The organism is Streptomyces sp. NPDC040610 (genome assembly GCF_055594065.1).
Genome location: NZ_JBVIXA010000001.1, coordinates 1,404,158 through 1,519,500 on the forward strand (window position 1 = coordinate 1,404,158; position 115,343 = coordinate 1,519,500).

Annotated in this window: 95 protein-coding genes and 2 pseudogenes (2 of these 97 running past the window's edge); 74 read left to right on the forward strand and 23 right to left on the reverse strand. The window is 71.7% G+C overall.

Annotated features, from left to right (window positions below):
* The 9 genes from ACZ6AA_RS06240 to mutM all read left to right on the forward strand — a co-directional run.
* Window positions 1-799, forward strand: partial view of a DAK2 domain-containing protein gene (locus tag ACZ6AA_RS06240; protein ID WP_471456491.1) — the 3' portion only. 1,139 nt of this gene lie to the left of the window's left edge; only the last 799 of its 1,938 coding nucleotides appear in the window; the start codon falls outside the window, past its left edge; its stop codon occupies window positions 797-799.
* Window positions 800-1,012: 213 nt separating this feature from the next.
* Window positions 1,013-3,262: an ATP-dependent DNA helicase RecG gene (gene recG / locus ACZ6AA_RS06245; RefSeq protein ID WP_471456493.1), complete on the forward strand. Its 2,250-nt coding sequence runs from the start codon at window positions 1,013-1,015 to the stop codon at window positions 3,260-3,262.
* 111 nt (window positions 3,263-3,373) lie between these two features.
* Complete coding sequence (gene rsmD, locus ACZ6AA_RS06250; RefSeq protein WP_471456495.1) at window positions 3,374-3,967, forward strand: 16S rRNA (guanine(966)-N(2))-methyltransferase RsmD; 594 nt, start codon at window positions 3,374-3,376, stop codon at window positions 3,965-3,967.
* A gap of 26 nt (window positions 3,968-3,993) precedes the next feature.
* Window positions 3,994-4,473: a pantetheine-phosphate adenylyltransferase gene (coaD, locus tag ACZ6AA_RS06255; RefSeq protein WP_193560590.1), complete on the forward strand. Its 480-nt coding sequence runs from the start codon at window positions 3,994-3,996 to the stop codon at window positions 4,471-4,473.
* A gap of 60 nt (window positions 4,474-4,533) precedes the next feature.
* The gene (locus ACZ6AA_RS06260) at window positions 4,534-5,700 is read left to right on the forward strand and encodes an ATP synthase F0 subunit B (protein WP_471456497.1); all 1,167 of its coding nucleotides are present in this window, start codon (window positions 4,534-4,536) and stop codon (window positions 5,698-5,700) included.
* A 150-nt stretch (window positions 5,701-5,850) separates the two neighbouring features.
* Window positions 5,851-6,540 carry a YceD family protein gene (locus ACZ6AA_RS06265; protein ID WP_468451970.1) on the forward strand — a complete coding sequence of 230 codons (690 nt, stop codon included), beginning with the start codon at window positions 5,851-5,853 and terminating at the stop codon, window positions 6,538-6,540.
* A gap of 2 nt (window positions 6,541-6,542) precedes the next feature.
* Entirely contained in the window at window positions 6,543-6,716 is a 174-nt protein-coding gene (rpmF, locus tag ACZ6AA_RS06270) for a 50S ribosomal protein L32 (RefSeq protein WP_030361955.1), read from the forward strand.
* 7 nt (window positions 6,717-6,723) lie between these two features.
* On the forward strand, window positions 6,724-7,548 hold the full coding sequence (gene rnc, locus ACZ6AA_RS06275) for a ribonuclease III (RefSeq protein ID WP_468451968.1): 825 nt from the start codon (window positions 6,724-6,726) through the stop codon (window positions 7,546-7,548).
* 94 nt (window positions 7,549-7,642) lie between these two features.
* A complete protein-coding gene (gene mutM, locus ACZ6AA_RS06280) occupies window positions 7,643-8,524 on the forward strand; it encodes a bifunctional DNA-formamidopyrimidine glycosylase/DNA-(apurinic or apyrimidinic site) lyase (RefSeq protein WP_468451966.1) in 882 nt (293 codons plus the stop codon).
* Window positions 8,525-8,528: 4 nt separating this feature from the next.
* On the opposite strand, the gene ACZ6AA_RS06285 is transcribed toward mutM, so the two are convergent.
* The gene (locus ACZ6AA_RS06285; protein WP_468481971.1) at window positions 8,529-8,939 is read right to left on the reverse strand and encodes a winged helix-turn-helix transcriptional regulator; all 411 of its coding nucleotides are present in this window, start codon (window positions 8,937-8,939) and stop codon (window positions 8,529-8,531) included.
* A 167-nt stretch (window positions 8,940-9,106) separates the two neighbouring features.
* Here ACZ6AA_RS06285 and ACZ6AA_RS06290 point away from each other — a divergent pair, with 167 nt between their 5' ends.
* Window positions 9,107-9,697 (forward strand): flavodoxin family protein, encoded by a 591-nt coding sequence (locus ACZ6AA_RS06290; protein ID WP_468451962.1) that lies wholly within the window; start codon window positions 9,107-9,109, stop codon window positions 9,695-9,697.
* A 100-nt stretch (window positions 9,698-9,797) separates the two neighbouring features.
* Here ACZ6AA_RS06290 and ACZ6AA_RS06295 read toward each other — a convergent pair whose 3' ends face one another.
* Complete coding sequence (locus ACZ6AA_RS06295; protein ID WP_471456500.1) at window positions 9,798-11,036, reverse strand: CAP domain-containing protein; 1,239 nt, start codon at window positions 11,034-11,036, stop codon at window positions 9,798-9,800.
* Window positions 11,037-11,197: 161 nt separating this feature from the next.
* On the opposite strand from ACZ6AA_RS06295, the gene ACZ6AA_RS06300 reads away from it, so the two are divergent.
* The 4 genes from ACZ6AA_RS06300 to ACZ6AA_RS06315 all read left to right on the forward strand — a co-directional run bounded on the left by ACZ6AA_RS06300 (window position 11,198) and on the right by ACZ6AA_RS06315 (window position 17,804).
* Complete coding sequence (locus ACZ6AA_RS06300) at window positions 11,198-11,479, forward strand: acylphosphatase (protein WP_385710462.1); 282 nt, start codon at window positions 11,198-11,200, stop codon at window positions 11,477-11,479.
* A 373-nt stretch (window positions 11,480-11,852) separates the two neighbouring features.
* Complete coding sequence (locus ACZ6AA_RS06305) at window positions 11,853-12,056, forward strand: hypothetical protein (protein ID WP_190119874.1); 204 nt, start codon at window positions 11,853-11,855, stop codon at window positions 12,054-12,056.
* 344 nt (window positions 12,057-12,400) lie between these two features.
* Window positions 12,401-16,144 (forward strand): AAA family ATPase, encoded by a 3,744-nt coding sequence (locus ACZ6AA_RS06310; RefSeq protein WP_471456502.1) that lies wholly within the window; start codon window positions 12,401-12,403, stop codon window positions 16,142-16,144.
* Window positions 16,145-16,376: 232 nt separating this feature from the next.
* Window positions 16,377-17,804, forward strand: coding sequence for a sugar porter family MFS transporter (locus tag ACZ6AA_RS06315; protein ID WP_468451956.1), 1,428 nt, complete (start codon window positions 16,377-16,379; stop codon window positions 17,802-17,804).
* Window positions 17,805-17,858: 54 nt separating this feature from the next.
* Here ACZ6AA_RS06315 and ACZ6AA_RS06320 read toward each other — a convergent pair whose 3' ends face one another.
* Both ACZ6AA_RS06320 and ACZ6AA_RS06325 read right to left on the reverse strand, forming a co-directional pair.
* The gene (locus ACZ6AA_RS06320; protein WP_468451954.1) at window positions 17,859-18,836 is read right to left on the reverse strand and encodes an LLM class flavin-dependent oxidoreductase; all 978 of its coding nucleotides are present in this window, start codon (window positions 18,834-18,836) and stop codon (window positions 17,859-17,861) included.
* Window positions 18,837-18,926: 90 nt separating this feature from the next.
* Window positions 18,927-20,387 (reverse strand): purine-cytosine permease family protein, encoded by a 1,461-nt coding sequence (locus ACZ6AA_RS06325; RefSeq protein WP_471456504.1) that lies wholly within the window; start codon window positions 20,385-20,387, stop codon window positions 18,927-18,929.
* Between the two features lie 215 nt (window positions 20,388-20,602).
* Between ACZ6AA_RS06325 and ftsY the strand changes: the two genes are divergently transcribed.
* Complete coding sequence (gene ftsY / locus ACZ6AA_RS06330; protein ID WP_468451950.1) at window positions 20,603-21,823, forward strand: signal recognition particle-docking protein FtsY; 1,221 nt, start codon at window positions 20,603-20,605, stop codon at window positions 21,821-21,823.
* 229 nt (window positions 21,824-22,052) lie between these two features.
* On the opposite strand, the pseudogene ACZ6AA_RS06335 reads toward ftsY, so the two are convergent.
* Window positions 22,053-22,688, reverse strand: a pseudogene (locus tag ACZ6AA_RS06335) (bifunctional DNA primase/polymerase); the annotation flags it as partial.
* Between the two features lie 735 nt (window positions 22,689-23,423).
* On the opposite strand from ACZ6AA_RS06335, the gene nsdA reads away from it, so the two are divergent.
* The 7 genes from nsdA to ACZ6AA_RS06370 all read left to right on the forward strand — a co-directional run bounded on the left by nsdA (window position 23,424) and on the right by ACZ6AA_RS06370 (window position 34,111).
* Window positions 23,424-24,899 carry a transcriptional repressor NsdA gene (gene nsdA, locus ACZ6AA_RS06340; RefSeq protein WP_468451948.1) on the forward strand — a complete coding sequence of 492 codons (1,476 nt, stop codon included), beginning with the start codon at window positions 23,424-23,426 and terminating at the stop codon, window positions 24,897-24,899.
* 331 nt (window positions 24,900-25,230) lie between these two features.
* Window positions 25,231-26,595 (forward strand): ammonium transporter, encoded by a 1,365-nt coding sequence (locus ACZ6AA_RS06345; protein WP_468451946.1) that lies wholly within the window; start codon window positions 25,231-25,233, stop codon window positions 26,593-26,595.
* On the forward strand, window positions 26,592-26,930 hold the full coding sequence (locus ACZ6AA_RS06350) for a P-II family nitrogen regulator (protein WP_030361971.1): 339 nt from the start codon (window positions 26,592-26,594) through the stop codon (window positions 26,928-26,930). Before ACZ6AA_RS06345 ends, ACZ6AA_RS06350 begins: the two co-directional genes overlap by 4 nt.
* Before the next feature lie 48 nt (window positions 26,931-26,978).
* Entirely contained in the window at window positions 26,979-29,594 is a 2,616-nt protein-coding gene (locus ACZ6AA_RS06355; protein ID WP_471456506.1) for a [protein-PII] uridylyltransferase, read from the forward strand.
* Window positions 29,595-29,849: 255 nt separating this feature from the next.
* Window positions 29,850-31,415: a signal recognition particle protein gene (gene ffh, locus ACZ6AA_RS06360; RefSeq protein WP_087886019.1), complete on the forward strand. Its 1,566-nt coding sequence runs from the start codon at window positions 29,850-29,852 to the stop codon at window positions 31,413-31,415.
* A 156-nt stretch (window positions 31,416-31,571) separates the two neighbouring features.
* Window positions 31,572-33,503, forward strand: a complete 1,932-nt coding sequence (ftsH, locus tag ACZ6AA_RS06365; protein WP_471456508.1) for an ATP-dependent zinc metalloprotease FtsH — start codon at window positions 31,572-31,574, stop codon at window positions 33,501-33,503.
* Between the two features lie 35 nt (window positions 33,504-33,538).
* Window positions 33,539-34,111, forward strand: coding sequence for a maleylpyruvate isomerase N-terminal domain-containing protein (locus ACZ6AA_RS06370; protein WP_471456510.1), 573 nt, complete (start codon window positions 33,539-33,541; stop codon window positions 34,109-34,111).
* A 124-nt stretch (window positions 34,112-34,235) separates the two neighbouring features.
* Here the strand turns inward: ACZ6AA_RS06370 and ACZ6AA_RS06375 are convergent, their stop codons facing one another.
* Complete coding sequence (locus ACZ6AA_RS06375) at window positions 34,236-35,096, reverse strand: class I SAM-dependent methyltransferase (protein ID WP_468451938.1); 861 nt, start codon at window positions 35,094-35,096, stop codon at window positions 34,236-34,238.
* Between the two features lie 215 nt (window positions 35,097-35,311).
* On the opposite strand from ACZ6AA_RS06375, the gene proS reads away from it, so the two are divergent.
* The 18 genes from proS (at window position 35,312) to ACZ6AA_RS06465 (ending at window position 50,862) form a co-directional block, all read left to right on the forward strand.
* Window positions 35,312-36,727 carry a proline--tRNA ligase gene (gene proS / locus ACZ6AA_RS06380; RefSeq protein ID WP_468451936.1) on the forward strand — a complete coding sequence of 472 codons (1,416 nt, stop codon included), beginning with the start codon at window positions 35,312-35,314 and terminating at the stop codon, window positions 36,725-36,727.
* Window positions 36,728-36,986: 259 nt separating this feature from the next.
* A complete protein-coding gene (locus ACZ6AA_RS06385; RefSeq protein WP_030361977.1) occupies window positions 36,987-37,589 on the forward strand; it encodes a hypothetical protein in 603 nt (200 codons plus the stop codon).
* Between the two features lie 266 nt (window positions 37,590-37,855).
* Window positions 37,856-38,290, forward strand: a complete 435-nt coding sequence (rpsP, locus tag ACZ6AA_RS06390; protein WP_030361978.1) for a 30S ribosomal protein S16 — start codon at window positions 37,856-37,858, stop codon at window positions 38,288-38,290.
* A gap of 2 nt (window positions 38,291-38,292) precedes the next feature.
* Window positions 38,293-38,532 (forward strand): RNA-binding protein, encoded by a 240-nt coding sequence (locus tag ACZ6AA_RS06395; protein WP_030361979.1) that lies wholly within the window; start codon window positions 38,293-38,295, stop codon window positions 38,530-38,532.
* A gap of 86 nt (window positions 38,533-38,618) precedes the next feature.
* The gene (gene rimM / locus ACZ6AA_RS06400) at window positions 38,619-39,182 is read left to right on the forward strand and encodes a ribosome maturation factor RimM (protein WP_468451933.1); all 564 of its coding nucleotides are present in this window, start codon (window positions 38,619-38,621) and stop codon (window positions 39,180-39,182) included.
* Window positions 39,182-40,003 carry a tRNA (guanosine(37)-N1)-methyltransferase TrmD gene (trmD, locus tag ACZ6AA_RS06405; RefSeq protein WP_190119890.1) on the forward strand — a complete coding sequence of 274 codons (822 nt, stop codon included), beginning with the start codon at window positions 39,182-39,184 and terminating at the stop codon, window positions 40,001-40,003. The genes rimM and trmD overlap by 1 nt, the downstream gene beginning before the upstream one ends.
* A 131-nt stretch (window positions 40,004-40,134) precedes the next feature.
* Entirely contained in the window at window positions 40,135-40,485 is a 351-nt protein-coding gene (rplS, locus tag ACZ6AA_RS06410; RefSeq protein WP_016638799.1) for a 50S ribosomal protein L19, read from the forward strand.
* Window positions 40,486-40,554: 69 nt separating this feature from the next.
* Entirely contained in the window at window positions 40,555-41,277 is a 723-nt protein-coding gene (lepB, locus tag ACZ6AA_RS06415; RefSeq protein WP_468451930.1) for a signal peptidase I, read from the forward strand.
* Window positions 41,270-42,352 carry a signal peptidase I gene (gene lepB, locus ACZ6AA_RS06420; RefSeq protein WP_468451928.1) on the forward strand — a complete coding sequence of 361 codons (1,083 nt, stop codon included), beginning with the start codon at window positions 41,270-41,272 and terminating at the stop codon, window positions 42,350-42,352. Before lepB (ACZ6AA_RS06415) ends, lepB (ACZ6AA_RS06420) begins: the two co-directional genes overlap by 8 nt.
* The gene (lepB, locus tag ACZ6AA_RS06425; RefSeq protein WP_468451926.1) at window positions 42,237-43,244 is read left to right on the forward strand and encodes a signal peptidase I; all 1,008 of its coding nucleotides are present in this window, start codon (window positions 42,237-42,239) and stop codon (window positions 43,242-43,244) included. Before lepB (ACZ6AA_RS06420) ends, lepB (ACZ6AA_RS06425) begins: the two co-directional genes overlap by 116 nt.
* A gap of 124 nt (window positions 43,245-43,368) precedes the next feature.
* Window positions 43,369-44,187: a signal peptidase I gene (gene lepB, locus ACZ6AA_RS06430; RefSeq protein WP_468451924.1), complete on the forward strand. Its 819-nt coding sequence runs from the start codon at window positions 43,369-43,371 to the stop codon at window positions 44,185-44,187.
* Window positions 44,188-44,200: 13 nt separating this feature from the next.
* Complete coding sequence (locus tag ACZ6AA_RS06435) at window positions 44,201-44,719, forward strand: NUDIX hydrolase (RefSeq protein WP_468452612.1); 519 nt, start codon at window positions 44,201-44,203, stop codon at window positions 44,717-44,719.
* A 55-nt stretch (window positions 44,720-44,774) separates the two neighbouring features.
* The gene (locus ACZ6AA_RS06440) at window positions 44,775-45,083 is read left to right on the forward strand and encodes a DUF2469 domain-containing protein (RefSeq protein ID WP_003965949.1); all 309 of its coding nucleotides are present in this window, start codon (window positions 44,775-44,777) and stop codon (window positions 45,081-45,083) included.
* A gap of 85 nt (window positions 45,084-45,168) precedes the next feature.
* Window positions 45,169-45,561 (forward strand): YraN family protein, encoded by a 393-nt coding sequence (locus tag ACZ6AA_RS06445; protein WP_405661716.1) that lies wholly within the window; start codon window positions 45,169-45,171, stop codon window positions 45,559-45,561.
* Window positions 45,561-47,186, forward strand: a complete 1,626-nt coding sequence (locus ACZ6AA_RS06450) for a YifB family Mg chelatase-like AAA ATPase (RefSeq protein WP_468451922.1) — start codon at window positions 45,561-45,563, stop codon at window positions 47,184-47,186. Before ACZ6AA_RS06445 ends, ACZ6AA_RS06450 begins: the two co-directional genes overlap by 1 nt.
* Window positions 47,187-47,752: 566 nt before the next feature.
* Window positions 47,753-48,970 carry a DNA-processing protein DprA gene (dprA, locus tag ACZ6AA_RS06455; protein ID WP_468452610.1) on the forward strand — a complete coding sequence of 406 codons (1,218 nt, stop codon included), beginning with the start codon at window positions 47,753-47,755 and terminating at the stop codon, window positions 48,968-48,970.
* A gap of 300 nt (window positions 48,971-49,270) precedes the next feature.
* Window positions 49,271-50,110, forward strand: coding sequence for an RNA polymerase sigma factor WhiG (gene whiG, locus ACZ6AA_RS06460; RefSeq protein ID WP_468451920.1), 840 nt, complete (start codon window positions 49,271-49,273; stop codon window positions 50,108-50,110).
* A gap of 194 nt (window positions 50,111-50,304) precedes the next feature.
* Window positions 50,305-50,862, forward strand: a complete 558-nt coding sequence (locus ACZ6AA_RS06465) for a TetR/AcrR family transcriptional regulator (protein WP_468452608.1) — start codon at window positions 50,305-50,307, stop codon at window positions 50,860-50,862.
* A gap of 96 nt (window positions 50,863-50,958) precedes the next feature.
* Here the strand turns inward: ACZ6AA_RS06465 and ACZ6AA_RS06470 are convergent, their stop codons facing one another.
* Window positions 50,959-51,591 carry a murein hydrolase activator EnvC family protein gene (locus ACZ6AA_RS06470; protein WP_471456513.1) on the reverse strand — a complete coding sequence of 211 codons (633 nt, stop codon included), beginning with the start codon at window positions 51,589-51,591 and terminating at the stop codon, window positions 50,959-50,961.
* A 268-nt stretch (window positions 51,592-51,859) separates the two neighbouring features.
* On the opposite strand from ACZ6AA_RS06470, the gene rpsB reads away from it, so the two are divergent.
* The 10 genes from rpsB (at window position 51,860) to ACZ6AA_RS06520 (ending at window position 62,820) form a co-directional block, all read left to right on the forward strand.
* Window positions 51,860-52,789: a 30S ribosomal protein S2 gene (gene rpsB, locus ACZ6AA_RS06475; RefSeq protein WP_468451916.1), complete on the forward strand. Its 930-nt coding sequence runs from the start codon at window positions 51,860-51,862 to the stop codon at window positions 52,787-52,789.
* 154 nt (window positions 52,790-52,943) lie between these two features.
* Entirely contained in the window at window positions 52,944-53,780 is an 837-nt protein-coding gene (gene tsf / locus ACZ6AA_RS06480; RefSeq protein ID WP_468451914.1) for a translation elongation factor Ts, read from the forward strand.
* A 228-nt stretch (window positions 53,781-54,008) separates the two neighbouring features.
* On the forward strand, window positions 54,009-54,767 hold the full coding sequence (gene pyrH, locus ACZ6AA_RS06485) for a UMP kinase (RefSeq protein ID WP_468451912.1): 759 nt from the start codon (window positions 54,009-54,011) through the stop codon (window positions 54,765-54,767).
* Window positions 54,768-54,912: 145 nt separating this feature from the next.
* Window positions 54,913-55,470 carry a ribosome recycling factor gene (gene frr / locus ACZ6AA_RS06490; protein ID WP_030361995.1) on the forward strand — a complete coding sequence of 186 codons (558 nt, stop codon included), beginning with the start codon at window positions 54,913-54,915 and terminating at the stop codon, window positions 55,468-55,470.
* Between the two features lie 47 nt (window positions 55,471-55,517).
* Window positions 55,518-56,654: a phosphatidate cytidylyltransferase gene (locus ACZ6AA_RS06495; RefSeq protein ID WP_468451910.1), complete on the forward strand. Its 1,137-nt coding sequence runs from the start codon at window positions 55,518-55,520 to the stop codon at window positions 56,652-56,654.
* Window positions 56,655-56,758: 104 nt separating this feature from the next.
* Complete coding sequence (gene rlmN / locus ACZ6AA_RS06500; protein ID WP_468451908.1) at window positions 56,759-57,865, forward strand: dual-specificity RNA methyltransferase RlmN; 1,107 nt, start codon at window positions 56,759-56,761, stop codon at window positions 57,863-57,865.
* Window positions 57,866-58,123: 258 nt separating this feature from the next.
* Window positions 58,124-59,206: a thiamine ABC transporter substrate-binding protein gene (locus ACZ6AA_RS06505; RefSeq protein ID WP_468451906.1), complete on the forward strand. Its 1,083-nt coding sequence runs from the start codon at window positions 58,124-58,126 to the stop codon at window positions 59,204-59,206.
* Complete coding sequence (locus ACZ6AA_RS06510) at window positions 59,182-60,891, forward strand: ABC transporter permease (RefSeq protein ID WP_468481985.1); 1,710 nt, start codon at window positions 59,182-59,184, stop codon at window positions 60,889-60,891. Before ACZ6AA_RS06505 ends, ACZ6AA_RS06510 begins: the two co-directional genes overlap by 25 nt.
* Window positions 60,891-61,958 carry an ABC transporter ATP-binding protein gene (locus ACZ6AA_RS06515; protein WP_468451902.1) on the forward strand — a complete coding sequence of 356 codons (1,068 nt, stop codon included), beginning with the start codon at window positions 60,891-60,893 and terminating at the stop codon, window positions 61,956-61,958. Before ACZ6AA_RS06510 ends, ACZ6AA_RS06515 begins: the two co-directional genes overlap by 1 nt.
* A gap of 70 nt (window positions 61,959-62,028) precedes the next feature.
* Window positions 62,029-62,820: a maleylpyruvate isomerase family mycothiol-dependent enzyme gene (locus tag ACZ6AA_RS06520; RefSeq protein ID WP_468481986.1), complete on the forward strand. Its 792-nt coding sequence runs from the start codon at window positions 62,029-62,031 to the stop codon at window positions 62,818-62,820.
* A gap of 46 nt (window positions 62,821-62,866) precedes the next feature.
* Here the strand turns inward: ACZ6AA_RS06520 and ACZ6AA_RS06525 are convergent, their stop codons facing one another.
* From ACZ6AA_RS06525 to ACZ6AA_RS06550, 6 genes are all read right to left on the reverse strand, one after another.
* Window positions 62,867-63,994, reverse strand: coding sequence for an LOG family protein (locus tag ACZ6AA_RS06525; protein ID WP_468451898.1), 1,128 nt, complete (start codon window positions 63,992-63,994; stop codon window positions 62,867-62,869).
* 37 nt (window positions 63,995-64,031) lie between these two features.
* Entirely contained in the window at window positions 64,032-64,436 is a 405-nt protein-coding gene (locus ACZ6AA_RS06530) for a VOC family protein (RefSeq protein ID WP_468451896.1), read from the reverse strand.
* A 165-nt stretch (window positions 64,437-64,601) separates the two neighbouring features.
* Window positions 64,602-65,783, reverse strand: a complete 1,182-nt coding sequence (locus ACZ6AA_RS06535; protein ID WP_471456517.1) for a hypothetical protein — start codon at window positions 65,781-65,783, stop codon at window positions 64,602-64,604.
* Window positions 65,765-66,583 (reverse strand): ABC transporter ATP-binding protein, encoded by an 819-nt coding sequence (locus ACZ6AA_RS06540; RefSeq protein ID WP_468451892.1) that lies wholly within the window; start codon window positions 66,581-66,583, stop codon window positions 65,765-65,767. Before ACZ6AA_RS06540 ends, ACZ6AA_RS06535 begins: the two co-directional genes overlap by 19 nt.
* A gap of 203 nt (window positions 66,584-66,786) precedes the next feature.
* On the reverse strand, window positions 66,787-68,169 hold the full coding sequence (locus ACZ6AA_RS06545; RefSeq protein WP_468451890.1) for an aspartate aminotransferase family protein: 1,383 nt from the start codon (window positions 68,167-68,169) through the stop codon (window positions 66,787-66,789).
* Window positions 68,154-68,663: an Lrp/AsnC family transcriptional regulator gene (locus ACZ6AA_RS06550; protein ID WP_030362007.1), complete on the reverse strand. Its 510-nt coding sequence runs from the start codon at window positions 68,661-68,663 to the stop codon at window positions 68,154-68,156. The genes ACZ6AA_RS06545 and ACZ6AA_RS06550 overlap by 16 nt, the downstream gene beginning before the upstream one ends.
* 156 nt (window positions 68,664-68,819) lie before the next feature.
* Here ACZ6AA_RS06550 and ACZ6AA_RS06555 point away from each other — a divergent pair, with 156 nt between their 5' ends.
* The 3 genes from ACZ6AA_RS06555 (at window position 68,820) to ACZ6AA_RS06565 (ending at window position 74,531) form a co-directional block, all read left to right on the forward strand.
* Window positions 68,820-70,259, forward strand: a complete 1,440-nt coding sequence (locus ACZ6AA_RS06555; protein WP_468451886.1) for a gamma-aminobutyraldehyde dehydrogenase — start codon at window positions 68,820-68,822, stop codon at window positions 70,257-70,259.
* 151 nt (window positions 70,260-70,410) lie between these two features.
* Window positions 70,411-72,279: an RING finger protein gene (locus ACZ6AA_RS06560; protein ID WP_471456519.1), complete on the forward strand. Its 1,869-nt coding sequence runs from the start codon at window positions 70,411-70,413 to the stop codon at window positions 72,277-72,279.
* A gap of 1,052 nt (window positions 72,280-73,331) precedes the next feature.
* Entirely contained in the window at window positions 73,332-74,531 is a 1,200-nt protein-coding gene (locus ACZ6AA_RS06565) for a polyamine ABC transporter substrate-binding protein (protein ID WP_468481989.1), read from the forward strand.
* Here the strand turns inward: ACZ6AA_RS06565 and ACZ6AA_RS06570 are convergent.
* Window positions 74,473-75,135, reverse strand: coding sequence for a TetR/AcrR family transcriptional regulator (locus ACZ6AA_RS06570; RefSeq protein WP_468451880.1), 663 nt, complete (start codon window positions 75,133-75,135; stop codon window positions 74,473-74,475). The genes ACZ6AA_RS06565 and ACZ6AA_RS06570 overlap by 59 nt on opposite strands.
* A gap of 168 nt (window positions 75,136-75,303) precedes the next feature.
* Here ACZ6AA_RS06570 and ACZ6AA_RS06575 point away from each other — a divergent pair, with 168 nt between their 5' ends.
* A complete protein-coding gene (locus tag ACZ6AA_RS06575) occupies window positions 75,304-76,050 on the forward strand; it encodes an SDR family NAD(P)-dependent oxidoreductase (protein ID WP_468451878.1) in 747 nt (248 codons plus the stop codon).
* A 20-nt stretch (window positions 76,051-76,070) separates the two neighbouring features.
* Here ACZ6AA_RS06575 and ACZ6AA_RS06580 read toward each other — a convergent pair whose 3' ends face one another.
* Window positions 76,071-77,261 (reverse strand): serine hydrolase domain-containing protein, encoded by a 1,191-nt coding sequence (locus ACZ6AA_RS06580; RefSeq protein ID WP_468451876.1) that lies wholly within the window; start codon window positions 77,259-77,261, stop codon window positions 76,071-76,073.
* Window positions 77,262-77,409: 148 nt separating this feature from the next.
* The gene (locus ACZ6AA_RS06585; protein WP_468452606.1) at window positions 77,410-77,712 is read right to left on the reverse strand and encodes a winged helix-turn-helix transcriptional regulator; all 303 of its coding nucleotides are present in this window, start codon (window positions 77,710-77,712) and stop codon (window positions 77,410-77,412) included.
* Window positions 77,713-77,972: 260 nt separating this feature from the next.
* Here ACZ6AA_RS06585 and ACZ6AA_RS06590 point away from each other — a divergent pair, with 260 nt between their 5' ends.
* Entirely contained in the window at window positions 77,973-78,623 is a 651-nt protein-coding gene (locus ACZ6AA_RS06590) for an NADPH-dependent F420 reductase (RefSeq protein WP_471456522.1), read from the forward strand.
* A gap of 89 nt (window positions 78,624-78,712) precedes the next feature.
* On the opposite strand, the gene ACZ6AA_RS06595 is transcribed toward ACZ6AA_RS06590, so the two are convergent.
* The 3 genes from ACZ6AA_RS06595 to ACZ6AA_RS06605 all read right to left on the reverse strand — a co-directional run bounded on the left by ACZ6AA_RS06595 (window position 78,713) and on the right by ACZ6AA_RS06605 (window position 81,374).
* Window positions 78,713-79,438 carry a glycerophosphodiester phosphodiesterase gene (locus tag ACZ6AA_RS06595; RefSeq protein WP_471456524.1) on the reverse strand — a complete coding sequence of 242 codons (726 nt, stop codon included), beginning with the start codon at window positions 79,436-79,438 and terminating at the stop codon, window positions 78,713-78,715.
* A gap of 130 nt (window positions 79,439-79,568) precedes the next feature.
* A complete protein-coding gene (locus tag ACZ6AA_RS06600; protein ID WP_468481995.1) occupies window positions 79,569-80,630 on the reverse strand; it encodes an adenosine deaminase in 1,062 nt (353 codons plus the stop codon).
* 186 nt (window positions 80,631-80,816) lie between these two features.
* Complete coding sequence (locus ACZ6AA_RS06605) at window positions 80,817-81,374, reverse strand: NADAR family protein (protein WP_468451868.1); 558 nt, start codon at window positions 81,372-81,374, stop codon at window positions 80,817-80,819.
* 207 nt (window positions 81,375-81,581) lie between these two features.
* Here ACZ6AA_RS06605 and ACZ6AA_RS06610 point away from each other — a divergent pair, with 207 nt between their 5' ends.
* The 8 genes and pseudogenes from ACZ6AA_RS06610 to ACZ6AA_RS06645 form a co-directional block, all read left to right on the forward strand.
* Entirely contained in the window at window positions 81,582-83,087 is a 1,506-nt protein-coding gene (locus ACZ6AA_RS06610) for a gamma-aminobutyraldehyde dehydrogenase (RefSeq protein WP_471456526.1), read from the forward strand.
* Window positions 83,088-83,159: 72 nt separating this feature from the next.
* The gene (locus ACZ6AA_RS06615; protein ID WP_468451864.1) at window positions 83,160-84,404 is read left to right on the forward strand and encodes a polyamine ABC transporter substrate-binding protein; all 1,245 of its coding nucleotides are present in this window, start codon (window positions 83,160-83,162) and stop codon (window positions 84,402-84,404) included.
* 66 nt (window positions 84,405-84,470) lie between these two features.
* Window positions 84,471-85,634, forward strand: a complete 1,164-nt coding sequence (locus tag ACZ6AA_RS06620; RefSeq protein ID WP_471456528.1) for an ABC transporter ATP-binding protein — start codon at window positions 84,471-84,473, stop codon at window positions 85,632-85,634.
* On the forward strand, window positions 85,631-86,554 hold the full coding sequence (locus ACZ6AA_RS06625; protein ID WP_471456530.1) for an ABC transporter permease: 924 nt from the start codon (window positions 85,631-85,633) through the stop codon (window positions 86,552-86,554). The genes ACZ6AA_RS06620 and ACZ6AA_RS06625 overlap by 4 nt, the downstream gene beginning before the upstream one ends.
* Complete coding sequence (locus tag ACZ6AA_RS06630) at window positions 86,554-87,366, forward strand: ABC transporter permease (RefSeq protein ID WP_471456532.1); 813 nt, start codon at window positions 86,554-86,556, stop codon at window positions 87,364-87,366. The genes ACZ6AA_RS06625 and ACZ6AA_RS06630 overlap by 1 nt, the downstream gene beginning before the upstream one ends.
* Window positions 87,367-87,389: 23 nt before the next feature.
* Window positions 87,390-88,808, forward strand: coding sequence for an NAD(P)/FAD-dependent oxidoreductase (locus ACZ6AA_RS06635; protein WP_468451858.1), 1,419 nt, complete (start codon window positions 87,390-87,392; stop codon window positions 88,806-88,808).
* 142 nt (window positions 88,809-88,950) lie between these two features.
* Window positions 88,951-89,460 (forward strand): hypothetical protein, encoded by a 510-nt coding sequence (locus ACZ6AA_RS06640; RefSeq protein WP_468451856.1) that lies wholly within the window; start codon window positions 88,951-88,953, stop codon window positions 89,458-89,460.
* 348 nt (window positions 89,461-89,808) lie between these two features.
* Window positions 89,809-90,891 (forward strand): annotated as a pseudogene (locus ACZ6AA_RS06645) (chitinase); the annotation flags it as partial.
* Between the two features lie 53 nt (window positions 90,892-90,944).
* On the opposite strand, the gene ACZ6AA_RS06650 reads toward ACZ6AA_RS06645, so the two are convergent.
* The 4 genes from ACZ6AA_RS06650 to gabT form a co-directional block, all read right to left on the reverse strand.
* Window positions 90,945-92,240: an McrC family protein gene (locus tag ACZ6AA_RS06650; protein WP_471456535.1), complete on the reverse strand. Its 1,296-nt coding sequence runs from the start codon at window positions 92,238-92,240 to the stop codon at window positions 90,945-90,947.
* 13 nt (window positions 92,241-92,253) lie between these two features.
* Complete coding sequence (locus ACZ6AA_RS06655) at window positions 92,254-94,770, reverse strand: McrB family protein (protein ID WP_471456537.1); 2,517 nt, start codon at window positions 94,768-94,770, stop codon at window positions 92,254-92,256.
* A gap of 39 nt (window positions 94,771-94,809) precedes the next feature.
* A complete protein-coding gene (locus ACZ6AA_RS06660) occupies window positions 94,810-95,376 on the reverse strand; it encodes a phosphatase PAP2 family protein (RefSeq protein ID WP_468451851.1) in 567 nt (188 codons plus the stop codon).
* A 544-nt stretch (window positions 95,377-95,920) separates the two neighbouring features.
* The gene (gene gabT / locus ACZ6AA_RS06665; RefSeq protein WP_468451849.1) at window positions 95,921-97,255 is read right to left on the reverse strand and encodes a 4-aminobutyrate--2-oxoglutarate transaminase; all 1,335 of its coding nucleotides are present in this window, start codon (window positions 97,253-97,255) and stop codon (window positions 95,921-95,923) included.
* 346 nt (window positions 97,256-97,601) lie between these two features.
* On the opposite strand from gabT, the gene ACZ6AA_RS06670 reads away from it, so the two are divergent.
* From ACZ6AA_RS06670 to ACZ6AA_RS06720, 11 genes are all read left to right on the forward strand, one after another.
* Entirely contained in the window at window positions 97,602-99,872 is a 2,271-nt protein-coding gene (locus ACZ6AA_RS06670; protein WP_471456539.1) for an ATP-binding protein, read from the forward strand.
* Between the two features lie 463 nt (window positions 99,873-100,335).
* Window positions 100,336-101,940 (forward strand): PucR family transcriptional regulator, encoded by a 1,605-nt coding sequence (locus tag ACZ6AA_RS06675; RefSeq protein ID WP_471456541.1) that lies wholly within the window; start codon window positions 100,336-100,338, stop codon window positions 101,938-101,940.
* Window positions 101,941-102,305: 365 nt separating this feature from the next.
* Complete coding sequence (locus ACZ6AA_RS06680) at window positions 102,306-103,751, forward strand: aldehyde dehydrogenase family protein (protein ID WP_468451843.1); 1,446 nt, start codon at window positions 102,306-102,308, stop codon at window positions 103,749-103,751.
* A gap of 154 nt (window positions 103,752-103,905) precedes the next feature.
* Window positions 103,906-105,876: an acyl-CoA dehydrogenase family protein gene (locus ACZ6AA_RS06685; protein ID WP_468451841.1), complete on the forward strand. Its 1,971-nt coding sequence runs from the start codon at window positions 103,906-103,908 to the stop codon at window positions 105,874-105,876.
* A gap of 267 nt (window positions 105,877-106,143) precedes the next feature.
* A complete protein-coding gene (gene dxr / locus ACZ6AA_RS06690) occupies window positions 106,144-107,439 on the forward strand; it encodes a 1-deoxy-D-xylulose-5-phosphate reductoisomerase (RefSeq protein WP_468451839.1) in 1,296 nt (431 codons plus the stop codon).
* Window positions 107,436-108,737: a M50 family metallopeptidase gene (locus ACZ6AA_RS06695; protein WP_468482001.1), complete on the forward strand. Its 1,302-nt coding sequence runs from the start codon at window positions 107,436-107,438 to the stop codon at window positions 108,735-108,737. Before dxr ends, ACZ6AA_RS06695 begins: the two co-directional genes overlap by 4 nt.
* A 237-nt stretch (window positions 108,738-108,974) precedes the next feature.
* Complete coding sequence (gene ispG, locus ACZ6AA_RS06700; protein WP_468451835.1) at window positions 108,975-110,129, forward strand: flavodoxin-dependent (E)-4-hydroxy-3-methylbut-2-enyl-diphosphate synthase; 1,155 nt, start codon at window positions 108,975-108,977, stop codon at window positions 110,127-110,129.
* Window positions 110,130-111,248: 1,119 nt separating this feature from the next.
* Window positions 111,249-113,066, forward strand: coding sequence for an alpha-L-fucosidase (locus tag ACZ6AA_RS06705; protein WP_471456544.1), 1,818 nt, complete (start codon window positions 111,249-111,251; stop codon window positions 113,064-113,066).
* Between the two features lie 116 nt (window positions 113,067-113,182).
* The gene (locus ACZ6AA_RS06710) at window positions 113,183-114,031 is read left to right on the forward strand and encodes a GNAT family N-acetyltransferase (protein WP_471456546.1); all 849 of its coding nucleotides are present in this window, start codon (window positions 113,183-113,185) and stop codon (window positions 114,029-114,031) included.
* 165 nt (window positions 114,032-114,196) lie between these two features.
* Window positions 114,197-114,742 (forward strand): GNAT family N-acetyltransferase, encoded by a 546-nt coding sequence (locus tag ACZ6AA_RS06715; protein WP_468451831.1) that lies wholly within the window; start codon window positions 114,197-114,199, stop codon window positions 114,740-114,742.
* A 69-nt stretch (window positions 114,743-114,811) separates the two neighbouring features.
* Window positions 114,812-115,343, forward strand: the 5' portion of a protein-coding gene (locus ACZ6AA_RS06720; RefSeq protein ID WP_471456548.1) for a proline--tRNA ligase. 1,163 nt of this gene lie beyond the right edge of the window; only the first 532 of its 1,695 coding nucleotides appear in the window; the start codon lies at window positions 114,812-114,814; its stop codon lies off the right edge, out of view.

Genomic DNA, 115,343 nt, shown 5'->3' on the forward strand with positions numbered 1-115,343 from the left:
GCACGTCCACGTGGACGACGCGGGTGCGGCCGTCGAGGCGGGGGTCGAGGCGGGTCGCCCGTACCGCATCCGGATCACGCACTTCGGAGTCGGCGACGCCCACACCGTACGGACGAAACAGCCGCCCAGGGAGCGCGTGCAGCGCGGCATCGTCGCCGTCGTACCGGGGGACGGCCTGGCCGCCCTGTACGCGGAGGCCGGGGCGACCACGGTGCCCGCGCGCGCGGGGGAGCCGCCCGCCAGTGGGGAACTCGTGGAGGCGATCCGGCGCGCCCACGCGCGCGAGGTGGTCCTGCTGCCCAACGACGCCGGGCTGCGCCACACCGCGGCGGCGGCCGCCGAACAGGCCCGCTCCGAAGGCGTACGCGTCGCCCTCATCCCGACCCGCTCCGCCGTCCAGGGCATCGCGGCGCTCGCCGTGCACGAGCCGGACCGCCGGTTCGACGAGGACGTCGTCGCGATGACCTCGGCAGCCGGGGCGACCCGGTACGCCGAACTGGCCGTCGCCGAGCGGCAGTCCTGGACGACGGCGGGCATCTGCCAGGCCGGGGACGTGCTCGGCCTCATCGACGGCGACGTGGCGGTGATCGGCCCGGAGGTCGCGCGCACCGCGGCGGCCGTGCTCGACCGGATGCTGGCGGCGGGCGGCGAGATGGTGACGCTCATCCTCGGGGACGCGGTGTCCGACGAGGTCGCCGCATACCTGGAGAAGCACGTACGCGACGGCCACCTGGCCGTGGACACGGTGCTGTACCGGGGCGGGCCCCAGGCGCCCCTGCTCCTCATCGGCGTGGAGTGACCCCTCGGCCGGTGGCGCCCCCGATCGCGCTGCGCGCGCCCCGGCAGGTACTCAGCCCGTCCGGCGTTTGAGGACGAGGCGCGGAGCGCCGATCAGCGGGGCCCGGGGGCGCAGCCCCCGGTTTCGGGAAGGGGCGGGGTCGGGGAGAGCCCCGCAGGGCCCCGGCCCCCTTCACCCGCCCCCTGCCCCCGATTGTCAGTCCCGTGGTGTGCAATGGATCTCGTGCACGCGCTCCAGGAACCATTGAAGAACGCGCTCGGCCAGGCCACCGCGAAGGTGATGGCCGAGCACCTCGGCCTGCACACGGTCGGCGACCTCCTGCACCACTACCCACGGAGGTACGCGGAGCGGGGCGAGCTGACCCGCCTCTCCGACCTCCCGCTGGACGAGCACGTCACGGTCGTCGCCCAGGTGGCGACCGCCCGCGTGCTGCGGTTCAACGGCGGCAGCGGCCAGCGCCTGGAGGTGACCATCACGGACGGCAGCGGCCAGCTCCAGCTGGTCTTCTTCGGCCGGGGCATCCACAAGCCGCACAAGGACCTGCTGCCGGGCACGCGGGCGATGTTCGCGGGCAAGGTGTCCGTGTTCAACCGCAAGATGCAGCTGGCCCACCCGGCGTACGAACTGCTGCGGGGCGACGGCGACTCGGCCGCGGACGCGGTGGACTCCTGGGCCGGGGCGCTCATCCCGATCTACCCGGCCACCGCCAAGCTGGAGTCCTGGAAGATCGCCAAGTCCGTCGACGCGGTGCTGCCCAGCGCCCAGGAGGCCCTGGACCCGCTGCCGCCCGCCCTGCGCGAGGGCCGGGGCCTGATCCCGCTCCCCGAAGCCCTCCTGAAGATCCACCGACCGCACGCGAAGGCGGACATCGCCACCGCCAGGGACCGGCTGAAGTGGGACGAGGCGTTCGTGCTCCAGGTCGCCCTGGCCCGGCGCCGGTTCGCGGACGCGCAGCTCCCGGCGGTGGCCCGCAGACCGCGCCCGGACGGCCTCCTCGACGCCTTCGACGCGAAGCTGCCCTTCACCCTCACCGACGGCCAGCGCACGGTCTCCAAGGAGATCTTCGACGACCTGGCCACCGAACACCCGATGCACCGCCTCCTGCAGGGGGAGGTCGGCTCCGGGAAGACGATGGTGGCCCTGCGCGCCATGCTCGCCGTCGTCGACGCGGGCGGCCAGGCCGCGATGCTCGCGCCCACCGAGGTCCTGGCCCAGCAGCACCACCGCTCGATCACCGAGATGATGGGCGAGCTGGCGGAAGGCGGCATGCTCGGGGGAGCGGAGCACGCCACGAAGGTCACGCTGCTCACCGGCTCCATGGGCACGGCCGCCCGCCGTCAGGCCCTGCTCGACCTGGTCACGGGCGAGGCGGGCATCGTCATCGGGACGCACGCCCTGATCGAGGACAAGGTGCAGTTCCACGACCTCGGCCTGGTCGTGGTCGACGAGCAGCACCGCTTCGGCGTCGAGCAGCGCGACGCCCTGCGCGGCAAGGGCAAGCAGCCGCCCCACCTCCTCGTCATGACGGCGACCCCCATTCCGCGCACGGTCGCGATGACGGTCTTCGGCGACCTGGAGACCTCCGTCCTGGACCAGCTTCCCGCGGGCCGCTCGCCGATCTCCACCCACGTCGTCCCGTCCCAGGACAAGCCGCACTTCCTCGCCCGCGCGTGGGAGCGCGTGCGCGAGGAGGTGGAGAACGGCCACCAGGCGTACGTGGTCTGCCCCCGCATCGGCGACCTGGACGACGAGGGCCCGGACGAGCCCAAGAAGGGCAAGCAGGGCAGCAAGCAGGGCAAGACGGCCAAGAAGGAGTCCAAGGAGTCCCCGGCGGACGACGCCGAGAAGCGTCCCCCGCTGGCCGTCCTGGACGTGGCCGAGGAACTGGCCCACGGCCCCCTGCGCGGCCTCGGCGTCGAGGTCCTGCACGGCCGCATGCAGCCCGACGACAAGGACGCCGTGATGCGCCGCTTCACCGCGGGCGAGACCCACGTCCTGGTCGCCACGACGGTGATCGAGGTCGGGGTGAACGTCCCGAACGCCACGGCCATGGTGATCATGGACGCCGACCGCTTCGGCGTCTCGCAGCTGCACCAGCTCCGCGGCCGCGTCGGCCGTGGCTCCGCGCCCGGCCTGTGTCTCCTGGTCACCGACATGCCGGAGGCGAGCCCCGCCCGCGCCCGGCTCAACGCGGTGGCGGCCACCCTCGACGGCTTCGAGCTCTCCCGCGTCGACCTGGAGCAGCGCCGCGAGGGCGATGTGCTCGGCCAGGCCCAGTCCGGCGTCCGCTCCTCGCTGCGCATGCTCGCCGTCATCGACGACGAGGAGATCATCGCCGCGGCCCGCGAGGAGGCGACCGCCGTGGTCTCCCGCGACCCCGACCTGGAGCACCTGCCCGAGCTGCGCACGGCCCTGGACGCACTCCTGGACGCGGAACGCGAGCAGTACTTGGAAAAGGGCTGACAAGGGCTGACAAGGCCTGACAGGGGCTGACGCGCCCGCACGGCATATCGTGAAGGCAGGCCCCACCCCCAAGGGCAGGCCCCACCCCCAGCCGAAGGACGCAGAGACCCAATGACCCGCGTGATCGCCGGCGTGGCCGGCGGACGCCGCCTCGCCGTCCCGCCGGGGAACGGCACCCGGCCCACATCGGACCGCGCCCGCGAGGGCCTGTTCTCGACCTGGCAGGCCTTCCAGGGCACCCTCGACGGCGCCCGTGTCCTCGACCTGTACGCGGGCTCCGGCGCCGTCGGCCTGGAGGCCCTGTCCCGTGGCGCCGCGCACGCCCTGCTCGTCGAGGCCGACGCCCGCGCCGCGCGCACCATCCGCGAGAACATCAAGGCCCTGGGCCTGCCGGGAGCCGAGGCCAGGGCGGGCAAGGCCGCCCAGGTCATCCGGGAGTCAACCCCTGCCACCCCCTATGACCTGGTGTTTCTCGACCCCCCCTACGCCGTCGGAGACAACGATCTTCGGGAGATCCTGCTCACACTCCGCTCGGGAGGCTGGCTCACGGACGACGCGCTCGTCACCGTTGAACGCAGTACGAGGGGCGGAGAATTCGGCTGGCCGGACGGCTTCGAGGCACTGAGGTCCCGTCGCTACGGCGAGGGAACGTTTTGGTACGGTCGCGCCGCCTCTTCGTACCAAGAGCCAGAGATCGCGCCATGACCCGACCGGAGAGCGAGGGACTTCCGTTGCGCCGCGCCGTCTGTCCGGGGTCGTTCGACCCCATCACCAATGGACACCTCGACATCATCGCCCGCGCCTCCAAGCTGTACGACGTCGTGCACGTCGCGGTGATGATCAACAAGTCCAAGAAGGGCCTGTTCGAGATCGACGAGCGGATCGAGCTGATCCGCCAGGTCACCGCCGAGTTCGGCAACGTGGAAGTCGAGTCGTTCCAGGGCCTGTTGGTCGACTTCTGCAAGGAACGCGACATTCCGGCCATCGTCAAGGGCCTGCGCGCGGTCAGCGACTTCGACTACGAACTCCAGATGGCCCAGATGAACAACGGCCTCACCGGCGTCGAGACGCTGTTCGTGCCCACCAACCCCGCCTACAGCTTCCTGTCCTCCTCGCTGGTCAAGGAGGTCGCGTCCTGGGGTGGCGACATCGCGCACCTGGTTCCCCCGGTCGTGCTCGAAGGCCTCAACAAGCGCCTCGCCAAGGGCTGATCAGGGGCTACAGTCGTCCCGTCCGTCTCCCAACCAGCTGTAGAGAGTGGCGAGCCCGCGGTGGACGTGCAGAAGAAGATCGACCAGATCGTCGAGACGGTCGGCAGCGCCAAGTCCATGCCGATGTCCGCCTCGTGCGTGGTCAACCGCGCCGAGCTCCTGGCGCTGCTCGAAGAGGTGCGCCAGGCCCTGCCCGGCTCCCTCGCCCAGGCCCAGGAGCTGATCGGCGGCCGGGAGCAGTTGGTCGAGCAGGCGCGCCAGGAGGCCGAGCGGATCATCGAGGGCGCGCACGCCGAGCGGGGTTCGCTGATCTCCGACACGGAGGTCGCGCGCCGCTCCCGGGCGGAGGCCGACCGCATCCTCGACGAGGCCCGGCAGGAGGCCACCGAGGTCCGCCAGGAGGCGGACGACTACGTGGACAGCAAGCTCGCCAACTTCGAGGTCGTCCTCACCAAGACCCTCGGCTCCGTCGGCCGCGGCCGCGAGAAGCTCCTCGGCACCGGACCCGGCGTCGACGAGCAGGGCTACGAGGACGAGGACGCCCCCGAGCGCAGCCACGACCCGGAGACCCTGCGCCGCAACGCCGACGTGTACGTGGACGTGAAGCTCGGCGCCTTCGAGGCGGTCCTCGCCAAGACCCTGGAGGCCGTCGGCCGCGGCCGCCAGACCCTGCACGGCCGCGCCCCCGCCGACGAGCTGAGCGAGCTGGGCGAGGCCACGGCCAAGAAGCACAGCTCCGACGCGGACTACCTGGCGGACCTGGCCGAGACCCCCGACCGCCCCGCGCGCCAGTCAGCCCCGCAGCCCCCGCCCGCCACCCCGCCGATCCCGGCGCAGCAGCCGTACGCCCCCGCACCGCCCCAGCACGAGCCGGACCCGTACGCGTACCAGCAGGACCAGTACGGACAGCCCGCCCAGGACCAGTACGCGCAGGCCGCCTACGCCCAGGGCGGGGACCAGTACGGCGGCCAGGATCCGTACGCGGGCCAGGATCCGTACGCGTACCAGCAGGGGTACGGCCAGCAGGATCCGTACGCGTACCAGCAGGACCCCTACGCGTACCAGCAGCAGGGCTACGACCCGAACCAGCAGCAGGCCCCGCAGCCGCCGCAGCCGCAGGGCTACGGCCAGCAGAGCCCCGCGCCCGCCGTGCTCGACGAGACCAGCCTCTTCGACACCACCATGATCAGCGCGGAGCAGCTGCGCCAGTACGAGCAGGGGCGCTAGGCGGGACCGGGCGCGGGCACCGTGGCCGGGCGCAGGCCGATTGGGCCGAGAGCGAAAGGTCCAGTATCCTGGCTCTTCGGTCGCGCGTATGTCCGCGGTCCGAGCTGCCCGCTCACACCGCGTTCTCGCGGCCTCGGCGCGGTGGCCTCCTTGCCACACTCCCAGGATTCGAAAGCAGGAAAAGCCCTGAGCACGCGCCTCGACCACCGAAACCCGCTTGTGTTCGACACACACGAGCTGGGTCGGCGTCCGGGTGCCATGCAGAGGGTGACCCGCACCATCGACGCCCCCGGTTCGCCGGCTCCGTTCGGCGTCGAAGGGGTCATCGGGGTGCCGGACGGCGCCCCGGTCGAGCTGGACATCCGCCTGGAGTCGGTCATGGAAGGGGTGCTTGTCACAGGCACCGCCCGTGCATCGGCCAAGGGGGAGTGCGTAAGGTGTCTGGAGCCGGTCGAGCTCGCGCTCGAAGCGGACTTCCAGGAGATGTTCTCGTACCCTGACGCCGACGACCGGGGCCGCACCGCGGAACCGGCCGACGACGCCGAGGACGACGAGGACAGGCTTCTTCTCGAGGACGGCATGTTCGACCTCGAGCCCGTGCTGCGGGACGCGGTGGTGCTCGCACTGCCGATGCAGCCGGTGTGCCAGGACGACTGCGAGGGACTGTGCTCCGAATGCGGAGTGCGGCTCGCGGACGACCCGGACCACCACCATGACGCCGTCGACATCCGTTGGGCGGCTTTGCAAGGACTCGCTGGCACCATCCAGGACGGCGAGAAGGACGAGATGAGCGGCGACGCGCCTCGAACGGCGCACGTCGACGAGAAGCAGGAGAAGTAGCCGTGGCTGTTCCGAAGCGGAAGATGTCGCGCAGCAACACGCGCCACCGCCGGTCGCAGTGGAAGGCTGCGGTCCCCACCCTGGTTTCGTGTGAGCGTTGCCAGGAGCCCAAGCTGCAGCACATCGCGTGCCCCGCTTGTGGCACCTACAACAAGCGCCAGGTCCTCGAGGTCTGAGCGGCTGGTGAGAGGCGCTGTGTCTAGCCCAAAGAAGGCGGATGACGCCAAGATGCAGGCAGACAGCAACAACGCAGCCTCGTCCCACACGCTTCTGGAAGGGCGGCTCGGGTATCAGCTCGAGTCCGCCCTTCTGGTGCGTGCGCTCACCCACCGTTCGTACGCGTACGAGAACGGCGGTCTGCCCACCAACGAGCGCCTGGAGTTCCTCGGGGACTCCGTGCTCGGCCTCGTGGTCACGGACACGCTGTATCGCACCCACCCCGACCTGCCCGAAGGCCAGTTGGCCAAACTGCGGGCCGCGGTGGTCAACTCGCGTGCGCTGGCGGAGGTGGGCCGCGGGCTCGAACTCGGCTCCTTCATCCGGCTCGGCCGGGGCGAAGAGGGCACGGGGGGCCGGGACAAGGCGTCCATCCTCGCCGACACCCTGGAAGCGGTGATCGGCGCGGTCTATCTGGACCGGGGTCTGGAAGCGGCGAGCGAGCTGGTGCACCGGCTCTTCGACCCGCTGATCGAGAAGTCCTCGAACCTCGGCGCGGGCCTGGACTGGAAGACCAGCCTCCAGGAGCTCACCGCGACGGAGAACCTCGGCGTGCCCGAGTACCTCGTCTCGGAGAGCGGCCCGGACCACGAGAAGACCTTTACTGCTGCCGCCCGCGTCGGAGGCGTCTCGTACGGCACCGGCACCGGCCGCAGCAAGAAGGAAGCGGAGCAGCAGGCCGCGGAGTCCGCCTGGCGCGCCATTCGCGCGGCGGCGGACGAGCGGGCCAAGGCGGCGGAAGCCGACGCCACGCCGCCGGATTCGCCGTTCGGCGAAGCCGAATCCGCTTGAGCCGTACGGCAACTGTCCTCAAGGGCCGGACGGGCTGAACCCAGCCCGTCCGGCCCTTGAGGTGCCCCAGCCCGCACCCGTCCGGAGGACCCCCGTGCCCGAACTGCCCGAGGTCGAGGTCGTACGGCGCGGTCTTGAGCGCTGGGTCGGCGGGCGGACCGTCGCCGACGTGGAGGTCCTGCACCCGCGCGCCGTCCGGCGGCACATCGCGGGCGCCGAGGACTTCGCGCTCGGCCTCAAGGGCCACCGCTTCGGCGCCCCCATGCGGCGCGGCAAGTACCTGTGGCTGCCCCTCGCGGACAGCGGCACCTCCGTCCTCGCGCACCTCGGCATGAGCGGCCAGCTCCTGGTCAAGACCGAACAGACCCCGGACGAGAAGCACTTGCGGATCCGGGTGCGCTTCACGGACGAGATCGGCGGCGCCGCCCCGGAGGCGGCCGGCACCGAGCTGCGCTTCGTCGACCAGCGGACCTTCGGCGGGCTCTCCCTGCACGAGAACACCCCGGACGGCCTGCCCGACGTCATCGCGCACATCGCCCGCGACCCGCTCGACCCGCTCTTCGACGACGAGGCCTTCCACCAGGGCCTGCGCCGCAGCCGCAGCACCATCAAGCGCGCGCTGCTCAACCAGTCCCTGATCAGCGGCGTCGGCAACATCTACGCCGACGAGGCCCTCTGGCGCACCCGGCTGCACTACGAACGCCCGACGGCCACCTTCACCCGGCCCCGCACCGCCGAACTCCTCGGCCACGTACGGGACGTGATGAACGAGGCCCTCGCCGTCGGCGGCACCAGCTTCGACAGCCTCTACGTCAACGTGAACGGCGAGTCGGGCTACTTCGACCGCTCCCTGGACGCGTACGGCCGCGAGGACGAGCCCTGCCGGCGCTGCGGGACGCCGATGCGGCGGCGGCCCTGGATGAACAGGTCCAGCTACTTCTGCCCGCGCTGCCAGCGCCCGCCGAGGCTGTCGTAACGGCTCAGCTCCCGGCCTGGCTGTCGTAGCGCCGCTGGGCCGCCAGCACGTCGTCCTGGTTGCCCTCCACGAAGCGGATCAGGGTCAGCAGGCGCTCGGCGATCTGCTCGCCCAGCGGGGTGAGGCGGTAGTCCACGCGCGGCGGGTTCGTCGGCTGCGCGTCGCGGTGCACCAGGCCGTCGCGCTCCAGCGCGTGCAGCGTCTGCGACAGCATCTTCTCGCTCACGCCGTCGACCCGGCGGCGCAGCTCGTTGAACCGGAACGTCCCGTCGTGCAGCGCGCCCAGCGTGAGCGCGCCCCAGCGACCCGTGACGTGCTCCAGCGTGGTCCGCGACGGGCAGGCGCGGGCGAACACGTTGTAGGCGAGGTCCGCGTCCGCGTCGGCGGCGCTCTCGGGGCGTGCGAGGGAGTCCATACCCCTAGCGTACTCTCCCGCAGCGCTCACTGATGGGTTGCGCTAACTAGAAGTTAGTGCTTTCCTTTCGTTTGTCGGCCGGTCGGCCGGTCGGTCTTGTGTCCGGTCGGTCTTGTGTCCGATGCCGCCGTCTCCCCACCCCCGTCCCCATCGAGGAGTACTCCGCCATGTCCAGCCCCGTTGTCGCCATCGCCTACCACTCCGGATTCGGCCACACCGCCGTCGTCGCGGAAGCCGTCCGCGCCGGCGCCGAGGACGCCGGTGCCACCACGCACCTGATCAAGGTCGACGAGATCACCGAGGCCCAGTGGGAGCTCCTGGACGCGGCGGACGCGATCGTCTTCGGCTCGCCCACCTACATGGGCACCGCGTCGGGCGCCTTCCACGTCTTCGCGGAGGCCTCGTCGAAGCGCTGGTTCACCCGCGCCTGGCAGGACAAGCTCGCCGCGGGCTTCACCAACTCCGCGTCCAAGAGCGGCGACAAGCTGCACACCCTGCAGTACTTCCAGACCCTCGCCGCCCAGCAGGGCATGCACTGGGTGAACCTCGGCCTGCTCCCCGGCTGGAACTCCTCCGAGGGCTCCGAGAACGACCTCAACCGCCTCGGCTTCTTCTCCGGCGCCGCCGCCCAGAGCAACTCCGACGAGGGCGCGGAGGCCGTGCACAAGGCGGACATCGCGACGGCGGAGCACCTCGGCCGCCGGGTCACCGAGACGGCGCGCGTCGTCGCCGCGGGCCGCGCGGCTGTGGCGGCCTGACGCCGGGGGTGCGGAGGTCGTCGGGGCGCGGAGGGGGGCAGGGCCCGGCGGAGCTGCGGCCCGGGAGCAGAGCCGCGGGCTCAGAGGCCGAGCTGTCCGCTCAGAAGCCGAAGTCCTGCGTCCACCACGGCCCGCCCGGGCCGAAGTGCGCGCCGACGCCCAGGGTCTTGTAGCCGCAGTTGAGGATGTTGGCCCGGTGGCCGGGGCTGTTCATCCAGGCGTCCATGACGGACTGGGCGTTGGCCTGGCCGCGGGCGATGTTCTCGCCGCCCAAGTCCTGGATGCCGGCCTTCTCGGCGCGGTCCCACGGGGTCGCGCCGTCCGGGTCGGTGTGCGCGAAGAAGTCCCGCTCGGCCATGTCGGCGCTGAAGTTCCCGGCCAGCGTGGCGAGGCCGGGGTCGGCGGTCACCGGGCGGCAGCCCACGTTGGCCCGCTCCTGGTTGACCAGGGCGAGCACCTCGGCCTCGGCCGCGGTCTCGTCGGCCGACGGCTGCGCGGGCGCGGGCGGGGCCTTCGGCTTCTCCGGCGTCGTACGGCTCGGGGACGGGGTCGGGTCCTGGGCGCCCGCGCCGGAACCCCTGCCGGGGTCCTTGCGGTCCTTGTCGGTCCCCTTGCCCTCCTCGGCCTTGTCCTTCTCGTCGCCCTCGTCGCCCTTGCCGCCGCGGTCGTCCTGCGGCTTGGACGGGCTGGTCGAAGGCTTCCCCGACGGCTTCTTCGACGGCTCGGCGCTGGACCCCGACGGGGCCGGGGCCGAGGTGTCGGAGCCGGGGCCCGGGGTGGCCCGGCTGCCCTCGGCGGCGCCGTCGGCGCCGCCCTGGGGGTCGAGTCCGGAGGGGGAACCGGTGGTCCGGACCGCGCCGGGGGTGCCGCCACCGCCCAGCGAGTAGGTGTCGCCGCCGGGCACCAGGCCGGACGCCACCGCGACGGCACCCATCGCGACGGCGGCGGAGACACCGAGCAGTCCGGTGCGCACGGGCGTGGAGGCGCGACGCCTGCGCCGGTGCGACGTCCCGCGTCCGCGGCCCGCCCCGCCGGGCAGGGCGCTCGCGGCCGTCTCGGCGGTGGTCGAGGTCCCGAAGAGATAGGCGTCGGAGGAGGACGCGTCGAATCCCTCGGAACCCGCGTACGCCCCGTATTCCGCGCGCCCGGGGTAAAAGCCGTACGCGCCGGAAGCGTTCTCATAAGAGCTGGAACCGGCGGCGCCCGAAGCGTCCGCGGAACCTGTGAGGTCGGCGGATCGATCGGAATGATCGGGAAGTTCGGGGTGATCGGAATAGGGGGAATGATCGGCGCGGCCGGTGGCGGCGCGGCCGGCGGCGGAGCGTCGGTGGCGTCCCATCTCCTGGCCTTTCGTCCTGACTCCCGGCGCTTGCCCGGGCCGTCGTTCTGACCGTCGACGTGACTCACCCATACGGGTGAGGCTCGTCGAGTCGCGACTGTACGCGATGGCGCAAGGGGGCGAAGTGCTCACTGAGCAATTGGCCGGTTAGCGTGCACCTTATGAACGAAGAAGTCCGGCTCACCGCCTGGGTGCGCGGCCGTGTACAGGGAGTGGGTTTCCGCTGGTTCACGCGGGCCAAGGCGCTGGAGATCGGAGCCGTGAGTGGCTTTGCTCTCAATCTCGACGACGGCCGTGTGCAGGTGGTCGCCGAGGGTTCGCGCGAGCGTTGCCAGCGGCTCCTCGACTGGCTGCGTACGGGCGACACTCCCGGCCGCGTCGACGGTGTGACTGAGATCTGGGACACGCCCCGGGGCGGCTACGAGTCGTTCGCCATTCGCTGACGCGGGTCCGGACGGCGGGGCTCCGGCGGGTGTGGCCGTGGCACCTGCCTGAGGCAGGAAAGACCTGGTGATTGCCAAGAAGGGCTTGCCGTGGCAGGCTCCGCGGGTAAGGATGATCTCGACGCCCCCAGGGCCCCGCCGCAGAGGCAGCGCCGTAGTTCCACGGCCGCGCGCCCCCGGGTTGCCCGTCAATACGGGGCGTGATCGTGTTGACCGTCAAACTTTTTGGTGAGACTCTGGAAGCCCCGCGCACCTTAGCTGTTTGGCATGTGAGAACGGCAGCAAGAACAGAAGAGTGCCAGGCACCGCGGGTGCGATTCCCTCACGACCCACACCGATTCGGTCGGTCACTCAGTGTGGAGGACCACTCATCATGGCAAAGGCGCTTCTCGGTTACGTCGGCGGCAGCGACCCGCGACTCCTCGCCGAGATGCGACGGCTCCAGCAGCGCGTCCAGGACCTGGAATCCGAGCTCGTCAGGATCCAGGCGGAGAACGACACGCTGGCGGCTGCCGCTTCTCACGACGCGCTCCTCGAGAGTCTCGACGTACCCCAGGCGGAGCCTGCGCTCACCTGACCCACGCCACCTCGAGCCCACGGCAACGGACTTTCCTGCCACGCGTGGTCGGGCCGCCCGTCATAAGCCGCTGAACAAGAGAGATCTTCTTGATCGAATAGATCCAGGAGATCCGCGATAGATCCGAGAGATCTGCAAGGGACGCTTCGGCGTCCCTTCTTTCTTTGTCGCTCCCGCCCCCGGGCTCTTTGCCCGCTCCGGCTCTTTGTCCGCTCCCGCTGACCGGGCCCTGCCCGTCGCCCTGCCCCCGTGGGGCCTTACACCTGATGTGCCCTGCACCTTCCGCCGTGAAACTGCTCGCACGTTCCTCGGTGAACTCATCGAGAAAGGTAGAGTCACGCGGCGTGCACCTCAAGGCCATGACACTGCGCGGATTCAAGTCCTTCGCGTCGGCGACGACGCTGAAATTCGAACCGGGCATCACCTGCGTCGTCGGACCGAACGGATCCGGCAAGTCCAACGTCGTGGACGCGCTGAGCTGGGTCATGGGCGAACAGGGCGCCAAATCGCTGCGCGGCGGCAAGATGGAGGACGTCATCTTCGCCGGTACCACCGGCAGGCCGCCGCTCGGCCGCGCCGAGGTGTCCCTCACCATCGACAACTCCGACGGCGCCCTGCCGATCGAGTACGCCGAGGTCACCATCACGCGGATCATGTTCCGCAACGGCGGCAGCGAGTACCAGATCAACGGCGAAACCTGCCGCCTGCTCGACATCCAGGAACTGCTCTCCGACTCCGGCATCGGCCGCGAGATGCACGTCATCGTCGGCCAGGGCCAGCTCGACTCCGTCCTGCACGCCGACCCCATGGGCCGCCGCGCCTTCATCGAGGAGGCCGCCGGCGTCCTCAAGCACCGCAAGCGCAAGGAGAAGGCGCTGCGGAAGCTGGACGCGATGCAGGCCAACCTCGCGCGCGTGCAGGACCTCACCGACGAGCTGCGCCGCCAGCTCAAGCCCCTGGGACGCCAGGCCGCCGTCGCCCGGCGTGCCGCCGTCATCCAGGCCGACCTGCGCGACGCCCGGCTGCGGCTGCTCGCCGACGACCTCGTGGGCATGCGGCAGGCCCTGAACGCGGAGGTCGCCGACGAGGCCGCGCTGAAGGCCCGCAAGGACGCCGCCGAGGCCGAGCTGAAGACCGCGCTCCAGCGCGAGGCGGTCCTGGAGGACGAGGTGCGGCGGCTCAGCCCGCGGCTGCAGCGGGCCCAGCAGACCTGGTACGAGCTGTCGCAGCTCGCCGAGCGGGTGCGCGGGACGATCTCGCTCGCCGACGCCCGGATCAAGAGCGCCCGCTCGGCACCCGCCGAGGAGCGGCGCGGCCGCGAGCCCGAGGACATGGAGCGCGAGGCCGCCCGCATCCGCGAACAGGAGGCGGAGCTCGAAGCCGCCCTTGAGGCCGCGCAGTACGCCCTCGACGACACCGTCACGCACCGCGCCGACCTGGAACGCGAACTGGCCGCCGAGGAACGGCGCCTGAAGGACGTGGCGCGGGCCATCGCCGACCGGCGCGAAGGCCTCGCGCGGCTCGGCGGGCAGGTCAACGCGGCCCGGTCGCGGGCGGCGTCCGCGCAGGCCGAGATCGACCGGCTCGCGCTCGCCCGCGACGAGGCACGCGAGCGCGCGGTCACCGCGCAGGAGGAGTACGAACAGCTCAAGGCGGAGGTCGACGGCCTCGACGCGGGCGACGTCGAGCTGGGGGAGCGGCACGAGGAGGCCCGCCGCGCCCTCGCCGACGCCGAGGCCGAGGCGACCGCGGCCCGCGAGGCGGTCACCGCGGCCGAGCGGAAGCGGGCCGCTGTCGCCGCCCGGCACGACGCCCTCGCCCTCGGTCTGCGCCGCAAGGACGGCTCCGGCGCGCTGCTCGCCGCCCAGGACCGCCTCACCGGGCTGCTCGGCCCCGCCGCCGAACTCCTCAGCGTGGCACCGGGCTTCGAGGTGCCGGTGGCGGCGGCGTTCGGCGCCGCGGCGGACGCCATCGCCGTGTCGACGCCCGCATCGGCTGCAGAAGCGATCCGCCTGCTGCGCAAGCAGGACGGGGGGCGGGCGGCGCTGTTGCTGGCGGGGGCGCCTGACGGGGACGGTGCCGGGGCGGCAGGGGGCGCGGCCGCGCGTGCGGGAGGCCAGGGGCCTGGTGACGGGGCGGCGGGCTCCGCCTCCTCCGGTTCGGCTGTCGGCGCCTCGCCGGAGGCCGCGGACGGCACCCCCGGTGCACGCGCCGCGCGCGGGACCTCCGGTGCCGGTCGGCCGGACGGCACCCCCGGCGACGTACCGCCGCAGTCGTCCCCGGGCGGACCCCCGCGTGCCGCCGAACTCGTGCGCGGGCCCGCCGAGTTGATGCCTGCCGTGCGGCGGCTGCTGCGGGATGTCGTCGTGGTCGGGACGCTGGAGGACGCCGAGGATCTGGTGTACGCGCAGCCGGAGTTGACGGCGGTCACCGCTGAGGGGGACGTGCTCGGGGCGCACTTCGCGCAGGGCGGGTCGGCGGGGGCGCCGAGTCTCCTCGAGGTGCAGGCGTCCGTCGACGAGGCGGCGGCCGAGCTCGCCGAACTGGACGTGCGGTGCGAGGAGTTGGCCGGGGCGCAGCAGGGGGCCGGGGAGCTGCGCGCGGAGTGCGCCGCGCTCGTGGAGGAGCTGGGGGAGCGGCGGCGCGCCGCCGACCGGGAGAAGTCGGCCGTCGCGCAGCGCCTCGGGTCCCTCGCCGGACAGGCGCGCGGCGCCGCCGGTGAGGCGGAGCGGTCGGCCGCCGCGGCCGCCAAGGCCCAGGAGGCCCTGGAGCGGGCCACGGCGGAGGTCGAGGAGCTGGCCGAGCGGCTCGCCGTCGCCGAGGAGGCACCGGCCGACGAGGAGCCCGACACCTCCGTGCGCGACCGGCTCGCCGCCGACGGCGCCAACGCCCGCCAGACGGAGATGGAGGCCCGGCTCCAGGTGCGCACGCACGAGGAGCGGGTCAAGGGCCTCGCAGGCCGCGCCGACGGCCTCGACCGCGCAGCCCGCGCCGAACGCGAGGCACGCGCGCGTGCCGAGCAGCGCAGGGCGCGGCTGCGCCACGAGGCCGCCGTCGCCGAGGCCGTCGCCTCCGGCGCCCGCCAGCTGCTCGCCCACGTCGAGGTCTCCCTGGTCCGCGCGGAGCAGGAGCGGGCCGCCGCCGAGCGAGCCAAGGAGGTGCGGGAGAGGGACCTCGTCGCCGAGCGGAACCAGGGGCGCGAGCTGAAGGACGAGCTGGACAAGCTGACGGACTCGGTGCACCGGGGCGAGGTGCTCGGCGCGGAGAAGCGGCTGCGGATCGAGCAGCTGGAGACCAAGGCCCTGGAGGAGCTGGGCGTGGAACCCGCGGGGCTCGTCTCCGAGTACGGGCCCGACCAGCTCGTGCCGCCCTCGCCCGCCGCCGAGGGCGAGGAGCTGCCCGAGGACCCGGAGCACCCGCGCAACAAGCCGGTGCGCTACGTCCGCGCGGAGCAGGAGAAGCGCCTCAGGTCAGCCGAACGGGCGTACCAGCAGCTCGGAAAGGTCAACCCGCTGGCCCTTGAGGAGTTCGCGGCCCTGGAGGAACGCCACAAGTTCCTCAGTGAGCAGCTGGAGGACCTCAAGAAGACCCGCGCCGACCTCCTCCAGGTGGTGAAGGAGGTCGACGAGCGCGTCGAGCAGGTCTTCACCGAGGCCTACCGGGACACCGCGCGGGAGTTCGAGGGGGTCTTCAGCAGGCTCTTCCCGGGCGGCGAGGGACGGCTGATCCTGACCGATCCCGACAACATGCTCACCACCGGGGTCGACGTCGAGGCCCGGCCGCCCGGCAAGAAGGTCAAGCGGCTCTCGCTGCTGTCCGGCGGCGAGCGGTCCCTGACCGCCGTGGCGCTGCTCGTGTCGATCTTCAAGGCGCGGCCCAGCCCGTTCTACGTGATGGACGAGGTCGAGGCGGCCCTCGACGACACCAACCTGCAGCGGCTCATCCGGATCATGCAGGAGCTGCAGGAGGCCTCGCAGCTCATCGTGATCACGCACCAGAAGCGGACGATGGAGGTCGCGGACGCGCTGTACGGCGTGTCCATGCAGGGCGACGGCGTCTCCAAGGTGATCAGCCAGCGACTCCGCTAGCCCTCCACCCGGTTCACTCCACTGACCCACCCCGTGTTCATAACTTGAACACGGGGTGTCGTCTTGTGTGGCTCAGATTCACTGTTAACGAACTATTGACTTCGCAACTTGAAGGAATAGTCTCTGCAACGTTGCTTTTACCTTCAGGTGGTGGGCGGCGTGAAGTTGTGCGCCACTTGAAGGGCTCTCACCCCCACCCCCGGCAACGCAGCCGGTGGCCCGAGGAGTACACGTGACCAGCACAGCGCAGCCGCCGCAGCCAGGGGCCAGGGACGCCCACCCGGACCATCTGGGCCATGTCATCTTCATCACGGCGGCAGCCGCGATGGGCGGATTCCTCTTCGGCTACGACAGTTCCGTGATCAACGGCGCGACCGTCGCGATCCAGGACCGGTTCGACGTCAACGCGGACATGCTGGGCTGGATCATCGCCACCGCCCTGCTCGGCTGTGCCGTCGGTGCCGCCGTGGCGGGCCGCATCGCCGACCGCATCGGCCGCATCCGCTGTATGCAGATCGCCTCGGTCCTCTTCGCGGCCAGCGCCATCGGCTCCGCGCTGCCGTTCGCCGCGTGGGACCTGACCGTGTGGCGCTTCATCGGCGGCATCGGCATCGGCATGGCCTCCGTGATCGGCCCGGCCTACATCGCCGAGGTCGCGCCGCCCGCCTACCGCGGCCGCCTGGCCTCGTTCCAGCAGGCCGCCATCGTCGTCGGCATCGCCGTCTCCCAGCTCGTCAACTGGGGCATCCTGAACATGGCGGACGGCGACCAGCGCGGCAAGCTGGCCGGCCTCGAGGCCTGGCAGTGGATGCTCGGCGTCATGGTCGTCCCGGCCGTCCTCTACGGCCTGCTGTCCTTCGTGATCCCCGAGTCCCCGCGCTTCCTGCTCTCCGTCGGCCGCCAGGCCGAGGCCAAGAAGGTGCTCGCCGAGGTCGAGGGCACCTCCGTCGACGTGGACGCGCGCGCCGCCGAGATCGAGCTGGCCATGCACCGCGAGGACAAGTCGACGTTCAAGGACCTGCTCGGCGGCAAGTTCGGCTTCCTGCCGATCGTCTGGATCGGCATCTTCCTGTCGATCTTCCAGCAGCTCGTCGGCATCAACGTGATCTTCTACTACTCGAACCAGCTCTGGCAGTCGATCGGCCACGACCCGAGCAGCTCGTTCCTGTACTCCTTCGAGACGTCGATCGTGAACATCGTCGGCACGGTCATCGCGATGATCTTCGTCGACCGGATCGGCCGCAAGCCGCTCGCCCTCATCGGCTCGGCCGGCATGGCCATCGCCCTGTTCACCATGGCCTGGGCGTTCTCCTACCGGACCGGCTCCGGTGACGACGTCTCGCTGCCGCAGGGCCAGGGCCTGACCGCGATCATCGCCGCCAACGCCTTCGTGCTCTTCTTCGCGCTGTCCTGGGGCGTGGTGGTCTGGGTGCTGCTCGGCGAGATCTTCCCGAACAGGATCCGCGCCGCGGCGCTCGGTGTGGCGGCCTCCGCGCAGTGGCTCGCCAACTTCGCGATCACCAAGACCTTCCCGAGCATGTCGGAGTGGAGCCTGACCGGCTCGTACATCATCTACGGCGCGTTCGCCGCGCTCTCGATCCCCTTCGTCGCCAAGTTCGTGAAGGAGACGAAGGGCAAGACCCTGGAGGAGATGGGCTAATCCCCGCTGCCCCGCTCCTCTTGAGGAAGCTGCCCCGGCTCAAGGACCGCAACGTCAGTCCTTGAGCCGGGGCAGTACGTTGTCGCCGAACAGGTGCAGGCTCCGCCACCCCTCGTCCACCGGCATCCCGCCGACGAGCGGATGCAGCACGAGATTCGCCCCGGACTCCGCGAGCGCCACGCACGCGTCGGGCGTGAGCACCCGGTACACGCCCTCGGCACGCAGGTCGTCGACTGTCGTCGCCGCCGAGCGCACCGCCGAGCGGATGTCGTCGGACTGCCAGGAGGCATAGGTGCGGGCCTCGTGCAGGAAGTGCTCCCCGTACGCGGCCCAGGTGCGGTCGGGGTCCTCGCTGAGGTGCAGCAGCGGGGTCTCGGCCGCGGGCATCATCGTCCAGCCCTCGGTGCCGTACTCGGCGCGCTTCTCGTCGTAGTACGCCTCCAGCTCCGGCAGATGCGCGCTCGGGAAGAACGGCAGGCCGAACCGGGCGGCGCGGCGGGCCGCCGCCCGCGACGAGCCGCCGACCAGGAGCAGCGGGTGCGGCCGGGTGTGCGGGCGCGGGGTGACGCGCACGGTGCGGCCGCGATGGCTGAACTCCTCGCCGGTCCACGCCTTGAGCAGGGTCTCCAGAAGCTCGTCCTGGAGCTTGCCGCGCCGGGTCCACTCGACGCCGAAGGCCGCGTACTCCTCGGGCCGGTAGCCGATCCCCGCGACCGTGACGAGACGGCCGCCGCTCAGCAGGTCGAGCACGGCGATGTCCTCGGCGAGGCGCAGCGGATCGTGCAGCGGCCCGATGACCGCCGAGACGGTCACCGCGATCCGCCGCGTCGCCCCGAACACCGCGCCCGCGAAGGCGAACGGCGAGGGCAGCCAGTTGTTGGCGACGCCGTGGTGCTCCTCGGTCTGGATCGTGGAGGCGCCGCGGTCGTCGGCGTACGCGGACATCTCCAGGGCGGCGCGGTAGCGGGCGCCGAGCGTGTCGGGGGTGGCCGCGGGATCGACGAGGTTGAAACGTACGACTGTGACGGGCATGCGGAACGTCCCCCTTCACCGGGTGCGGCGAAGGGGGACGGTAGCTGACGCTGCGTCAGATGGCCAGGGGCGGGCGGGGGGTGAGGGTGCTCACGCCTTGGCGGCGGCCTTGGCCGGCTCCGTCGCCCCGGCCGTGGTGGCCGTCTCGGGGAGGGGCTGGCGCGGCAGCAGGGCGTAGAGCGCGCCCGCGACCAGGATCGTGACGAGCCAGCCGAGGCCGTTGCGCCCGATCCAGGACGTGGCGAGCGGGCCGCTGAACCAGTCGACCTTGGTGAAGAGCAGGCCCACGACGAGCGCGACGCCCCAGGCGGTCATGGCCTGCCAGGCGAAGCCCGCCTTGTACCAGTACGCACTGGTGCGCTTGGTGTCCATCAGCGCTTCGCCGTCGTACGTCTTCCTGCGCAGCATGTCGATGCCGAACACGCCGATCCAGGCGGAGAAGGCGACCGCGAGCAGCGTCAGGAAGGAGATGAAGGAGCCCATGAAGCTGGTGGCGACGTTCATCAGGAGGTAGCCGAAGATCAGGCTGATGACGGCGTTCACGCTGACCGCCCACGCGCGCGGGACCTTGATGCCGAGCGTCATGGCGGTGAAGCCCGCCGAGTACATCGACATCGAGTTGATCAGCAGCATGCCGATCAGGGCCATGATCAGATACGGCACCGCGATCCACGTCGGCAGCAGGTCGCCGAGGAAGGCCACCGGGTCCTGCGCCGAGGACAGCTTCGGCTGCGAGACGGCCATGACCGCGCCCATCAGGACCATCGGGACCACGACGATGGCCGCGCCGCCGACGGCATGCCCGACCAGCGGCCTGTTCGGGGCCGTGCGCGGCAGATAGCGGGTGAAGTCCGGGCCCGTGGGCACCCAGCTGATGCCGCCCGCGGCGATCGTGCCGATGCCCGCGATCATCATCGCCGTGGAGCCCGCGGGCTTGTCGAAGACCTGGCCCCAGTCGGTGTCCGTGAGGAGATAGACGAGCACCAGGACGCTGAACGCGCCGAAGAGGTACGTCGACCAGGTGCTGCACACGTGCAGGACCTTGCGGCCGAGGCCGGAGATGAGGAACGTGGCGGCGACGAAGGCGAGCAGCGTGATGACCTTCAGGGCCGTGTTCGCCTGCACGCCGAAGCAGATGTCGAGCACGGTGAGGATCGCGTACGCACCCGTGACCGCGTTGATCGTCTCCCAGCCCCAGCGGGCGACCCAGATCAGCGCGCCGGGGAAGAGGTTGCCGCGCTGGCCGAAGACCGCGCGCGAGAGTGTCATGCCCGGGGAGCCGCCGCGCTTGCCCGCGATGGAGACGAGACCCACCAGGCCGTAGCTCAGGACGGGGGAGACCAGGGCGACGACCAGGACCTGCCAGAAGTTCAGGCCGTTCGAGACGATCAGGCCCGCGCCCATCGTCAGGAGCAGAACGCTGATGTTGGCGGCGACCCAGGTGGGGAACAGCTCGCGGGTCCTGCCGTGGCGCTCGGAGTCCGGGACGGGCTCAAGGCCTCGGGTCTCCATGGCGCCTTCGTGTTCGGCCGTTTCGGCGGTGGTGCTCATGAGGGGTGGTTCCGTGCCTCTCGCTCGGCTTGCGTCGACGTCGTCGCCGGCCGGTGGGGGTGAGCTGGGTGAATCAGCAGATGGGACTCTACGCGCGTTGACGCAGCCTCTTCCATCGTACTTTAGTCCGAGTAATGGCGGCTAGTGGCCTATGTCCTTTGGAGGAAGACACAAGGAGGCTGCCCGAAGGGCCCATGACTGATACTGGGTGAGTTATGGAAATCGTCATCCTTGCTGTAGTCATCGCCGTGGTCGTGGTCGGTGCGATCGGCGGGCTCGTCGTCGGCAGCCGCAAGAAGAAGCAGCTGCCCCAGGCGAAGGCCCCCTCCGCGACGCCCACCATCACCGCCCCTCCGGCCGAGCCGCACGTCGGCGACGAGGCCGAGACGCCGCGCGACGAAGCGCGCCGCACGATCGAGGAGGTGGACCTGCCGGTCGCCGAGCCCTCGGCGTCCGCACCCGTCACGACGGAGGAGCCCGCGGCCCCGCCGGCTCCCGAGATCGAGACCCCCGAGCCCACCGCGGGCCGCCTGGTGCGCCTGCGCACGCGCCTCTCGCGCTCCCAGAACGCACTCGGCAAGGGCCTGCTCACGCTCCTCTCGCGCGAGCACCTGGACGAGGACACCTGGGAGGAGATCGAGGACACCCTCCTGACCGCCGACGTCGGCGTCGCCCCCACCCAGGAGCTGGTCGAGCGGCTGCGCGAGCGCGTCCGGGTGCTCGGCACGCGCACCCCCGAGGACCTGCGCGCCCTGCTCCGCGAGGAGCTCCTCACGCTGGTCGGCACGGACTTCGACCGCACTGTGAAGACCGAGTCCGGCCTGGAGACCCCGGCCATCGTGATGGTCGTCGGCGTCAACGGCACCGGCAAGACCACCACCACCGGCAAGCTCGCCCGCGTCCTGGTCGCCGACGGCCGCTCGGTCGTCCTCGGCGCCGCCGACACCTTCCGCGCCGCCGCCGCCGACCAGCTCCAGACCTGGGGCGAGCGCGTCGGCGCCCGCACGGTCCGCGGGCCCGAGGGCGGCGACCCGGCGTCGATCGCCTTCGACGCGGTCAAGGAGGGCATCGCCGAGGGCGCCGACGTCGTCCTCATCGACACCGCGGGCCGACTGCACACCAAGACCGGCCTGATGGACGAGCTGGGCAAGGTCAAGCGCGTCGTCGAGAAGCACGCGCCGCTGGACGAGGTGCTGCTCGTCCTCGACGCCACCACCGGCCAGAACGGCCTGGTGCAGGCCCGCGTCTTCGCCGAGGTCGTCGACATCACCGGCATCGTCCTCACCAAGCTCGACGGCACCGCCAAGGGCGGCATCGTGGTCGCGGTCCAGCGCGAGCTGGGCGTCCCCGTGAAGCTCATCGGCCTCGGCGAGGGCGCGGACGACCTGGCGCCGTTCGAGCCGGAGGCGTTCGTCGACGCGCTGATCGGAGACTGAGGCGGCGGGCGTCGTGGTGCGCTCAGGCGTGGTGCGCTCAGGTCTGGCGCGTTTACGTGTGCGGCGCTTACGTGTGCGGCGCTTACGTGTGGTGCGTCTGCGGGTAGTGCGCCTGCGCGTGGTGCGCTCCGTCAGCGAAGAAGTGCCCCGCCCCCGGGTGCAGCCGGGAGTGGGGCACTTCGTCATGTGGTCGCCGCGTGCGGTGCGTGCGCCCCGCGCGGGGCGCGTGTTACGCGGGCGACCGGTGGGCGACGTACGCCAGCGTGCCGAGGAGGAGCCGGGCGTGCGGCGGACCCGTGACCGACTCGGGGTCGGGGGAGCGCAGCCAGCGGACCGGGCCGAGGCCCGCGCGGTCGGACGGCGGGGCGGTGATGTGCGCGCCGGGGCCGAGGCCGTGCAGGTCGAGCCCGGTGTCGTCCCAGCCCATGCGGTAGAGCAGCTGCGGCAGTTCGGCGGCGGCGCCGGGGGCCACGAAGAAGTGCGTGCGGCCGTCCGGAGTGGCCGTCACCGGGCCGAGCGGCAGGCCCATCCGCTCCAGGCGCACCAGGGCGCGCCGCCCCGCCGCCTCGGCCACCTCGATCACGTCGAACCCGCGGCCCACGGGCAGCATCACCGCCGCGCCGGGGAACTGCGACCAGGCCTCGGTCACCTTGTCGAGGGTGGCCCCCGCGGCGATCTCCGGGGCGAAGTCCAGCGGGTGGGCGCCGGGGGCGGCGCAGTCGGCCCGGCCGCACGAACAGCGGCCGTCCTGGGCGCGTGCGCCGGGCACCACGGCCCAGCCCCACAGGCCCGTGTACTCGGCGACGGCCGTGCACTCCTCGGCGGTCGAGCGACAGCGCCGACGGGACCCGGAGCGCGGCTCCTTCGTCTCCTTGGCGGCGCGGGTCTCCTTGGCGGCACGGGCGTCCTTGGCGGCGCGCGGCTCCTTCGTGGCGCGCGCCTCCTTGGCCGCGCGCGGCACACGCGCCTCCGCGCCTGCTTCCGCCGCGCCTCTCGCGCCCGTCTCGCCTGTCTGCTCGGTCCCCCGGACGTCCTTCGTTCCCCGGACACCGAACCGGGGCTCTTTGGTCCCCCGGATGCCGCCGATCGTGAAGCCCATGCCCCCTCCAACGGGTCGCGTGTGCGGTGGTTACGTGTGCGCGGTGGTGACGTGACGGATCCGGACCGTGACTCGCCGCGCCTGGACGCGTTGTGCACGTCTCAAGCCGACTCTCGCCGACTTTCGCCGCGTTCCGCCGTCAACTGGTGCCCGCGCTCGGAGGCATTACAGGTGGTGCACTCCGTTGCCCGCGCCCCTGCGTGCTCCGCTCCGCCCACTTTTGGTTGTCCGGTGTCAAGTGAATCGTGTGCGGCGGGCAAGGAGTTCATTCGAAGGGGTGGCGAATGGTGGCGTTTCCGCGTTCGCCCTCGCCGGAGCGGTGATCGTAGGATTACTTTCGGTACATGGCTCGGGGACTTGCGCACTCGTGGGTATGCCGGAGGCAAGTCGGTTTCCCGTTCGAAGGGTGACATTCTCCGGACGGACCGCCGCAACACGCGGCATTCTGTTAGGGCTTGACGTGGACCTCGGACAAGTGGCTTGAGGGATGGGGGCGTTCCAGTGGGCGGCAATGGCGGTAGCGGTGCGAACGCTGAGAAGCGCCCCAACGAGATGCTCGGTTCCTGGTTCGTGCGCAGCGGCTGGTCGAAGGGCGAGCTGGCCCGCCAGGTGAACCGCAGAGCACGCCAGTTGGGCGCGCACCACATCTCCACGGACACCTCACGGGTGCGCCGCTGGCTGGACGGCGAGAACCCCCGCGAGCCCATCCCGCGCATCCTCTCCGAGCTGTTCTCCGAGCGCTTCGGCTGCGTCGTCGCCGTCGAGGACCTCGGCCTGCGCGCCGCCCACCAGTCCCCGTCCGTGTCCGGCATCGACCTGCCCTGGACCGGCCCCCAGACCGTCGCGCTGATCAGCGAGTTCAGCCGCAGCGACCTGATGCTGGCGCGGCGCGGCTTCCTCGGCACCTCGCTCGCCCTGTCCGCAGGACCCGCCCTGATCGAGCCCATGCAGCGCTGGCTCGTGCCCGGCCCCTCCGCCCCGGTGCCCGAGCCCGAGCCGCAGCTCACCTCGCGCCGCCCCGGCCGCCTCTCCCGGCCCGAGCTTGACCTGCTTGAGTCCACCACGGTGATGTTCCGCCAGTGGGACGCCCAGTGCGGCGGCGGCCTGCGCCGAAAAGCCGTCGTCGGTCAGCTGCACGAGGTGACCGACCTGCTCCAGGAGCCCCAGCCCGAGGACACCTCCAAGCGCCTGTTCAAGGTCGCCGGTGAACTGGCCGAACTGGCAGGCTGGATGAGCTACGACGTAGGGCTCCAGCCCACCGCCCAGAAGTACTTCGTGCTCGCCCTGCACGCCGCCAAGGAAGCCGGCGAGAAGTCCCTCGGGTCGTACATCCTCTCCAGCATGAGCCGCCAGATGATCCACCTCGGCCGGCCCGACGACGCCCTCGAACTGATCCACCTCGCGCAGTACGGCAGCCGCGACTGCGCGAGCCCGCGCACCCAGTCGATGCTGTATGCGATGGAGGCCCGCGCCTACGCCGGAATGGGGCAGCCAGGCCGCTGCAAACGGGCGGTCCGGATGGCCGAGGACACCTTCGCCGACGCGGACGACTGGGACGAGCCCGAGCCCGACTGGATCCGCTTCTTCTCCGAGGCCGAGCTCAACGGCGAGAACGCCCACTCCTTCCGCGACCTGGCCTACGTGGCCGGGCGCAGCCCCACGTACGCCTCGCTGGCCGAGCCCGTCATGGCCCGCGCCGTCGAGCTCTTCGGCAACGACCCCGAGCACCAGCGGTCGTACGCACTGAACCTGATCGGCATGGCCACCGTCCACCTGCTCCAGAAGGAGCCCGAGCAGAGCACGGTGCTCGCGGGCGAGGCCCTGGCCATCGCCAAGAAGGTGCGCTCCGAGCGGGTCAACACCCGGCTGCGCAAGACCGTCGACAACGCCCTGCGGGACTTCGGGGACGTGGCGGACGTGGTCCGGCTCACCGACCAGCTCGCCGTCGACATGCCGGAATCCGCGGAGGCCGTCTGACATGCCCGCGCACCCGGCCGCCTGACCGGCGCGCCCCGCACACTCCGGCCGCGGCCGGCCCATCCCGACAGCCCGACTCGGCTCCCCCATGCCAGGTCATCCGGATAGGCCCGCCGCGGCCGGTCCCGTGAGGGTAGGACCGCCCCGTCCCGCGCACCCCGCGGTTCATCCACGCGTAACACGCACGACCTCTTCGTCACTGGCGCGAAACATCGAGCGGCACTGACCGAAACCGCGCTGCGCCAACCTCATGCGGCATAACCGGCCCACCGTCCTCGCACCGCAGAGGGTGAAGCCCGCACGGGCCGTATCCGACGACGAGGAGACGCCGATGCCCCCAGGCATCACGCTTGCCGCAGACGCCCCGCAGCTGTCTGCCGCCAACACCGGGTTCATGTTGATCTGCTCCGCCCTGGTGATGCTCATGACGCCGGGGCTCGCCTTCTTCTACGGAGGCATGGTCCGCGTCAAGAGCACCCTGAACATGCTGATGATGAGCTTCATCAGCCTCGGGATCGTCACCGTCCTGTGGGTGCTCTACGGCTTCTCCGTCGCCTTCGGCACCGACCACGGCAGCCTCTTCGGCTGGAACGGCGACTACGTGGGCCTCGGCGGGATCGGCCTCAACGAGCTGTGGGACGGGTACACCATCCCGGTCTACGTCTTCGCCGTGTTCCAGCTGATGTTCGCCGTCATCACGCCCGCCCTGATCAGCGGCGCGCTCGCGGACCGCGTGAAGTTCACCGCGTGGGCGCTGTTCGTGGCCCTGTGGGCGACGATCGTGTACTTCCCGGTCGCGCACTGGGTGTGGGGCACCGGCGGCTGGGCCTTCGAGATGGGCGTCATCGACTTCGCGGGCGGCACGGCCGTGCACATCAACGCCGGTGCCGCCGCCCTCGGCGTGATCCTCGTCATCGGCAAGCGCGTCGGCTTCAAGAAGGACCCGATGCGCCCGCACAGCCTGCCCCTGGTGATGCTCGGCGCCGGTCTCCTCTGGTTCGGGTGGTTCGGGTTCAACGCCGGGTCCTGGCTCGGCAACGACGACGGCGTCGGCGCGCTGATGTTCATCAACACCCAGATCGCCACGGCCGCCGCCATGCTCGCCTGGCTCGCCTACGAGAAGATCCGCCACGGCGCGTTCACCACCCTCGGCGCCGCCTCCGGCGCGGTCGCGGGACTCGTCGCCATCACCCCCTCCGGCGGCTCCTGCTCGCCCCTCGGCGCGATCGCCATCGGTGCCGTCGCCGGTCTGCTGTGCGCCCTGGCTGTCGGCCTGAAGTTCAAGTTCGGCTACGACGACTCCCTCGACGTCGTCGGCGTCCACCTGGTCGGCGGCATCGCGGGATCGCTCCTCGTCGGTCTCTTCGCCACCGGTGGCGGCCAGTCCGAGGCGCAGGGTCTCTTCTACGGTGGTGGCCTCGAACAGCTCGGCAAGCAGGCCGCCGGTGTCGGCGCCGTCCTCGGCTACTCCCTGGTCGCCTCCGCCGTCCTCGCCTTCCTGATCGACAAGACGATCGGCATGCGCGTCGACGAGGACGAGGAGGTCGGCGGCATCGACCAGGTCCAGCACGCCGAGACCGCGTACGACTTCAGCGGCGCGGGCGGCGGCTCCGCGCCCCGCACGACCGCCGTGCCGGGCCCGGTCCAGGGGGCCGCGCAGCCGACGGCCCAGAAGAACAAGAAGGTGGACGCATGAAGCTCATCACCGCGGTCGTCAAGCCGCACCGCCTCGACGAGATCAAGGAGGCCCTGCAGGCCTTCGGGGTCCAGGGCCTGACCGTCACCGAGGCCAGCGGCTACGGACGGCAGCGCGGCCACACCGAGGTCTACCGCGGCGCCGAGTACACCGTCGACCTCGTACCGAAGATCCGCATCGAGGTGCTCGTCGAGGACGAGGACGCCGAACAGCTCGTCGAGGTCGTCGTCAAGGCGGCCCGCACCGGCAAGATCGGCGACGGCAAGGTGTGGAGCGTCCCCGTCGACACGGCGGTCCGGGTGCGGACCGGCGAGCGCGGACCCGACGCGCTGTGACGCGCACGGCGTGCGCGCTGTAGTCCCACAGAGAACAGGAGCCGCCGGGTGACGAGCGTGGAAGTACCGAAGGAATCAGCAGACTCGGCAGACACGGAAGACTCCGGACCCAGCGGCTACGCGGCGGCCCGGCTGCGCCTCCTCCAGGAGGAGGCGCGGTCCGGGCCGCCGCGCCGTTCCGCCCTCGCCGAGCTGACGGACGGCTGGCTGAACGGGCTCTTCGCCGCGGGCACCGCCGACACCGGGCCCGGCGCGTCGCGGGGCATCGCCCTGGTCGCCGTCGGCGGCTACGGCCGCGGCGAACTGTCGCCCCGCAGTGACCTCGACCTGCTACTCCTCCACGACGGCACCGCGGACCCGGGCGCGGTCGCCGCCCTCGCCGACCGCATCTGGTACCCCGTCTGGGACCTCGGCCTCGCCCTCGACCACTCCGTGCGCACCCCCGCCGAGGCCCGCAAGACGGCGGCCGACGACCTGAAGGTCCACCTCGGCCTGCTCGACGCCCGGCACCTCGCCGGTGACCTGGGGCTCACCACCGGGATGCGCAGCGCGGTCCTCGCCGACTGGCGCAACCAGGCCCCCAAACGGCTGCCCGAGCTGCGGGAACTGTGCGCGGACCGGGCCGTGCGCCACGGCGAGCTCAGCCACCTCCTCGAACCCGACTTGAAGGAGGCCCGCGGCGGACTCCGCGACGCCACCGCGCTGCGGGCCGTAGCCGCCTCCTGGCTCGCGGACGCGCCCCGCGAGGGCCTCGCCGAGGCCCGCAGCACCCTGCTCGACGTCCGCGACGTCCTGCACCTGACGACCGGCCGCGCCACCGACCGGCTCACCCTCCAGGAACAGGACCAGGTCGCCGCCGAACTCGGCCTGCTCGACGCCGACACCCTGCTGCGGCAGGTGTACGAGGCTGCGCGCACCGTCGCTTACGCAGGCGACGTGACCTGGCGCGAGGTCGGACGCGTGCTGCGGTCCCGGAAGGCGAGGCCGCGGCTGCGCGGACTCCTCGGCGGCGGGAAGACGTCCGTGGCCGAGCGGTCGCCGCTGGCCGAGGGCGTCGTGGAGCAGGACGGCGAGGTCGTGCTCGCGCGCGCCGCCCGGCCGGAGCGGGACCCCGTGCTGCTGCTGCGGGCCGCCGCGGCCGCCGCGCAGGCCGGGCTGCCCCTGTCCCTGCACGCCGTGCGCCGCATCGCGACCGCCGCCCGGCCGCTGCCCACGCCGTGGCCCGCCGAGGCCCGCGAGCAACTGGTGACGCTGCTCGGCGCCGGGCGGCCGACCGTCCAGGTCTGGGAGGCGCTGGAGGCCGAGGGCCTGATCACCCGGCTGCTGCCCGACTGGGAGCGGGTCTGGTGCCGCCCCCAGCGCAACGCCGTCCACACCTGGACCGTCGACCGGCACCTCGTCGAGACCGCCGTCCGCGCCGCCGACCTCACCCGCCGCGTCGGACGGCCCGACCTGCTGCTCGTCGCCGCCCTGCTGCACGACATCGGCAAGGGCTGGCCCGGCGACCACTCCGTCGCCGGGGAGATCATCGCCCGCGACGTGGCCGCCCGGATCGGCTTCGACCGCGCCGACGTCGCCGTACTCGCCTGTCTCGTACGCCACCACCTCCTCCTCGTCGAGACCGCGACCCGGCGCGACCTCGACGACCCCGCGACCGTGCGGTCCGTCGCCGAGGCCGTCGGCTCGCCCGGCACCCTGGAGCTGCTTCACGCCCTCACGGAGGCGGACGCGCTCGCCACCGGGCCCGCGGCCTGGTCGTCGTGGCGCGGCTCGCTGGTCGCGGACCTGGTCAAACGGGTCGCGGCGGTGCTCGCGGGGGACGAGGTCGAGGACCCGTACGCGGTCGGGGACGGCGCGCCCGCCTCGGCGGAGGAGGAACGGCTCGCGGTGGAGGCGGTGCGGACGGGGGCGCCGGTGGTGGCGTTGCGGGCGGATTCTGGCGGGGGCGCCTTGGGTGGTGCGGGGGGCGAGGGGGCTGCGGTTTCTGAGGGCTCTGGGGGCTCTGAGGGCTCTGTGGGCTCTGGGGTTTCCGCGGGGTCTGGGGGGCCTGCGGGGCCTGGGGGCTCTGTTGGTCCGGCCGGGGAGCAGGCCGAGCCGCTGGGGGTGGAGCTGCTGGTCGCCGTGCCCGAGCAGGGCGGGGTGCTGCCCGCCGTCGCCGGGGTGCTCGCCATGCACCGGCTGACCGTGCGCACCGCGGAGCTGCGGGCGGTCGGGCTGCCCGAGGAGATGCCCGGCTCGGTGCTGATGCTCCAGTGGCGGGTGGCCGCCGAGTACGGCTCGCTGCCCCAGGCCGCGCGGCTGCGGGCCGACCTGGTGCGGGCGCTCGACGGGTCCCTCGACATCGCGGCCCGGCTCGCCGAGCGGGACGCCGCGTATCCACGGCGCCGGGGCACGGTGGCGCCGCCGCCCCGGGTCACCGTGGCGTCGGCGGGGTCGCGGCGGGCGACGGTGATCGAGGTGCGGGCCCAGGACGCTCCGGGGCTGCTGCACCGGATCGGGCGGGCGCTCGATGCGGCGGAGGTGCGGGTGCGCAGTGCGCATGTGTCGACGCTGGGGTCCAACGCGGTGGACGCCTTCTATGTGACGGGGTCGGACGGGGCGCCGCTGGCGGGGGAGCGGGCGGCGGGGGTGGCGCGGGAGGTGGAGGCGGTGTTGCGGGGGTAGGGGGACGGTCGCTCGCGGGGCTCGTCGTACGAGGTGCGCGGGTTCCCTTCGTACGGGGTGCGTCTGTGCCCGTCGTACGGCGTGCGTCTGTGCTGTCGTACGAGGCGTGCGAGCGCCGTCGGACCGGGCCCGTGGGCCTCGCCCGGGGCCCGGCCGAGGTCAGGTGGGGACGGAGGGCACCCGTCCCGGCGAGAGGCAGATACCCTGGAGGGCGACTCGCCCGCCCGCCCCCGATCCCGAGGATTCGCGACCGCCGTGTTCGACACTCTTTCCGATCGCCTCGCAGCGACATTCAAGAACCTCCGCGGCAAAGGCAGGCTCTCCGAGGCTGACATCGACGCCACGGCGCGCGAGATCCGTATCGCCCTGCTCGAAGCGGACGTCGCCCTGCCGGTGGTCCGCGCCTTCATCAAGCAGGTCAAGGAGCGGGCGACCGGTGTCGAGGTCTCCGCGGCGCTGAACCCGGCCCAGCAGGTCATCAAGATCGTCAACGAGGAGCTCATCGGCATCCTCGGCGGCGAGACCCGGCGCCTGCGCTTCGCCAAGCAGCCGCCCACGGTCATCATGCTCGCGGGCCTCCAGGGCGCCGGTAAGACCACGCTGGCCGGAAAGCTCGGCCGCTGGCTGAAGGCCCAGGGCCACTCCCCGCTGCTCGTGGCCTGCGACCTCCAGCGCCCGAACGCCGTGAACCAACTGTCGGTCGTCGCCGAGCGCGCGGGCGTCGGGGTCTACGCCCCGCAGCCGGGCAACGGCGTGGGCGACCCGGTGCAGGTCGCCAAGGACTCGATCGAGTACGCGCGTACGAAGCAGTACGACGTGGTCGTCGTCGACACCGCGGGACGCCTCGGCATCGACCAGGAGCTGATGCAGCAGGCCGCGGACATCCGCGACGCCGTCAGCCCCGACGAGGTCCTGTTCGTCGTCGACGCGATGATCGGTCAGGACGCCGTCAACACGGCGGAGGCCTTCCGGGACGGCGTCGGCTTCGACGGCGTCGTGCTCTCGAAGCTCGACGGCGACGCCCGCGGTGGTGCCGCGCTCTCGATCGCGCACGTCACCGGCCGCCAGATCATGTTCGCCTCCAACGGCGAGAAGCTGGACGACTTCGACGCGTTCCACCCGGACCGCATGGCGTCCCGCATCCTCGGCATGGGCGACATGCTCACGCTCATCGAGAAGGCCGAGCAGACCTTCTCGCAGCAAGAGGCCGAGAAGATGGCCTCCAAGCTGGCGAGCAGCAAGGGCGGCAAGGACTTCACGCTCGACGACTTCCTGGCCCAGATGGAGCAGGTCAGGAAGATGGGCAGCATCAGCAAGCTGCTCGGGATGCTGCCCGGCATGGGGCAGATCAAGGACCAGATCAACAACCTCGACGAGCGCGACGTCGACCGCACCGCGGCCATCATCAAGTCGATGACCCCCGGTGAGCGGCAGGAGCCGACGATCATCAACGGCTCGCGGCGGGCCCGTATCGCCAAGGGTTCCGGTGTCGAGGTCAGCGCCGTGAAGAACCTGGTCGAGCGGTTCTTCGAGGCCCGCAAGATGATGTCCCGCATGGCGCAGGGCGGCGGCATGCCGGGGATGCCAGGGATGCCGGGCATGGGCGGTGGCCCCGGCAAGCAGAAGAAGAAGCAGAAGCAGGCCAAGGGCAAGCAGCGCTCCGGCAACCCGATGAAGCGCAAGCAGCAGGAGGACGAGGCCGCCGCGCGCCGCGCCGCGGCCGAGGAAGCCGCCGCGAGCGGGGCGTTCGGGCTCCCGGCCGGGGGCCAGGGCGGCAAGGACTTCGAGCTGCCGGACGAGTTCAAGAAGTTCATGGGCTGAGCACGGCCCTTTCGGTACGTCGTCCAGGGGCGCCCCACCACGTGGTGGGGCGCCCCTGGCGTATCCGCGGGCGGGTGCAGGGGCGGGGGCCCGCGTGTGTCCCCTGGCGGGCCCGGAGCGGGTGCCGGTGGGCCTTTTGTGTCGTAGCGTCCGCTTATGAGCAACCCCGTGCCGCCGCGTCAGAAGCCCGAGCAGCCGTGGCGCTCCGAGGGTGCTCCGGAACCCGCGCCCACGCCGCCGCCGAAGCGGAAGCTGCCCGGTGGCTGGGGCGGGCTGATCCTCACGGCCCTGATCGTCTATCTCGTCGCCAACCTCGTTCTCTCCTTCTTCGGCGACGGCGACGAGCCGACCATCTCGTACACGGAGTTCAGCAAGCAGGTCGACTCCGGAAACGTCTCGAAGATCTACTCCAAGGGCGACGCGATCCAGGGGCAGCTCAAGAAGGAGCAGAAGGATCCGGACGGGGGTGACGAATACACCAAGTTCAAGACGCAGCGGCCCGAATTCGCGGACGACAAGCTGTGGGGCGATCTGACGAAGAACAAGGTCACGGTCACCGCCGAGCCGGTGGTGCAGGAGCGCAGCTTCCTGTCCAACCTCCTGATCTCGCTCGCCCCGATGCTGCTGCTCGTGGTGCTGTGGATCTTCATCGCACGGCGGATGGCGTCCGGGATGGGCGGCGCGGGCGGCATGCTCGGGCGCAAGCAGCCCCCGAAGCCCGTCGAGCTGGAGCCGGGCAAGAAGCGGACCACCTTCGAGGACGTCGCGGGCATCGACGAGGTCGAGGGCGAGCTGAACGACGTCGTCGACTTCCTGAAGAACCCCGACGCCTACCGGAAGATGGGCGCGCGGATGCCCGGCGGTGTGCTGCTCGCCGGGCCGCCCGGGACCGGCAAGACCCTGCTGGCGCGGGCCGTCGCCGGTGAGGCAGGGGTGCCGTTCTTCTCGGCGTCCGCGTCGGAGTTCATCGAGATGATCGTGGGGGTGGGGGCCTCGCGGGTGCGCGAGCTGTTCGCCGAGGCCCGCAAGGTCGCGCCCGCCATCATCTTCATCGACGAGATCGACACCATCGGGCGGGCCCGCGGCGGTGGCAGCGGCATGGGCGGGCACGACGAGCGCGAGCAGACGCTCAACCAGATCCTCACCGAGATGGATGGTTTCTCCGGCTCCGAGGGCGTCATCGTCATCGCCGCCACCAACCGCGCCGACATCCTCGACCCGGCCCTGACCCGTCCCGGCCGCTTCGACCGCGTCGTCAACGTGTCACCGCCCGACCGCGGCGGCCGCGAGGCCATCCTCGGCATCCACACCCGGGCGATCCCCCTCGCCGAGGACGTGGACCTGGCCCAGATCGCCCGCACGACCCCGGGCATGACGGGCGCGGACCTGGCCAACCTCGCGAACGAGGCCGCCCTGCTCGCCGTGAAGCGGGGGCAGGAGCTGGTCACGCAGTCCGACCTCTCCGAAGCCCTGGAGAAGGTGCAACTGGGCGCCGAGCGGCCGCTGGTGATGCCCGACGAGGAGCGCCGCCGGACCGCGTACCACGAGAGCGGGCACGCCCTCCTCGGGATGCTGCAGCCGGGCGCCGACCCCGTCCGTAAGATCACCATCGTGCCGCGCGGACGCGCCCTCGGCGTCACCCTGTCGACCCCGGACGCCGACAAGTACGCGTACACGGAGGAGTATCTGCGCGGCCGCATCATCGGCGCCCTGGGCGGCATGGCGGCCGAACACGTCGTCTACGGAGTCATCACGACCGGCGCCGAGAACGACCTGGAGCAGGTCACCAACATCGCCCGCGGCATGGTCGCCCGCTGGGGCATGAGCGAACGCGTGGGCCGCCTCTCGGCCCTCCCGAACGACGCCCAGCAGGCCTACGGCCTGGCCGCCGCCCCGGGAACCCTCGACACCATCGAAGGCGAGATGCGCCGCATCGTCGACGAGTGCTACGAGAGCGCCTGCCGCCAACTCCGCGACCACCGCGGCCAACTGGACGCCCTGGCCGCGTCCCTCCTGGAGAACGAGACCCTGGAGGAGGCCGACGCCTACAGGGTGGCCGGTATTGCACGGCTCACCAAGGAAACGTGAGGCACACGCGCCACCGGGCTGGCCAACGTGCCGCCATGGACAGCAGCGACGTCAGGGAAGCCGCCGCCGAACTGCTGCGGGCGCTCGGCCCGCACGCCGACCGGGACTGGGCCCCCGTCCCCGCGGGCTCCCTGGAGTGGAGCTGCCGGACCACGGCGACACACATCGCACACGACCTGCTGGCCTACGCGGGCCAGCTGAGCGCCCGCCCGGACACGGCGTACCTGCCGTTCGACCTGACCGTCCGCCCGTCCGCCACACCGGCCGACATCCTGCGCGTCATCACCGCCGCCGCGGGGCTCCTCGCCACCGCCATCGACGCCTCCCCGGCCGATGCCCGTGCCTGGCACCGGGGGCCGTGCGACCCCACGGGTTTCGCGGCGATGGGCACCGCCGAGATCCTGCTGCACACGCACGACATCACCCAGGGCCTCGCCGTGGCGTGGCTGCCGCCCCGGGCGCTGTGCGAGCGCGTGCTGGCCCGGCTCTTCCCGGACGCCCCGGACGGCGACCCTGCGGCCGTGCTGCTCTGGTGCACGGGGCGCGGCGACCTCGGCGGGCGTGAGCGCCGGACGGTCTGGACATGGCAGGCGGCGCTCAAGGAGTGAGGCGCGTCGGTGTGGGGTCTACGTAGAGGGCGGTTTTCGGCGCGCCCCGTCCCCTGTAGTGCGTGCTCAGCCGTGCGTACGAAGCAGTGGCTGTTGGTCGGCAGTGTCTACGTAGCCGTGGCTGTTAAGGCGTGCGTGCGATCAAGTAGCGGAATACGTTCGGCATCCACAGCGTGCCGTCGCGGCGCTGATGCGGATGTAGTGCCTCGGTCAGTTCCTTGTCGACCTGCACCTCGTCCGTCGCGCCCACCGCCGCGTCGAACAGGCCGGTGGACAGCAGGCCGCGGACGGCGCTGTCCATGTCCGCGTAGCCGAAGGGGCATGCCACACGGCCCGAGCCGTCCGGTTTGAGGCCCGCGCGGTGCGCCACCTCCTCCAGGTCGTCCCGGCACGCCGGGCGCCAGCTGTGCGCGCTGCGCAACGGGTCGGCGAGCTTCGTGGCCACCCGGAGCACGGAGGACGTGGTGCAGCGCTCCGGTGGGCCCCAGCCGACGAGGACCACGGGGGCGCCTCGCTCGGCGAGCGGGGAGGCCGACTCCAGGAGTGCCGAGAGGCCCTCGGAGTCGCCGGCCACGCACCCGATCGGCTGGAACGCGGTCACCAGGGTGTACGGCGGGTCGTCCGGGGACGCGGTGTCCTCGGGGGAGCCCTCCACCAGGCGGGTCCCGGCCCCTGGGCGTGCGCCCGCGGACGCGTCCGGCGCGAGGCGTTCGCGGGCGAGCGCCAGGCGTTCGGGCGCCGACGGTTCCACGCCGGTCACCGAGGCGCCCCGCGAGGCCGCCATCAGCAGGGCGAGCCCGGACCCGCAGCCCAGGTCGAGAAGGCGCGTGCCGCGGCCCACTTCCAGTCGTCCGTACACCGCTTCGTAGAGCGGGACCAGCATCCTCTCCTGGATCTCCGCCCAGTCACGCGCGCGTGCGCACCGGTCCACACGTGGGGTCGCACCCGCGCGCGGGCGGTGGGAGTGCACGAGCGTAGGTGTCATCGAAAAGCGCCCCAATCCGCCGAGAGTTGTCGTGCCGATTTCTACGATTCGTCCGCCCCCACGACGTGCGTTCACGCTCCCCCCGTATGCCAGGGAACTCCGCATCCGTCGTGGCGTCCAGGGGTTGTGGGGCAATGCTTGCGTGCCACCGTCGTGCGCCCCCTGGGACCGTAAATTTCCGGCCCTTCAGACGGCTCGGACGTACCATGCGCGCCATGGCAAAGGCACCCGTACTCACGCCCCGCGCGGACGACTTCCCCCGCTGGTACCAGGAGCTGATCACCAAGGCCGAGCTGGCCGACAACGGGCCGGTGCGCGGCACCATGGTGATCCGACCGTACGGCTACGGGCTGTGGGAGCGGATGCAGCACGACATGGACGCACGCATCAAGGAGACGGGTACCCAGAACGCGTACTTTCCCCTCCTGATCCCGCAGTCGTACCTCACGCGCGAGGCGGAGCACGTCGAGGGCTTCGCTCCGGAGCTGGCCGTCGTCACGCACGGCGGCGGCAAGGAACTGGAGGAGCCGGTCGTCATCCGGCCCACTTCGGAGACCATCGTCAACGAGTACTTCTCCAAGTGGGTGCAGAGCTACCGCGATCTGCCGCTGCTCATCAACCAGTGGGCCAACGTGGTCCGCTGGGAGCTGCGGCCGCGCCTGTTCCTGCGCACGTCGGAGTTCCTGTGGCAGGAGGGCCACACGGCCCACGCGACGTACGAGGAGGCGCGCGACTTCGCCGCCCGTATCCACCGGCACGTCTACGGAGCCTTCCTGCGGGACCTCCTCGCCATGGACTTCGTGCTCGGCCGCAAGACGGCAAGTGAGCGCTTCGCGGGCGCCATCAACACCCTCACGCTCGAAGGCATGATGGGCGACGGCAAGGCCCTCCAGCTCGGCACCAGCCACGAACTCGGCCAGAACTTCGCCAGGGCCTTCGGCACCCGGTACCTGTCGAAGGACGGCGAGCAGGAACTGGTCTGGCAGACCTCCTGGGGCTCCACGACCCGCATGATCGGCGCCCTGGTGATGATGCACGGCGACGACAACGGCCTGCGCCTGCCGCCGCGCCTCGCGCCCGTCCAGGCCGTCGTCCTCGCCGTCAAGGACGACGACGCCGTGCTCGCCAAGGCCCGCGAGATCGGCGAGCGGCTGACGGCGGCGGGCGTACGCGTCCAGGTCGACGACCGCACGGAGACCCCCTTCGGGCGGCGCGCCGTGGACTGGGAGCTCAAGGGCGTGCCGGTGCGTGTCGAGATCGGGCCGCGCGACCTGGAGAACGGCACCGCGATGCTCGTACGCCGGATCGCGGGCGGCAAGCAGCCCGTGGCCCTCGACGCCCTCACGACGCTCCTGCCCACCGTCCTCGAAGAGGACCAGGAACTGCTGCTCACCCAGGCCCGCGCCCGCCGGGAGTCCCGTACGACCGACGTGGCCGACGCCGTCGAGGCCGTCGAGGCCGCGGCGGCGGGCGGCTGGGCGCGCCTGCCGTGGGCGGCGCTCGGCCCGGCGGGCGAGGCGCGGCTGGCCGAGCACGGCGTGACCGTACGGTGTCTGGTCACGGAGGACGGGGCGGTGCCGGACGCCGATGACGCACCCGGTAACGTCGCCGTCGTGGCACGCGCGTACTGAGATCCCGGATTCCGGCTGGGGTGCCTTCAGGAGGCGTCGGCCGGTCCTCTTCGCAACAGGGGCCCCGGCGCACGGAGTTGACCTACGCGCCGGGGCGTACGCGCCACTACGTACCGCCTTGTTGTGAGCTGCGAGGCTTCTCCGCAGATCAGCGCACCCGCCCTCGTCCGGACGCATCAACGGCAACTGACGGGTAAGTGCAAATTATTTGAGATGCCCCGGAATGGAACCCGGAGGCACCCCGGCTCGTTGTCACGACGTGAGCACGACACCACCTGTTCTCGCCGCAGAGCTGGCACAGGCGTGGGCCGACATTCAGCGGCACCACTCCGAGCTGCCGGACCTAGCCGCGCCCGAATCCCTGATCGGAGAGTCGTCGTCCGCCTGTGGCGCCGAGCTCTCCTTCGAACGACTGCTCCACGAGGCAGTCCACGGCATCGCCGCGGCCCGCGGCGTACGCGACACCTCACGCGCGGGCCGTTACCACAACCGCAGATTCCTCTCGATCGCCGAGGAGCTGGGCCTGGACCACCCGGAGGAGCCGCATCCGAGCAGCGGTTTCTCCCTGGTCACGCTCAACCCCGAGGCCAAGAAGCGCTATCGCCCGACCATCGAGCGGCTGCAACGCGCCCTGCGCGCGCACACGGTCGCCACCACGGCCGACACCTCACGCACCTTCCGCGGCCCGGCCGCCCGGCACGGGTCCTCCGGAGGCGGCGTGCGCGTGAAGGCCGTCTGCGACTGCGGGCGCAACGTCCGCGTCGTGCCGTCCGTCCTCGCCCAGGCGCCGATCATGTGCGGCGGCTGCGGCAAGCCCTTCCGGATCCCGGAGGTGGTGGGCGTCGGCGCGGGAGCGGGGTGAGCCGGGTCCACCCGCGATGAGCTGGTGCGGGGCGGTCGGGCCGGATTCGGCCGCCCCCCTGGGAGGAAGCAGTGGCCCGAAGGGTCTCGGTTGAGGGTGGCGGTGGGAGACGGGTGGGCGTGTGGCACAATGGCTAGCTGTACTCGACAGTCGCACAGGACCCCTCTCTCCTCCGGCTGACGCGTCCATCGGGCACCTCGAGTACCGCAACCCCACGCGGCATCCCGTTGTGCCCAACCACGTCAAGACCAGGAGACACCACTCCCGTGGCAGTCAAGATCAAGCTGAAGCGTCTGGGCAAGATCCGTTCGCCTCACTACCGCATCGTCGTCGCCGACTCCCGTACCCGCCGTGACGGCCGGGCCATCGAGGAGATCGGTCTGTACCACCCGGTGCAGAACCCCTCGCGCATCGAGGTCAACTCGGAGCGTGCGCAGTACTGGCTGTCCGTCGGCGCCCAGCCGACCGAGCCGGTCCTCGCGATCCTGAAGCTCACCGGTGACTGGCAGAAGCACAAGGGCCTGCCGGCCCCCGCTCCGCTGCTGCAGCCGGAGCCCAAGGCCGACCACCGCGCCCTCTTCGAGGCCGTGGCCAAGGACGCCGACGGCGAGCCCAAGGGTGACGCCATCACCCAGAAGAAGAAGGCCGAGAAGAAGGACGAGGCCCCGGCCGAGTCCGCGGCCGAGTCGACCGAGGCCTGAGCATGCTCGAGGAGGCTCTCGAGCACCTCGTGAAGGGCATCGTCGACAACCCCGACGACGTGCAGGTCGCCTCGCGCAACCTGCGCCGTGGACGCGTCCTGGAAGTCCGGGTCCACCCGGACGACCTGGGCAAGGTGATCGGCCGCAACGGCCGCACCGCACGCGCTCTGCGGACCGTCGTGGGCGCCATCGGCGGCCGCGGTGTCCGCGTCGACCTCGTCGACGTGGACCAGGTTCACTGAACCACACGTAGCACCGGCTCGGGCCGGGGAGGGCTCCAGGGCCGTCCCCGGCCCGCAGTCGTATTCAGCAAGGGAGAGACAGCACAGTGCAGCTCGTAGTCGCGCGGATCGGCCGCGCCCACGGCATCAAGGGCGAGGTCACCGTCGAGGTGCGCACCGACGAGCCGGAGCTCAGGCTCGGCCCCGGCGCCGTGCTCGCCACCGACCCCGCCGGAGTGGGGCCGCTGACCATCGAGACCGGCCGGGTGCACAGCGGCAGGCTGCTGCTCCGCTTCGCGGGCGTACGCGACCGCTCGGGCGCCGAGGCGCTGCGCAACACCCTGCTGATCGCCGAGGTCGACCCGGAGGAGCTCCCGGAGGACCCGGAGGAGTTCTACGACCACCAGCTGATGGACCTCGACGTGGTCACCAAGGACGGCGCCGAGATCGGCCGGATCACGGAGATCTCCCACCTGCCCTCGCAGGACCTGTTCATCGTGGAGCGGCCCGACGGCAGCGAGGTGATGATCCCGTTCGTCGAGCAGATCGTCACCGAGATCGACCTGGAGGAGCAGCGGGCCGTCATCGACCCGCCGCCCGGCCTGATCGACGACCGCGCGGAGGTCGCGTCCGCGCGTGACGCCGAGGCGGCCCCGGAGGACCAGGCGTAATGCGGCTCGACGTCGTCACGATCTTCCCCGAGTACCTGGAACCCCTGAACGTCTCCCTCGTCGGCAAGGCCCGCGCGCGCGGGCAGCTCGACGTCAACGTGCACGACCTCAGGGAGTGGACGTACGACCGGCACAACACGGTCGACGACACGCCCTACGGCGGCGGCCCGGGCATGGTCATGAAGACCGACCCCTGGGGTGCCGCCCTCGACGACGTGCTCGCCGAGGGGTACGAGGCGGGGGCGCACGGGCCCGTCCTCGTCGTCCCCACGCCCAGCGGGCGCCCCTTCACCCAGGAACTCGCCGTCGAGCTCTCCGAGCGGCCCTGGCTGGTCTTCACGCCCGCGCGCTACGAGGGCATCGACCGCCGCGTCATCGACGAGTACGCGACCCGGATGCCCGTCTACGAGGTCTCCATCGGCGACTACGTCCTCGCGGGCGGCGAGGCCGCCGTCCTGGTCGTCACGGAGGCCGTGGCCCGGCTCCTGCCCGGTGTCCTCGGCAACGCCGAGTCCCACCGCGACGACTCCTTCGCGCCCGGAGCCATGGCCAACCTCCTCGAAGGCCCGGTCTACACCAAGCCCCCGGAGTGGCGCGGCCACGGCATCCCGGACGTCCTGCTCAGCGGCCACCACGGCAAGATCGCCCGCTGGCGCCGGGACGAGGCGCTGCGTCGTACGACCGCCAACCGGCCCGACCTGATCGAGCGTTGCGACCCCGCGGCCTTCGACAAGAAGGACCGCGAGATGCTCTCGATCCTGGGGTGGCGCCCGGGGCCCGACGGCCGATTTGGGCGAGACCCCGAGGCCGTGGAAGAATAGGCCGCTGCTGTACGTCCAGCCTGCGCCCCTGCCACAGGGGGAACGACGCCGGCCCGACGCGATCAGCTACCGAATCCTCATCACCACGTACCGCTGATGACCTGTGGCATCAGCGAAGAAAGCAGACGATCATGTCTCACCTGCTCGACTCCGTCGACTCCGCGTCGCTGCGCAGCGACATCCCGGCCTTCCGCCCGGGTGACACCGTCAACGTCCACGTCCGCGTCATCGAGGGCAACCGCTCCCGTGTGCAGCAGTTCAAGGGCGTAGTCATCCGCCGCCAGGGCGCCGGTGTCCGCGAGACCTTCACGGTCCGCAAGGTCTCGTTCTCCGTGGGCGTCGAGCGCACCTTCCCGGTGCACACCCCGATCGTCGAGAAGATCGAGCTCGTCACCAAGGGCGACGTCCGTCGCGCCAAGCTGTACTACCTGCGTGACCTGCGCGGCAAGGCCGCGAAGATCAAGGAGAAGCGCGAGAACTGATCTCGCGCCCGGCCCCCGGGCCGAGCTCCCACGCGGGTCCACAGCCGGGCCGGATAGCATCTGGCCCCGATGGACACCGAAGCACAGCACACGGAGCGCGACCGCTCCTCCCCCTCCTCCGAGTCCGACACCGCATCCGCGGACGCACCGGACTCCGAGGGCACGGAGGAGCGGTCGCGTTCCGTTTTCGCGTCCGTCATGGACTGGCTCCCGGGCGGCCGGCTCACCCTGACCGCCCTCCTCACCCTGGGCGTCCTGCTCGTCCTCAGCACCTTCGTGGTGCAGCCGTTCGCGATCCCCAGCGGCTCCATGCAGCCCGCGTTCCAGCCCGGTGACCGCGTACTCGTCAACAAGTTGGCGTACCGTTTCGGTTCCGGTCCCCAGCGCGGAGACGCCGTCGTCTTCGACGGCAGCGGCTACTTCGGAGACTCCGACTACGTCAAGCGGGTCGCGGGAGTCGGCGGGGACCGCGTGGTCTGCTGCGACAACCGGGGGAGGATCAAGGTGAACGGCGAGCCCGTCAACGAGCCCTACCTCTTCCCCGGGGACGCCCCCTCCAAGGTGCCCTTCGACGTCGTCGTGCCCGACGGCACCCTCTTCCTGCTCGGCGACCACCGCGGCGACTCCAGCGACTCCCGCGACCACCTGGGCTCTCCCGGCGGCGGCATGATCCCCGTCGACGCGGTCATCGGCAGGGTCGACTGGATCGTCTGGCCGCTCAGCCGCTGGACCTCCCTGAAGCGTCCCGACGCCTACGCGCGCGTGCCGGCACCAGGCGGCGCGCATGGGTAACCGCGGCCGCGCGAAGGCCACCCACGCGGCCGACACCCGGCTGCCCACCGGCACCCGCCCGACCAGCGGCCCCGTGCTGCCCGGCCGGGCCGACCGCCGCAAGCTCGCGAAGAAGGTCAAGCGCCGCAGGCGCCGCTCCGCGATCAAGGAGATACCGCTCCTCATAGTCGTCGCCCTGCTGATAGCCCTCGTCCTGAAGACCTTCCTGGTGCAGGCCTTCGTGATCCCCTCGGGCTCCATGGAGCAGACGATCCGCATCGGCGACCGCGTCCTAGTCGACAAGCTCACCCCGTGGTTCGGCGGCAAGCCCTCGCGCGGGGACGTCGTCGTCTTCAAGGACCCCGGCAACTGGCTGGAGGAGGAGCGCGGCAAGAAGAAGGACGACCCCGTCGTGATCAAGCAGATCAAGCAGGGCCTGACCTTCATCGGACTGCTCCCGTCCGACGGCGAGCGCGACCTGATCAAGCGCGTCGTCGGCGTCGGCGGCGACACCGTGCAGTGCTGTGACAAGAACGACAAGGTCACCGTCAACGGCGTGGCGATCAACGAGCCGTACCTCTTCCCCGGGGACAAGCCCTCCCTGTTCGAGTTCAAGGTGAAGGTGCCGAAGGGGCGGTTGTTCATGATGGGCGACCACCGGTCGGACTCCGCCGACTCCCGCTTCCACCGGAACGAAAAGTTCAGCGGCACCGTCTCGGAGGATGAGGTGGTGGGCCGCGCGCTCGTCATCGCCTGGCCGTTCGGTCACTGGCGTGAGCTGGACGAACCCGATGCGTACGCGTCCGTGCCCGACGCGCCCGCCGGGTCGGCCACGGCCACAGGAGCGTCGCATAGGGTGGCTCCCGGCGATCGCAACGGAATTACCGGCCTCCCGACCCCTGCGGAACTCCCGCTCGTTATGGGAGTGGTGGGCCTGCATCGCGTACGGGGCAGGCGGCGGTACGGACTGAGGAGTGGATGTGGGGGATGTGGCGGTCGGCGCACGATCCGGACACGAGGGGCCCGAGGAGCAGCCTGGGCACTCCGCAGGGCCGGTACCCGCACCCGCGGGGGACGGGATGAGCACCGGCCCTGACACCGCGGCCCCCGGCTCCGCGGCTCCCGGCGAGACCGGCGTCCCCGGCCCTGAGGGCACGGAGCCGCCCAAGCCGGCGAAGGGCAAGAAGCCCAAGTCCTTCTGGAAGGAGCTGCCGCTCCTCATCGGCATCGCGCTGATCCTCGCCCTGGTCATCAAGACCTTCCTGGTCCAGGCGTTCTCGATCCCCTCGGACTCCATGCAGAACACGCTGCAGCAGGGCGACCGGGTGCTCGTCGACAAGCTGACGCCGTGGTTCGGCTCCGAGCCCGAGCGCGGCGAGGTCGTGGTCTTCAAGGATCCGGGCCACTGGCTGGACGGCGAGCCCACCCCCGACCCGAACGCGGTGCAGAAGGTCCTCGGCTGGATCGGCCTGATGCCGTCCGCCGACGAGAAGGACCTGATCAAGCGCGTCATCGCGGTCGGCGGCGACACCGTCGAGTGCAAGGGCACCGGCCCGGTGAAGGTCAACGGCAAGGCGCTGAACGAGAAGAACTACGTCTTCGAGGGCAACACCCCCTGCACGGTCGACGACCAGGGCGGCCAGTTCAAGGTCACGGTCCCCAAGGGCAAAATCTGGGTCATGGGCGACCACCGGCAGAACTCCCTGGACTCGCGCTACCACCAGAACCAGCCCGGCGGCGGCGCCGTCCCCGTCGACAACGTCGTGGGCCGCGCCTTCGTGATCGCCTGGCCCCCCACCCGCTGGGGAACGCTGCCGGTCCCGGACACCTTCGACCAGCCCGGCATCAGCCAGGCGCTGAGCGCGGCCCCGGCCGCCCTCGGCCTCGCGGGCGCCGTGCCGCTCGTGCTCTGGCGCCGTCGGCGGGTGGCCGCGCGCCTGGATTCCGGGCACACCACCAGGGTTTCTGGCGGGGGTACCGCCGGGTAGTCTGCCGTCCCAGATCACCGATCTTCCACGGCCCTCGTCCGCCGCAGCACGTCGTTGTCGTACGTCGCTCGCATAGGCGGTACGAAGGGCCGCGGGGTCGTCTCCGAGCCGGGGGAGCACTGGGATGAGCACGACACGACGTACGGACGAGGGCCACGGACGGCTCGGCAGCACGCTGTCGGGAGTCGCCGTGGCCCTCGGCTGTGTCCTCTTCCTGGGCGGCTTCGTCTGGGGCGCCTTCGTCTACCAGCCCTACACGGTCCCCACCGGCTCGATGACCCCGACCATCGGCGCGGGCGACCGCGTCCTCGCGGAGCGCATCGACGGTGACGACGTCCGCCGCGGTGACGTCGTCGTCTTCCGGCAGAAGGCGTGGGGCGACCTGCCCATGGTCAAGCGGGTCGTCGGCGTCGGCGGCGACCGGATCGCCTGCTGCACGGACGGCAAGCTGACGGTCAACGGCAAGCAGATCGACGAACCGTATCTCCCCAAGGGAATGGGCGCCGCAGCGACCGGAATCCCGGCGACCACCGTGCCCAAGGGCCATCTGTTCCTGCTCGGCGACGAGCGCAGCGGCTCGATGGACTCCAGCGTGCACCTGGAGGACGCCGACAAGGGCTCCGTGCCGCGCAGCGCCGTCAAGGCCCGTGTGGACGCCGTGGCCTGGCCCCTGGACGGCATGCTCGACCGCGCCACCGGCTTCGACGGCCTGCAGGGCGGCGGCACGTCCGAGCCGGGGCCGCTGCGGCTGATCCTCACCTCGGTGGTGGTGGGCGCGGTGCTGGTCCTCGGCGGGGCGGCGTACGGGCCGATCGCCAAGCGGGCGGGGCGGGGTGGCCGGGAGCGGGGCGGGGCCGGGGGCTCTGGCGGGGCTGGTGGGTCCGGCGGATCTGGTGGGCCTGCTGGGTCTGGTGGGACGGCGGAGGCCGCTGGTGTCGGCTGAGGGCGTGGAGGACGTGACGGGGGCCGTCGGCGCCGAAGCGGTGGCGGGGCGCCCGCTGCGCAAGGTGGCGCGGGTCGTGCTCCTTGACCCCGAGGACCGGATCCTGCTGCTGCACGGGTACGAACCGGGCGACAGGGCGGACGACTGGTGGTTCACGCCGGGCGGCGGCCTGGAGGGCGACGAGACGCGCGCGGAGGCCGCGCTGCGCGAGCTGGCCGAGGAGACCGGAATCACAGACGTCGAACTCGGCCCCGTGCTGTGGCGGCGGGTGTGCTCCTTCCCCTTCGCCGGACGGCGCTGGGACCAGGACGAGTGGTACTACCTGGCGCGAACCGCGCAGACGGTGACGCGCGCGGAGGGCCTGACCGAGCTGGAGCGGCGCAGTGTCGCCGGAGCGCGCTGGTGGACGTGCCAGGAACTGGCCCGGGCCCATGAGACGGTGTATCCGACCAGGCTCGCCGAGTTGCTGCGCAAGCTGCTCGACGAGGGTCCTCCGAGCACGCCCGAGACCCTGGACACGGAAATCGTGTAGGGCCTCCCGGGGCTGGCGCACAATAGGGGGACGCACGGCTGAAGGGGAACATGCCATGAGCGCCGAGGACCTCGAGAAGTACGAGACCGAGATGGAGCTGAAGCTCTACCGGGAGTACCGAGACGTCGTCGGACTGTTCAAATACGTGATCGAGACCGAGCGACGCTTCTACCTCACGAACGACTACGAGATGCAGGTGCACTCGGTCCAGGGTGAGGTGTTCTTCGAGGTGTCGATGGCGGACGCCTGGGTGTGGGACATGTACCGACCGGCGCGGTTCGTCAAGCAGGTCCGTGTGCTCACGTTCAAGGACGTGAATATCGAGGAACTCAACAAGAGCGACCTCGAGCTGCCGGGCGGCTGAGCGCCCGCCTCTGACACGACCGGGTGACGGAGTTGTCCACAACCCGTCAGTAACGCACCAAGATCCAATAGTGCGGCTCCGCCACGTGACCGTGGGTGTCGGAGGTGGTGCCGACATGAACGCTCGAGGTGCACTCGGCAAGTACGGCGAAGAGCTGGCCGCGCGGCGGCTGGCCGAGGCCGGGATGACGGTCCTTGACCGCAATTGGCGCGGCGGCAGGACGGGCGAGATCGACATCGTCGCCCGCGACGGCGACGCCCTGGTCGTCTGCGAGGTGAAGACCCGCAGGGAGGCGTCCTTCCAGCACCCGATGGCGGCGGTGACGCCCGCCAAGGCCCAGCGGCTGCGCGGCCTGGCCGAGCGCTGGCTCCAGGAACACGGTGGGTCGCCACCGGGCGGCGTGCGCATCGACCTGGTGGGCGTCGTCGTGCCCGAGCGCGGCGCCCCCGTGGTCGAGCACGCTCGGGGGGTGGCCTGATGGGATTCGCACGCACCTGCTCCGTGGCCCTCGTCGGCGTCGAGGGCGTCGTCGTCGAGGTGCAGGCCGACCTGGAGCCGGGAGTCGCGGCGTTCACGCTGGTGGGCCTTCCCGACAAGAGCCTCACGGAGAGCCGGGACCGGGTCAGGGCGGCGGTCGTCAACTCCGGGGGCGAGTGGCCGCAGAAGAAGCTCACGGTCGGCCTGAGCCCCGCGTCCGTGCCGAAGGGCGGCAGCGGCTTCGATCTGGCCGTCGCCTGCGCTGTCCTCGGCGCATCGGAGCGGATCGACCCTCGCGTCCTCGCCGACATCGTGATGATCGGCGAGCTGGGGCTCGACGGCCGGGTGCGCCCGGTGCGCGGGGTGCTCCCTGCGGTTCTCGCGGCGGCGGAGGCGGGCTATGAGCAAGTGGTCGTGCCGGAGTGCACGGCGGCGGAGGCCGCACTGGTGCCCGGGGTGTCCGTCCTCGGGGTGCGCAGCCTGCGACAGCTGATCGCGGTCCTCACCGACGAGCCCGTCCCGGAGGAGGACCCCGCCGCGTCGGGGCGCCCGGACCCGCTGATGGCCGGCCTGAGCCTGCCCGGCGCGGGGCTCGGCACCGGAGTGAGCGGCGTCGGCACCTCGGAGCACGACCAGCGGCACGACCTCGCGGACGTGGTCGGGCAGGTGTCGGCGCGGACGGCGATCGAGGTGGCCGCGGCCGGTGGGCACCACACGTTCCTGCAGGGACCGCCGGGCGCGGGCAAGACGATGCTCGCCGAGCGGATGCCGACGATCATGCCCCGCCTTTCCCGGGCCGAGTCCCTGGAGGTGACGGCCGTCCACTCGGTCGCGGGCATGCTGCCGCCCGGCAAGCCGTTGGTGGACATCCCGCCGTTCTGCGCGCCCCACCACTCCGCGACCATGCAGTCGCTCGTGGGCGGCGGCAAGGGGCTCGCCCGGCCCGGAGCGGTCTCGCTCGCCCACCGCGGAGTGCTGTTCCTGGACGAGGCCCCCGAGTTCAGCGGCCACGCCCTGGACGCGCTCCGCCAGCCCCTGGAGTCCGGGTACGTCGTGATCGCACGCAGCGCCGGCGTGGTGCGGCTGCCCTCGCGGTTCCTGATGCTCCTCGCGGCCAACCCCTGCCCGTGCGGCCGCTTCAGCCTGACCGGCGACAGCTGCGACTGCTCCCCGAACAGCATCCGGCGCTACCAGGCCAGGCTCTCCGGCCCCCTCCTCGACCGGGTCGACCTGCGAGTCCACGTGGAGCCCGTCACCCGCTCCGAACTGACCGCGCAGGGGGCGCGCGGCGAGTCCACCCAGGTCGTGGCCGACCGCGTGCGCGCCGCCCGGGAGCGCACGGTCGCCCGCCTCAAGGGCACACCCTGGCGCACCAACGCCGACGTCCCCGGCCACGAACTGCGCAGCCGATGGCACGCGGTCCCCGGCGCCATGGCCGAGGCCGAACGAGGCCTGGAGCGCGGCTTCCTCACCGCCCGCGGCCTCGACCGCGTCCTACGGGTCGCCTGGACCGTGGCCGACCTCGCGGGCCACGACCGCCCCGACGCGGACGATGTGGCGCTGGCGCTGCAGCTGCGGACGGGGGTGCCACGGGGAGTACCGATGGTGGTGGGGGCGCGGCCGTGAGGGGCGAGGTGGGGCTGGGGGTGCCGGGCGGCGCATCCCCGGCACAACCCGGGCAGAGGTCACCGGGCGGCTGGGGCCGGGCGGGGCCGGGTTTGCCGGGTGGGAGATCGCCGGGACTCGTGGACTCGGCGCCTCCGCGTTCTGCGGGCGCGAGGCCTCCTGATGGCTCGGGCGAGGTGCGGTCGGGCTTGCCGGGCGGGAGATTCCTTGCGTTCCCGGACACGGCTCCGCTGGGGTGTCCGGGGGAGAGGCCCGGGTGCGACCCGGACACGGGAGACCTGCGGTCGTCGGGGGAGGGTTCCCCGGCCTGTCCGGACGTGGCCGAGCTGGGTTCGCCGAGGGAGGGTTCCCCGGGGCGTCCGGACGAGGCTCACCTGGGTTCGCAGGGGGAGAGTTCCCCAGCCTGTCCGGACAAGGCCCACCTGAGTTCGCCGAGCGAAGGTGCCCCAGCCCGTCCGCACAAGGCCGACCTGCGCTCGCTCGGCGGAGGGGCCCCGGCCCGTCCGGGCCACGCTCACCCGGGTCCGCCGAGCAAGCCACCCCCGGCTCTCCCCGACGACGAGCGTCTGGCCCGGGTCGCCCTGACTCGGGTGCTGGAGCCCGGGGACGCCGTGGGTGGGCGGTGGCTGCGGGAGTGGGGGGCCGTCGCGGTGCTGCGGTGCCTGGTCGACGGGGTCGACGCCCTTGCCGGGGGCGCTCGCGTGGAGGGGGGCGACGGGAGCGGGGGCGGAGACGTTCTCGAAGGCCTTGAGGATGTGGGGCGCAGGGCGAGGCTGCCGGGGGTTACCGCCAAGCGGTGGGAGGGGCTGCGGGCCCGGGCCCGGCGGGTGCGGGCGGTGCGGGATCTGGAGACCGCCGCCGAGGCCGGGGCGCGGTTCGTGATGCCGGGGGACGCCGAGTGGCCCGCTCAGCTGGACGACCTGGGGGACGCGCGGCCGGTCGGGCTGTGGGTGCGGGGGCGGCCGTCCCTGCGGATCTGGGCGCTGCGGTCGGTGGCGGTCGTGGGGGCGCGCGCCTGCACGGAGTACGGGGCGCACATGGCGGCCGGTCTTGGCGCGGGGCTGGCCGAGCGCGGATGGGTGGTGGTGTCCGGTGGCGCGTACGGCGTGGACGGCGCCGCGCACCGGGGTGCTCTCGGCGCGGGCGGCGCCACCGTGGCGGTCCTCGCATGCGGGGTCGACCGGCCCTATCCCCGGGGGCACGCGCAGTTGATCGGGCGGATCGCGGAACAGGGGCTCGTCGTGGGGGAGTTGCCGCCCGGCGACCATCCGACGCCGAGCAGATTCATCCTCAGGAACAGGGTGATCGCCGCGCTCACCCGGGGCACGGTCGTCGTGGAGGCCGCCTACCGCAGCGGCGCGCTGGTCACGGCACGCTGCGCACGGGACCTCGGGAGACACACCATGGGCGTGCCGGGGCCGGTCACCAGTGGGCTGTCGGCGGGGGTGCACGAACTCCTGCGCGGGGACGCGGTCCTTGTCGGGGATGCCGCCGAAGTCGTGGAGCTGGTCGGGGACATGGGAGACCTCGCGCCCAGGCGGCGTGGGCCGGTGGTGCCGCGCGATCTGCTCGACCCCGGGGCGGCCCGGGTGCTTGCCGCGCTGCCCGCGCGGGGGAGCGCCGGGGTCCGGGACATCGCGCGAGAAGCGGGCACCAGTGCGGACGACGCGGTCGTGCGGCTGTACGAACTTCGCTCGCTCGGGTTCGTCGAACGACACGGCGACGGCTGGCAGTTGACACGCCAGGCGTTTCTGTCGGTCTTTCCGGAAGAGGGTGATGCGTGACGGTGCGTGTTGCGCCGGACGGATGAACCCTCGACGACCTTGGGAAATCACGCAGTTGGCGGGCTGGTTCGGTTACGGAGCGCGACGGAGGTGATCCCTCGGGGAGTCAAGCGGAACGTATCTGCGTACGTGCGATCCCATACTCTTCGCTCACTGCGACGCTTCAGTCACGCTACGCTCACGACGAATCCGGTGCAGACAGGCAATCAGACGGACAACCTCATTCACTTCACGCAAAACCGCAACCTCACACAATCCGGCAACTTTTCCAGTTCACGGCAGAACGGCTCAAGGCGACGCATGCCCCAGCACACGTCAGGGTCCGACCGGGCGGCGGTTCCCCCAGCCGCCCGAAGCGGCGAGCGGGAGCGGCCACCCGCTCCCACGTCGCTGGACGAGCTGTGGCGGTCGTACAAGACGACGGGCGACGGGCGGCTGCGCGAGCAGCTGATCCTGCACTACTCACCGCTCGTGAAGTACGTCGCGGGCCGCGTGAGCGTCGGCCTGCCGCCCAACGTCGAGCAGGCGGACTTCGTGTCGTCGGGGGTCTTCGGGCTCATCGACGCGATCGAGAAGTTCGACATCGACCGGGCGATCAAGTTCGAGACGTACGCGATCACGCGGATCCGGGGCGCGATGATCGACGAGCTGCGGGCGCTCGACTGGATCCCCCGGTCCGTGCGGCAGAAGGCGCGCAACGTGGAGCGGGCCTACGCCACCCTGGAGGCGCGGCTGCGGCGCACCCCGTCCGAGGGCGAGGTCGCCGCCGAGATGGGCATCCAGGTGGAGGAACTGCACGCGGTCTTCAGCCAGTTGTCCCTGGCGAACGTCGTCGCCCTGGAGGAGCTGCTGCACGTCGGCGGCGAGGGCGACCGGCTGAGCCTGATGGACACGCTGGAGGACACCGCCGCCGACAACCCCGTCGAGGTCGCCGAGGACCGCGAGCTGCGACGGCTCCTGGCGCGGGCGATCAACACGCTGCCCGAGCGGGAGAAGACCGTCGTGACGCTGTACTACTACGAAGGGCTCACGCTCGCCGAGATCGGCAACGTGCTCGGTGTGACGGAGAGCAGGGTCAGCCAGATCCACACGAAGTCGGTGCTCCAGCTGCGGGCGAAGCTGGCCAGTTTTGGTCGGTGAGGGCGGTGGTGAGCGCGCTGAATCGTCCCTGCCCGCGCCCTGCCTGAGCCTTGTCCGCGCCTTGCCTGTGCCTTGTCCGCGCCTTCCTCGCGCGCCCGCGCCGTCGCTGCCAGGAGGAATGGCTGCCTGGCGGGCTCCCGTGGCGGGCGTCGCGTCCGTAAAGTGGGGGCGTGCCAAGGATTCGAGCGGCCTCTGTGGCCGAGCACCGGTCGATGCAGCGAGGCGCCCTGCTGGACGCCGCGCGATCCCTGCTGTCCGAGGGCGGTACGGAGGCGCTGACGTTCCCGGCGCTCGCCGAGCGCACGGGCCTCGCGCGCTCGTCCGTCTACGAGTACTTCCGCTCGCGCGCCGCCGTCGTCGAAGAGCTCTGCGAGGTCGACTTCCCCGTGTGGGCGGCGGAGGTCTCGGCGGCCATGGAGGCGGCCGAATCGCCCGAGGCGCAGGTCGAGGCCTATGTGCGGCGGCAGCTCGCGCTGGTCGGGGACCGGCGGCACCGGGCCGTGGTGGCGATCTCGGCGAGTGAGCTGGACGCCGGGGCGCGGGAGAAGATCCGGGCCGCGCACGGTGGGCTTGTGGCCATGATCGTGGAGGCGCTGGCCGCGCTCGGGCATCAGGAGCCGAGGATGGCCGCGATGCTCCTGCAGGGGATCGTGGATGCCGCGGTGCGGCGGATCGAGCTCGGGGTGGCCGAGGAGCCCGGTGCCATCACGGAGGCTGCTGTGGCCATGGCTCTGCGGGGCGTTCGGGGCTGAGGCTTCTGGCCGAGGGCCGAGGGCTGGGTGGAGGGTGGCTGCCCACAGCTGCTAGGCCGCCAGCCGTTACGCCGCCAGCCGTTGCGTCCTCAGCCGTTACGCCGCCAGTGGGAGCAGGCGGGACGGGGCCCGGCCCAGTAGCCATGGGGGAAGCAGGCTCAGCGGGTTCAGGTAGGTGTCCGCTCTGAGCAGGCCCCAGTGGACGCAGGGCGTGGGGCAGTGGAAGCGGGACGCGGGCTCGACCGTGCCCAAGGGCTCGCCCGGGGCCACCCTGGCCCCCTTCTTCACCGTGGCCCGCACCGGTTCGTAGGTCGTGCGCAGGGGCGGGCTGCCCGTCCCCGAAAGTTCCACGGAGATCACCCCGCGGCCGCCCACCCGGCCCGCGAAGGACACCCGGCCGGGGGCCACCGCGCGGACCGGCGAGCCCGGCGCCGCGGCCAGGTCCACGCCCCGGTGCCCCGCCCCGTACTCCGTCGCCGGTGGCTCCCACCCCCGTACCACCCACGGACGCGCCCCCACCGGCCAGGCGCGACCCACGACCGGAACCCGGCCCTGGCCCGCCCCCGGCGGCGGCTCCGGCCCCGACGCCCGGCCCGCGCCCCGGCGCTCCGGCTCCACCGGCCCCGCCCCCGCCACCCCCACGGACGAGCAGGTCAGCACAAGCAGCACCGTCACCCACACCGCCGCATTCAGCACGCCCCGCAGTCGAGGCAGTCGTTCACACGTCATACGAGAACGGTCCCGTCCCGGACGGATTCGCAGGGATCATGGCCGGGAACTGTGGACTACCAGCCGGTTGTGGACAGCGGCGTCACCCGCGGCCTCGCGGGTCCCGTACACTTCATGTGGCGATCCGGGTCACCGGGTCGACTTCGCACGCCCCGACATCAGGCTCTCGCAGCCGACGGTGTCAGCGCCTTTCGGTCCCGTACGCGAGTACGTGGCACGGCGCGCGCCGGGCGTCAGGACATAACCGAGAACACCAAGGAGTACGGCCATGGCCGTCGTCACGATGCGGGAGCTGCTGGAAAGCGGCGTCCACTTCGGTCACCAGACCCGCCGTTGGAACCCGAAGATGAAGCGCTTCATCTTCACGGAGCGCAACGGCATCTACATCATCGACCTTCTCCAGTCGCTGTCGTACATCGACCGCGCCTACGAGTTCGTCAAGGAGACCGTCGCCCACGGCGGCACGGTCATGTTCGTCGGCACGAAGAAGCAGGCGCAGGAGGCCATCGCCGAGCAGGCCACCCGCGTCGGCATGCCCTTCGTCAACCAGCGCTGGCTGGGCGGCATGCTCACCAACTTCTCGACCGTCTACAAGCGTCTGCAGCGCCTCAAGGAGCTCGAGCAGATCGACTTCGAGGACGTCGCCGCGTCGGGTCTCACCAAGAAGGAGCTTCTCGTGCTCTCGCGCGAGAAGGCCAAGCTGGAGAAGACCCTCGGTGGTATCCGCGAGATGTCCAAGGTGCCCAGCGCCGTCTGGATCGTGGACACCAAGAAGGAGCACATCGCGGTCGGTGAGGCCCGGAAGCTCAACATCCCGGTCGTCGCCATCCTCGACACCAACTGCGACCCCGACGAGGTCGACTACAAGATCCCGGGCAACGACGACGCGATCCGCTCCGTCACCCTGCTCACCCGCGTGATCGCCGACGCCGTCGCCGAGGGCCTCATCGCCCGCTCCGGCGTCGCCACCGGTGACTCCAAGCCGGGCGAGAAGGCCGCGGGCGAGCCGCTCGCCGAGTGGGAGCGCGACCTGCTCGAGGGCGAGAAGAAGGCCGACGACGCCGAGGCCCCCAAGGCCGACGAGGCCCCGAAGGCCGACGCCGCCGAGGCCGTCGAGGCTCCGAAGGCCGACGAGAAGCCGGCCGAGGCCGTCGCCGAGACCGTCGAGGCCCCCGCCGCGGAGGCCGAGCAGGCCTGACTTCGGCGCCGGCCGCTCGACCGCGCGGCCACATCGGCCGCGAGCAGCGGCGGCTGCTGAAGCATCGGCTGCTGACGGCGGGGGTCCGTGCCACGAGCGCGGCCCCCGCCGTTCACCCGTAGATCTTCGACTTCGAGAAAGATTTCCGAGAATCATGGCGAACTACACCGCCGCTGACGTCAAGAAGCTCCGTGAGCTCACGGGCGCCGGCATGATGGACTGCAAGAAGGCGCTCGACGAGGCCGACGGCAACGTCGACAAGGCCGTCGAGGCCCTGCGCATCAAGGGCCAGAAGGGCGTCGCCAAGCGCGAGGGCCGCTCCGCCGAGAACGGCGCCGTGGTCTCCCTCATCGCCGACGACAACTCCACCGGCGTCATCGTCGAGCTCAAGTGCGAGACCGACTTCGTCGCCAAGGGTGAGAAGTTCCAGTCGGTGGCCAACGCCCTGGCCGCCCACATCGCCAAGACCACCCCGGCCGACCTCGAGGCGCTGCTCGCGTCCGAGATCGAGCCCGGCAAGACGGTCCAGGCGTACGTCGACGAGGCCAACGCCAACCTCGGCGAGAAGATCGTCCTGGACCGCTTCGCGCAGTTCAACGACGGCTTCGTCTTCGCGTACATGCACCGCACCATGCCCGACCTGCCCCCGCAGATCGGTGTTCTGGTCGAGCTGGACAAGGCCGACGCCGAGACCGCCAAGGGCATCGCCCAGCACATCGCCGCCTTCGCGCCGAAGTACCTCACCCGTGAGGACGTTCCGGCCGAGGTCGTCGAGACCGAGCGTCGCGTCGCCGAGGAGACCACCCGCGCCGAGGGCAAGCCGGAGGCCGCGCTCCCGAAGATCGTCGAGGGTCGCGTCAACGGCTTCTTCAAGGACGCCACTCTCCTGGGTCAGCCCTACGCCCTCGACAACAAGAAGTCCGTCGAGAAGGTCCTGCAGGAGGCCGGTGTCACCCTGAAGCGCTTCTCGCGCATCAAGGTCGGCATCTGAGTCCGAACCACGATCGGCGGTGGACCCCGCTAAGGTCTACCGCGGTCGCCCGCGTGCGCGGCGGCGTACGCGACGGGAGTGACGCCGTACGCGAAGGCACCGGGAACAACCGGCCTTCGCACGCGACGGACGACCGCAAGATCTGACGAGGAGGCCATTGCCGCAGATGGGATGTACACCACCCCACCGGCAATGGCCTCTTCGTATGTGCACCACAAGGAGAACTCCATGACCAAGGCCGACACCAAGAGTGACGACGGCAAAGTAGCCGGGCGCTTCCTGCTGAAGCTGTCCGGCGAGGCGTTCGCCGGAGGCGGCGGACTCGGCGTCGACCCCGATGTGGTGCACAAGATCGCCCGTGAGATCGCGGCCGTCGTGCGGGACGGCGCGGAGATCGCCATCGTCATCGGCGGTGGCAACTTCTTCCGCGGCGCCGAACTCCAGCAGCGCGGCATGGACCGGGCCCGCTCCGACTACATGGGCATGCTCGGCACGGTCATGAACTGCCTGGCCCTCCAGGACTTCCTGGAGAAGGAAGGCATCGACTGCCGCGTGCAGACCGCCATCACCATGGGGCAGGTCGCCGAGCCGTACATCCCGCTGCGCGCCGTGCGCCACCTGGAGAAGGGCCGCGTCGTCATCTTCGGCGCGGGCATGGGCATGCCGTACTTCTCCACCGACACCACGGCCGCCCAGCGGGCCCTGGAGATCGACGCCGAGGCCCTGCTCATGGGCAAGAACGGCGTCGACGGCGTCTACGACTCCGACCCCAAGACGAACCCGGACGCGGTGAAGTTCGACGCCCTCGGGTACGGCGAGGTCATCACCCGCGACCTGAAGGTCGCCGACGCCACCGCGGTCACGCTGTGCCGGGACAACAAGCTGCCCATCCTGGTCTTCGAACTGCTCGCCGAGGGCAATATCGCGCGGGCCGTCAAGGGTGAGAAGATCGGCACCCTCGTGGGCGACCAGGACTCCCGGGCCTGAGCCACGTCCGTCCCCCGAGGGGATGGACGACCCCTTCGAGGGGATGGACAAAGCCCTGCCGGTCGGACACCGTGCAGGAAAGAGACGCGACGCAGCCGGCCGATCCTTGGAAGCCGGGCCTACTCAAGACACGCAGGAGCAAGTGGTGATCGAAGAGACCCTCCTCGAGGCCGAGGAGAAGATGGAGAAGGCCGTCGTGGTCGCCAAGGAGGACTTCGCCGCGATCCGTACGGGCCGTGCCCACCCGGCGATGTTCAACAAGATCGTGGCCGACTACTACGGCGCGCTGACGCCGATCAACCAGCTGGCCTCGTTCTCGGTGCCCGAGCCGCGCATGGCCGTGGTGACCCCGTTCGACAAGACCGCCCTGCGCAACATCGAGCAGGCGATCCGCGACTCGGACCTGGGCGTCAACCCGAGCAACGACGGCAACATCATCCGAGTGACGTTCCCCGAGCTCACCCAGGACCGTCGCAAGGAGTACATCAAGGTCGCCAAGACCAAGGCCGAGGACTCCAAGATCTCGATCCGGTCGATCCGCCGCAAGGCCAAGGAGGCCTTCGACAAGGCGATCAAGGACGGCGACATCGGCGAGGACGAGGGGCGTCGGGCCGAGAAGGAGCTCGACGACACCACGTCCAAGTACGTCGCCCAGGTGGACGAGCTCCTCAAGCACAAGGAATCCGAGCTGCTCGAGGTCTGATCGAGTCCGACTCGACGTCCGATCTAGGTCTGAGGAATCCGAATTCCGTGAACGACACTTCCTGGGGGGCGCCGCCCAGAGCCGGGTACTGGGGGGCGCCCGACCAGGGACCGGTCCAGGGTGCTGCCCCGGCGGGTCCCGCATACGATGCGCAGGATGCACTGACTCCTTCGGAGACTCAGCCCATGCCCATCGTTCCCGACGTAGCCGCGAGCGGCGGACACCAGGACGACGACCGGGGGGCTGCTCAGCCGAGCGGCCCCCTGTTCCGTGACGGGATGCCGCCCGCGCCCTCAGCGCACCCCGCGCAGAAGCCGCAGGAGCCCATGACCGGCGCAGCACAGCCCGCCCCAGCCCCGCCGAAGAAGAAGAGCGCGGGCCGTGACCTCGGGGCGGCCATAGGTGTCGGCGTGGGTCTCGGCGCGGTCATCGTCGCCTCGCTGTTCATCGTGAAGGCCGTCTTCGTCGGCGTCATAGCGGTCGCCGTGGTCGTCGGCCTCTGGGAGCTGACGTCACGCCTCGAAGAGCGCAAGGGCATCAAGGCGCCGCTCGTACCGCTCGCGGTGGGCGGCGCCGCGATGGTTGTCGCCGGGTACGTCCGCGGGGCCGAGGGTGCCTGGGTGGCGATGGCGCTGACCGCACTCTCGGTACTCGTCTGGCGTATGACCGAGCCGCCCGAGGGCTATCTGAAGGACGTCACGGCCGGTGTCTTCGCGGCCTTCTACGTCCCGTTCCTCGCGACGTTCGTCGCGCTGATGCTCAGGGCGGACGACGGTCCGCAGCGGGTGCTCACCTTCCTTGTCCTCACCGTGGTCAGCGACACCGGCGCGTACGCGATCGGCTGGCGCTTCGGCAAGCACAAGCTCGCTCCGCGCATCAGCCCCGGCAAGACCCGCGAGGGCCTGCTGGGCGCGGTGACCTTCGCGATGGCGGCGGGCGCGCTGTGCATGCACTTCCTGATCGACGACGGGACCTGGTGGCAGGGCCTGCTCATCGGCCTCGCGGTGGCGGCGAGCGCGACGCTCGGCGACCTCGGCGAGTCGATGATCAAGCGGGACCTCGGCATCAAGGACATGGGCACGCTGCTGCCGGGCCACGGCGGCATCATGGACCGCCTCGACTCGTTGCTGCCGACGGCGCCGGTGGTGTGGCTGCTCCTGGTGGCGTTCGTCGGCACCGGCTGATCCTCGTCGCTCGTCGACGCCGCTGACCTGCGGTTTCGCGTGAAGGGGTCCGTTATCCACAGGGTGCGGGCCCCTTGTCGTATCTCTGGGACAATGGACTCACCATGCCTAAGCCCGGAGAACTCACTTTCGTCGCGCCCCGTGGAGCCAAGAAGCCGCCGCGGCACCTCGCCGACCTCACGCCCGCCGAGCGGAAGGAAGCCGTCGCCGCGACCGGCGAGAAGCCGTTCCGCGCCAAGCAGCTCTCGCAGCACTACTTCGCCCGGTACGCCCACGACCCCGAGCAGTGGACGGACATCCCGGCCGGTGCGCGCGGCAAGCTCCAGGAGGCGCTGCTTCCGGAGCTGATGTCCGTGGTGCGGCACATCAGCTGCGACGACGACACCACCCGCAAGACGCTCTGGCGCCTGTTCGACGGCACGCTGGTGGAGTCGGTGCTCATGCGCTACCCCGACCGGGTCACCATGTGCATCAGCTCGCAGGCGGGCTGCGGGATGAACTGCCCGTTCTGCGCGACGGGCCAGGCCGGTCTCGACCGGAACCTGTCGACGGCCGAGATCGTGCACCAGATCGTCGACGGCATGCGGGCCCTGCGCGACGGCGAGATCCCCGGCGGCCCGGCCCGCCTGTCGAACATCGTCTTCATGGGCATGGGCGAGCCGCTGGCGAACTACAACCGCGTGACCGGCGCGATCCGCCGCCTCACCGACCCCGAGCCGGACGGCGTGGGCCTCTCGCAGCGCGGCATCACGGTGTCCACGGTCGGCCTGGTGCCCGCCATCCACCGGTTCGCGGACGAGGGCTTCAAGTGCCGCCTCGCCATCTCGCTGCACGCGCCCGACGACGAGCTGCGCGACACCCTGGTCCCGGTCAACACGCGCTGGAAGGTGCGCGAGGTCCTGGACGCGGGCTGGGAGTACGCGGCCAAGTCGGGCCGCCGCCTGTCCATCGAGTACGCCCTGATCCGGGACATCAACGACCAGGCATGGCGCGGTGACCGGCTCGGACGGCTGCTCAAGGGCAAGCCGGTGCACGTGAACCTGATTCCGCTGAACCCCACGCCCGGCTCGAAGTGGACGGCGTCGCGGCCCGAGGACGAGAAGGCCTTCGTCGAGGCCATCGCGGCCCACGGGGTGCCGGTCACCGTCCGCGACACCCGCGGCCAGGAGATCGACGGGGCGTGCGGGCAGCTCGCGGCGGCCGAAAGGTAGTCCCGCGCGGCCGAAAGGAGTCCCGCGGCGGCCGAGAGGTAGTCTGGCGGGCGTCCGTACATCTTCATATTCCGACAGGGGAGCGCCACAGCGCTGAGAGTGCGGTAATCGGCCGCAGACCCTCTGAACCTCGCCCAGGTCATTCTGGGTAGGAAGTTCGGTCGCTACTCAAGCTGTTGCGCCCCGCCCGGGACGCCGATCCGTCGGTCCCGGGCGGGGCCGCGTCTCTTCCTGGTCAACTCCAGGAGGAATGTTTTCGTGAGCACCATCAAGAAGGCCTCGGTCACGGCGGTCGCCGTGGGGCTCGGGCTCGTCGCGGTCACCGCGTGCAGCTCCGACAGCGGCTCCAAGGCGTCGGACTCCAAGTCCGTGACCCTGGTGACGCACGACTCCTTCAACGTCTCCAAGGGCGTCCTGAAGGAGTTCGAGAAGACCTCCGGCTACAAGGTCCGCGTCCTGGAGGACGGCGACGCCGGGCAGGCCGTGAACAAGGCGATCCTGTCCAAGGGCAACCCCCAGGGCGACGTCTTCTTCGGCGTCGACAACACCCTGCTCTCCCGGGCGCTCGACAACGGCGTCTTCGAGCCGTACGAGGCCAAGGGCGCGGACCAGATCCTGCCGCAGTACCGGCCCGCCGGGAGCGAGAAGGGCGTCACGCCCATCGACTCCGGCGACATCTGCGTGAACTACGACAAGAAGTACTTCGCCGACAAGAAGCTGGCGCCGCCGAAGACCCTCGACGACCTGATCAAGCCCCAGTACAAGAACCTCCTCGTCACCGAGAACGCCTCGACCTCCTCGCCCGGCCTCGGCTTCGTGCTCGGCACCGCCGCGAAGTACGGCGACGACGGCTGGCAGTCGTACTGGAAGAAGCTGAAGGCCAACGGCGTCAAGGTCGTCGACGGCTGGGAGCAGGCCTACAACGAGGAGTTCTCCGGCTCGGCCGGCGGCAAGAAGGCCAAGGGCGACCGGCCGCTCGTCGTGTCGTACGCCTCGTCGCCGCCCGTCGAGGTCCTCTACGCCAAGCCGCAGCCCAAGGTGGCCCCGACGGGTGTCGCCACCGGCACCTGCTTCCGCCAGATCGAGTACGCGGGCCTGCTCAAGGGCGCGAAGAACGAGAAGGGCGGCAAGGCGCTCCTCGACTTCATGATCAGCAAGAAGTTCCAGGCCGATCTGCCGCTCCAGATGTTCGTGAACCCCGCCGTCAAGGGCGTGCCCCTGCCGAAGCTGTTCACGCAGCACGGCGTGACGGTCGACAAGCCGCAGACGATGGCCCCCAAGAAGATCGCCGACAACCGTGAGCAGTGGGTCAAGTCGTGGACCTCGCTCGTTCTGAAGTAGCCGAGCCCCGTTCCGGGAAGGCCCGTCGGGGTCTTCCCGGGGGGCGGCGCGGGAGCGCGGCTCGGCTCGGCCTCATGGCCCTGCCCGTCGCGTTCTTCGGTGTCTTCTTCGCCTATCCGGTCGCCGCGATCGTCGCGCGCGGCCTGAAGCCGGACGGCAGCTGGCGGTTCGGGCGGATCACCGAGGTCCTCGGGCAGTCCGACATCCAGCAGGTGCTGTGGTTCACCACCTGGCAGGCGCTCGCGTCGACCGCGCTCACACTCCTCGTCGCGCTCCCCGGCGCGTATGTCTTCGCGCGCTTCGACTTCCCCGGAAAACAGCTGCTCCGGGCCGTCGTCACCGTGCCGTTCGTGCTGCCGACGGTCGTCGTCGGCACGGCCTTCCTCGCGCTGATCGGGCGCGGCGGCCTCTTCGACGAGCTGTGGGGGATGCGCCTGGACACGACGGTGTGGGCGATCCTGCTCGCGCACGTCTTCTTCAACTACGCCGTCGTCGTCCGCACCGTCGGCGGGCTCTGGGCACAGCTCGACCCGCGTCAGGAGGAGGCCGCGCGGATGCTCGGCGCCTCCCGCGCACGGGCCTGGCGGACGGTGACGCTGCCCGCGCTCGCGCCCGCCGTCGCGGCGGCCGCGCTGATGGTCTTCCTGTTCACGTTCACGTCGTTCGGCGTCGTCCAGATCCTCGGCGGACCGGCGTACTCGACCCTCGAAGTCGAGATCTACCGGCAGACCGCGCAACTCCTGGACCTGCCGACCGCCGCCGTCCTCACGATCGTGCAGTTCGCGGCGGTCGGCGCGGTCCTCGCCGTGCACGCCTGGACGGTGCGCAGGCGCGAGAGCGCGCTGAAGCTGGTGGACGCCTCGGTGACGGTGCGGCGGCCGCGCGGCGCCGGGCAGTGGAGCCTGCTCGGCTTCGTGCTCCTGACCGTCGCGCTGCTGATCCTGCTGCCGCTCGGCGTCCTGGTGCAGCGGTCGTTCGACGGACCCGACGGCTACGGATTCCTGTACTACGAGACGCTGCGGTCGGCCGACGGCGGAGCGTTCCTCGTCCCGGCCATCGACGCGATCGGGAACTCACTGCGGTACGCGGTCGTGGCCACGGCCATCGCGGTGGTCATCGGCGGGCTCGCGGCGGCCGCGCTCACCCGGCGTGCGGGGAGGCTCGTGCGCGGGTTCGACGCGCTGTTGATGCTGCCGCTCGGCGTGTCCGCGGTGACCGTCGGCTTCGGCTTCCTGATCACGCTGGACGAGCCGCCGCTGGACCTGCGGGCGTCCTGGATCCTGGTGCCCCTCGCGCAGGCGCTGGTGGGTGTCCCCTTCGTCGTACGCACGATGCTGCCCGTCCTTCGCGCGGTGGACGGACGGCTGCGCGAGGCGGCCGCGGTGCTCGGGGCCTCGCCGCTGCGGGCCTGGCGCGAGGTCGACTTCCCGCTGGTCAGGCGCGCGCTGCTGATCGCGGCGGGCTTCGCCTTCGCGGTGTCGCTCGGTGAGTTCGGCGCGACCGTGTTCATCGCCCGGCCGGACAACCCGACGCTGCCGGTCGCCGTGGCGCGGCTGCTCGGACGCGCCGGGGACCTCAACTACGGGCAGGCGATGGCCCTGTCGACGATTCTGATGCTGGTGTGCGCGGTGTCGCTGCTGCTCCTGGAGCGGTTGCGCACGGAACGTACGACGGGAGAGTTCTGATGACGGCCACGCAGGCGAAGCCCGACGCGACCGGCGCCGCCTCCGACGCGCTGCTGCGCCTCGAGGACGTGACGGTACGGTTCGGGGCCCGCGCCGCCCTGGACGGGGTCGGCCTCGACGTCGCCGAGCACGAGATCGTGTGCGTGCTCGGGCCGAGCGGCAGCGGCAAGTCGACGCTGCTGCGGGTCGTGGCCGGGCTCCAGGGCCCGGACGCCGGACGGGTCGTGCTCGGCGGGCGCGACCAGGACGGGGTGCCCGCGCACAAGCGGGGCGTCGGCCTGATGTTCCAGGACCACCAGCTCTTCCCGCAGCGGGACGTGGCGGGGAACGTCGCCTTCGGGCTGCGCATGCACGGCGTCCCGCGCGCCGAACAGGCCCTGCGGGTCGCCGAGTTGCTCGACCTGGTGGGGCTGCCGGGCGCCCAGAAGCGGGCCGTGTCCGCGCTGTCGGGCGGCGAGCAGCAGCGCGTCGCGCTCGCCCGGGCGCTCGCGCCGCGCCCCCGCCTGCTCATGCTCGACGAACCCCTCGGCCAGCTCGACCGCTCGCTGCGCGAACGCCTCGTCGTGGAACTGCGGGAACTCTTCGACGAGTTGGGCACCACCGTGCTCGCCGTCACGCACGACCAGGGCGAGGCGTTCGCGCTCGCCGACCGGGTCGTGGTGATGCGGGACGGGCGGATCGCCCAGTCCGGCACGCCCCTGGAGGTGTGGCGGAACCCCGCCGACGAGTTCGTGGCGCGCTTCCTCGGCTTCGACAACGTGGTCGACGCGACCGTCACCGGCGAGGCCGCGGACACCGTGTGGGGGAAGGTCCCGGTGCCCGACGGGACCCGGCAGGGGGCGTGCCGACTGCTCGTACGACCCGCCGGGGTGCGGCTCGTGGGGGCGCGGGACGGGCTCGCGTGCGTGGTCGCGGCGCGTACGTTCCGGGGCACCCATGTCGCCCTCCAGTTGGAGCCCCCGGGCGGGCCGAGGCTCGAAGCGGCGTGCGCGCTGCGGGACGCGCCCGCTGTGGGGGAGACGGTGGGGGTCACGTTCGACTCGGGTGATGTCGTGGTGCTCGGCTGAAGGGCGCCGCCGGGCCGCGGTGGCGGAAACACGGCTGCCGGGGCGCGGGACGCCGACTTATGGTTCGGCCATGACGAGACTTGGATACGACCGGTACCGCGAAGAAGTGGGCCGTCAACTCGCGCTGTTCCGGCAGACGCTGGCCGGAGCCGACCTGACGGTCACCGTGCCGACCTGCCCCGAGTGGACCCTCGGACAGCTGGCCCGGCACACCGGCGGCGCCGTGCGGTGGGTCGAGACGCATGTGCGGACCCGGGCCGAGAAGCACGTCCCCGAGTCGGACGTCCCGGACTTCGAGGGCCCCGGCGACGACGACCCCGCCGCGCTCGACGCGTGGCTCGCCGAGACGGCGGAGCTGATCGACGCGGCCCTCGCGGGGGCCGCGGGGGAGACCGCCGTGTGGACGTGGGCGGGGGAGCACACCGCCGAGTTCTGGGCGCGGCGGATGACGCACGAGGTGGCCGTGCACCGGGCCGACGCGGCGATCGCCGCGGGCGTCGAGTACGTCGTCGCGCCCGAGGTCGCCGCCGACGCGATCGACGAGTGGCTGGAGATCGTGCAGTACGTCCAGCGGACCCAGCTCTCGGACAACGCGGCGGAGTTGCGTGGGGGCGGGCGGACCATCCATCTCCACGCGGTGGACGCGGACGCCTCGCTCGACGCGGAGTGGGTGGTGGAGCTCGCCGAGGAAGGGGTGGTGTGGCGGCGGGCCCACGAGAAGGCCGATGTCGCCGTGCGGGGGCCGCTGACCGAGGTCCTGCTCGCCTTCTACCGGCGGCGGGAGCTGGACTCCGGGCGGGTCGAGGTGCTGGGGGACCGGAAGCTGCTGGAGTTCTGGCTGGAGCGGGCCTCGTTCGGGTGAGCGTCGCCGTGACGGCGCTGTCGGCCCGGACTGTGCCCACCCGGGCCTAGGTCCCGCTGAGGGACGCCAGCGTCGCCGCCGCCTCCCCCACGTCCGCCACCAACGCGATCCGGGACTCCATCTCCCGGCCCGCCGCCAGGGACTGGAGGAGGGGCCAGGCCGGGAGGTGCTGGGTCCAGTGGTGGGTGTCGACCAGGACCATGGGGGTCGGGCCGCCGCGGGACTCGTAGTAGTTGGGGGTCGCGTTGTCGAAGATCTCCTGGACGGTGCCCGCGGCCCCCGGCAGGAAGACGACGCCCGCGTTGGACCGGGCGAGCAGACCGTCCTCGCGGGTGGCGTTGGCGAAGTACTTGGCCAGGTGCGAGGCGAAGGCGTTCGGCGGCTCGTGGCCGTAGAACCACGTGGGGATGCCGACGGAAGACCCGCCGGAGGGCCACAGCTCGCGCACCTGGAAGGCGGCCCGCGCCCAGTGCGTGATCGACGGCGTGAACGACGGCTCCTTGGCGAGGACCGCGAGCGCCTTGTCGAGCATCGCGTCGTCGTGCGGCGCCGCGTACGCCCCGAGGTTCGCCGCCTCCATGGCCCCCGGCCCGCCGCCCGTGGCCACCGTGAACCCGTCCCGCGCGAGCTGCCTCCCGAGCCGGGCGGCACCCGCGTACTCCTCGGTGCCCCGGGCCATCGCGTGGCCGCCCATGACGCCCACCACCCGCTGCCCGTGCAGGAGTTCGTCGAGGGCGTCGGAGATGGAGTCGTCGTGCACGGCGCGCAGCATCGAGGCGAAGACGTCCCCGTCGGCCTTGGTCCGCTGGAACCAGGCGTACGCGCGAGCGTCCGGCGTCGCCTCGTACCCCCCGTCGGCGAGCCCCGCGAACAGCTCGTCCGGTGTGTAGAGGAGCCCTCGGTAGGGGTCGAACGGCAGCCCCGGGACGGGCGGGAAGACCAGAGCCCCAGAGGCCCGGACGCGCGCGGCGGCGTCCTCCTCCATGGGGCAGCCGAGGAAGACGGCACCCGTGGTGTCCGCGGTGAGCAGTGCGGCCGTACGGCCCGTCAGGTCGACCGCCTGGACGCGGTGTCCGGCGAGCGAACCGCCCGCTGCGACGATCTCGTCGAACTCGGCGAGCGTCTCGATCTCACGGTCACCGGGGTGCGGGGCGGATGCTTCGGAGGGCAGCATCCGCCCATGCTATGCACCCCTGGGACGCAGACTCGGATCAGCCCTCGACCTGCGTCGGGTCCATCCAGATGACCTCCCAGGTGTGGCCGTCCAGGTCGTCGAACGCCCGGCCGTACATGAAGCCGTAGTCCTGGGTCTTGCCGTCCGTGGCGCCCGCGGCGACCGCCTTGTCGACGAGCGTGTCCACGGCCTCGCGGCTCTCGGCGCTCAGCCCCACGAGGACCTCGCTGGACTTCGTGGCGTCCGCGATCTCCTTCGTCGTGAACTGCGCGTAGTGCGACTTGCTGAGCATCATCGCGACGATCGTGTCGCTGATCTGCACACAGGCGGTGTCGTCCGTCGAGAACTGGGGGTTGAGCGAGTAGCCGAGCGCGGTGAAGAACTTCTTGGAGGCCTCGACGTCGTTCACGGCCAGGTTCACGAAGATCATCTGCTGGTACATGTGCGTCTCCCGTGGGGTGTGTGCCTTGTGTAAGCGCCTGTGTGCGTCTTACGCAGGATTAGACGGCCCTCCGGCGCGGAACTCATCGCCCTTCGCGAAATTTCTTGTACGAGTTTTCGAGAGCGCCGGAACCCCGGGGCACCCCGGGCGGGGGAGCGGCCCCGCTCAGCGCACGAGCGGCATCGCCGACAGCTCCGCCACCAGCCACGTCACCGGCCCGAACACCGCGAGCAGCGCCCCCGCCCGCAGTGCCGCGCACCCCCGCAGGAACGCGGCGGGCGCCCCGAGCCGCAACAGCGCCGCCGTGGTGTCGGCCCGGGCGTGCCGCGCCTCGACCGCGGCCGTGGCCAGCGTCAGGACGGCGCAGCCCGCGACGACCACGGCGCCGAGCGTGGTGAGCGGGCCGATGTCCGAGCCGCCGCCCGCCGTGTCGGCGTACAGGGTGCGGGCCGCGTACGCGCCCGACGCCACCGCGCACACCACGCCCAGCGGCCGCCCGATCCGCCGCGCCTCCTGCTGGAGCACGCGCCCCGCGAGCAGCCGCAGCGCCCCGGGCCGCACAGCCTGGAGGATCCGCCCGCAGAGATGGGTCAGGGCGGGCCCGGCGAGGGCGAGGCCGAGGGCGGTGAGCCCCCACCCGGCGAGCGCGCCGACGGGGCTGCCGGCGAGCCCGCCGGGCAGGCGCGGGCCCGAGCCGTCGTCGGCGCTGCTCGCGTACGTCTCGGCGGCGAGCCCGGCGGCGAACAGGGCGACGCCCCAGGGCAGGCCGCCGGGGGCGGCGGTCGGCGGCGCCAGGTCGGTGGGGTCGGCGTCGGGCTCGGCGTCGGATCCGGGCCGGGCCCGGCGCGGGCGCAGCACGAGGGCGCTGGCCACGGACGCGGTGAGCGGCACCAGTGCGAGCAGGGTCAGGGCGGCGGCGAGCGGCAACGGCCGGTCGGCGGCGAGGAGTTCGGCCGCGGCGCCGTCGAACGGCAGGCCCGTCAGGTCGCCGCGCAGATGCAGGAAGAACAGCAGCGCGAGCATCGAGCCGAGCGTGCAGGCCACGGCCGTGGTCATGGCGGAGACGACCATGAGGCGGCCGGGCCCGAGCCCGATGGAGGCGAGCCCGGGGCGCGGCCGGGTGCCGGGGTCGGTGCGGGCCACGGCGACGGCGAAGTAGACGGTGGCGGCGAGCGGGGCGGCGCACCAGGCGAGCCGGAGCACGGCGCCGGTCGACCCGGCGTGACCCATCGCGTATCCGAGGGCGCACAGGAGCAGGAAGCCGGTTCCGGCCGCAGCGGCGGCGACCAGGAGCCTGCGCAACTGGACCAGGGGGTGGGAGCCGCGGGCTAGGCGGAGAGCGAGCACGCGGCCCGGCCTTCCGTGTCGGAGTCGGTGGGGGTGGCCGTGTCGGCGGGGGCGGCGGCGCGGGAGCTCTTCGCGGCCCCGGTCCGTCCGCCGGGCCCGGCCTCGTCCCCCGGCAGATGCACGGTGTGCACGCGCCGCCCGTCGAGCAGCGTCACCGTGCGGTCGGCGAGGGACGCGACCTCGGCGTCGTGGGTGGCGAGGACGACGGTGATGCCGTGCGAGCGGGCCGCCGTCGTCAGGGTGCGCAGGACGTGCGCGCGGTCGGCGCGGTGCAGCGGTGCGGTGGGCTCGTCGGCGAAGAGCACGGACGGCGTGCAGGCCAGGGCGCGGGCCACACAGACGCGTTGGCGCTCGGCCTGGGTGAGGGCGTGCGGGCGTTTGCGGGCGCAGTCGCCGATGTCGAGGCGCTCCAGCCACTCGTGGGCGGCGGTGCGGGCGCCGCGCCGGGCGCCGCCGCGCAGCATCAGGCCGAGGGCGGCGTTCTCCCAGGCGTTGAGTTCGGGGACGAGCCGGGGCTCGGGGTCGATCCAGCCGAACTTGTCGCGGCGCAGCCGTTCGCGGGCGAGCGGGCCCATGGTGTGCACGGGCGCGGAGTTGAACCACACCTCGCCCTGGCGGGCCAGGAGCTGGCCGGACAGACAGCGCAGGAGCGTGGTCTTGCCGCTGCCGCGCGGGCCGCCGACGGCCAGGATCTCGCCCTCGCGGACACCGAGCGAGACGCCGGTGAGCGCGGCGGATCCGTTGAGTGTGACGTGCAAGGCTCGTGCCCACAGCACGTCGTTGTCCGGCGGGGCCACCATGGCGTACACCTCGGTTCAGATCAGATTGCCTCCCCCGTACGGGGGAACGAAGGCTGGGCCGATCGGTCACTGGGCACGCTAAGGATTCGGCGCCGGGGGCCGGACAAGGACGCGGCCCGGGTGCGCCCATCTCACTCGGATGGGTGCACCCGGGCCGGTCACCGTGCTCGGGGCGGGGCGGACCCCGAAGGGGCCGCGGCGGCTCAGATCTTGGTCCAGGCCTCCGTCAGGACCTGCCGCACGATGCCCTCGATCTCGTCGAACGTCGACTGGTCGGAGATCAGCGGCGGCGACAGCTGGATGACCGGGTCACCGCGGTCGTCGGCGCGGCAGTACAGGCCGTACTCGAAGAGCTTCTTGGAGACGAAGCCGTAGAGCACGCGCTCCGACTCCTCGTCCGTGAAGGACTCCTTGGTGGCCTTGTCCTTGACCAGCTCGATGCCGTAGAAGAAGCCGTTGCCGCGGACGTCGCCGACGATCGGCAGGTCGTGCAGCTTCTGCAGGGTCGTCAGGAAGTTGGCCTCGTTGTCGAGCACGTGCTGGTTGAGGCCCTCGCGCTCGAACAGGTCGAGGTTGGCGAGGCCGACAGCGGCGGAGACCGGGTGGCCGCCGAAGGTGTAGCCGTGCAGGAAGGTGTTGTCGCCCTTGTAGAACGGCTCGGCGATGCGGTCCGAGACGATCGCGGCGCCGATCGGGGAGTAGCCCGAGGTCATGCCCTTGGCGCAGGTGATGATGTCGGGGACGTAGCCGAACTTGTCGCAGGCGAACATCGTGCCGAGGCGGCCGAAGGCGCAGATGACCTCGTCGGAGACGAGCAGCACGTCGTACTTGTCGCAGATCTCGCGGACGCGCTGGAAGTACCCGGGCGGCGGCGGGAAGCAGCCGCCCGCGTTCTGCACCGGCTCCAGGAAGACCGCGGCGACGGTCTCGGGGCCCTCGAAGAGGATCTCCTGCTCGATCTGGTCGGCGGCCCAGCGGCCGAAGGCCTCGGGGTCGTCGCCGTGGATCGGGGCGCGGTAGATGTTCGTGTTCGGGACCTTGTGGGCGCCGGGCACGAGGGGCTCGAAGGGGGCCTTCAGGGCGGGCAGACCGGTGATGGACAGGGCGCCCTGCGGGGTGCCGTGGTAGGCGACCGCGCGCGAGATGACCTTGTACTTCGTGTGGTTGCCGGTGAGCTTGTGGTACTGCTTCGCCAGCTTCCAGGCGGTCTCGACGGCCTCGCCGCCGCCGGTGGTGAAGAAGACCTTGTTCAGGTCGCCGGGGGCGTGGTGGGCGAGGCGCTCCGCCAGCTCCACGGCCTTGGGGTGGGCGTACGACCAGATGGGGAAGAAGGCGAGGTCGGCGGCCTGCTTGGCGGCGACCTCGGCCAGCTCGCGGCGGCCGTGGCCCGCCTGGACCACGAACAGGCCCGCGAGGCCGTCGAGGTACTTCTTGCCCTTGTCGTCGTAGATGTAGGTCCCTTCGCCACGCACGATGGTGGGAACGGGCGCGTTCTCGTACGACGACATGCGGGTGAAGTGCATCCACAGGTGGTCGTACGCGGTCCGGCTGAGGTCCTTGGTGCTCACGGCTATCGGGTTCCCCACATGTAGGTCTGCTTCTTGAGCTTGAGGTAGACGAAGCTCTCGGTGGAGCGCACGCCGGGGAGCGCGCGGATCCGCTTGTTGATGACTTCGAGCAGGTGGTCGTCGTCCTCGCAGACGATCTCGACCAGGAGGTCGTGCGAGCCCGCGGTCATCACCACGTACTCCGCCTCCGGCATGGCGGCCAGGGCGTCCGCGACCGGGTCCACGTCACCCTCGACGTCGATCCCGACCATCGCTTGGCGCCGGAAGCCCACGGTGAGCGGGTCCGTCACGGCCACGATCTGCATCACACCCTGGTCGAGCAACTTCTGCACCCGCTGGCGCACGGCCGCCTCGGAGAGGCCGACGGCCTTGCCGATGGCGGCGTACGGACGGCGGCCGTCCTCCTGGAGCTGTTCGATGATCGCCAGGGAGACGGCGTCGATCGACGGGCCGCCGCCACCGCGGGAGCTGCTGGGGTCTGCGCTTCGACTTGCCACGACTTCACTGTGCACGACGTCTCGTCTGTTCCGCAAGCCCGGAGCAATGAAATTCGTTGTTCGACAACTCTGCAGGCACGGATTTCGCAGATATGGGCGGCTGGGTATGTTGAAAGCGTCGGTGCACCGACTAGGGTGGGTGTCTCATCCACTGGACAGGAGGGCTTGGCAGTGACCACCGAGCTGCGCCGTCTGCGCAACTACATCAACGGCGAATTCCGGGACGCGGCCGACGGGCGGACCACCGAGGTGATCAACCCGGCGACCGGCGAGGCGTACGCGGTGGCACCGCTGTCGGGTCAGGCCGACGTCGATGCCGCCATGAAGGCCGCCGCCGACGCGTTCCCGGCCTGGCGCGACCTGGTGCCCGCCGAGCGCCAGAAGGCCCTGCTGAAGATCGCCGACGCGTTCGAGGAGCGCGCCGAGGAGCTGATCGCGGCCGAGGTGGAGAACACGGGCAAGCCGATCGGACTCACGCGGTCCGAGGAGATCCCGCCCATGGTCGACCAGATCCGCTTCTTCGCGGGCGCGGCCCGGATGCTCGAAGGGCGCGCCGCGGGTGAGTACATGGAGGGTCTGACCTCCATCATCCGGCGCGAGCCGATCGGCGTCTGCGCGCAGGTCGCGCCGTGGAACTACCCCATGATGATGGGCGTGTGGAAGTTCGCCCCGGCGCTCGCCGCGGGCAACACGGTCGTCCTCAAGCCGTCCGACACGACCCCCGCGTCGACGGTCCTGATGGCCGAGATCATCGGTTCGATCGTGCCGCCCGGCGTCTTCAACGTCATCTGCGGCGACCGTGACACGGGCCGCGCGATGGTCGAGCACCGGACGCCCGCCATGGCCTCCATCACCGGCTCCGTGCGCGCCGGCATGCAGGTCGCCGAGTCCGCCTCCAAGGACCTCAAGCGGGTCCACCTGGAGCTCGGCGGCAAGGCGCCCGTCGTGGTCTTCGAGGACACCGACATCGCCAAGGCCGTCGAGGACATCTCGATGGCGGGCTTCTTCAACGCGGGCCAGGACTGTACGGCCGCGACCCGCGTGCTCGTCCACGAGTCCATCCACGACGAGTTCGTGACCGCCCTCGCCAAGGCCGCCGCCGACACCAAGACCGGCCAGCCGGACGACGAGGACGTGCTCTACGGCCCCCTCAACAACGCCAACCAGCTGAAGCAGGTCACCGGCTTCATCGACCGGCTGCCCGCGCACGCCAAGGTCGAGGCGGGCGGCCAGCGGGTCGGTGAGAAGGGCTACTTCTTCGCGCCGACCGTCGTCTCCGGCCTCAAGCAGGACGACGAGATCATCCAGAACGAGGTCTTCGGCCCCGTCATCACCGTCCAGCCCTTCACGGACGAGGCCCAGGCCATCGAGTACGCGAACGGCGTCGACTACGCCCTCGCCTCCTCGGTGTGGACCAAGGACCACGCCCGCGCGATGCGCCTGTCCAAGGCCCTCGACTTCGGCTGCGTGTGGATCAACACCCACATCCCGCTGGTCGCGGAGATGCCGCACGGCGGCTTCAAGAAGTCCGGCTACGGCAAGGACCTCTCGGCGTACGGCTTCGACGACTACACGCGCATCAAGCACGTGATGACGTCCATCGAAGGTTAATTCGGGTGCCTTCGGGAGCCGCCCCCGCGTACCGTTGCGTACGCGGGGGCGGCTCCCGTTGTGTGCTTCCTTCTCCCTTCTTCTGCAAAAAGATCCGTAGCGCACACACTCTCCGCCCCCGCTTCTTCTTGTACGACGGGGGTGTGACCTGATGACGACGACCGACGATCTCGCCGCGCTGCTGCTGCGCCGACGGCAGAGCGTGTACGTTCCCTCCGGCGCCGGACGGTCCGCGGAGACCGACGCCGCCGTGGTCGTCCTCGAAGCCGAACTCGCCGACCGCGGGCACCTGTTGACCGTCCCGCTGCGGCGCGCGCTCGTGGCTCTGCCCGCCGCCGAACTCGCCGTGACCGGCATGCGGCTGCTCGCGGACGTCGACGCCCTGATGGGCTCCGACCGCCACCACGCCCCGCTGTTCGCGCGGTTCCCCGACGAGATCCCGTACCAGCACGCGTACGACCGCTACACCTCCCTCGTCATCACCTACCTCGCGGCCCAGCCGAACCAGCCCTGCATGAACTGCGCGGGCACGAAGACGCGGGTGCGCGCGCTCGCGCCCTGCGCGCACCTGGTGTGCGACAACTGCCACGGCGTGGCGTGGGACACGGGCTGCTGCGACAGGTGCTGCGTCTGGTACGCCTGCCCGATCTGCGAGCGGCGCTACGAGACGGACGGGCCCACCGACCCCTGGATCGACACCGGGGCCGAGCACAGCGGCGACGGCGGCGAGATCCTGCGCGCCCTGCGCCTGGGCGCGCCCGACGACGCGGCGGCGGAACTCGCGGCGCTCCTCGCCCGCCGGACCCCGCTGAACCCGCAGGACCACGACGACCTGGTGCTGCTGCTCGCGCGGGCCCACGCCGAGGACCGGGCGCAGGGCGACTTCGGCTGGCTGCCGGACGAGATACCCCTGCGGGAGAGCAAGGCCCTGGCCCTCGCCCCGCTCCTGGACGACCCGGCCGGGCGGCCGCTCCTCGCCCGGTACGTGAACACGGCCACGGATGTGCTGCGGCTGCTCGTCGTGCGCTCCGGCGGCGACCCCGACCTGCTCGAACTGCCGCGCCTGCGGCGGGTGTCCCGGGTGGTGCGGCGGGAACTTCTCGGGCTGCTCGGGGCGTTCGACCTGCGGCAGCTCTGTGAGGATTTCGCCCGGTATCCCGGGGCCTGGAAGCGGGTCGGTGAGATTCTGCACCCCTTCGAGCGGGCCGAGCGGCATCCCCGTGTCGCGCTCGCCTTCGCCGTCCTGCGCGGTACGCGGCTCGACGAGTCGGTGCTCACCGAGGTGCTGCTCGGTGAGGCCGCCCGGCACGACGACATCCGTCTTGACGGTGACCGGCTGCGCCACACCGGGTGGCAGGGCCGTGTCGAGGCGGCGCTCGCCCGGTGGGACACCACGGCGGCCACCGCGCTGCTGCGGGCCCGGCCCGGTGAACTGCTGCGTCGGCTCGATGTGTTGCTCGCCCGCTCCGGTGAGACCACGTTGCCCGAGCCGGTGACCGAGGCGTTGGCCCACGCTCTGCCGCGGGCGGGGGCGGGGCCGCTGCTCGGGGCGTACGGCCGGATGAAGGTGCGTGGGGCGCCCGGGGGGGCGGCGGGTCTTCTTTCCGCGTGGGCGTGTGACGAAGGGCTACGCCGTCGACGATCTGCGTCCGCCGCTGCCCGCCCGGGTGGCCTCGCGGGCCGCGGAGCTCATCGAGGCGGAGGCTGTGCGGCGGCTTGCGGTGGGGGTGGGCCCTCGCGGGGTGAGCCCCGGTCCCGCCCCTTCCCGCAGCATCGATCAGCGGCTCCGCCGCGGGCAGGGGCCGCCGCCCCCGGACCCCGCCGATCGCCGCTCCGCGGCTCGTCCTCAAACGCCGGACGGGCTGAAAACCAGCCGCACCGGTGCGGGCGTGCCGTACGACGTCGCCGTGCTCGACGCCGGTCTCGACGATCTGCCCGTGCCGTTCGCCGAGCGCGCCTCCGCGGTGTCGCTCGTGTCCGTGCCGCGCGGCAGCTCGCTGGCCATGCCCGCGGACAGTGAGCGGGTGCGGCTCTTCCTGCACTGGCAGCAGCCCAAGGGGGTGCGGGTCGACCTCGATCTGTCCGTCGCGATGTTCGACGAGGCGTGGCGGTTCGTCGGGCTGTGCGACTACACGCAGTTGGAGTACGCGGGCGGTGCCGCGGTGCACTCGGGCGACCTGACCTCGGCGCCCGCGCCGCACGGCGCCACCGAGTATCTGGACCTGGACCTGCCGCGGCTCGTCAAGACCGGAGTGCGGTACGTCGTGCCCGCCGTCCTGTCGTACAACAACGTGCCCTTCGACCAACTCCCGGATGCCTTCGCCGGGTTCATGGCCGTCGACACGGCGCGGCAGGAGCGCGTCCGCTACGACCCGCGCACCGTGCGGCAGCGGTTCGACCTCGCGGGCGACGCGGCGCTGCGGATCCCGATGATCGTGGACCTGCGTGCGCGCCGCGCCTGGTGGGCCGATCTGACGCTGGCCACGGGCGACGGCAACCACAGCGTCTGGCGCCACCGCGCGGCCCTCGCCCGCGCCGGGCACGACCTCGTCGACACCTTCGCTGCCGGAGGCCGGGCCACGCTGTGGGACCTGGCCTGCTGGACGGCGGCGGCCCGCACCGACGGCGACGTCCTGGTGCGCGGACGCGGCCACGTCCTGTGGGGCTACCGCCGGGAGCCGGACGAGCCGCGCGCCGACTTCGCGGTGCGCATCCGGGACGCGTGGGAGCCCGATGTGCTGTGCGCGGAGCCGGAGTTGACGGACCGGCACGCGCTGGTCGCCCTCGTGCACGGCGACCTGGCCGGGGCGCGGGGCGTCGCGTCCGGCACGGCGTACCGGCTCTTTCCCGGGCCGGTCGACGAGGCGCCCCTGACCCGGGTGACGGCGTCGGACCTGGCGGGGTGGCTGGGCCCGGCCCGCTGACGGCCCGCGCGGTCCCGGGCCCGGCTCCGTGTCGGGTTCGCCCCGGGCCCGCGCCCCCACGCGGCCCGACAGCCTGTCGGGCCGCGCCGCCCCCGCCCCGACGCACCGTCCATTGCCGGGCCCCCGCGCGCCCGTGCATGCTGCCGAGGTGCGAGCGATCCCGAAAGACCCCGTGTCCCGCCGGTCCCTGCTGCGTGCCCTGGGGGGCGGTGCGACCGCCGCCGGCGTGGTCGCGCTCGCCACCGGCTGTGGGGTTCCGGCCGCGTACATCGCGCCCGACGAGCGCGGCGCCGCCGACCGCTCGGGCACGGACCGGAAGGTGACCTTCGCCAACTGGCCGCTCTACATCGACACCGACGACAAGGACACGTCGAAGCGGCCCACCCTGGAGGCCTTCGAGAAGCGCACCGGGATCGACGTGCGCTACACGGAGGAGATCAACGACAACGACGAGTTCTTCGGCAAGATCAGCCCGTCCCTGATGAACCACCAGGAGACCGGCCGCGACCTCATCGTCATCAGCGACTGGATGTGCGCCCGCTTCGTGCGCCTCGGCTGGGTGCAGGAGCTGGACCGGGCCCGGCAGCCCCACGTCACCAAGTACCTCGACCCGCTGCTGCGCTCGCCCAGCTTCGACCGGGGCCGCAGGTTCACGGTGCCGTGGCAGTCGGGGATCACCGGCATCGCGTACAACAAGAAGCGGCTCGGGCGGGAGATCCGGCACGTGTCGGACCTGTGGGCGGGTGATCTGAAGGGGCGCGTCACGCTGCTCTCCGGGCTCGACGAGGCGTTCGCGCTGCTCATGCAGGGGGACGGGGTCGACGTCACGCAGTGGACGGCGGACGACTTCCACCGGATGTGCGACCGGGTCGAGAAGCTCGTGGACAGCCACCACATCCGCCGCTTCACCGGCAACGACTACATCAAGGACCTCTCCAGCGGCGACGTCCTCGCCTGCCAGGCCTACAGCGGTGACGTCATCCAGCTCCGCGCCGACGACCCCGACATCGAGTTCGTCGTCCCCGAAGAGGGCGCGGAGCTGTGGGCCGAGTCCCTGATGGTCCCGAACCTCGCCCGCCACAAGGCCAACGCGGAGCGGCTCATCGACCACTACTACGAGCCCGAGGTCGCCGCCGAACTCGCCGCCTGGGTCAACTACGTCTGCCCCGTGCCCGCGGCCCGCGACGTCCTCGCCTCGTCCAAGGACAAGGAACTCGCGGCGCTCGCCGACAACCCGCTGATCTTCCCGGACGACGGCATGCGCAAGCGACTCGCCATCGCACGGGACATCACCTCGGAGGAGCGCACGGAGTTCGCGAAGCGCTGGAACGCGCTGGCAGGTCTGTAGCGGGCGCGGCCACCACGTCCCAGGCCGCCATCGCCCGGTCCACCGTCTTGGCGAGATCGGCGCCGGTCGCCCCGTCGCGGGCCTGGACCGACATGCCCTGGATGACCGTGGTGTAGAAGGCGGCCATGGCCTCGGTGTCCGTACCGGCGGGGAGTTCGCCCTCCCGCACGCCCCGGTCCAGGCGGCGGGCCATCATCTCCGCGCCCGCCTTCCGCCAGCTCGACAGGTGCTCCTGCACGGGGGCGTTGGCCGCCGAGCAGTTGGTCGCGGCGAGCACGATCATGCAGCCGCTGGGGCTGCTCTCGTCGGCGTACAGGCGCGCGTTCTCGCGCAGCACGGCCTCCACCGCCGCCCGCGCCGTGGGGAGTTCGGTCATCGCCCGGGCCATGGCGGAGCCCTCCGTGGCGCCGTACAGCGCGACCGCCTCCCGGAACAGCGCCTCCTTGGAGCCGAAGGCCGCGTACAGGCTGGGGGAGGCGATGCCCATCGCGGAGGTGAGGTCCGTCATCGACGTGGCCTCGTAGCCCTGCCGCCAGAACACCTCCATGGCCCGGCGCAGGGCCGTCTCCCGGTCGAACGCCCGGGGTCGTCCGCGTCCCGCCACGTCTTTCGCCTCCCTCGCCCCAGTGGCCGTCGCAATTCTGTAGTGACTGACAAATATAGGCCTTGACGTGCTGGTGCGCCCGTGTGAAAGTTTTCTGTGCCGATCGACACAGAAATGTGGTCCGGGGTCGGCGCACGGATGCGTACAAGATCGAGACTTGGGGTCGGGATGACTGAGCTGCTGGGCAAGGCCGCGCTGGTGACGGGTGGCAGCCGGGGGATCGGGGCGGCGATCGTGCGGCGTCTCGCGCGGGACGGGGCCGATGTGGCGTTCACCTATGTGAGCGCGGCCGGGAAGGCGAAGGCCGAGGCCGTCGTGGCCGACGTGGAGGCGGCGGGGCGGCGGGCCGTCGCCATCCAGGCCGACGCGGCGGACGCGGACGCGGTGCGGGAGGCCGTGGAGCGGGCGGCGCGGGAGCTGGGCCGCCTGGACATCCTGGTCAACAACGCGGGCGTGTATCCGTACGGGCCGTTCGAGGACGTCAGCCTGGCCGAGCTCGACCGGACCCTCGCGATCCACGCCCGCGCCGCGTTCGTCGCCGGACAGGCCGCCGTCGCCCATCTCCCGCGGGGCGGGCGCATCGTGAGCATCGGCAGCAACCTCGTGCACCGGGTGCCGTTCGGCGGCATCGTCCTGTACTCCATGAGCAAGTCCGCCCTCAGCGGCTTCACCAAGGCCCTCGCCCGTGAACTCGGCCCCCGCGGCATCACCGTCAACGCCGTGCACCCCGGCTCGACGGACACGGACATGAACCCGGCCGACGGGGACAGCTCCGACTTCCAGCGCGGCATCTCCGCCCTCGGCCACTACTCCGACGCCGACGACATCGCGGCGACGGTCGCCCACCTGGTGGGTCCGGGCGGGCGCACCATCACGGGCGCGGAGCTCACGGTGGACGGCGGGACGAACGCGTAGGTCCGGCCCGCGGGCGGGGGTCAGCCGCGGGCGGGCCTGAGCGCCGCCTCGACGATGCGCTGGGCGACCGGGTTCATGTCCTGGCCCTTGGCGTCGGTGGAGTTGACCGAGTAGACGAGGACGGTGTCCAGGTTCCGGGTGGCGGCGACGATCGAGTTGTAGCCGTGCCGCCCGCCGGTCTTCAGCCAGACGACCCGCCCGTCGGGCGCCTCGTACCGCGTCAGGCCCGCGCTCATCGTGGCGCCCGCGATGTCCGACGGCACCGTGAACATCTCCTCCAGTTGCGGCTTCGGCACGATCCTGCCCTTGAACAGCGCGACGGTCAGCCGCTCCAGGTCGGCCGTCGTGGAGATCATGTCGCCGCCCGCCATCCGGTCCCGCTGGTTCCACTCGGTGACGTCGACGAGGCGCGTCCCGCCGTCCGGCGTCTTCACGGCCTGGTAGCCGCGGTTGTGCGGGCCGTGGATGCGCGGGTCGGTGCCGGGGAAGGAGGAGTGCCGCATGCCCGCGCGATCGAGGACGCGCCGGGTGGCCTCGTGCTCGTACGACCGCCCCGTGACCTTCTCGATGAGAAGCCCCAGGAGCGTGTAGTTGATGCCCAGGTACTCCTGCTTGACCCCCGGGTCGTACGCGGGCCCCTTCGCGATCGACGTGACGGCGACCTCCCGCGGGGTGAGCGTCTCGAAGCGGTGCGCGTACAGCTCCTCGAAGGTCTTGCCCAGAGAGCGGCCCGGCTGCAATCCGCTGCTGTGGTTGAGGAGTTGGCGTACGGAGATGGGCTTGCGGAAGGCGTCGGCGTTCGCGGTGAAGAGGTCGGGCAGATAGCGCTGCACGGGCGCGTTCAGGTCGACTCTGCCCTCGGCGGCGAGCTGGAGCACCACGGCCGCCGTCACCACCTTCGTCGTGGACCCGGCCCGGAACCGCCCCTCCGGGAGGGCGTCCCGCCCCGACCTCAGATCCCGCACCCCCGAACTCCCGTGCCATGACGTCTTCTTCCCCCGCACCCGCACCAGCGCGGCCGTCGCGTCGGCGTCGGGAAGCCCGGCGATGGCCGCACGCAGCGCGTCGGCGTCGGGCTCCGAGCGGGTGTCCGCGGCGACGGTGGCCGGCGCCGCCTCGGCGCCGCTCGCGAGGGCGGGTGCCGCGGCGGCCGTGAGGCCGAGAACGACGGCGGTGGCGATCGTGGCGGAGAGACCGGCACGTACACGCATGAGCTGCTCCAGGTGAGTGGCTGCGGGTTCCCTCTCATCCTGTGCGGCGGGCGGGTGGGGGCGGATCGTCTCTGGGGAGGGGTGGGGACCCTGAGGCGGGTCCGGGGCAACTGGTGGGTGTCTAGGGGGAGTTGTAGGGGAGATCCCCTCAGGGGTCCTCGGCTCTGTCCTGGGCCGCGAGGACCTCGTCGCCGTGTTCGTGGGCCCAGGCGCCGAACGCCTCGATCGGGGGGAGGAGGGTGCGGCCGAGGTCGGTGAGGGCGTACTCGACGCGGGGTGGGGACTCGGCGTAGGCGTGGCGGGTCAGCAGGCCGTTGTGCTCCAGGCGGCGGAGGGTCTCCGTGAGGATCTTGGGGCTGATGCCGCCGATGCGGTCGCGCAGTTCGCGCGGGCGCAGGGGGCCGTGTCGAAGGGCCCAGAGCGTCACCGCGTTCCAGGTGTTGGCGAGCAGGTCGAAGGCGAGGCGGGCGCGGCAGTCGGCGAGGAGGTCAGTGGGTTCGTGGGGCGGGGGCTGGGGCGGACGGCGGGGCGCGTCGCGGGTCGGATCGTGGGGTGCGGTGTGAGGCGTCACCCTTCGCATGGTGCCCGAGGGGGCCGGAGGCGGTGGAGGCGGGCCGAGACTTACCGATCGGTGCCCGAGCGGCTTTCTAGTGTCGTTCTCGTGCCGGTCGGTGGGCCGGGGCATGGGATGTGCGAGGGAGAGTCACACGTATGCGGATCGGGATTCTTGGGGCCGGGAACATGGCCGACGCGCTGGGGACGCAGTGGGCCCGGGCCGGGCACGAGGTGTTCGTGGGCGGGCGCGACGAGGGCCGGGCGGCCGCGCTCGCGGGGCGGATCGGCGCGGTGGGGCACGGCTCCCTGCGGGCCGCCGTCGAGTTCGGGGACGGCGCCGTGCTGCACGCGCTGCCGTACGCGGCCGGGGCCGACGTCGCCGCCGGGCTCGCCGACGCCCTGCGCGGCCGGGTCCTGATCGACTGCGGCAACCCCGTGGGCGAGGGCTTCGCGCTGCTCACGCGGGGCGCCGAGTCCGCCGCCGAACGGCTGGCCGCCGCCGCGCCAGGGGCCCATGTGGTGAAGGCGTTCAACCTGTGTCACGACAGCGTGTGGCGGCTCGCGCCCCCCGTGTTCGACGGGCGGCGGCTCGCGGTGCCGGTGTGCGGTGACGACGAGGACGCGCTGGGTGTCGTACGCGCACTGGTGCGGGACATCGGCTGCGAGCCCTACGACGCGGGCGGCCTCGACCGCGCCGGGCTCGTCGAGGCGACGGCCGCGCTCCTGATCGGCCTCTGGGTCGGCGAGGGCGTGGACGCGCAGGCCATCGTGCCGCCGGTCGGGCTGGTGGCGGGGGAGCCGGGCTAGGGTCTGGCCGAGGGTTCGGCGCTACGGTTCTCCGCTGGGTCGGCGTCGCGGCTTGCGGCCCACCGCGCCGTCCGCTGCGTGCGCTGTGCTCACTCGTGAAGTTCCTTGCCCGTCCGCCGACGGTGCCGCCGGGGCTCTCGTGACAGCTCGGCGGCGAGTGCGTCCACGCGGTTGGTGGTGATCGAGTCCACCCCGTGGGAGATGAGCCGACGCATGGAGCGCCGGGTGTCGGGAGTCCACGCGGAGACCAGCAGGCCGCTCGCGTGCACGCGGTCGACCAGGTCCCGACTCACGAGCCCGAAGCGGTAGTTGAGCCAGCGCGGGGCGATCGCGGCGAGCACGGCGGGCCGGGGCGGGGCGAGCGACTTCCAGGTGAGGGCGATCTCCGCGGCCGGGTCCGCGGCCCGCACCGCGAGCATCGCGTCGGGGCCCGCGCAGTAGTGCGCCCGCTCCGCGGCACCGCAGTCGGCGATGACGCCGACGATCGTGCGCACCGACTCGGGGGTCGCGCCGGGCAGGTCGACGAGGACGCGGTGGCCGTCCGTCTCCTTCAGGGCCTCTTCGAGGGTGGGTACGCCGCCGTCGGTCAGCCCGCGCACCTCGTCGGCGGACAGCGCGGACAGCGGCCGGTCGTGGTCCCAGAGGCGGGCGAGGGTCGCGTCGTGCAGCAGGACGGGGACGGCGTCGCGGGTCAGGCGGACGTCGATCTCCACGGCGTCCGCGCCCCGTTCGAGCGCGGAGCGCAGGGAGGGGAGGGTGTTCTCGCGGACGCGGTAGGGGTCACCTCGGTGGGCCACGGCAGTCACGGTGCGCATGGCACCCATTGTGGCGGGGGACGGGCCCCGGGGCCCTGTCGGCCCGGGGCCCGCCCGCGCCGCGCTCACGCGTGCGTCAGGGGGCTGGTCCCCACGTGCCACAGGGCCGGTCCCTGTGCGTCAAGCCAGGTCAGGAGGCCAGCCAGTTCTCCGTGTACGCGTCGATCTCCGCGGCGATCCTGTCCTTGCCCGCCCGGTCGAGGAACGACGCCTCGACGCCGTTCTTCGCGAGGTCGGCGATGCCGCGCTCGTCGAGGCCGAGGAGACGGGCGGCGACCGCGTACTCGTTGTTGAGGTCGGTGCCGAACATCGGCGGGTCGTCGGAGTTGATGGTGACGATGACGCCCGCGTCCACGAACTGCTTGAGCGGGTGCTCGTCGAGGGTGGCGACGGCGCGCGTGGCGATGTTCGAGGTCGGGCAGACCTCCAGCGGGATGCGGTGCTCGGCGAGGTGCGCGAGGAGCTTCGGGTCCTTGGCGGAGCTGGTGCCGTGGCCGATGCGCTCGGCGCGCAGGTGCGTGAGCGCGTCCCAGACGGTCTCCGGGCCCGTGGTCTCGCCCGCGTGCGGCACCGAGTGCAGGCCGGCGGCGATGGCGCGGTCGAAGTACGGCTTGAACTGCGGGCGCGGTACGCCGATCTCGGGGCCGCCGAGGCCGAAGGAGACCAGGCCCTCGGGGCGGATGCCGTCGGTGGTGGCGAGCCGGACGGTCTCCTCCGCCGACTCCAGGCCCGCCTCGCCGGGGATGTCGAAGCACCAGCGCAGGACGACGTTCAGCTCCGCCTCGGCCGTCTTGCGGGCGTCCTCGATGGCGGCCATGAAGGCGCGCTCGTCGATGCCGCGGCGGGTGGAGGAGAAGGGGGTGATGGTCAGCTCGGCGTACCGCACGTTCTGCCGGGACAGCTCGCGGGCCACCTCGAAGGTGAGGAGGTGGACGTCGTCGGGGGTGCGGATCAGGTCCACGACGGACAGGTACACCTGGATGAAGTGCGCGAAGTCCGTGAACGTGAAGTAGTCCGCGAGGGCCTCGATGTCCGTGGGCACCTTCGAGTCGGGGTGCCGGGCGGCGAGGGCGGAGACGATCCGGGGGGAGGCGGAGCCGACGTGGTGGACGTGGAGTTCGGCCTTGGGCAGTCCGGCGATGAACGTGTGCGCCTGCGCCTGGGCGACGGGGGTGGTGCGGTGGTCGGACATTGGGTTCCTCCCCGGGAACGCGGTGTGATCGGCTGATCGATGACCCCGAGGGGTCGGGGATCATCGTAGGACGGGGTCCCCGGGGAGTTCCGGGGTGCCCCACACCGTTCGTCGGCCTGGGCTGTGCCCACCTGGGCCCGCCGCCCCCCGGGCGACCCAGGCACCCACAGCGGGAGCGGAACGCGGCTACCGCAGCCGCCCCCGCGCCTCCATCAGCGCGAACCCCAGCAGATTCAGCCCCGGCCACCCGGCCGGATCCCCGATCCGCGGATCGTCGGCGGCGAGCCCGACGCCCCACACCCGGTCCACCGGGCTCGCCTCGACCAGGACCCGCTCCCCGGTGCCCACGAGATACGCCCGCAGCGCCTCGTCCGAGGAGAACTTCCGCACCGACCCCTCGACCACGATCCCGAAGCGCTCCCGCTCCCAGACCTGGTCGTCGAACCCCCGCACCAGCCGCCCGGCCCGCTTGGCCTCGGCGGGCGTCCGGGCCGTGAGCGCCGCCCGCTCGGCGTCGGCGTCGCCGAAGAGGCGGGCCTTCGCGGCCATCATCCAGTGCTCCGCCGTCGCGTACTCCACGCCGTCGGCCGTGAACGGCGAGGGCCACCACTGGCTGAAACAGCTGTGTCCCAGCGCGCCGTCACGGCGCGGTGCGTGCCCCCAGAAGTACAGGTACTCGGCCCTGTTCCTCTCCCTGTCTTCCCCCGTGTCCACGCCCGTGTCCTCCCCCGAGAAATGGCTCATGCACGCCACTCTGGCAGGCACCACTGACACTCCGTCCCACAATTTCCAAGCCGACTCGACACCTGGTCGACAGATTCCGTCGCGTAACCAAAAGGCAACAACGGAATCACTTGCTGGACCATCGACCCCCTGTCAGGATCGGCACTCAAATCGATCTGGAACTACGCCGACCCTCTCGGGACGGGGCGGTCGGCGGAGGAGAGCGTCATGCACACATTCCAGGCGCGGGACCGGTTCGCGGACGGCGCCCAGTACAGCGCCGGACGCCTCACCCAGGGCACGTCGGGACGCACCCACGCGGTGGTCGATCCGGCCACGGGCGACGAGGTCCTCACGTACGAGCTGGCGGGCGCCAAGGACGTGGACGACGCGGTCGCCGCCGCTGCGGACGCGTACGTCGGCTGGTCGGCCGCGAGCCCCGGGGAGCGCTCCGACGCGATGCACCGCTTCGCCGCCGAGCTGTCCGACCGGGCCGAGGAGCTGGCGCGGGCCGAGTCCCTGCAGTGCGGCAAGCCGATCAAGCTGAGCCGCGAGTTCGACGTACCGGGCACCATCGACAACACCGCCTTCTTCGCGGGCGCCGCCCGCCACCTCCAGGGCCAGTCGGCGGGGGAGTACGACGGCGGCGACCACACCTCGTACGTCCGCCGCGAACCGATCGGCGTCGTCGGCTCCATCGCGCCCTGGAACTATCCGCTCCAGATGGCCGCCTGGAAGGTGCTCCCGGCGATCGCGGCGGGCAACACCATCGTCCTGAAGCCGTCCGAGCTGACGCCGTTCACCTCGCTGATGTTCGCGCAGGCCGCCACCGCAGCCGGGATCCCCGACGGTGTCGTCAACATCGTCACCGGGGCCGGGCGGGAGGCCGGTGAGCACCTCGTCGGGCACCCCGACGTCGTCATGACGTCCTTCACCGGCTCGACCGGCGTCGGCAAGCGCGTCGCGGAGGTCGCCACCGCCACCGTCAAGCGGCTGCACCTGGAGCTCGGCGGCAAGGCGCCCTTCGTGGTGTTCGACGACGCCGACCTGGAGGCCGCCGTGCACGGGGCCGTCGCGGGCGCCCTCATCAACAGCGGCCAGGACTGCACGGCCGCCACGCGCGCGTACGTACAGAGGCCGTTGTACGACGCCTTCGTGGCGGGCGTCGCCGACCTGATGGCGACCGTGCGGCTCGGCGACCCCTTCGACCCGGCCACCGACCTCGGCCCGCTCATCTCGCACACGCACCGCGACCGCGTCGCCGCCTTCGTCGACCGGGCCCGCTCCTACGCGCGCGTGGTGACCGGAGGCGAGGCACTCGACCACCCCGGGGCGTACTACAGGCCCACTCTCATCGCCGACGCCGCGCAGGACAGCGAGGCGGTGCAGGCGGAGATCTTCGGACCGGTGCTCGTCGTGCTGCCCTTCGACTCCGACGCCGACGGCATCCGCCTCGCCAACGACACCCCCTACGGCCTCGCCGCCTCCGCCTGGACCCGGGACGTCTTCCGCGCCAACCGCGCGACCCGCGAGATCAAGGCGGGCTGCGTGTGGGTCAACGACCACATCCCGATCCTCAGCGAGATGCCGCACGGCGGCTACAAGGCGTCCGGCTACGGCAAGGACATGTCCGCCTACTCCTTCGAGGAGTACACGCAGATCAAGCACGTCATGTTCGACAACACCGCGGTGGCCAGGAAGGACTGGCACCGCACGATCTTCGGGGACCGATAGCCGGAACGCGAAGGCGGGCGCCGCGCGACCGGCGGCACCCGCCCGCTCACCTCCCGAAAGGGCGATCAGCACATGGAGCAGTACGAGCCCGACCCGCTCTCCCCGGCCCAGGTGGCCGCCATGCACCGCAGCCTGAGGAACGGCAGGGCCGCGCTCACCCGCCGGTCGCTGCTGCGCGCCTCCGGCGGCGGCCTGCTCGCCGCGGGCGGGCTCGGCGCCCTGAGCGCGTGCGGCATCCCCGCGGCCGGCAAGGGCGAGGGCGGCATCGCCGCGGACGACCGCTCGGACAAGGAGAAGCGCGTCAACTTCTCCAATTGGACCGAGTACATGGACGTCGACGAGGACGAGCGGCGCCCCACCCTCGACGCGTTCACGAAACGCACCGGGATCAAGGTCAAGTACACCGAGGACATCAACGACAACAACGAGTTCTTCGGGAAGATCAAGCCGCAGCTCGCCGCCGGGCAGGACACCGGGCGCGACCTGATCTGCGTCACGGACTGGCTCGCCGCCCGCCTGATCCGCTTCGGCTGGGTGCAGAAGCTCGACCCGGCCCAGCTGCCGCACGCCTACGCCAATCTGTCCGCCCAGTTCCGCTCACCCGACTGGGACCCCGGGCGCGCCTACTCGTACCCCTGGACCGGCATCTCCACCGTCATCGCGTACAACAAGAAGGCCACCGACGGGGAGAAGATCACCTCGGTGTCGCAGCTCCTCGACGAGCCGAAACTCAAGGGGCGCGTGGGCTTCCTGTCCGAGATGCGCGACTCCATGGGCATGGTGCTGCTCGACCTCGGCAAGGACCCGGCGAAGTTCACCGACGACGACTTCGACGCGGCCGTCGCGCGGCTTCAGAAGGCCGTCGACAAGAAGCAGATCCGCCGCTTCACCGGCAACGACTACACCGCCGACCTCGACAAGGGCGACCTCGCCGCGTGCGTGGCCTGGGCCGGGGACGTCGTCCAGCTCAAACTCTCCAACCCCGACATCGAGTTCGCCATCCCGGACAGCGGCTACCTGACCTCGACGGACAACCTCCTGGTCCCCAACAAGGCGCGCCACAAGCGGAACGCCGAACGGCTCATCGACTACTACTACGAGCCCGGCCCCGCGGCCCGCCTCGCCGCCTACATCAACTATGTGTGCCCGGTCGACGGCGTCCGCGACGCGCTCGCGAAGATCGACCCCAAGGCCGCGGCGAACCCGCTGATCATCCCCGACAAGGCCATGGCCGCGAAGTCGCACGCCTTCCGTTCGCTCACCCCCAAGGAAGAGGCCGCGTACGAGGGGAAGTTCGCGAAGCTCACCGGTTCTTGACGCACTTCTCCGCGCCCTCCTCTGGAACTTCCGCCGGAACCTCCTCGACCTCCTCTGGACGCCAACATGACGACTGCCACAGAACCCAAAGAGCACGGCGGCGACGTACGCCTCAGCGGTATCAGCAAGACCTACGGCTCCTTCACGGCCGTGCACCCGCTCGATCTCACCGTGCCCCAGGGCTCCTTCTTCGCGCTGCTCGGCGCCTCCGGCTGCGGCAAGACCACCACCCTGCGCATGATCGCGGGCCTGGAGGAGCCCAGCAGCGGCACCGTCCGCCTCGGCGAGCAGGACGTCACCGCGCTGCCGCCCTACAAGCGCCCCGTGAACACCGTCTTCCAGTCGTACGCCCTCTTCCCGCACCTCGACATCTTCGAGAACGTCGCCTTCGGCCTGCGCCGACGCGGCATCAAGTCGGTGAAGAAGCAGGTCGGCGAGATGCTCGACCTGGTCCAGCTCGGCGAGCAGGCTCGCAAGAAGCCGCACCAGCTCTCCGGCGGCCAGCAGCAGCGCGTCGCCGTCGCCCGCGCGCTCATCAACCACCCCAAGGTGCTGCTCCTCGACGAGCCCCTCGGCGCCCTCGACCTGAAGCTGCGCCGTCAGATGCAGCTCGAACTCAAGCGCATCCAGACCGAGGTCGGCATCACCTTCGTGCACGTCACGCACGACCAGGAGGAGGCCATGACGATGGCCGACACCGTGGCCGTGATGAACGGCGGCCGCGTCGAGCAGCAGGGCGCCCCCGCCGACCTGTACGAGAACCCGCGCACCACGTTCGTCGCCAACTTCCTCGGCACGTCCAACTTCATCGAGGCCGAGGTGGCCGAGGCCAGCGGCGATGACGTGTTCCTGAAGGCGGGCGGCGGGAAGCTGACGCTGCCCAGGGCGCGATGTACGGCCGCCGCCACCACCGGCGGCACGGTCCTGGTGGGCGTGCGCCCGGAGAAGATCTCGATCGCGCACGCCGAGGACGCGGGCGCGATCCCCGACGGCCGCAACTGCATCACCGGCCGCATCGCCGACTCCAGCTTCATCGGCGTCTCCACGCAGTACGTCGTCGACAGCCCCGTCTGCGACGCCTTCGAGGTGTACGCGCAGAACATCGAGCGCGACACCCGGCTCGTCCCGGGCGCCGAGGTCGTCCTGCACTGGAACCCGGCGCACACCTTCGGGCTCGACGCCGACCAGGATGCCGAGGCGGGCGTGGAGAAGGTCGAGGAGGACGCGTGACGGCCCCCGTGCAGGCGCCCCCCGAGGCCGACGAGCCCCCGGCGCGCCCGCCCCGCAAGCGCGGCCGCCTCGTCCCCTACTGGCTGCTGCTTCCCGGCATCCTCTGGCTGCTCGTCTTCTTCGCGCTGCCGCTCGTCTACCAGGCGTCGACGTCCGTGCAGACCGGCTCCCTCGAAGAGGGCTACAAGGTCACCTGGCACTTCGCCACCTACTGGGACGCGCTCGGCGACTACTGGCCGCAGTTCCTGCGCTCGGTGATCTACGCGGGCGCCGCGACGATCCTGTGTCTGCTGCTCGGCTATCCGCTGGCGTATCTGATCGCGTTCCGCGCGGGCCGCTGGCGCAATCTGATCCTGGTCCTGGTGATAGCGCCGTTCTTCACCAGCTTCCTCATCCGTACGCTGGCGTGGAAGACGATCCTCGCCGACGGCGGGCCGGTCGTGGGCGCCCTGAACAACCTGCACCTCCTCGACGTCACCAACTGGCTCGGCGCCACCGACGGCGACCGCGTCCTCGCCACCCCGCTCGCGGTGGTCTGCGGACTCACGTACAACTTCCTGCCGTTCATGATCCTGCCGCTCTACACCTCCCTGGAGCGCATCGACGGCCGCCTGCACGAGGCCGCGGGCGACCTCTACGCCCGGCCGTCCACCACCTTCCGCAAGGTGACCTTCCCGCTGTCCATGCCGGGCGTCGTCTCCGGCACCCTGCTCACCTTCATCCCGGCGGCGGGCGACTACGTGAACGCCGACCTGCTCGGGTCCACCGACACCCGCATGGTCGGCAACGTCATCCAGACGCAGTTCCTGCGCATTCTGGATTACCCGACGGCCGCGGCGCTCTCCTTCATCCTGATGGCCGCGATTCTGTTCATGGTGACGTTCTACATCCGCAAGTCGGGGACGGAGGATCTCGTCTGATGTCTTTCTTCTCCGCCTTTTTCCGTTGGCTGCGCCGGAATCTCGTCGTCATCGCCGGTCTTGTCACGCTCGGCTATCTGCTGCTGCCCAATGTCGTCGTCACGGTCTTCTCCTTCAACAAGCCGAAGGGCCGCTTCAATTACTCCTGGCAGGAATTCTCGACGGACGCCTGGAAGGACCCCTGCGGCGTCGCCGACATGTGCGGCTCGCTGTCGCTGAGCCTGCAGATCGCCTTCTGGGCGACGCTCGGCGCGACCGTCCTCGGCACGATGATCGCCTTCGCGCTGGTGCGCTACCGCTTCCGGGCGCGCGGCGCCGTGAACTCGCTGATCTTCCTGCCGATGGCGATGCCCGAGGTCGTCATGGCCGCCTCGCTGCTCACGCTGTTCCTCAACATGGGCGCTCAGCTGGGCTTCTGGACCGTCCTCATCGCGCACATCATGTTCTGCCTGAGCTTCGTGGTGACGGCCGTGAAGGCGCGCGTGATGTCCATGGACCCGCGTCTGGAACAGGCCGCGCAGGACCTCTACGCCGGGCCCGTGCAGACCTTCCTGCGGGTCACCCTGCCGATCGCCGCCCCCGGCATCGCGGCGGGCGCGCTGCTCGCCTTCGCGCTCTCCTTCGACGACTTCATCATCACGAACTTCAACGCCGGATCGACTGTGACCTTCCCCATGTTCGTCTGGGGATCCGCGCAGCGGGGTACGCCCGTTCAGATCAATGTGATCGGCACGGCCATGTTCCTGATTGCCGTCCTTCTCGTGGTGGCAGGAATGATCGTCGGAAAGCGCCGCGCCAAGAAATCCCTGTAAGAGCCCTGAAGGAGTTGGAAATCATGGCCCCAAGCGCCATGACCCGTTGGACCACGTCTCTCGCCGAGGCCAAGCCGGTCTCGTTCTGGCTTGACGACCCCAAGAAGCCCGACCCCGAACCGGCCCTGGTCGGCGACGAGCGCTGCGACCTGCTCGTCGTCGGCGGCGGCTACAGCGGCCTGTGGACGGCCCTGATCGCCAAGGAGCGCGACCCCGGCCGCGACGTCGTCCTCGTCGAGGGCCGCGAGATCGGCTGGGCCGCCTCCGGCCGCAACGGCGGCTTCTGCGCCGCGTCCCTCACCCACGGCCTGCCCAACGGCCTCGCCCGCTGGCCGGACGAGATCGCGAAGCTGGAGGAGCTGGGCGCCCGCAACCTCGACGAGATCGAGGCCGCCGTCGCCCGCTACGGCATCGACTGCGACTTCGAGCGCACCGGCGAGATCGACGTGGCCACCCAGCCGCACCAGCTCGCCGAACTGCACGAGGTGTACGAGGAGATGGCCGGGCTCGGCCTCGCGGGCGGCGCCGAGATGCTCGACGCGGACGCGCTGCGTGCGCAGGTGGACTCGCCCACGTTCCTCGGCGGCCTCTGGGACCGTGACGGCGTCGCCATGCTGCACCCGGCGAAGCTCGCCTGGGGCCTCAAGCGCGCCTGCCTCGACCTCGGCGTGCGCGTCCACGAACACACCCCGGCCCTCCAACTCGCCTCGCCCGGCGCGGGCATGGCGATCCGGACGCCCTACGGCCGGGTCTACGCCCGCCAGGTCGCCCTCGGCACGAACGTCTTCCCGTCCCTGGTCAAGCGCGTCCGTCCGTACACCGTCCCGGTGTACGACTACGCCCTGATGACCGAGCCCCTGACCCCCGACCAGCTCGCCGCGATCGGCTGGCAGGGCCGCCAGGGCCTCGGCGACGCCGCCAACCAGTTCCACTACTTCCGGCTCTCCGCCGACAACCGCATCCTGTGGGGCGGGTACGACGCCGTCTACCCGTACGGCGGCAAGGTCCGCGCCGAGTACGACCACCGCCCCGAGACGTACGCGAAGCTCGCCGGGCACTTCTTCACCTGCTTCCCGCAGCTGGAGGGGGTGCGCTTCACGCACGCGTGGGGCGGCGCGATCGACACGTGCTCGCGCTTCTCGGCGTTCTTCGGCACGGCGTACGGGGAGCGGGTCGCGTACGCCGCCGGATACACCGGACTCGGGGTGGGGGCCACGCGGTTCGGCGCCGAGGTGATGCTCGACCTGCTCGCGGGCGAGCGCACGGAGCGCACGCGCCTGGAGATGGTCCGCTCCAAGCCGCTGCCGTTCCCGCCGGAGCCGTTCGCCTGGACCGGCGTGGCGCTCACCAAGTGGTCCCTGGCGCGGGCCGACGAGAACGCCGGGCGCCGCAATGTATGGCTCCGCGCGATGGACAAGATGGGACTCGGCTTCGACAGCTGACCCGGACCTGCACCGGCGTACGCCGCACCGCTCCGTGACGCGCTTCACTACCACTCAGTAGCGGAAGCTGCGTAATGGCCGCCCCCGGGGCCGCTCTTCCTCGTGACACGCGTATGCGTGACCGACGAGAGGAAGGTTCGCCATGACGGTTTCGGGGAGCAAGTCGGCGGTCGAGTGGCTGGTGTCGGTGGCACCGGATCCGGACGCCTGCCGCTGGGAGTGGGAACGCAACCCCCTGGGGGTCGTCCTGCTCCCGGCCGGCCGGCTCTGGGACGTGCTCATCCTGCCCGGCGATCTGGGCTACCCCACGCTGGACGTGCTGGCCCGGGTCGTGGACCAGCCCGGCCCGGTGCTCGCCGACTTCGGCGACGCCCGGATGGGCTTCTTCGTGCCCGCGGGCACGGTCGCGCGCTGGCTGGGCACGGGGGTGCGGGGTGCGGGGCGCGGCACCTGGATCGTCGTGCCCTACCCAGGCCGGTCCACCGGCGGTGTCCGCTGGCTGATCCCACCGGACGGCTCCGGCACGCTGGTCGATCCGGCGCTGCTGGAACTCGCGATGCACGAGGCGGCGGCGTCGCTGGCGCGGGCGGAGCGGGGCGGGGGCGGCGGGGCCGGGGAGGGTGCTGAGGACGCCGAGGGCGGCGAGGAGTGAGCGGCACCCTGCTCAGGACGTAACAGGTCCTGACTCCCTCGGCACCGCCGACGCCCCCTCAGCACCGCTGGACACCCCCTGCACACGGCGGGGGCGGTGCTGTGCGAAGACCGGACGGCAGCCCTGCAGAAGACGGGACAGCAGCCCTGCACCGGCCCTGCGGCAGTCCTGCCAACACCCTTGACAACAGCATTGGTCTGGACCATCTTGAGCGCGTCCTGCTCTCCAATCCCCCCACCTCCGGAGGCAGTTGTGGACCGCTCCCGCTCACCCCTGCGCAGACCCAGACTCCTCACTGCGGCGGCCGCACTCGCGCTCGCGGCGTCCGGCCTGCTCGCCGCGCCGAGCACGGCGGACTCGGCGCCCCCGACGACTTCGGCGCCCGCCGACACCAAGTCCCCGTCCGCCGACGCCGAGGCCCTCCCCGCCCACGCCCTCGTCGGCTATCTGCACACCAGCTTCGCCAACGGCTCCGGCTACACGCGCCTCGCGGACACTCCGGCGAGCTGGGACATCATCGACCTGGCCTTCGGCGAGCCCACCTCGGCCACGTCCGGCGACATCCGCTTCGGCCTCTGCCCGAAGACGGAGTGCCCGAACGTCGAGACGAAGGACGAGTTCAAGGCGGCCATCAAGGCCAAGCAGGCCCAGGGCAAGAAGGTCCAGATCTCCATCGGCGGCCAGAACGGCCAGGTGCAGCTGAAGACCACCCAGGCCAGGGACAAGTTCGTCTCGTCCGTCTCCGCGATCATCGACGAGTACGGCCTCGACGGCCTGGACATCGACTTCGAGGGCCACTCGCTGTCGCTGAACGCCAACGACACGGACTTCAAGAGCCCCACGACCCCGGTGATCGTGAACCTGATCTCGGCGGTGAAGACGCTCAAGGCCAAGTACGGCCCCGGCTTCACCCTCACGATGGCCCCGGAGACGTTCTTCGTACAGCTGGGCTACCAGCACTACGGCCCCGGCCAGTGGGGCGCCGACCCGCGCGCGGGCGCCTACCTCCCGGTCATCCACGCCCTGCGCGACGACCTCACCCTGCTGCACGTCCAGGACTACAACTCGGGCCCGATCATGGGCCTCGACAACCAGTACCACCAGATGGGCGGCGCGGACTTCCACATCGCCATGACCGACATGCTCCTCACCGGCTTCCCGGTCAAGGGCAACGCCGCCAACGTCTTCCCGCCCCTGCCCCCGGAGAAGATAGCCATCGGCATGCCCGCCTCGGTGAACGCGGGCAACGGCCACGTCTCCACCGCCGAGGTCAACAAGTCCCTGGACTGCCTGACCAAGAACACCAACTGCGGCCCCTACAAGCCCCACGGCAAGTGGCCCACCCTGCGCGGCCTGATGACGTGGTCCATCAACTGGGACCGCTTCAACAACTGGGAGTTCTCAAGGAACTTCGACAGCTACTTCGGCTGAGGGGCGGGTACGGCGGCTCACCGGGCCGATGCGGAACCGCTGGACGCTGGGGGTCAGGCCAGCACCTGGCCCCACACCCGCGCCAACGCCCCCGCCCGCCCGGACCCGGCCAACTCCCGCAGCACCCATGGCAGATCCAGCGGCAGCGACCGGACCCGGGCCGCCGTCCCGCCGCCGTCCCCTCGGCGCACGGCTACGCTCTCGCGGTGCGCGGAAGGGCCGCCGGGGTGGACGAGGACGCAGGTCGGCACCCGGCCCTCCGGCTGCCGGGCGAGCGCGTGGGCGTACAGGAAGGCCTGGTACAGATCGGCGGTGCTCAGCTTTCCGCCGCGGGTGCCGGTGCCGTACAGCTTGTACTTGACGTCCACCGGCAGGCGCAGGTCCGGGCCCGTGATCACCGCGTCCGGCCGGACCTCGCTGTACGGCCGGTCGAGGCGCTCGTCGTGCAGGACACCCCGCTGCCGGGACTGGCCCTGGACGGTGTACTCGCCGTCCGCCGCGTCCGTGAGGAGGCGGGTCACGAAGGCCTCGAAGAGGGTGTTCATGTCGACGAGGAACGCGCGTGAGGCCAGCGGTCCGGCGGCGAACAGGTCCGCGATGCCGCCGCCGCCGAGGAGCAGCGCGGACCAGCGGTGCGGGGCGCGGTAGTGCTCGTTGTGCCGGTGGTAGTCGAGCCCGGCGAGCGCCGTCCGCAGGTCCCCGAGCGGCCCCGGCGCCAGCGCGGCGAACCGCGCCGCCGCCCGTCGGGCCCTGGCCCGCACGGCCGGGTCACGCGTCGTGCGGGCGGCGAGGTCGGTGGCGGCCGCGCACAGGCGATTGTCGAGCACGTCAGCGTCGTGGTCGTCGAAGCGGCAGGCGAGCCGGTCGACGCGACCGTGCAGGCGCAGCACCTGACGGTCCACCAGGAGCCGCCCGCGGACGGCCGACAGGTCGTCCTCGGACGTCACATAGTCGCGCCGCACGCCGTGGCCGAGCAGCCGTTCGGCGTGCTCGGTGACGAGCAGCGCCACCAGATCCCGCAGGTTCGGGGCGCCGTCGGCGGCCGTGCGGTGGGCGTCCAGGGGCGGGCAGGTGCCGTCGGCGGCGTACGCGAGCATCCGCAGGACGTCGAGGTCCTCGCCCAGGTACTTGGGCCGGACGCGGATCTCGCAGGCGTCGAGGCGCACCACGCCGACGTGCTGGTATGCCGTCACCTCCAGCCGCCCGCGCGCGAGTTCCCGAACCGTGAGGCGGTCCACGAGGCCTTGTCCGGCGCACAGCCGACGGTCGGCGGCGCTCAGCGTGACGCCCTCGACGAGGGCCGTCGCGTACTCCCGCACCCCCACCACCGGCGTGCCGGCCCCGCTCACGGGTGTCGGCACGCTACTCCGTCCCGCCCTTGACCTGGAGTTCCGTGTACAGCGCGGTGACCAGGTCCTCGTCACTGAGGTCCCGCAGGGTGTGCGTGCCGGTGTCGACGAGGTCGTCGCCGAGGAAGGCGGCGAGGAGGGTGTAGTCGTCGTACGCGTACTCCTGGAGGAGCGGCAGGATCTCGCTGCGGACGATCGCGGCGAGTTCGGCGGCGGAGTCCACGGGGGCGCCGCCCGGCAGGAAGAAGGCGTGCCCGATCTGCTTCTCGCGGTCCAGATGGGTGCGGATCCGCTGGTTGAGGGTGTCGAGAAGGTCGGCCAGGTGCAACTGGTCGACATGGCAGCCCTGGAGCGGCGCGGAGTCCGGGAGGAGTTCGAGGAAGGCGAAGCGGCGGCGGACGGCCGCGTCCAGCGCGCGGATGGAGCGGTCGGCGGTGTTCATGGTGCCGATCACGTACACGTTCGGCGGGATCGTGAACGGGGCCTGGCTGAGCGGCAGCGTGACCGAGCGGCCCCGCTTGTCCTTCTCCAGGAGCGTCACCGCCTCACCGAGGATCTTGGGCAGATGCCCGCGGTTCAGCTCGTCCACGACCACCAGGTAGGGATGGCCGGGGTCGGCCGCGGCGGCCGCGCACACCCGCTTGAACACGCCGTCGCTGAGGCCCAGGGAGATGCCGCCCGCCCCCGCGCCGCTCGCCCGCACCGGCCGGTAGCCCTCGATGAAGTCCTCGTACCCGTAGCTCGGGTGGAACGTCACGGTCGTCAGGCGACCGGCGGCCGTGAGCGCGTCGAGCGCCGCGCCGAAGGCCGCCGTGCCCGGCTCGGCGTACGGGTCGACGCCGGGCAGCCCGGACAGTTCGCCGAGGCGGCGCACCGCGAACCGCAGCGCGGTGTACGTCTTGCCGGTGCCGGGCGGGCCGAACAGGACGGCCTGGCCGCGCCGTTCGAGGGCGTCCGCGAGCGTGCGCAGCTCCGCGTCCAGGGGCTGCGCGACCGCCGCCGCGACCTCCGGCAGCGCATCCGCCGATGCCTCGTCGTCGGGGCCCGTCCGCACGCCGTCCGACTTGGCGCGGCGGATCTTCGTCCACAGGGCGGCCGGTACGTCCTTGACAGTCACCGTGGCCCAGGACCGCTCGGGCTCCTCGAGGCGCGTGGCGTACCGGTCGTCCCAGTCGACGCCGACGGTGTGCCGGTGGTCGTCACGGTCCGGGCGCCACGCGTAGCCCTCGTCCGTCACCCGGCCCGCGCTCAGGACCTGGCTCGCGCCGGTGTTGGCGACGACGATGTCACCGGGGCGCAGACTCAGGAGCTTCCACAGCTCGTTGGCCTTCGCGGTGATCTTCGGCTGGTGGCCGTGGTACTCCTCGGAGTACGCGGCCTTGAAAGCCGCCGCGTACTCGTCCTTGTCCGCGTACGCCCGCAGGTCGCCGACCTCGTCCCAGCCGACGGCGATGTACCCGCCCGCGCGGCACGCCTCCCACACGCTGCCGTCCCGGCCTGCCGCGATCTTCACGATCTGCTCGGTGCGCTGCGGGTCGGCCCACCAGAACAGGAACATCACGGCCTCGTCGTACGACCAGCCGGCGAAACGCAGGTCGGTGTCGATGACGTCCTTGAGCCGCGCCTGGAGCGCGAACCGCTCCAGCTTCGGCACGGGCTCTCCGGTCAGCCGCTGGAGGAAGTGCGCCACCCAGGGGTGCGCGTACAGGCTGAGGGCGGAGTCCGGCGCGTACACACGCAGGGTCTTGGCGACCAGCGCGGGGCCCGAGCGGATGGCGTCGATGGCGTCGATGTCGGCCGTGCGTCCCTCGCGGGCGGCCGTGACGGCCTCGACGAGACCGGCGCGCACCTGCTCCCAGGCCTCCTCGGCGCTCGCGTAGCGCGAGTCGTGCCACCAACTGCCGTCCTGGGCCCGGAAGTAGATCAGGTGCTTGCGCGCGGAGCCGCCCGCGATGGATCCGAGCGTGCTGCTGGCGAACTCCAGGAGATAGCAGTAGGGCCTGGTCTGCGCGCTGTCGCCGAGACCCAGCGCGAACCGGTCGAGTGGCAGCGTCGGCCAGTCCTCCCACGGGAAGGCCCGCCGGATCTCCTCGGCCTGCGCGGCCATCTCGGCCAGCGGGGCCGCGCTCCGCTTCCGGTCGAACGCGGCGAGCGCCTCGGCCAGCGGCCAGGGCGGCAGCGTCTCGGCCACGGCGGCGGACACGGGCGCGAGCACACAGCCGCACACACCCGTGATGGGCTGCCCCTTGCCGCCGGTGAGGCCGATGGACTTGGCGAACTCGGCGCGACCCGCGGTGTCCTGGGACGGCGCGGAGTCGATCAGCCGGCGCCACAGCAGGCCGTCGGGGTCGGGAAAGCGGGGCAGCGTCCCGGAGTCGGTGAGGTGGGTGCAGGCCGGATCGTGGTGGATCAACCGGCCGTGCAGCGGCAGGAGCACGTACCCGGGGGAGCGGGTGAGGGCGTAGTCCCCGCGTTCGTACGTGACGGCGACAGGCTCCAGCTGTCCCGTCCGCTCCGGCTCGTCGGCCATGTGCTCCCCCTCGGAGTCTGCGATGGGCCGCGGAGAGCGCTAGTCCGCGGCCGGCCCCCGACCGTATCGTCCCGTGTTCGTCGCCATGACGAGCAGCAGGATTCCGCTCAGGCACCAGCTTGCGAGGACGTCGAAGGGCCAGTGGTAGCCCCTGTGGACCAGGCCGTAGCCGACGGCGAGGTTCAGGAGGGTGCAGGTGAGGGTCAGGGCGCGGCGGGTGGTGGGGTGGTGGAGGTGGGGGAGCAGGAGGAGCGTGGCGGCGCCGTAGGCGACGGTGGCTGTGGCGGTGTGGCCGGAGGGGAAGTAGCCGTTGCCGTCCATGCCGGGAGGGCCGGTGCGGCTGACGGCCAGTTTCAGGGGGATCACGAGGAGGGGGACGGCCATCATCGTGAGGACGGCGGTGAGGGGTGGTGGCCACCAGGGGGTGGTGGCGGTCCGGTGGGTCCGCCAGGCGGTGTACGCGGCGACCAGGGCGAGGACCGGCACGGCGACCGTCATGTTGCCCAGGTCCGCGAGGAGTTCGGCGAGGCGCTGGGGCGGGGGGCCGTCCATGAGGGCGCGGCCCGCGCGTTCGTCGAGGCGGCGCAGCGGACCGTCGGCCGCCACCTGCCAGGTGAACAGGGCGAAGAGGACGCCGAGAGCGAGGCCCAGGAGGAGACAAGTGGTCGGCCGCCCCGGAACAGGGGGGGTAGTTCCGAGGCGGCCGAGCTGACCGGGCTGCCGCGCGCCCCGGGGGGTTTGGGGCGGGCGGCCATCCGATCGGTGAGGAGTTCCGGAGCCGTAGGCTCCAGGTGTGCGCGCGAAGGCACGCCCAGGGCGGGGCTGGGGAGGCTCCGACCCGGTCTCGCCCGCGGTTTCCCGTGGGCGGGGTGTTTCTCTCATCTGCAGAAACCGTACGTCAGGAGGAAGGGGGCCAACAGGCGGAACCGTATCCCGACATGGGGCTCCCACACGTTCTTCACAGGCCCTGCCCGTCACCCCTGGTCACAGCTTCCACACGGCGTGAGGTCGGCACATGTCAGGGGTGCTCCTGCGCCAGCCGGGATGGCTCCCGAGACGGTTTCCGAGGCGGCTTCCGAGACGGTTTCCGAGGTGGTTCCCGATGCCGTGTTCGGCCGGGTACGTCGGTCGCGTACCCGGCCGAAGCCGATCAGATCTCGGCGAACGCGGCCTCGATGATGTCCATGCCCTCGTTCAGGAGCTCCTCGCCGATCACCAGCGGCGGCAGGAAGCGCAGCACGTTGCCGTAGGTGCCGCAGGTCAGGACCAGCAGGCCCTGGGCGTGGCAGGCCTTGGCGAGCGCGCCGGCCGCCTCGGGGTTCGGCTCCTTGGTCGCGCGGTCCTTGACCAGCTCGATCGCGATCATGGCGCCGCGGCCGCGGATGTCGCCGACGATGTCGTACTTCTCCGCCATCGCGGTCAGGCGGGCCTTCATGGCGGACTCGATCTTCTTCGCCCTGGCGTTGAGGTCGAGCTCCTTCATCGTCTCGATGGCGCCGAGCGCGGCGGCGCAGGCCACCGGGTTGCCGCCGTAGGTGCCGCCGAGGCCGCCCGCGTGTGCGGCGTCCATGATCTCGGCGCGGCCGGTGACGGCGGCGAGCGGCAGGCCGCCCGCGATGCCCTTGGCCGTCGTGATCAGGTCCGGGACGACGCCCTCGTGCTCGCACGCGAACCACTGGCCGGTGCGGCAGAAGCCCGACTGGATCTCGTCCGCGACGAACACGATGCCGTTGTCGGTGGCGAACTTGCTGATCGCGGGCAGGAAGCCGGTCGCGGGCTCGATGAAGCCGCCCTCGCCGAGCACCGGCTCGATGATGATCGCGGCGACGTTCTCCGCGCCGACCTGCTTGGAGATCTGGTCGATGGCCTGGGCGGCGGCCTCCGGGCCCGCGTTCTCGGCGCCGGTCGGCCAGCGGTAGCCGTACGCCACCGGGACGCGGTAGACCTCGGGCGCGAACGGGCCGAAGCCGTTCTTGTACGGCATGTTCTTCGCCGTCAGCGCCATCGTGAGGTTGGTGCGGCCGTGGTAGCCGTGGTCGAAGACGACGACGGCCTGGCGCTTGGTGTACGCGCGGGCGATCTTGACGGCGTTCTCGACGGCCTCGGCGCCCGAGTTGAACAGCGCGGACTTCTTGGCGTGGTCGCCCGGCGTCAGCTCGGCCAGGGCCTCGGCCACGGCCACGTAGCTCTCGTACGGCGTGACCATGAAACAGGTGTGGGTGAAGTCCTGCAGCTGGGCGGAGGCGCGGCGTACGACGGCCTCGGCGGAGGCGCCGACGCTCGTCACGGCGATGCCGGAACCGAAGTCGATCAGACGGTTGCCGTCGACGTCCTCGATGATGCCGCCGCCGGCGCGCGCCGCGAAGACGGGCAGCACGGAGCCCACGCCGCCCGCGACCGCGGCGGTACGGCGGGCCTGCAGCTCCTGGGACTTCGGCCCGGGGATGGCGGTGACGACGCGGCGCTCCTGGGGAAGGTCGGTCATGAGGGCTCCTGGGGGTGGGTCGTACGGACGCGTGCGACGCGCGCCTTCTCCGACGCTCGTCTTTCGGACGCTTCTGGCTTTTCTCCGCAGGTTAGGGGCGGGGAAGGGGGGCGGGCATGCTCCACGGGGGAGATGTTGGGCGTGGCGGTTGTCCGTAGTGGACATACCGGTGAACAGGGGTGTGTCGCAGCCGATGGCACCGATATGTCCCGGGCCGGTCCGCCGCGGACACCCGGACCCGATGGCGTGTTCGGCGCGCACGCCGCCTAACTGCGGGGCGCGGGCACTAGATTGAGCCGCGAACCACCGTGAACCACTGGACAGGGCAGGTCAGGGGGCAAGGGCCATGACTTCCGACGGCACGCACGACGCTCGCGGTACGCACGCCACGCCGGTGCCGCGGCCGGCGCCGCGGCCCATGTTGCCGCGAGGCGGCGGGGGCGACGTCGAGCGCGCCATCAGCGAGGCCGGGCGGCCCGCGGGTGAGGCCGGGCGCGCCGGGAACGGCGCGGGGAGCGGTGGCGGGCACGCCGGACACAGCGCCGCGCACGCCGGGAGTGGCGGCGCCGCGCGTGCCCTCCCGCCCCGGCCCACCCGCGCCCCGGGCGCGCCGACGCTCACCGAGGGCGAGGAGTTCCTCGCCTGGCTGCGCACGCCCCGCCCCGCGACGGTCCCCGGAGTCTGGCGCTTCGGGCACCGCCCGCGGCCCGAGCAGGAGCCGGAGGTCGTCCCGACCCGGCAGCTCCTCAGCGGCGCGGTCATCGCCTTCCTGGTGGGCTGGCTCGTCTGGTCGCTGCTGTGGAACGGCTATCTGGGCGGCTGGTGGGTGGTCCCGCTGGAGCTGTTCCTGCCCGACGCCTGGATCTACACCGGCGACAGGGTCGGCAACGCCATCGTCTGGAACACGTACTACACCGTCATCGCCCTCGGCATCATGATCGCCGTCGGCCGGGTCGGCCGCTGGGGCGAGGTGTGGCGCCGCTTCGTCGCCCCCCGCCTCAAGCGCCCCGCGCCCGCCGCCCCGCCGCCCCCGCCCGAGGAAGACCCCGCCGAGTGGCCCAAGCTCCGCGCCGCCGGAGCCGGTGCCGCCGCCGATCGGCTCGCCGCCGACGCCCGCGCGGGGCGGATGCGGGACATCGACGTCGCCCGCATCGCCCGCGCCTGGCGCTCCGTGCGCTCCGGCAACAGCCCCCTCGCCACCTTCACCGAGGCCGTCGTCCGCGACGGCGCCGCCGCCTGCCCGCACCCCTCCGGCGACCGCGACCTGCCCGCGCGGGCGGCCCGGCACGACCTCGCCACCGCGCAGGTGTGCATCGGCACGACGGTGGACGACCCGCGCAACCCGTACGCCTACCGGGGCACCGGCCTCGCGCTCGGCCCCGACCTGATGGGCACCTCCCTGCTCGCGGTCGGGCCCGCCGGGTCCGGCAAGACCGGCACGGTGGTGTGGCCGCTCGCCGAGGCCCTGTGCCTGCAGGCCCTCGCGGGGCGCGCTGCCGTCGTCGTCGTGGGCGCGTCGGGCGCGGGCCTCGGGCCCGGCGACGACTACGACGTGGTGGTGCGCGTCGGCCACCCGGACTCCGTGTACGACCTCGACCTCTACGGCGGCACGACCGACCCCGACGAGGCCGCCGCCGTCCTCGCCGAGGCGCTGGTCGGCGACCTCGTCGACCCGCACCCCGGGGCCGACAGCCGCCGCTCGACCACCGTCCTCGCCCAGCTCCTCGGCCCGTTCCACGCGGTCCACGGCCGGTTCCCCGCCGTACCGGAGCTGCGGGCCCTGCTCGACGGCGTCCCCGGCCCCCTCGAAGCACTCCGCAAGGCCCTCCAGAACGCCGGGCAGGAGGTCATGCTGCGCGAACTCGACGCCCGCGAGCGGCAGCTGGGGCACCCCGGCGACCCCGGCGCGATCCTCGCCGACCGCATCGCACTGCTCGACCGGCCCGCGTTCGCCGCGTTCTTCGACACCTCCGGCCAGACCACGCCCTTCTCCCTGCGCGCCCTCGACCACCCGGTGCGGGTCCGCATCGACCTGCCCGAGCGCGGGCACGCGGACGCCTCCCGGATCCTGGCGCGGCTCGTGCTCGCGCAGTTCACCGCGTCCGCGGCGGTGCGCGACGACCGCTCCCTGTTCGCCTGCCTGGTCCTCGACGACGCGACCGGCACGGTCACGCCGGAGGCGGTGCGCCGCATCCAGCGGCTGCGGTCCGCGAACGCGGGGGTCGTGATGACACTGCGGACGTTGGACGACGCCCCGCGCCCGCTGCGTACGCCCCTCCTCGGCGCCGTCGGCTGCCGCATGGCCCTGTCCGGGCTCACCCCCTGGGACGGGCAGGACTTCGCGGAGGTCTGGGGCAAGGAGTGGACGGAGGCGCGGGACGTCACCGACCGCCAGATCATCGCCGAGGAGCCCCTCGGCAAGGTCGTGCACGCCCTGCGCCGGGTGATCACCGGACGGGCGCCGACCGCCCGCGCGGTCACCGTCCGCCAGGTCGAGCGGGAGCGCTGGTCGGCCTCCGAACTGGCGCACGCGGTGCCGCCGGGGCACGCGGTGCTGTCGCTGACGGATGTGCGGGGGGAGCACGCGCCGCCGTTGCTGGTGGATCTGCGGGGGTGACCCTCGTGTGTCCGCGGGGGGTCTGATTCCGGTGGGGCTGTACGGCGTGTGGGTGGATCTGGGGGCTTGAGTTCGGGGGCGTGCGCCACCGTTTCCGGTGGGCCGGTCGACCCGCCCGCCCCGGCGCGACCTCGGCGTGAGGCGGGGGCGCGCAGAGGTGAGAGCACGCCCCCGGCGTGCGCTGAAGGGCGCTGTCTATACCCCGCAAGCTGCCCGGGGCGACCATACGGTGAGGCAGAATCGACAGCAGCCGTCATACGCGACGGCCAAAAGATCAACTGATGAGCCCTCGGCGGCCCGGCCCGGCGTACGGCTCACCGGCACCCGCCCGCACGACCCCCGCACCCGCCCGCAGGACCCGCCTCCTCCGCACGTCACCCGCCCGCGGCACCCGCCGCCTCCGCACCGCACCCGCCCGCGGTCCCGCCGACCGGACTCCGCCGCCGTACGACCTGAAGGTCCCATGCCGCCCACGCTTGCCTCGCTCGTCCACCACTCCGCGCTCAAGCTCACCGTGCGCGCGGGCGAGGACCGCCTGGACACCCCCGTGCGCTGGGCCCACGTCAGCGAGCTCGCCGACCCCGTGCCGTACATGGAAGGCGGCGAGCTGCTCCTGATCACCGCGCTCCAGCTGGACGCGGAGGACCCGGAGACGATGCGGCGCTATGTGAAGCGGCTCGTCGGCGCGGGTGTCGTCGGGCTCGGCTTCGCGGTCGGCGTGAACTACCCCGACATCCCCGACGCGCTCGTCGAGGCCGCACGGGCGGAGGAGCTGCCGCTCATCGAGGTGCCGCGCCGCACCCCCTTCCTCGCCATCAGCAAGGCCGTCTCCGCCGCCATCGCCGCCGACCAGTACCGCGCCGTCACCGCCGGCTTCGCCGCCCAGCGCGAGCTGACCAAGCAGGCCCTCGGCGACGGCGCGCAGGGGCTGCTCGGCGCGCTCGCCGCGCAGGTCGACGGCTGGGCCGCGCTGTACGACGCCTCGGGCGCCGTCGTCGCCACCGCGCCCGAGTGGGCCGTCCGGCGCGCCGTCCGGCTCACCCCCGACGTCGAGCGGCTGCGGGAGCGGCCCGCGCCCGCCAGCCTCGTCGTGGCCGGGGCCGACGACCGGGTCGAGCTGCACACCCTCGGCACCGGGCGGCGGCCGCGGGCCGCGCTGGCCGTCGGCACGGCCTCCACCCTCGGGACCGCCGAGCGCTACGCCGTGCACTCCGCCATCGCCCTCCTCACCCTCACCACCGAGCGGTCCCGCTCCCTCCAGGCCGCGGAGGCCAGGATCGGCTCCGCCGTGCTGCGGATGCTGCTCGCCGGGGAGCCGGATCACGCCCGCGCGGTCGCCGGTGATCTGTACGGCGGGCTGCTCGACGCGCCGTTCCGGCTGGTCGTCGCCGAGGCGGCCGGGCCCGCGGAGGCGGCGGGCGAGGGGGCGGGAGCGGCCGAGGGGGCCTGGTCGGCGGAGCTGGTCGACGCCGTCGAGTCGGCTGCGGCGCGGTTCGGCGAGGCGCTGCTCGTCGTGCCCTACGGCGAGCGGCTCGTGCTGCTCGTCGCCGACGGCGGGGCGGCGCAGCTCGCCACCGTCGAGTACGCGGCGCTCGTCGACGCCGGTCGGGCCGAGGGGCGGGAACCCGCCGAGGAGCCCGGGCCGCTCATGGGGCTCTCGGCGCCCGCCGGGCCCATCGCCGCCGCGCCCGCCTACAAGCAGGCCGAGCAGGCGCTGTCCGTCGCCCGGCGGCGTGGGCGGTGTCTCGTGGAGCACGAGGAGCTGGCCGCGGGGTCGGTGCTGCCGTTGCTCGCCGACGACGCGGTGCGGGCGTTCGCGGACGGGTTGCTGCGGGCGCTGCGCGAGCACGATGCCACCGGGCGGGGGGATCTGGTCGCCTCGCTGCGGGCGTGGTTGTCGCGGCACGGGCAGTGGGATGCCGCTGCCGCCGACCTCGGGGTGCATCGGCACACGCTGCGGTACCGCATGCGGCGGGTCGAGGAGATCCTCGGACGCTCCCTGGACGACCCGGACGTCCGGATGGAGCTGTGGCTGTCCCTGAAGGCGACGTCGACGTCGGGCGAATGACCTCCGGCCACGACCGTCGCCCTCGCGGGGCGCCCCAGTCCCACCCCTTCTCCGAAACCGGGGGCCGCGCCCCCGGCCCCCCGCTTGTCGCCGCTCCGCGGCTCGTCCTCAAGCGCCGGACGGGCTGAAAGGGGCTGGACGTCCCGTGCGGGTGGGACGGGCCGCGGAGCGGCGATCGGCGGGAAGGTGGGCCTGCCAGAACCTTCCGGCCGCCCCGGGCCCCGGCCGAGCCAGCCCTGCCAGAACGGTGCGCCGAGCAACCCCACTACGCCGACTCGGACAACCCCCCGCAGAAACCTCCACCCCTACGGTGGACCCCGTACCCCCGAAGACGAACGAACCTCCGCGGAAGGGCCGGGATTCTCATGACTTCCATCCACGCCTTCTGGCTCGCCGGTCGCCAGACCACCGGTGAGACCACGCTCGACGTCACCTCGCCCTGGGACGGGCGCCTCGTCGGCAAGGCGGCCGTGCCCACCGACGCGCAGGTGGAGGAGGCCGTCGCGGCCGCCTACGCCGTGCGCGACGAGTTCGCCGCGACCCCGGCGCACGTCCGCGCCGCCGCCCTCGACCACGTGAGCCGCCGCCTCGTCGAGCGCACCGAGGAGATCGCGCAGCTGATCTCCGCCGAGAACGGCAAGCCGATCAAGTGGGCGCGCGGCGAGGTCGGCCGCGCCGTCTCCGTGTTCCGCTTCGCCGCCGAGGAGGCCCGCCGCTTCAACGGCGGCGAGGCCCAGCGCCTGGACACGGACGCCGGCGGCCAGGGCCGCCTCGCCTTCACCCGCCGCTTCTCCAAGGGCGTCGTCCTCGGCATCGCGCCGTTCAACTTCCCGCTGAACCTGTGCGCCCACAAGGTCGCCCCGGCGATCGCCGTCGGCACGCCGATCATCCTGAAGCCTGCCCCCGCGACCCCCCTGTCGGGCCTCCTGATCGGCGAGCTGCTCGCCGAGACCGAGCTGCCCGCGGGCTCGTGGTCGGTGCTCCCGGTCGCGAACGACAAGATGCCCGCGCTCGTTCAGGACGAGCGGCTTCCGGTCGTCTCCTTCACCGGCTCCGAGAAGGTCGGCTACGCGATCATGGACTCGGTGCCGCGCAAGCACTGCACCCTGGAGCTCGGCGGCAACGGCGCCGCGGTCGTCCTCGGCGACTTCTCCTCCGAGGCCGACCTGGACTGGGTCGCCGCGCGCGTCGCGACCTTCTCCAACTACCAGGGCGGCCAGTCCTGCATCTCCGTGCAGCGGGTGATCGCGGACGCGTCGGTGTACGACCGGCTGCTTCCGAAGATCGTCAAGGCGGTGGAGGGCCAGGTCACCGGCGACCCGTCCGACCCGAAGACCGACGTCGGCCCGCTGGTCAACGAGGACGCGGCCAAGCGTGTGGAGTCCTGGGTCGACGAGGCCGTGCAGGCCGGTGCCCAGCTCCTGACCGGCGGCAAGCGCGACGGCGCCACGTACGCGCCGACCGTCCTCGCCGACGTACCGGCCGATGTCACGATCGCCTGCGAGGAGGTCTTCGGCCCCGTCATGACGGTGACGAAGGTCGACGGCGAGCAGGCCGCGTACGACGCCGTCAACGACTCCAAGTACGGCCTCCAGGCGGGCGTGTTCACCCACGACCTGCAGACGGCCTTCCGCGCCCACCGCGCCCTGGAGGTCGGCGGCGTCGTCATCGGCGACGCGCCCTCCTACCGCGCGGACCAGATGCCGTACGGCGGTGTGAAGCAGTCCGGCGTCGGCCGCGAGGGCGTCCGCTTCGCCATGGACGACTACACGTACGAGCGCGTGATGGTCCTGACGGGCATCGAGCTCTAGTCGCACCGGGGACAGAACGGCCGGAGCCCGCTGTGCGGGGGCTCCGGCCGTTTCCGTTGCCAGCGGGTGGGCGTTCGCTGCGCGAAGGCTGGTGACAATGCCCGGAATCGGGTACCAACGATCCAGTAGCACCGGTGAGTAACCATCCGATCCCATGATCCCGACTCGCGGCGAGGTGAGCCTCTTGTCCGCACCACACTCCACAGAGCCCAAGGTTTCCGAACGCGAGGCCAGGCAGGTCGCCGAGGCCGCCCGCGAGCAGGACTGGCGCAAGCCCAGCTTCGCCAAGGAACTGTTCCTGGGCCGCTTCCGGCTCGACCTGGTCCACCCGCACCCGCTGCCCACCGACGAGGCGGCCCAGCGCGGCGAGGAGTTCCTGGCCAAACTGCGTGACTTCTGCGAGACGAAGATCGACTCGGCCCGCATCGAGCGCGAGGCGCTGATCCCGGACGAGGTGGTCAACGGCCTCAAGGAGCTCGGCGCGCTCGGCATGAAGATCGACACCAAGTACGGCGGGCTCGGCCTCACGCAGGTGTACTACAACAAGGCGCTCGCGCTCGTCGGCTCCGCCAACCCCGCGATCGGCGCGCTGCTCTCCGCCCATCAGTCGATCGGCGTACCGCAGCCCCTGAAGCTGTTCGGCACCCAGGAGCAGCGGGACGCGTTCCTGCCGCGCTGCGCCCGCACGGACATCTCCGCGTTCCTGCTCACCGAGCCGGACGTGGGCTCCGACCCGGCCCGTCTCGCCACCTCAGCCGTCCCCGACGGCGACGACTACGTCCTGGACGGCGTGAAGCTCTGGACCACCAACGGCGTGGTCGCCGACCTGCTCGTCGTGATGGCGCGGGTGCCCAAGTCCGAGGGCCACAAGGGCGGGATCACGGCCTTCGTCGTCGAGGCCGCGTCCGAGGGCGTCACCGTCGAGAACCGCAACGCGTTCATGGGCCTGCGCGGCCTGGAGAACGGCGTCACCCGCTTCCACCGGGTGCGCGTCCCCGCCGCCAACCGCATCGGCCCCGAGGGCGCGGGCCTGAAGATCGCGCTCACCACCCTCAACACCGGCCGCCTCTCGCTGCCCGCGATGTGCGTCGGCGCGGGCAAGTGGTGCCTGAAGATCGCCCGCGAGTGGTCGGCCGCGCGCGAGCAGTGGGGCAAGCCCGTCGCGTACCACGAGGCCGTCGGCTCGAAGATCTCCTTCATCGCCGCGACCACCTTCGCCCTGGAGGCCGTGCTCGACCTGTCCTCGCAGATGGCCGACGAGGACCGCAACGACATCCGCATCGAGGCCGCCCTCGCCAAGCTGTACGGCTCCGAGATGGCCTGTCTGATGGCCGACGAGCTGGTGCAGATCCGCGGCGGCCGCGGCTTCGAGACCGCCGAGTCCCTCGCCGCGCGCGGCGAGCGGGCCGTGCCCGCCGAGCAGATCCTGCGCGACCTGCGCATCAACCGCATCTTCGAGGGCTCCACGGAGATCATGCACCTGCTGATCGCCCGCGAGGCCGTGGATGCCCACCTGAAGGTCGCGGGGGATCTCATCGACCCCGAGAAGACCCTCTCCGACAAGGCCCGCGCCGGGGCCGCGGCCGGTGTCTTCTACGCCCGCTGGCTGCCCAAGCTCGTCGCCGGGCCCGGTCAACTCCCGCGTACGTACGCCGACTTCCATCCGGCCGGGCACGCGGACCTCGCTGCCCATCTGCGGTACGTCGAGCGCTCGGCCCGCAAGCTGGCCCGCTCCACGTTCTACGCCATGTCCCGCTGGCAGGGCCGGATGGAGACCAAGCAGGGCTTCCTCGGGCGGATCGTCGACATCGGCGCGGAACTGTTCGCGATGAGCGCGGCCTGTGTGCGCGCCGAACTCCTGCGCACCACCGAGGCCCACGGCCGTGAGGCCTACCAGCTCGCCGACACCTTCTGCCGCCAGTCCCGCATCCGCGTCGACGAACTCTTCGGCCGCCTGTGGACCAACACCGACGACCTGGACCGCCGGGTGGTCAAGGGCGTCCTCTCGGGTACGTACACCTGGCTGGAGCAGGGCGTCATCGACCCCAGCGGCGACGGCCCGTGGATCGCGGACGCGACACCGGGCGCGAGCACACGGGAGAACGTCCACCGCCCCATCCGCTGAGGCACCGCTCCGAAACCGGGGCTTCGCCCCAGACCCCGCTCCTCAAACTCCCCCAAGCTCTTAAGGAGCAGGGGGGACCCCCACGAGGGGCTATAGATAGCCCGTCCGGCGTTTGAGGACGAGGCGCGGAGCGCCGATCAGCGGGGGTCCAGGGGGCGGCAGCCCCCGGTTTCGGAGAAGGGGCGGGACTGGGGCGCCCCCGCGAGGGCGCGGCGCGAGCCGAGAGGCGCTGTCGGATCCCGGCCCCGCTACGGCCACAATGGGGGCATGAGCGAAAGCCCTGCCCCCCTCGCCGACCCGCACCTCGTCTTCGACCCCGTCGGGACCGAAGGACCGAGGGACATCGTCATCCTCGGCTCCACGGGTTCGATCGGCACCCAGGCCATCGACCTGGTGCTGCGCAACCCCGACCGCTTCCGCGTCACGGCCCTGTCCGCCGCGGGCGGCCGCGTCGCGCTCCTCGCCGAGCAGGCCAGGCGACTGCGGGTGCGCACCGTCGCGGTCGCCCGCGAGGACGTCGTACCGGCACTGCGCGAGGCACTGCGCGAGGAGTACGGCACCGGGGAGCCGCTGCCCGAGATCGTCGCGGGCCCGGACGCGGCCACGCAGCTCGCCGCGACCGACTCGGCCCACTGCCACACGGTCCTCAACGGCATCACCGGCTCCATCGGCCTCGCCCCCACCCTCGCCGCCCTGGAGGCGGGCCACACGCTCGCGCTGGCCAACAAGGAGTCGCTGATCGTCGGCGGCCCGCTGGTCAAGGCGCTCGCCAAGCCCGGCCAGATCATCCCGGTCGACTCCGAGCACGCCGCGCTGTTCCAGGGGCTCGCCGCGGGCACCCGCGCCGACGTCCGCAAGCTCGTCGTGACCGCGTCCGGCGGCCCCTTCCGGGGCCGGACCAAGGCCGATCTGGCGCACGTCACCCCCGAGGAGGCGCTCGCGCACCCCACGTGGGCCATGGGCCCGGTGATCACGGTGAACTCCGCGACGCTGGTCAACAAGGGCCTGGAGGTGATCGAGGCGCACCTCCTGTACGACATCCCCTTCGACCGCATCGAGGTCGTCGTGCACCCCCAGTCGTACGTGCACTCCATGGTCGAGTACGTCGACGGCTCCACGATCGTGCAGGCGACGCCGCCCGACATGGGCGGCCCCATCGCGATCGGCCTCGGCTGGCCCGAGCGGGTGCCGGACGCGGCCCCCGCCTTCGACTGGTCCAAGGCCTCGACCTGGGAGTTCTTCCCCCTCGACACCGAGGCGTTCCCCTCGGTCGGGCTCGCCCGGCACGTCGGGGAGCTCGCGGGCACGGCCCCGGCGGTGTTCAATGCCGCCAACGAGGAGTGCGTGGACGCCTTCCTGGCGGGCGCGCTGCCCTTCAACGGCATCATGGAGACCGTGACCCAGGTCGTCGCCGAACACGGCACACCGCGCGCGGGAACCTCGCTTACCGTGGCGGACGTCCTCGAAGCGGAGACCTGGGCGCGCGCCCGGGCCCGTGAACTGACGGCCACGACCACCTCGTCGACGACGGGGAACCAGACGACCGCGGAGGCTCGTGCATGACGACCTTGATGATGATCCTCGGCATAGTCGTCTTCGTGATCGGGCTGTTGTTCTCGATCGCCTGGCACGAGCTGGGCCACCTGTCGACCGCGAAGATGTTCGGCATCCGGGTGCCCCAGTACATGGTCGGCTTCGGCCCGACGCTGTTCTCGCGCAAGAAGGGCGACACCGAGTACGGCATCAAGGCCATCCCGCTCGGCGGCTACATCCGCATGATCGGCATGTTCCCGCCGGGACCGGACGGGAAGATAGAGGCACGCTCCACCTCGCCCTGGCGCGGCATGATCGAGGACGCCCGCTCCGCGGCCTTCGAGGAGCTCAAGCCGGGCGACGAGAGCCGCCTGTTCTACACGCGCAAGCCCTGGAAGCGCGTGATCGTGATGTTCGCCGGGCCTTTCATGAACCTGATCCTGGCCGTCGTGATCTTCCTCGGCGTGATGATGACCTTCGGCATCAGCACGCAGACGACATCGGTCGGCAAGGTCTCCGACTGCGTCATCGAGGCCAGCCAGAACCGCAACACCTGCGCGAAGGGCGACAAGCCCGCCCCCGCCAAGGCCGCGGGCCTCAAGGCCGGTGACAAGATCGTCGCCTTCCAGGGCAAGGACGTGGGCGACTGGTCCGCGCTCCAGTCGAAGATCCGCGAGACCGTCGGCCCCGCGACGCTCACCGTCGAGCGCGACGGCAAGCGCCTCGACCTGCACGCCAACCTGATCAAGAACCAGGTCAGCAAGACCGACGGCGACGGCGGCTACGTCGAGGGCAAGTATGTGTACGCCGGGTTCCTCGGCTTCACGCCCGCCTCCGGCATCGTCCAGCAGTCCTTCGGCGAGTCCGTGGACCGCATGGGCAACATGATGGAGAACGGCGTCGAGTCCATCGTGGCGCTGCCCTCGAAGATCCCCGACCTGTGGGACGCGGCCTTCGGCGACGGCGACCGCAAGCAGGACTCGCCCATGGGCGTCGTCGGCGCGGCCCGCGTCGGCGGTGAGGTGTTCACCCTGGACATCCCGCCGGAGAACCAGATCGCGATGATGCTGTTCCTGCTCGCCGGGTTCAACCTGTCGCTGTTCCTGTTCAACATGCTGCCGCTGCTGCCGCTGGACGGTGGGCACATCGCGGGTGCACTGTGGGAGTCGCTGCGCCGCAACGTGGCGAAGGTGTTCCGGCGGCCGGACCCCGGCCCCTTCGACGTGGCGAAGCTGATGCCCGTCGCCTATGTCGTCGCCGGGATCTTCATCTGCTTCACCATTCTGGTGCTCATCGCGGATGTGGTTAACCCGGTGAGAATTTCCTAGACACGCGATGTTTGCGGCGGTCGGGCACCATGTGTGGCCGACCGCCGCTGTGTGTGCGAGGCCGCCCGCCAATGGGTGGACATCGGGGCGGGATGTGCTTGAGCCCTGTGGGGTGCCGTAACCTCGAACCCGCGAATGAGCGATGTAGCAGCGAAGCCGCGATCGGGTGGCGACGCCGCGAAGACCGGTGCCCGCCGAACTCGGGACCTTGATCCACACCTTGGGGATGCACGCCAGATGACTGCCGTTTCTCTCGGAATCCCGTCCGTACCGACCAAGCTCGCCGACCGCCGGGTCAGCCGCAAGATCCAGGTCGGTTCGGTGGCTGTCGGCGGGGACGCGCCGGTGTCGGTGCAGTCGATGACGACGACGCGTACGTCGGACATCGGGGCGACGCTGCAGCAGATCGCCGAGCTGACGGCGTCCGGGTGCCAGATCGTACGGGTGGCGTGCCCCACGCAGGACGACGCCGACGCGCTCTCCACCATCGCTCGCAAGTCGCAGATCCCCGTGATCGCCGACATCCACTTCCAGCCGAAGTACGTGTTCGCCGCGATCGACGCCGGGTGTGCGGCGGTGCGCGTGAACCCCGGCAACATCAAGCAGTTCGACGACAAGGTCAAGGAGATCGCGCGGGCCGCGGGCGACGCGGGCACCCCGATCCGCATCGGCGTCAACGCGGGATCTCTGGACGCCCGCCTGCTGAAGAAGTACGGCAAGGCGACGCCCGAGGCGCTGGTCGAGTCGGCCCTCTGGGAGGCGTCCCTCTTCGAGGAGCACGGCTTCCGGGACATCAAGATCTCGGTCAAGCACAACGACCCCGTCGTCATGGTCAACGCCTACCGGCAGCTCGCCGCCGCCTGCGACTACCCCCTGCACCTCGGCGTGACCGAGGCCGGGCCCGCTTTCCAGGGCACGATCAAGTCGGCCGTCGCCTTCGGCGCGCTGCTCTCCGAGGGCATCGGCGACACGATCCGCGTCTCCCTCTCCGCGCCTCCCGCGGAGGAGGTCAAGGTCGGTATGCAGATCCTGGAGTCCCTGAACCTCAAGCAGCGCCGCCTGGAGATCGTCTCCTGCCCCTCCTGCGGGCGCGCGCAGGTCGACGTCTACAAGCTCGCCGAAGAGGTCACCGCGGGCTTGGACGGCATGGAGGTCCCGCTCCGCGTCGCCGTCATGGGCTGCGTCGTGAACGGCCCCGGCGAGGCCCGCGAGGCCGACCTCGGCGTCGCCTCCGGCAACGGCAAGGGCCAGATCTTCGTCAAGGGCGAGGTCATCAAGACCGTCCCCGAGTCCAAGATCGTCGAGACCCTCATCGAAGAGGCCCTCAAGATCGCCGAACAGATGGAGAAGGACGGCGTGATGTCGGGGGAGCCTTCGGTCTCGGTCAGCTAGTTCTGGCCCCTGGGCCTTGTGCGGGGTGCCCTGCCGGGCGGGTGTCTGCGGTCCGTCGGCGGCCGGCCCGCCGTGGGGGGTGTCCCGCCGCTGGCGCGGCGGGTTTGCTCCCGCCCGCCCACCCGTGGCTGTGGGACGTGCGGTGGTCGGGGTTGGTGTGGTGCTCCGGGGGCTCTTGTTCGGGTTGGTTGTGTGCGGCGGGGTGTCTGGGGGCCGTCGGCGGCTGTCCCGCCGTGGGGGTGCCGCCTCTGGCGCGGCGGATTCTCCCCACGCGCCCACCCGTGGCTGTGGGGCGTTGGATGGGCCGGGGGTGAGTGTGGTGGCCCCGGGGGCCTGTGGTTCGGGTCGGTTGCGTAGCCCGGGGGCCTGCGGGTGAATTGGCGGCTGCCTGGCTGCCCGGCTGTGGTGGTGGTGCCGCTGGCGCGCCGGTTATTCCGCTCACCCGTGACGTCTGCACTGGGTCTGACGGCTTCCTGGGCGGGGCTGCGTCGGCTCTTCCGGAGGTGCCCCTCGGGTTCACGGCTTCCTGGTCGGGAGCCGCACCGGTCTCCCTGCGGCCCCCTGAGTCCCACAACTCCCTGGCCGCCCGACCCCACAACTCCCTCGCCGGGAGCTGCCGCGGGTTTCCAGGGGTTTCCCCGGGGCCAACCTTCACGGGTGGGCGGGTGGGAGGAAGCCGCCGCGCAGCGGTGGCACAGTTGCCGCACGTGCCCGACCAACCGCGCGCCCGCGGGAAGGACTCCCCGGGCCGGGGGCGAGTCCGGCACCCTCCCCGTTGAACTGCATGTTCGCGGTTCCGCCAGTGCACCGTCTTGACAGCTCCGATGTATGGCAGGACCTTGTTCGGGCACCTGGATCGAGGAAGCGCTACCTCGCGGCGGCCTCGTCCCCGCCGATGTCCGAGGGAGCCCCCGTGTTCCGTAAGACTCACAAGGTTGGGCCACCTCGGAGCCATGGCCTGCGGCCTGCCGTCGCCGTCACGGCGTCCGGCTCCGCCGTCTTTGGCTGCCGTGTCCCCGGCGGTGATTCATCCGATGACCAGGGTGTCGAGGACGCCGAAGACGCCCGACAGCTCACGCCCCGCAAGGTCTCCGTCCACGGAACCGAGGTCCACCACCCATGACACCCGCCACGAGGCACCGCACCCGCACCCACACCCGCACCAGACCCCTGCCCCTCTGGGCCGCCGTCCTCGCCCTCCTCGGCGGGCTGCTCCTCGCCGGCACCGGCACCTCCACGGCGCAGCCCCACAAGCCCGCCCCCGACCCGCCCCGCCAGTCCATGCTCAGAAACGCCACCGCCGGGCTGTTCCTGCACTGGGGCATGTTCACCAGCCCCAAGCACTACGACTGCCGGGCCTGGGAGAAGGCCGTCACCGACGGCGGCTGGACGCCCGACTACTGGGTCGACGAGGCCAAGAAGCTCGACGCGAGCTACATCGTCCTCGCCACCTTCCACTCCCGCCTCGGCTACGCCCGCCCCTGGCCCTCGGACATCCCCGGCACCTGTTCCACCGAGCGTGACTTCCTCGGCGAACTGATCAAGGCGGGCGAGGCCAAGGGCGTCAAGACGATCCTCTACATGACCGACGACCCCAAGTGGCACGACGAACAGGGCGTCGAGACCCTCGACTCGGCCGCCTACTCCGCCCACAAGGGCCGCGACATCGACCTCACCCGGCGCCCCGGCTTCGGCGAGTTCGGTTACGACAACTTCTTCGAGGTCATGGACAACTACCCCGGCCTGTCCGGCTTCTGGATCGACAACGACAACGAGTACTGGGAGCAGCACAAGCTCTACGAGCGGATCCGCGAGCAGCGCCCCGACATGACGCTGAGCAACAACAACGAGGACACCCCGGCCATGGACATGGTGTCCCACGAGCAGAAGACCGGCATGACCCCGGCCTACGACCAGCCCTCGGCGATCTGGACGCCCATGCCGCGCCTGACCGAGTCCTGCTACAAGGTGCCGAGCACCGGCGCCTGGTGGTACGACGGCCAGGACCGCCCGGTCGACACCGGCCTCAACGTCGGCCGCTACGTGGCCAATTCGGGCACGTCCATCAAGTCCCTCATGGACCTCCAGGCCATGGTCGACGGCAGATTCCCGCCCCAGCAGCAGAAGTTCACCGACTTCATGAAGGACTACCTGCCGCCCGTCCGGGAGTCCCTGCACGGCGTCGACGGCGGCGGTTACCTGCACGGCGGCATGCAGCCGGGCACATGGAACGACGGCGCGTACGGCTACGTGACTCTCAGCCGCGCCAGGCCCACCACGCAGTACGTCCACGTCACCACCCGCCCCACCACCGGCGACCGGATCCGCCTGCGCGACAACGGCCACCGCGTCAAGCGCGTCACCGACCTGCGCACCGGCGAGCCGCTGCCGTTCGCCCAGAGCGACGGCCGCCTCACCATCCGGTCGATCGAGAACTGGGACGCGTACGACACCGTCTTCAAGGTCGAGACCGAACGCGGCCGCGAGGGCTACCACCCCACCGGCTCCGTCAAGGCCGACGACCCCGCCCTGACCGACGGCGACTTCACCACGTACTCGGACAACAAGGGCGCCCTCCCCGTCTCCGTGACGCTCGACCTCGGCAAGCGGAAGAAGGCCGCGTTCCTCGGCATCAACCAGCGCGAGTGGTCACCCACCCACAACCGCTCGACCTTCGGCAGGCCGGAGGACTCCGCCCGCATCAAGGACTACACCGTGTCCGTCAGCGACGACGGCAGACGGTGGCAGCAGATCAAGACGGGCGTCCTGGAGAGCGCCCGCGGCATCCGCTTCATCGACCTCGGCGACGGCGTCCGGACCCGGCTGCTCAGGCTCGACATCAGCACCACCTGGGCCGCGGCCACCGCCCCCAACTTCCACCGCCAGCTCAAGATCGACGAGATCCAGGTCGGCCACGGCCACGTGCGGCGCCGCTGACCGCGCAGGTCGCCGCCCGGCCGCCGCACGGCGACCGGGCGGTAACCGGGCGGCGTCGCGGAACCTCGCCAGGTACAGTGCGGAGATCAGCAGACCGTATGGTGAGGCCCCCGCACGTGTTGACCCAGACCACCACCAGGGTCCTCGATCCGAGTGACCTGGACGCCGCGCTCGCCGTGCTCGACCGCGAGCCGGTCGCGAACGCCTTCGTCACGGCCCGGGTGCGCGTCGCGGGCCTCGACCCGTGGCGCCTCGGCGGCGAGATGTGGGGCTGGTACGAGGACGGCATGCTGGAGTCCCTGTGCTACGCGGGCGCCAACCTCGTCCCGATCTGCGCCACCCCGCGCGCCGTCCGCGGCTTCGCCGACCGCGCCCGCAGGGCCGGACGCCGCTGCTCCTCCATCGTCGGCCCCGCCGAGCCCACCGCCCGCCTGTGGCGCCTGCTCGAACCGTCCTGGGGACCCGCCCGCGAGGTCCGCTCCCAGCAGCCCCTGATGGTCACCGACCGGCTGCCCGACGACATCACGCCCGATCCGTACGTCCGCCGCGTCCGCAAGGACGAGATGGAGACGATCATGCCGGCGTGCGTGGCGATGTTCACCGAGGAGGTCGGCATCTCCCCGCTCGCAGGCGACGGCGGCCTGCTCTACCAGGCCCGGGTCGCCGAACTCGTCGGCTCCGGCCGCTCCTTCGCCCGCATCGACGCCGACGGCCGCGTCGTCTTCAAGGCCGAGATCGGCGCCGCCACGGACCGCGCCTGCCAGGTGCAGGGCGTCTGGGTCGCGCCCGAGTACCGGGGGCAGGGGCTCGCCGCCCCCGGCATGGCGGCCGTCCTGAAGTACGCCCTCGCGGACATCTCCCCGGTCGTCAGCCTCTACGTCAACGACTTCAACACGGCCGCACGGGCGACCTACCGACGGGTGGGGTTCAAGGAAGTCGGGGCGTTCATGAGCGTGCTGTTCTGAGCCGTTCCGAGCTGCTCCGGCCCGCGACGGCGCCGGGCGCACGGCGCTCCCGCGAGCCCGACCGCCCTCGCCGTCACCCCCGCGCACGTCTTGATCCAGTCGCTCGCGCCCGGCCGCCGCGCCCGCTCCGTACTGCCACGACGTGCCGCGAAGTAGGGTTCGCGCATGACTGACGACGTCGTGATCGGGCCGGTCGACCTGGCCGCGCGGGTGGACGACGCACTGCGCGTACAGGCCCTCGCCTTCGGGCTCAGCGACGACGAGATCGCGGTGCGCCGCCAGATCGTCCTGCGGCACCTCACCCACCCCGGCGCCCGGGCGCTCGGCGCGACCACCCGCGACGGACGGCTCGTCGGCTTCGTCTATGGCATGCCCAACGACCGCGCGCACTGGTGGTCCACCGTCGTCGAGCCCTATCTGCGCGGCTGGGGCCTCGAGGGCTGGCTCGACGACTCCTTCGTGATCACCGAGCTGCACGTGCGCCCCGGCTACCAGAACCGCGGCCTCGGCCGCACCCTCATCACCACCATCACCGACGCCGCCGCCGAACCCCGCTCCATCCTCTCCGCCATCGACACCGAGAGCCCCGCCCGCGCCCTGTACCGCTCCCTCGGCTACACCGATCTGGCCCGCAACGTGCTCTTCCCGAGCGCCCCCAAGCCGTACGCCGTGATGGGCGCGCCACTGCCGCTCCGGCGCCCCGGCGGCTGAATCGATTTCCGCGTGCGCGCGTGCCCCGGCTAACCTGCGCCCATCACCCTTACGCAGCAGGAGATCACCATGGCCCAGGTCCAGCGCATGTCCCGTTTGATGGTCAAGACACTGCGCGACGACCCGGCGGACGCGGAGACGCTCAACCACAAGCTGCTCGTGCGCGCCGGTTACGTCCGCAGGACCGCCGCGGGCATCTGGACCTGGCTGCCGCTCGGCAAGAAGGTCTACGAGAACGTGGCCCGCGTCGTCCGCGAGGAGATGGACGCCATCGGCGGCCAGGAGGTCCTGCTCCCGGCCCTGCTGCCCAAGGAGCCCTACGAGGCCAGCGGGCGCTACGAGGAGTACGGCGACCTGCTGTTCCGCCTCAAGGACCGCAAGGGCTCCGAGTACCTCCTCGGCCCCACCCACGAGGAGATCTTCACCCAGGTCGTCAAGGACCAGTGCTCGTCCTACAAGGACCTGCCGGTGATCCTCTACCAGATCCAGACCAAGTACCGCGACGAGGCCCGTCCGCGCGCGGGCGTCCTGCGCGGCCGCGAGTTCCAGATGAAGGACTCGTACTCCTTCGACACGTCCGACGAGGGCCTCGCCGAGGCGT

Bases quoted from the DNA above. Each gene is read 5' to 3' on its own strand.
- recG (WP_471456493.1), top strand. From the start codon at position 1,013: ATGGATCTCGTGCACGCGCTCCAGGAACCATTGAAGAACGCGCTCGGC.
- rsmD (WP_471456495.1), top strand. From the start codon at position 3,374: ATGACCCGCGTGATCGCCGGCGTGGCCGGCGGACGCCGCCTCGCCGTC.
- ACZ6AA_RS06285 (WP_468481971.1), bottom strand. From the start codon at position 8,939: ATGGACTCCCTCGCACGCCCCGAGAGCGCCGCCGACGCGGACGCGGAC.
- ACZ6AA_RS06290 (WP_468451962.1), top strand. From the start codon at position 9,107: ATGTCCAGCCCCGTTGTCGCCATCGCCTACCACTCCGGATTCGGCCAC.
- ACZ6AA_RS06295 (WP_471456500.1), bottom strand. From the start codon at position 11,036: ATGGGACGCCACCGACGCTCCGCCGCCGGCCGCGCCGCCACCGGCCGC.
- ACZ6AA_RS06300 (WP_385710462.1), top strand. From the start codon at position 11,198: ATGAACGAAGAAGTCCGGCTCACCGCCTGGGTGCGCGGCCGTGTACAG.
- ACZ6AA_RS06305 (WP_190119874.1), top strand. From the start codon at position 11,853: ATGGCAAAGGCGCTTCTCGGTTACGTCGGCGGCAGCGACCCGCGACTC.
- ACZ6AA_RS06320 (WP_468451954.1), bottom strand. From the start codon at position 18,836: ATGCCCGTCACAGTCGTACGTTTCAACCTCGTCGATCCCGCGGCCACC.
- ACZ6AA_RS06325 (WP_471456504.1), bottom strand. From the start codon at position 20,387: ATGAGCACCACCGCCGAAACGGCCGAACACGAAGGCGCCATGGAGACC.
- ftsY (WP_468451950.1), top strand. From the start codon at position 20,603: ATGGAAATCGTCATCCTTGCTGTAGTCATCGCCGTGGTCGTGGTCGGT.
- ACZ6AA_RS06345 (WP_468451946.1), top strand. From the start codon at position 25,231: ATGCCCCCAGGCATCACGCTTGCCGCAGACGCCCCGCAGCTGTCTGCC.
- ACZ6AA_RS06350 (WP_030361971.1), top strand. From the start codon at position 26,592: ATGAAGCTCATCACCGCGGTCGTCAAGCCGCACCGCCTCGACGAGATC.
- ftsH (WP_471456508.1), top strand. From the start codon at position 31,572: ATGAGCAACCCCGTGCCGCCGCGTCAGAAGCCCGAGCAGCCGTGGCGC.
- ACZ6AA_RS06370 (WP_471456510.1), top strand. From the start codon at position 33,539: ATGGACAGCAGCGACGTCAGGGAAGCCGCCGCCGAACTGCTGCGGGCG.
- ACZ6AA_RS06375 (WP_468451938.1), bottom strand. From the start codon at position 35,096: ATGACACCTACGCTCGTGCACTCCCACCGCCCGCGCGCGGGTGCGACC.
- proS (WP_468451936.1), top strand. From the start codon at position 35,312: ATGGCAAAGGCACCCGTACTCACGCCCCGCGCGGACGACTTCCCCCGC.
- ACZ6AA_RS06395 (WP_030361979.1), top strand. From the start codon at position 38,293: ATGCTCGAGGAGGCTCTCGAGCACCTCGTGAAGGGCATCGTCGACAAC.
- trmD (WP_190119890.1), top strand. From the start codon at position 39,182: ATGCGGCTCGACGTCGTCACGATCTTCCCCGAGTACCTGGAACCCCTG.
- rplS (WP_016638799.1), top strand. From the start codon at position 40,135: ATGTCTCACCTGCTCGACTCCGTCGACTCCGCGTCGCTGCGCAGCGAC.
- lepB (WP_468451930.1), top strand. From the start codon at position 40,555: ATGGACACCGAAGCACAGCACACGGAGCGCGACCGCTCCTCCCCCTCC.
- lepB (WP_468451928.1), top strand. From the start codon at position 41,270: ATGGGTAACCGCGGCCGCGCGAAGGCCACCCACGCGGCCGACACCCGG.
- lepB (WP_468451924.1), top strand. From the start codon at position 43,369: ATGAGCACGACACGACGTACGGACGAGGGCCACGGACGGCTCGGCAGC.
- ACZ6AA_RS06440 (WP_003965949.1), top strand. From the start codon at position 44,775: ATGAGCGCCGAGGACCTCGAGAAGTACGAGACCGAGATGGAGCTGAAG.
- ACZ6AA_RS06450 (WP_468451922.1), top strand. From the start codon at position 45,561: ATGGGATTCGCACGCACCTGCTCCGTGGCCCTCGTCGGCGTCGAGGGC.
- whiG (WP_468451920.1), top strand. From the start codon at position 49,271: ATGCCCCAGCACACGTCAGGGTCCGACCGGGCGGCGGTTCCCCCAGCC.
- ACZ6AA_RS06470 (WP_471456513.1), bottom strand. From the start codon at position 51,591: ATGACGTGTGAACGACTGCCTCGACTGCGGGGCGTGCTGAATGCGGCG.
- rpsB (WP_468451916.1), top strand. From the start codon at position 51,860: ATGGCCGTCGTCACGATGCGGGAGCTGCTGGAAAGCGGCGTCCACTTC.
- tsf (WP_468451914.1), top strand. From the start codon at position 52,944: ATGGCGAACTACACCGCCGCTGACGTCAAGAAGCTCCGTGAGCTCACG.
- pyrH (WP_468451912.1), top strand. From the start codon at position 54,009: ATGACCAAGGCCGACACCAAGAGTGACGACGGCAAAGTAGCCGGGCGC.
- rlmN (WP_468451908.1), top strand. From the start codon at position 56,759: ATGCCTAAGCCCGGAGAACTCACTTTCGTCGCGCCCCGTGGAGCCAAG.
- ACZ6AA_RS06515 (WP_468451902.1), top strand. From the start codon at position 60,891: ATGACGGCCACGCAGGCGAAGCCCGACGCGACCGGCGCCGCCTCCGAC.
- ACZ6AA_RS06520 (WP_468481986.1), top strand. From the start codon at position 62,029: ATGACGAGACTTGGATACGACCGGTACCGCGAAGAAGTGGGCCGTCAA.
- ACZ6AA_RS06525 (WP_468451898.1), bottom strand. From the start codon at position 63,994: ATGCTGCCCTCCGAAGCATCCGCCCCGCACCCCGGTGACCGTGAGATC.
- ACZ6AA_RS06530 (WP_468451896.1), bottom strand. From the start codon at position 64,436: ATGTACCAGCAGATGATCTTCGTGAACCTGGCCGTGAACGACGTCGAG.
- ACZ6AA_RS06540 (WP_468451892.1), bottom strand. From the start codon at position 66,583: ATGGTGGCCCCGCCGGACAACGACGTGCTGTGGGCACGAGCCTTGCAC.
- ACZ6AA_RS06560 (WP_471456519.1), top strand. From the start codon at position 70,411: ATGACGACGACCGACGATCTCGCCGCGCTGCTGCTGCGCCGACGGCAG.
- ACZ6AA_RS06575 (WP_468451878.1), top strand. From the start codon at position 75,304: ATGACTGAGCTGCTGGGCAAGGCCGCGCTGGTGACGGGTGGCAGCCGG.
- ACZ6AA_RS06580 (WP_468451876.1), bottom strand. From the start codon at position 77,261: ATGCGTGTACGTGCCGGTCTCTCCGCCACGATCGCCACCGCCGTCGTT.
- ACZ6AA_RS06590 (WP_471456522.1), top strand. From the start codon at position 77,973: ATGCGGATCGGGATTCTTGGGGCCGGGAACATGGCCGACGCGCTGGGG.
- ACZ6AA_RS06595 (WP_471456524.1), bottom strand. From the start codon at position 79,438: ATGCGCACCGTGACTGCCGTGGCCCACCGAGGTGACCCCTACCGCGTC.
- ACZ6AA_RS06600 (WP_468481995.1), bottom strand. From the start codon at position 80,630: ATGTCCGACCACCGCACCACCCCCGTCGCCCAGGCGCAGGCGCACACG.
- ACZ6AA_RS06605 (WP_468451868.1), bottom strand. From the start codon at position 81,374: ATGAGCCATTTCTCGGGGGAGGACACGGGCGTGGACACGGGGGAAGAC.
- ACZ6AA_RS06610 (WP_471456526.1), top strand. From the start codon at position 81,582: ATGCACACATTCCAGGCGCGGGACCGGTTCGCGGACGGCGCCCAGTAC.
- ACZ6AA_RS06615 (WP_468451864.1), top strand. From the start codon at position 83,160: ATGGAGCAGTACGAGCCCGACCCGCTCTCCCCGGCCCAGGTGGCCGCC.
- ACZ6AA_RS06620 (WP_471456528.1), top strand. From the start codon at position 84,471: ATGACGACTGCCACAGAACCCAAAGAGCACGGCGGCGACGTACGCCTC.
- ACZ6AA_RS06630 (WP_471456532.1), top strand. From the start codon at position 86,554: ATGTCTTTCTTCTCCGCCTTTTTCCGTTGGCTGCGCCGGAATCTCGTC.
- ACZ6AA_RS06635 (WP_468451858.1), top strand. From the start codon at position 87,390: ATGGCCCCAAGCGCCATGACCCGTTGGACCACGTCTCTCGCCGAGGCC.
- ACZ6AA_RS06640 (WP_468451856.1), top strand. From the start codon at position 88,951: ATGACGGTTTCGGGGAGCAAGTCGGCGGTCGAGTGGCTGGTGTCGGTG.
- ACZ6AA_RS06655 (WP_471456537.1), bottom strand. From the start codon at position 94,770: ATGGCCGACGAGCCGGAGCGGACGGGACAGCTGGAGCCTGTCGCCGTC.
- gabT (WP_468451849.1), bottom strand. From the start codon at position 97,255: ATGACCGACCTTCCCCAGGAGCGCCGCGTCGTCACCGCCATCCCCGGG.
- ACZ6AA_RS06670 (WP_471456539.1), top strand. From the start codon at position 97,602: ATGACTTCCGACGGCACGCACGACGCTCGCGGTACGCACGCCACGCCG.
- ACZ6AA_RS06675 (WP_471456541.1), top strand. From the start codon at position 100,336: ATGCCGCCCACGCTTGCCTCGCTCGTCCACCACTCCGCGCTCAAGCTC.
- ACZ6AA_RS06680 (WP_468451843.1), top strand. From the start codon at position 102,306: ATGACTTCCATCCACGCCTTCTGGCTCGCCGGTCGCCAGACCACCGGT.
- ACZ6AA_RS06685 (WP_468451841.1), top strand. From the start codon at position 103,906: ATGATCCCGACTCGCGGCGAGGTGAGCCTCTTGTCCGCACCACACTCC.
- dxr (WP_468451839.1), top strand. From the start codon at position 106,144: ATGAGCGAAAGCCCTGCCCCCCTCGCCGACCCGCACCTCGTCTTCGAC.
- ACZ6AA_RS06695 (WP_468482001.1), top strand. From the start codon at position 107,436: ATGACGACCTTGATGATGATCCTCGGCATAGTCGTCTTCGTGATCGGG.
- ispG (WP_468451835.1), top strand. From the start codon at position 108,975: ATGACTGCCGTTTCTCTCGGAATCCCGTCCGTACCGACCAAGCTCGCC.
- ACZ6AA_RS06705 (WP_471456544.1), top strand. From the start codon at position 111,249: ATGACACCCGCCACGAGGCACCGCACCCGCACCCACACCCGCACCAGA.
- ACZ6AA_RS06715 (WP_468451831.1), top strand. From the start codon at position 114,197: ATGACTGACGACGTCGTGATCGGGCCGGTCGACCTGGCCGCGCGGGTG.